104 protein-coding genes (2 of these 104 running past the window's edge) are annotated in these 113,328 nt (G+C 68.9%); 49 read left to right on the top strand and 55 right to left on the bottom strand.

Translation table 11 applies throughout. The features are described from left to right. From ACFVAE_RS08955 to ACFVAE_RS08970, 4 genes are all read left to right on the top strand, one after another. Positions 1-951 carry the final stretch of a BTAD domain-containing putative transcriptional regulator gene (locus ACFVAE_RS08955; RefSeq protein ID WP_378890723.1) on the top strand. The gene continues 1,938 nt to the left of window position 1, outside the view, so only the last 951 of its 2,889 coding nucleotides appear in the window; the start codon falls outside the window, past its left edge; the stop codon is at positions 949-951. Between the two features lie 147 nt (positions 952-1,098). Then, the gene (locus tag ACFVAE_RS08960; protein WP_378890725.1) at positions 1,099-3,915 is read left to right on the top strand and encodes an immune inhibitor A domain-containing protein; all 2,817 of its coding nucleotides are present in this window, start codon (positions 1,099-1,101) and stop codon (positions 3,913-3,915) included. A 146-nt stretch (positions 3,916-4,061) separates the two neighbouring features. Then, on the top strand, positions 4,062-6,134 hold the full coding sequence (locus tag ACFVAE_RS08965; protein ID WP_378890727.1) for an MDR family MFS transporter: 2,073 nt from the start codon (positions 4,062-4,064) through the stop codon (positions 6,132-6,134). A gap of 1 nt (position 6,135) precedes the next feature. Further along, positions 6,136-6,741, top strand: coding sequence for a TetR/AcrR family transcriptional regulator (locus tag ACFVAE_RS08970; RefSeq protein ID WP_378890729.1), 606 nt, complete (start codon positions 6,136-6,138; stop codon positions 6,739-6,741). Between the two features lie 63 nt (positions 6,742-6,804). Here the strand turns inward: ACFVAE_RS08970 and ACFVAE_RS08975 are convergent, their stop codons facing one another. Next, positions 6,805-7,182 (bottom strand): VOC family protein, encoded by a 378-nt coding sequence (locus ACFVAE_RS08975; protein ID WP_378890731.1) that lies wholly within the window; start codon positions 7,180-7,182, stop codon positions 6,805-6,807. A 66-nt stretch (positions 7,183-7,248) separates the two neighbouring features. On the opposite strand from ACFVAE_RS08975, the gene ACFVAE_RS08980 reads away from it, so the two are divergent. After that, positions 7,249-7,968 carry a TetR/AcrR family transcriptional regulator gene (locus ACFVAE_RS08980; protein ID WP_378890734.1) on the top strand — a complete coding sequence of 240 codons (720 nt, stop codon included), beginning with the start codon at positions 7,249-7,251 and terminating at the stop codon, positions 7,966-7,968. A gap of 106 nt (positions 7,969-8,074) precedes the next feature. On the opposite strand, the gene ACFVAE_RS08985 is transcribed toward ACFVAE_RS08980, so the two are convergent. Further along, positions 8,075-8,695 carry a M15 family metallopeptidase gene (locus ACFVAE_RS08985; protein WP_378890736.1) on the bottom strand — a complete coding sequence of 207 codons (621 nt, stop codon included), beginning with the start codon at positions 8,693-8,695 and terminating at the stop codon, positions 8,075-8,077. 87 nt (positions 8,696-8,782) lie between these two features. Between ACFVAE_RS08985 and ACFVAE_RS08990 the strand changes: the two genes are divergently transcribed. From ACFVAE_RS08990 to ACFVAE_RS09000, 3 genes are read left to right on the top strand one after another with little or no spacing between them, the layout of a single operon-like run. Beyond that, positions 8,783-9,448, top strand: a complete 666-nt coding sequence (locus tag ACFVAE_RS08990; protein ID WP_378890738.1) for a response regulator transcription factor — start codon at positions 8,783-8,785, stop codon at positions 9,446-9,448. Then, positions 9,435-10,523, top strand: coding sequence for a sensor histidine kinase (locus tag ACFVAE_RS08995; protein WP_378890741.1), 1,089 nt, complete (start codon positions 9,435-9,437; stop codon positions 10,521-10,523). The genes ACFVAE_RS08990 and ACFVAE_RS08995 overlap by 14 nt, the downstream gene beginning before the upstream one ends. Positions 10,524-10,555: 32 nt before the next feature. Next, complete coding sequence (locus ACFVAE_RS09000; protein ID WP_378890744.1) at positions 10,556-11,224, top strand: DNA alkylation repair protein; 669 nt, start codon at positions 10,556-10,558, stop codon at positions 11,222-11,224. A 93-nt stretch (positions 11,225-11,317) separates the two neighbouring features. On the opposite strand, the gene ACFVAE_RS09005 is transcribed toward ACFVAE_RS09000, so the two are convergent. The 4 genes from ACFVAE_RS09005 to ACFVAE_RS09020 form a co-directional block, all read right to left on the bottom strand. Continuing rightward, entirely contained in the window at positions 11,318-12,283 is a 966-nt protein-coding gene (locus ACFVAE_RS09005; protein WP_378890746.1) for a hypothetical protein, read from the bottom strand. A 166-nt stretch (positions 12,284-12,449) separates the two neighbouring features. Beyond that, entirely contained in the window at positions 12,450-13,520 is a 1,071-nt protein-coding gene (locus ACFVAE_RS09010; RefSeq protein WP_378890748.1) for a DUF998 domain-containing protein, read from the bottom strand. A gap of 152 nt (positions 13,521-13,672) precedes the next feature. Further along, positions 13,673-17,263, bottom strand: coding sequence for an alpha-L-fucosidase (locus tag ACFVAE_RS09015; protein ID WP_378890750.1), 3,591 nt, complete (start codon positions 17,261-17,263; stop codon positions 13,673-13,675). Positions 17,264-17,401: 138 nt separating this feature from the next. After that, the gene (locus ACFVAE_RS09020; protein ID WP_378890753.1) at positions 17,402-18,682 is read right to left on the bottom strand and encodes a phosphoribosylaminoimidazolecarboxamide formyltransferase; all 1,281 of its coding nucleotides are present in this window, start codon (positions 18,680-18,682) and stop codon (positions 17,402-17,404) included. Here ACFVAE_RS09020 and deoD point away from each other — a divergent pair. Continuing rightward, positions 18,636-19,349, top strand: coding sequence for a purine-nucleoside phosphorylase (deoD, locus tag ACFVAE_RS09025; RefSeq protein ID WP_378890755.1), 714 nt, complete (start codon positions 18,636-18,638; stop codon positions 19,347-19,349). The two genes, ACFVAE_RS09020 and deoD, sit on opposite strands and share 47 nt — an antisense overlap. A 65-nt stretch (positions 19,350-19,414) precedes the next feature. Here the strand turns inward: deoD and ACFVAE_RS09030 are convergent, their stop codons facing one another. Beyond that, entirely contained in the window at positions 19,415-21,211 is a 1,797-nt protein-coding gene (locus ACFVAE_RS09030; RefSeq protein WP_378890758.1) for a beta-galactosidase family protein, read from the bottom strand. A gap of 98 nt (positions 21,212-21,309) precedes the next feature. Between ACFVAE_RS09030 and ACFVAE_RS09035 the strand changes: the two genes are divergently transcribed. Further along, the gene (locus ACFVAE_RS09035) at positions 21,310-22,335 is read left to right on the top strand and encodes a LacI family DNA-binding transcriptional regulator (protein ID WP_378890760.1); all 1,026 of its coding nucleotides are present in this window, start codon (positions 21,310-21,312) and stop codon (positions 22,333-22,335) included. A gap of 77 nt (positions 22,336-22,412) precedes the next feature. Here the strand turns inward: ACFVAE_RS09035 and ACFVAE_RS09040 are convergent, their stop codons facing one another. Next, complete coding sequence (locus ACFVAE_RS09040) at positions 22,413-26,276, bottom strand: endo-alpha-N-acetylgalactosaminidase family protein (protein ID WP_378890762.1); 3,864 nt, start codon at positions 26,274-26,276, stop codon at positions 22,413-22,415. Between the two features lie 347 nt (positions 26,277-26,623). Here ACFVAE_RS09040 and ACFVAE_RS09045 point away from each other — a divergent pair, with 347 nt between their 5' ends. Further along, positions 26,624-29,812, top strand: coding sequence for a glycoside hydrolase N-terminal domain-containing protein (locus ACFVAE_RS09045; protein WP_378890764.1), 3,189 nt, complete (start codon positions 26,624-26,626; stop codon positions 29,810-29,812). Positions 29,813-29,969: 157 nt separating this feature from the next. Further along, a complete protein-coding gene (locus ACFVAE_RS09050) occupies positions 29,970-31,007 on the top strand; it encodes an aromatic acid exporter family protein (protein ID WP_378890766.1) in 1,038 nt (345 codons plus the stop codon). A gap of 91 nt (positions 31,008-31,098) precedes the next feature. Here ACFVAE_RS09050 and ACFVAE_RS09055 read toward each other — a convergent pair whose 3' ends face one another. After that, the gene (locus ACFVAE_RS09055) at positions 31,099-31,749 is read right to left on the bottom strand and encodes a TetR/AcrR family transcriptional regulator (protein WP_378890769.1); all 651 of its coding nucleotides are present in this window, start codon (positions 31,747-31,749) and stop codon (positions 31,099-31,101) included. Positions 31,750-31,819: 70 nt separating this feature from the next. Between ACFVAE_RS09055 and ACFVAE_RS09060 the strand changes: the two genes are divergently transcribed. After that, positions 31,820-32,638: an SDR family NAD(P)-dependent oxidoreductase gene (locus ACFVAE_RS09060; RefSeq protein WP_378890771.1), complete on the top strand. Its 819-nt coding sequence runs from the start codon at positions 31,820-31,822 to the stop codon at positions 32,636-32,638. 122 nt (positions 32,639-32,760) lie between these two features. Here the strand turns inward: ACFVAE_RS09060 and ACFVAE_RS09065 are convergent, their stop codons facing one another. The 7 genes from ACFVAE_RS09065 to ACFVAE_RS09095 form a co-directional block, all read right to left on the bottom strand. Beyond that, the gene (locus ACFVAE_RS09065) at positions 32,761-34,308 is read right to left on the bottom strand and encodes a hydantoinase/oxoprolinase N-terminal domain-containing protein (RefSeq protein WP_378890773.1); all 1,548 of its coding nucleotides are present in this window, start codon (positions 34,306-34,308) and stop codon (positions 32,761-32,763) included. Beyond that, the gene (locus ACFVAE_RS09070; RefSeq protein ID WP_378890775.1) at positions 34,305-35,438 is read right to left on the bottom strand and encodes a DUF917 domain-containing protein; all 1,134 of its coding nucleotides are present in this window, start codon (positions 35,436-35,438) and stop codon (positions 34,305-34,307) included. The genes ACFVAE_RS09065 and ACFVAE_RS09070 overlap by 4 nt, the downstream gene beginning before the upstream one ends. Next, positions 35,435-36,766 (bottom strand): cytosine permease, encoded by a 1,332-nt coding sequence (locus ACFVAE_RS09075; protein ID WP_378890777.1) that lies wholly within the window; start codon positions 36,764-36,766, stop codon positions 35,435-35,437. The genes ACFVAE_RS09070 and ACFVAE_RS09075 overlap by 4 nt, the downstream gene beginning before the upstream one ends. Positions 36,767-36,794: 28 nt before the next feature. Then, positions 36,795-37,538, bottom strand: a complete 744-nt coding sequence (locus ACFVAE_RS09080) for an aspartate/glutamate racemase family protein (RefSeq protein WP_378890779.1) — start codon at positions 37,536-37,538, stop codon at positions 36,795-36,797. After that, a complete protein-coding gene (locus ACFVAE_RS09085; RefSeq protein ID WP_378890781.1) occupies positions 37,538-38,308 on the bottom strand; it encodes an aspartate/glutamate racemase family protein in 771 nt (256 codons plus the stop codon). Before ACFVAE_RS09085 ends, ACFVAE_RS09080 begins: the two co-directional genes overlap by 1 nt. Before the next feature lie 45 nt (positions 38,309-38,353). Beyond that, positions 38,354-38,932 carry a TetR/AcrR family transcriptional regulator gene (locus ACFVAE_RS09090; protein WP_378890783.1) on the bottom strand — a complete coding sequence of 193 codons (579 nt, stop codon included), beginning with the start codon at positions 38,930-38,932 and terminating at the stop codon, positions 38,354-38,356. Between the two features lie 77 nt (positions 38,933-39,009). Beyond that, entirely contained in the window at positions 39,010-40,014 is a 1,005-nt protein-coding gene (locus ACFVAE_RS09095; RefSeq protein WP_378890785.1) for a diguanylate cyclase, read from the bottom strand. A 74-nt stretch (positions 40,015-40,088) separates the two neighbouring features. Between ACFVAE_RS09095 and ACFVAE_RS09100 the strand changes: the two genes are divergently transcribed. Next, positions 40,089-40,841, top strand: a complete 753-nt coding sequence (locus tag ACFVAE_RS09100) for an EAL domain-containing protein (protein ID WP_378890787.1) — start codon at positions 40,089-40,091, stop codon at positions 40,839-40,841. Here the strand turns inward: ACFVAE_RS09100 and ACFVAE_RS09105 are convergent. The 4 genes from ACFVAE_RS09105 to ACFVAE_RS09120 all read right to left on the bottom strand — a co-directional run bounded on the left by ACFVAE_RS09105 (position 40,803) and on the right by ACFVAE_RS09120 (position 44,563). Further along, positions 40,803-41,018, bottom strand: a complete 216-nt coding sequence (locus ACFVAE_RS09105; protein WP_378890789.1) for a hypothetical protein — start codon at positions 41,016-41,018, stop codon at positions 40,803-40,805. The two genes, ACFVAE_RS09100 and ACFVAE_RS09105, sit on opposite strands and share 39 nt — an antisense overlap. Continuing rightward, a complete protein-coding gene (locus ACFVAE_RS09110; protein WP_378890791.1) occupies positions 41,015-42,445 on the bottom strand; it encodes a glycosyltransferase in 1,431 nt (476 codons plus the stop codon). Before ACFVAE_RS09110 ends, ACFVAE_RS09105 begins: the two co-directional genes overlap by 4 nt. A 97-nt stretch (positions 42,446-42,542) precedes the next feature. After that, positions 42,543-44,174, bottom strand: a complete 1,632-nt coding sequence (locus ACFVAE_RS09115) for a SulP family inorganic anion transporter (RefSeq protein ID WP_378890794.1) — start codon at positions 44,172-44,174, stop codon at positions 42,543-42,545. After that, positions 44,171-44,563, bottom strand: a complete 393-nt coding sequence (locus tag ACFVAE_RS09120) for an ArsR/SmtB family transcription factor (RefSeq protein WP_378890796.1) — start codon at positions 44,561-44,563, stop codon at positions 44,171-44,173. The genes ACFVAE_RS09115 and ACFVAE_RS09120 overlap by 4 nt, the downstream gene beginning before the upstream one ends. Positions 44,564-44,614: 51 nt before the next feature. On the opposite strand from ACFVAE_RS09120, the gene ACFVAE_RS09125 reads away from it, so the two are divergent. Continuing rightward, positions 44,615-44,971: a zinc ribbon domain-containing protein YjdM gene (locus tag ACFVAE_RS09125; protein ID WP_378890798.1), complete on the top strand. Its 357-nt coding sequence runs from the start codon at positions 44,615-44,617 to the stop codon at positions 44,969-44,971. 17 nt (positions 44,972-44,988) lie between these two features. Here ACFVAE_RS09125 and ACFVAE_RS09130 read toward each other — a convergent pair whose 3' ends face one another. Then, positions 44,989-45,390 (bottom strand): protease inhibitor I42 family protein, encoded by a 402-nt coding sequence (locus ACFVAE_RS09130; protein ID WP_378890800.1) that lies wholly within the window; start codon positions 45,388-45,390, stop codon positions 44,989-44,991. A gap of 65 nt (positions 45,391-45,455) precedes the next feature. Between ACFVAE_RS09130 and ACFVAE_RS09135 the strand changes: the two genes are divergently transcribed. The 4 genes from ACFVAE_RS09135 to ACFVAE_RS09150 all read left to right on the top strand — a co-directional run bounded on the left by ACFVAE_RS09135 (position 45,456) and on the right by ACFVAE_RS09150 (position 49,678). Next, positions 45,456-47,951 (top strand): DEAD/DEAH box helicase, encoded by a 2,496-nt coding sequence (locus tag ACFVAE_RS09135; protein WP_378890802.1) that lies wholly within the window; start codon positions 45,456-45,458, stop codon positions 47,949-47,951. 78 nt (positions 47,952-48,029) lie between these two features. Beyond that, the gene (locus ACFVAE_RS09140) at positions 48,030-49,106 is read left to right on the top strand and encodes a M4 family metallopeptidase (RefSeq protein WP_378890805.1); all 1,077 of its coding nucleotides are present in this window, start codon (positions 48,030-48,032) and stop codon (positions 49,104-49,106) included. Further along, positions 49,078-49,437 carry a protealysin inhibitor emfourin gene (locus tag ACFVAE_RS09145; RefSeq protein ID WP_378890808.1) on the top strand — a complete coding sequence of 120 codons (360 nt, stop codon included), beginning with the start codon at positions 49,078-49,080 and terminating at the stop codon, positions 49,435-49,437. The genes ACFVAE_RS09140 and ACFVAE_RS09145 overlap by 29 nt, the downstream gene beginning before the upstream one ends. Positions 49,438-49,441: 4 nt before the next feature. Further along, positions 49,442-49,678, top strand: coding sequence for a hypothetical protein (locus ACFVAE_RS09150; protein ID WP_378890811.1), 237 nt, complete (start codon positions 49,442-49,444; stop codon positions 49,676-49,678). Here the strand turns inward: ACFVAE_RS09150 and ACFVAE_RS09155 are convergent. Genes ACFVAE_RS09155 through ACFVAE_RS09175 form a run of 5 tightly spaced genes read right to left on the bottom strand, consistent with a single transcriptional unit; the run spans position 49,675 to position 53,375 of the window. After that, entirely contained in the window at positions 49,675-50,565 is an 891-nt protein-coding gene (locus tag ACFVAE_RS09155) for a hypothetical protein (RefSeq protein WP_378890813.1), read from the bottom strand. The two genes, ACFVAE_RS09150 and ACFVAE_RS09155, sit on opposite strands and share 4 nt — an antisense overlap. 50 nt (positions 50,566-50,615) lie before the next feature. Continuing rightward, positions 50,616-51,152: a hypothetical protein gene (locus ACFVAE_RS09160; protein WP_378890816.1), complete on the bottom strand. Its 537-nt coding sequence runs from the start codon at positions 51,150-51,152 to the stop codon at positions 50,616-50,618. 8 nt (positions 51,153-51,160) lie between these two features. Then, complete coding sequence (locus ACFVAE_RS09165) at positions 51,161-51,961, bottom strand: alpha/beta fold hydrolase (RefSeq protein WP_378890819.1); 801 nt, start codon at positions 51,959-51,961, stop codon at positions 51,161-51,163. Positions 51,962-52,020: 59 nt separating this feature from the next. Then, complete coding sequence (locus ACFVAE_RS09170) at positions 52,021-52,998, bottom strand: SRPBCC domain-containing protein (protein ID WP_378890822.1); 978 nt, start codon at positions 52,996-52,998, stop codon at positions 52,021-52,023. A 2-nt stretch (positions 52,999-53,000) separates the two neighbouring features. Next, positions 53,001-53,375, bottom strand: a complete 375-nt coding sequence (locus tag ACFVAE_RS09175) for an ArsR/SmtB family transcription factor (RefSeq protein WP_378890825.1) — start codon at positions 53,373-53,375, stop codon at positions 53,001-53,003. Positions 53,376-53,451: 76 nt separating this feature from the next. Between ACFVAE_RS09175 and ACFVAE_RS09180 the strand changes: the two genes are divergently transcribed. Then, the gene (locus tag ACFVAE_RS09180; protein WP_378890827.1) at positions 53,452-55,095 is read left to right on the top strand and encodes an SDR family oxidoreductase; all 1,644 of its coding nucleotides are present in this window, start codon (positions 53,452-53,454) and stop codon (positions 55,093-55,095) included. A gap of 54 nt (positions 55,096-55,149) precedes the next feature. Here the strand turns inward: ACFVAE_RS09180 and ACFVAE_RS09185 are convergent, their stop codons facing one another. Continuing rightward, entirely contained in the window at positions 55,150-55,692 is a 543-nt protein-coding gene (locus ACFVAE_RS09185; RefSeq protein ID WP_378890829.1) for a hypothetical protein, read from the bottom strand. An 84-nt stretch (positions 55,693-55,776) separates the two neighbouring features. Between ACFVAE_RS09185 and ACFVAE_RS09190 the strand changes: the two genes are divergently transcribed. The 4 genes from ACFVAE_RS09190 to ACFVAE_RS09205 all read left to right on the top strand — a co-directional run bounded on the left by ACFVAE_RS09190 (position 55,777) and on the right by ACFVAE_RS09205 (position 59,165). Further along, entirely contained in the window at positions 55,777-56,814 is a 1,038-nt protein-coding gene (locus ACFVAE_RS09190; RefSeq protein WP_378890832.1) for an FUSC family protein, read from the top strand. A gap of 2 nt (positions 56,815-56,816) precedes the next feature. Next, positions 56,817-57,494 (top strand): hypothetical protein, encoded by a 678-nt coding sequence (locus tag ACFVAE_RS09195; protein ID WP_378890834.1) that lies wholly within the window; start codon positions 56,817-56,819, stop codon positions 57,492-57,494. A gap of 238 nt (positions 57,495-57,732) precedes the next feature. Beyond that, the gene (locus ACFVAE_RS09200; RefSeq protein ID WP_378890837.1) at positions 57,733-58,212 is read left to right on the top strand and encodes an AAA family ATPase; all 480 of its coding nucleotides are present in this window, start codon (positions 57,733-57,735) and stop codon (positions 58,210-58,212) included. Positions 58,213-58,241: 29 nt separating this feature from the next. Beyond that, entirely contained in the window at positions 58,242-59,165 is a 924-nt protein-coding gene (locus tag ACFVAE_RS09205; RefSeq protein WP_378890839.1) for an aminoglycoside phosphotransferase family protein, read from the top strand. A 22-nt stretch (positions 59,166-59,187) separates the two neighbouring features. Here the strand turns inward: ACFVAE_RS09205 and ACFVAE_RS09210 are convergent, their stop codons facing one another. The 8 genes from ACFVAE_RS09210 to ACFVAE_RS09245 form a co-directional block, all read right to left on the bottom strand. Beyond that, positions 59,188-60,015, bottom strand: a complete 828-nt coding sequence (locus tag ACFVAE_RS09210; protein ID WP_378890842.1) for a hypothetical protein — start codon at positions 60,013-60,015, stop codon at positions 59,188-59,190. Between the two features lie 40 nt (positions 60,016-60,055). Further along, on the bottom strand, positions 60,056-60,928 hold the full coding sequence (panB, locus tag ACFVAE_RS09215; RefSeq protein WP_378890844.1) for a 3-methyl-2-oxobutanoate hydroxymethyltransferase: 873 nt from the start codon (positions 60,926-60,928) through the stop codon (positions 60,056-60,058). Continuing rightward, positions 60,925-61,317, bottom strand: coding sequence for an aspartate 1-decarboxylase (gene panD / locus ACFVAE_RS09220; protein WP_378890846.1), 393 nt, complete (start codon positions 61,315-61,317; stop codon positions 60,925-60,927). Before panD ends, panB begins: the two co-directional genes overlap by 4 nt. After that, positions 61,317-62,183 (bottom strand): pantoate--beta-alanine ligase, encoded by an 867-nt coding sequence (gene panC / locus ACFVAE_RS09225; protein WP_378890848.1) that lies wholly within the window; start codon positions 62,181-62,183, stop codon positions 61,317-61,319. The genes panD and panC overlap by 1 nt, the downstream gene beginning before the upstream one ends. Further along, positions 62,180-63,124 carry a Rossmann-like and DUF2520 domain-containing protein gene (locus tag ACFVAE_RS09230; RefSeq protein ID WP_378890851.1) on the bottom strand — a complete coding sequence of 315 codons (945 nt, stop codon included), beginning with the start codon at positions 63,122-63,124 and terminating at the stop codon, positions 62,180-62,182. Before ACFVAE_RS09230 ends, panC begins: the two co-directional genes overlap by 4 nt. 128 nt (positions 63,125-63,252) lie before the next feature. Continuing rightward, entirely contained in the window at positions 63,253-64,932 is a 1,680-nt protein-coding gene (locus ACFVAE_RS09235) for an ABC1 kinase family protein (protein ID WP_378890854.1), read from the bottom strand. Between the two features lie 11 nt (positions 64,933-64,943). Beyond that, positions 64,944-65,516, bottom strand: coding sequence for a PadR family transcriptional regulator (locus ACFVAE_RS09240; protein WP_378890856.1), 573 nt, complete (start codon positions 65,514-65,516; stop codon positions 64,944-64,946). A gap of 74 nt (positions 65,517-65,590) precedes the next feature. Continuing rightward, positions 65,591-66,787, bottom strand: coding sequence for an MFS transporter (locus tag ACFVAE_RS09245; protein WP_378890859.1), 1,197 nt, complete (start codon positions 66,785-66,787; stop codon positions 65,591-65,593). 45 nt (positions 66,788-66,832) lie between these two features. On the opposite strand from ACFVAE_RS09245, the gene ACFVAE_RS09250 reads away from it, so the two are divergent. Both ACFVAE_RS09250 and ACFVAE_RS09255 read left to right on the top strand, forming a co-directional pair. Continuing rightward, a complete protein-coding gene (locus ACFVAE_RS09250; RefSeq protein ID WP_378890861.1) occupies positions 66,833-67,159 on the top strand; it encodes a hypothetical protein in 327 nt (108 codons plus the stop codon). 14 nt (positions 67,160-67,173) lie between these two features. After that, positions 67,174-67,470: a DUF503 domain-containing protein gene (locus tag ACFVAE_RS09255; protein WP_378890863.1), complete on the top strand. Its 297-nt coding sequence runs from the start codon at positions 67,174-67,176 to the stop codon at positions 67,468-67,470. A gap of 9 nt (positions 67,471-67,479) precedes the next feature. Here the strand turns inward: ACFVAE_RS09255 and ACFVAE_RS09260 are convergent, their stop codons facing one another. From ACFVAE_RS09260 to ACFVAE_RS09285, 6 genes are all read right to left on the bottom strand, one after another. Further along, positions 67,480-68,469, bottom strand: coding sequence for an SIS domain-containing protein (locus tag ACFVAE_RS09260; RefSeq protein ID WP_378890865.1), 990 nt, complete (start codon positions 68,467-68,469; stop codon positions 67,480-67,482). Then, on the bottom strand, positions 68,466-69,749 hold the full coding sequence (locus tag ACFVAE_RS09265) for a Gfo/Idh/MocA family protein (RefSeq protein WP_378890867.1): 1,284 nt from the start codon (positions 69,747-69,749) through the stop codon (positions 68,466-68,468). Before ACFVAE_RS09265 ends, ACFVAE_RS09260 begins: the two co-directional genes overlap by 4 nt. Positions 69,750-69,775: 26 nt before the next feature. Then, on the bottom strand, positions 69,776-70,600 hold the full coding sequence (locus tag ACFVAE_RS09270; RefSeq protein ID WP_378890869.1) for a carbohydrate ABC transporter permease: 825 nt from the start codon (positions 70,598-70,600) through the stop codon (positions 69,776-69,778). After that, positions 70,600-71,499 carry a carbohydrate ABC transporter permease gene (locus ACFVAE_RS09275; RefSeq protein WP_378890871.1) on the bottom strand — a complete coding sequence of 300 codons (900 nt, stop codon included), beginning with the start codon at positions 71,497-71,499 and terminating at the stop codon, positions 70,600-70,602. The genes ACFVAE_RS09270 and ACFVAE_RS09275 overlap by 1 nt, the downstream gene beginning before the upstream one ends. A 98-nt stretch (positions 71,500-71,597) precedes the next feature. Next, positions 71,598-72,935 carry an extracellular solute-binding protein gene (locus ACFVAE_RS09280; RefSeq protein ID WP_378890873.1) on the bottom strand — a complete coding sequence of 446 codons (1,338 nt, stop codon included), beginning with the start codon at positions 72,933-72,935 and terminating at the stop codon, positions 71,598-71,600. 79 nt (positions 72,936-73,014) lie between these two features. Beyond that, on the bottom strand, positions 73,015-74,226 hold the full coding sequence (locus tag ACFVAE_RS09285) for an ROK family transcriptional regulator (RefSeq protein ID WP_378890875.1): 1,212 nt from the start codon (positions 74,224-74,226) through the stop codon (positions 73,015-73,017). Between the two features lie 223 nt (positions 74,227-74,449). Here ACFVAE_RS09285 and ACFVAE_RS09290 point away from each other — a divergent pair, with 223 nt between their 5' ends. Genes ACFVAE_RS09290 through ACFVAE_RS09300 form a run of 3 tightly spaced genes read left to right on the top strand, consistent with a single transcriptional unit; the run spans position 74,450 to position 77,424 of the window. Further along, positions 74,450-75,562 carry a Gfo/Idh/MocA family protein gene (locus tag ACFVAE_RS09290; RefSeq protein ID WP_378890877.1) on the top strand — a complete coding sequence of 371 codons (1,113 nt, stop codon included), beginning with the start codon at positions 74,450-74,452 and terminating at the stop codon, positions 75,560-75,562. Between the two features lie 12 nt (positions 75,563-75,574). Further along, positions 75,575-76,549, top strand: a complete 975-nt coding sequence (locus tag ACFVAE_RS09295) for a Gfo/Idh/MocA family protein (RefSeq protein ID WP_378890879.1) — start codon at positions 75,575-75,577, stop codon at positions 76,547-76,549. Then, positions 76,546-77,424 (top strand): BadF/BadG/BcrA/BcrD ATPase family protein, encoded by an 879-nt coding sequence (locus tag ACFVAE_RS09300; RefSeq protein WP_378890881.1) that lies wholly within the window; start codon positions 76,546-76,548, stop codon positions 77,422-77,424. Before ACFVAE_RS09295 ends, ACFVAE_RS09300 begins: the two co-directional genes overlap by 4 nt. Before the next feature lie 14 nt (positions 77,425-77,438). On the opposite strand, the gene ACFVAE_RS09305 is transcribed toward ACFVAE_RS09300, so the two are convergent. From ACFVAE_RS09305 to ACFVAE_RS09315, 3 genes are all read right to left on the bottom strand, one after another. Next, positions 77,439-78,152 carry an Asp/Glu racemase gene (locus tag ACFVAE_RS09305; RefSeq protein WP_378890884.1) on the bottom strand — a complete coding sequence of 238 codons (714 nt, stop codon included), beginning with the start codon at positions 78,150-78,152 and terminating at the stop codon, positions 77,439-77,441. Beyond that, the gene (locus tag ACFVAE_RS09310) at positions 78,149-79,588 is read right to left on the bottom strand and encodes a dihydroorotase family protein (RefSeq protein WP_378890886.1); all 1,440 of its coding nucleotides are present in this window, start codon (positions 79,586-79,588) and stop codon (positions 78,149-78,151) included. The genes ACFVAE_RS09305 and ACFVAE_RS09310 overlap by 4 nt, the downstream gene beginning before the upstream one ends. Positions 79,589-79,667: 79 nt before the next feature. Next, the gene (locus tag ACFVAE_RS09315) at positions 79,668-80,384 is read right to left on the bottom strand and encodes a GntR family transcriptional regulator (protein ID WP_378890888.1); all 717 of its coding nucleotides are present in this window, start codon (positions 80,382-80,384) and stop codon (positions 79,668-79,670) included. Between the two features lie 186 nt (positions 80,385-80,570). Here ACFVAE_RS09315 and ACFVAE_RS09320 point away from each other — a divergent pair, with 186 nt between their 5' ends. From ACFVAE_RS09320 to ACFVAE_RS09335, 4 genes are all read left to right on the top strand, one after another. Then, complete coding sequence (locus ACFVAE_RS09320; RefSeq protein ID WP_378890890.1) at positions 80,571-82,073, top strand: NCS1 family nucleobase:cation symporter-1; 1,503 nt, start codon at positions 80,571-80,573, stop codon at positions 82,071-82,073. 28 nt (positions 82,074-82,101) lie between these two features. After that, positions 82,102-82,479, top strand: coding sequence for a gamma-glutamylcyclotransferase (locus tag ACFVAE_RS09325; protein ID WP_378890892.1), 378 nt, complete (start codon positions 82,102-82,104; stop codon positions 82,477-82,479). A gap of 419 nt (positions 82,480-82,898) precedes the next feature. Then, positions 82,899-83,678: a hypothetical protein gene (locus ACFVAE_RS09330; RefSeq protein ID WP_378890895.1), complete on the top strand. Its 780-nt coding sequence runs from the start codon at positions 82,899-82,901 to the stop codon at positions 83,676-83,678. A 204-nt stretch (positions 83,679-83,882) separates the two neighbouring features. Beyond that, positions 83,883-84,323 (top strand): hypothetical protein, encoded by a 441-nt coding sequence (locus tag ACFVAE_RS09335; RefSeq protein ID WP_378890898.1) that lies wholly within the window; start codon positions 83,883-83,885, stop codon positions 84,321-84,323. 85 nt (positions 84,324-84,408) lie between these two features. Here the strand turns inward: ACFVAE_RS09335 and ACFVAE_RS09340 are convergent, their stop codons facing one another. Continuing rightward, entirely contained in the window at positions 84,409-84,705 is a 297-nt protein-coding gene (locus ACFVAE_RS09340; RefSeq protein ID WP_378890901.1) for a hypothetical protein, read from the bottom strand. Between the two features lie 53 nt (positions 84,706-84,758). Here ACFVAE_RS09340 and ACFVAE_RS09345 point away from each other — a divergent pair, with 53 nt between their 5' ends. The 10 genes from ACFVAE_RS09345 to ACFVAE_RS09390 all read left to right on the top strand — a co-directional run bounded on the left by ACFVAE_RS09345 (position 84,759) and on the right by ACFVAE_RS09390 (position 96,642). Then, positions 84,759-85,340 carry an HNH endonuclease gene (locus tag ACFVAE_RS09345; protein ID WP_378890904.1) on the top strand — a complete coding sequence of 194 codons (582 nt, stop codon included), beginning with the start codon at positions 84,759-84,761 and terminating at the stop codon, positions 85,338-85,340. 659 nt (positions 85,341-85,999) lie between these two features. After that, positions 86,000-86,734 (top strand): SHOCT domain-containing protein, encoded by a 735-nt coding sequence (locus ACFVAE_RS09350; protein ID WP_378890907.1) that lies wholly within the window; start codon positions 86,000-86,002, stop codon positions 86,732-86,734. Positions 86,735-87,078: 344 nt separating this feature from the next. Beyond that, positions 87,079-88,413 carry a DNA (cytosine-5-)-methyltransferase gene (gene dcm, locus ACFVAE_RS09355; protein WP_378890910.1) on the top strand — a complete coding sequence of 445 codons (1,335 nt, stop codon included), beginning with the start codon at positions 87,079-87,081 and terminating at the stop codon, positions 88,411-88,413. 9 nt (positions 88,414-88,422) lie between these two features. After that, a complete protein-coding gene (locus ACFVAE_RS09360) occupies positions 88,423-90,027 on the top strand; it encodes an ATP-binding protein (protein WP_378890913.1) in 1,605 nt (534 codons plus the stop codon). Next, positions 90,024-92,159 carry a Z1 domain-containing protein gene (locus ACFVAE_RS09365; RefSeq protein WP_378890916.1) on the top strand — a complete coding sequence of 712 codons (2,136 nt, stop codon included), beginning with the start codon at positions 90,024-90,026 and terminating at the stop codon, positions 92,157-92,159. The genes ACFVAE_RS09360 and ACFVAE_RS09365 overlap by 4 nt, the downstream gene beginning before the upstream one ends. Positions 92,160-92,250: 91 nt before the next feature. Continuing rightward, a complete protein-coding gene (locus tag ACFVAE_RS09370) occupies positions 92,251-93,159 on the top strand; it encodes a PD-(D/E)XK motif protein (protein ID WP_378890919.1) in 909 nt (302 codons plus the stop codon). A 131-nt stretch (positions 93,160-93,290) separates the two neighbouring features. Further along, positions 93,291-93,527, top strand: a complete 237-nt coding sequence (locus ACFVAE_RS09375) for a hypothetical protein (protein WP_378890922.1) — start codon at positions 93,291-93,293, stop codon at positions 93,525-93,527. A 30-nt stretch (positions 93,528-93,557) separates the two neighbouring features. Continuing rightward, positions 93,558-93,884 (top strand): nucleotide pyrophosphohydrolase, encoded by a 327-nt coding sequence (locus tag ACFVAE_RS09380; RefSeq protein ID WP_378890925.1) that lies wholly within the window; start codon positions 93,558-93,560, stop codon positions 93,882-93,884. Beyond that, the gene (locus tag ACFVAE_RS09385) at positions 93,881-95,590 is read left to right on the top strand and encodes a DNA/RNA helicase domain-containing protein (RefSeq protein ID WP_378890928.1); all 1,710 of its coding nucleotides are present in this window, start codon (positions 93,881-93,883) and stop codon (positions 95,588-95,590) included. Before ACFVAE_RS09380 ends, ACFVAE_RS09385 begins: the two co-directional genes overlap by 4 nt. A 92-nt stretch (positions 95,591-95,682) precedes the next feature. Beyond that, positions 95,683-96,642, top strand: a complete 960-nt coding sequence (locus ACFVAE_RS09390; protein ID WP_378890931.1) for a hypothetical protein — start codon at positions 95,683-95,685, stop codon at positions 96,640-96,642. A 178-nt stretch (positions 96,643-96,820) separates the two neighbouring features. Here ACFVAE_RS09390 and ACFVAE_RS09395 read toward each other — a convergent pair whose 3' ends face one another. Continuing rightward, positions 96,821-97,366: a TetR/AcrR family transcriptional regulator gene (locus ACFVAE_RS09395; protein ID WP_378890934.1), complete on the bottom strand. Its 546-nt coding sequence runs from the start codon at positions 97,364-97,366 to the stop codon at positions 96,821-96,823. 123 nt (positions 97,367-97,489) lie between these two features. Here ACFVAE_RS09395 and ACFVAE_RS09400 point away from each other — a divergent pair, with 123 nt between their 5' ends. Continuing rightward, positions 97,490-98,485 (top strand): SDR family NAD(P)-dependent oxidoreductase, encoded by a 996-nt coding sequence (locus ACFVAE_RS09400; protein ID WP_378890937.1) that lies wholly within the window; start codon positions 97,490-97,492, stop codon positions 98,483-98,485. Positions 98,486-98,720: 235 nt separating this feature from the next. On the opposite strand, the gene ACFVAE_RS09405 is transcribed toward ACFVAE_RS09400, so the two are convergent. After that, positions 98,721-99,572, bottom strand: a complete 852-nt coding sequence (locus ACFVAE_RS09405) for an SDR family NAD(P)-dependent oxidoreductase (protein WP_378890940.1) — start codon at positions 99,570-99,572, stop codon at positions 98,721-98,723. A 233-nt stretch (positions 99,573-99,805) separates the two neighbouring features. Between ACFVAE_RS09405 and ACFVAE_RS09410 the strand changes: the two genes are divergently transcribed. Continuing rightward, a complete protein-coding gene (locus tag ACFVAE_RS09410; RefSeq protein WP_378890943.1) occupies positions 99,806-100,129 on the top strand; it encodes a hypothetical protein in 324 nt (107 codons plus the stop codon). A gap of 6 nt (positions 100,130-100,135) precedes the next feature. On the opposite strand, the gene ACFVAE_RS09415 is transcribed toward ACFVAE_RS09410, so the two are convergent. Further along, entirely contained in the window at positions 100,136-100,822 is a 687-nt protein-coding gene (locus ACFVAE_RS09415; protein ID WP_378890946.1) for a hypothetical protein, read from the bottom strand. Between the two features lie 85 nt (positions 100,823-100,907). Between ACFVAE_RS09415 and ACFVAE_RS09420 the strand changes: the two genes are divergently transcribed. The 3 genes from ACFVAE_RS09420 (at position 100,908) to ACFVAE_RS09430 (ending at position 105,179) form a co-directional block, all read left to right on the top strand. Continuing rightward, on the top strand, positions 100,908-101,429 hold the full coding sequence (locus tag ACFVAE_RS09420; RefSeq protein WP_378890949.1) for a hypothetical protein: 522 nt from the start codon (positions 100,908-100,910) through the stop codon (positions 101,427-101,429). Between the two features lie 84 nt (positions 101,430-101,513). Further along, positions 101,514-103,325 (top strand): hypothetical protein, encoded by a 1,812-nt coding sequence (locus ACFVAE_RS09425; protein ID WP_378890951.1) that lies wholly within the window; start codon positions 101,514-101,516, stop codon positions 103,323-103,325. A 330-nt stretch (positions 103,326-103,655) separates the two neighbouring features. Further along, positions 103,656-105,179: an ATP-dependent DNA ligase gene (locus tag ACFVAE_RS09430; protein ID WP_378890954.1), complete on the top strand. Its 1,524-nt coding sequence runs from the start codon at positions 103,656-103,658 to the stop codon at positions 105,177-105,179. A gap of 63 nt (positions 105,180-105,242) precedes the next feature. Here ACFVAE_RS09430 and ACFVAE_RS09435 read toward each other — a convergent pair whose 3' ends face one another. Beyond that, entirely contained in the window at positions 105,243-106,079 is an 837-nt protein-coding gene (locus tag ACFVAE_RS09435) for a LysR family transcriptional regulator (protein ID WP_378890957.1), read from the bottom strand. Between the two features lie 70 nt (positions 106,080-106,149). Between ACFVAE_RS09435 and ACFVAE_RS09440 the strand changes: the two genes are divergently transcribed. Further along, positions 106,150-107,475, top strand: a complete 1,326-nt coding sequence (locus ACFVAE_RS09440; protein ID WP_378890960.1) for an FAD-binding oxidoreductase — start codon at positions 106,150-106,152, stop codon at positions 107,473-107,475. Between the two features lie 499 nt (positions 107,476-107,974). Here ACFVAE_RS09440 and ACFVAE_RS09445 read toward each other — a convergent pair whose 3' ends face one another. The 6 genes from ACFVAE_RS09445 to ACFVAE_RS09470 all read right to left on the bottom strand — a co-directional run. Further along, the gene (locus ACFVAE_RS09445; RefSeq protein ID WP_378890963.1) at positions 107,975-108,802 is read right to left on the bottom strand and encodes a PIG-L deacetylase family protein; all 828 of its coding nucleotides are present in this window, start codon (positions 108,800-108,802) and stop codon (positions 107,975-107,977) included. A 63-nt stretch (positions 108,803-108,865) separates the two neighbouring features. Next, positions 108,866-110,014: an ROK family protein gene (locus tag ACFVAE_RS09450; RefSeq protein ID WP_378890966.1), complete on the bottom strand. Its 1,149-nt coding sequence runs from the start codon at positions 110,012-110,014 to the stop codon at positions 108,866-108,868. Further along, entirely contained in the window at positions 110,011-111,066 is a 1,056-nt protein-coding gene (locus ACFVAE_RS09455) for a sugar phosphate isomerase/epimerase family protein (RefSeq protein WP_378890969.1), read from the bottom strand. The genes ACFVAE_RS09450 and ACFVAE_RS09455 overlap by 4 nt, the downstream gene beginning before the upstream one ends. 1 nt (position 111,067) lies before the next feature. After that, positions 111,068-111,886: an ABC transporter ATP-binding protein gene (locus tag ACFVAE_RS09460; protein WP_378890972.1), complete on the bottom strand. Its 819-nt coding sequence runs from the start codon at positions 111,884-111,886 to the stop codon at positions 111,068-111,070. Continuing rightward, the gene (locus tag ACFVAE_RS09465; protein WP_378890975.1) at positions 111,883-112,689 is read right to left on the bottom strand and encodes an ABC transporter ATP-binding protein; all 807 of its coding nucleotides are present in this window, start codon (positions 112,687-112,689) and stop codon (positions 111,883-111,885) included. Before ACFVAE_RS09465 ends, ACFVAE_RS09460 begins: the two co-directional genes overlap by 4 nt. Continuing rightward, on the bottom strand, positions 112,686-113,328 hold the 3' portion of the coding sequence (locus tag ACFVAE_RS09470) for an ABC transporter permease (protein WP_378890978.1). The gene runs 323 nt beyond the window's last position; 643 of the gene's 966 nt are visible here — the last part of the coding sequence; its start codon lies beyond the right edge, outside the window; the stop codon is at positions 112,686-112,688. Before ACFVAE_RS09470 ends, ACFVAE_RS09465 begins: the two co-directional genes overlap by 4 nt.

The following is a 113,328-nucleotide window of genomic DNA, read 5'->3' on the forward strand; positions in this document are numbered from 1 at the left end:
CTGATGTCGATGGCGTACCGCGATGAGACGGCGGGCGGTTTCCGCACGGTGCTCGTCGCCGAGCTCTCCGTCTACGCGACGATGCAGGGCGATGCACCGGCGATGCGCCGTCTCGGCGAGCGGGTGCGCGACGACGCCGCCGCGGGGGGAGACGATCGCGCTCTCGCGCTCGCCGAGTGCGCCCTGGGCATCCTGATGGATCATCTCGGCGACCTGCAGGCGTCCGTGCGGCACCAGGAGCGCGCGCTGCAGCTGAACCGCCGGCTCGGCGACGTGCGAGAGCAGGCGATATCGCTGAACAACCTCTCGCTGGTCCTTCGCCGGATCGGGCGGGCCGACGACGCCCGCGCGCACCTCCTGCAGTCCCTCGACCTGCTCGGGAACGGGCTCGCGGTGCGCGATCCGCGAGACGACCGCCTCATCGCCGCCTGCACCGCGAACCTCGCCTCGGTCGAGCTGGAGCTCGGCCACGGAGACACCGCGGCGACGATCGCCGAGGCGCTCCGCCTCGCTCGGGCATGCGGGGACGCCAGGTCGGAGGGGACCGCGCTTCTCGTGCTCGCCCTGCTCGAGCTGTCCCACGGACGCTGGGACGCGGCCTCGGACGCCGCGCGGCTGGCAGTGTCGCTGAGCCGGGACTCGGGCCTGCGGCGGCTCGAGGGCGCCGCGACCGAGGCACTGGCCGAGTGCGCCAGAGAGAAGGCGGACCTCCCTGCCGCCCTCGACCTGCACGAGCGCGCCCTGTCGATCGCGCAGGAGGTGCAGAACGTGCAGTCGCGGCTCGACGCGATGCTCGGCTGCGGGGTCACGCATCAGCGGATGGGCGACGGTGCCGGCGCCGCCGTCTACCTCCGCGAGGTTCTCGCGCTGGCGGAGGCGCGCGGCTACGCCGCGCACGCGGCCCGCGCCCGGCGTGCGCTCGACGTGGAACGCCCGATGCGCGCGTCCTGACCGCAGATCACGCGATCATCTCGGATTCAGCGAATCCACTTCCCCTGCACAGGACTTTCACGGTAAAAGGGAACTTGCGCGCCTGATCGGCGCGCACCGTTCGCGCCGTTGCGACACCCTTTCGCGCGGCGCGCGAAGGGAGAAGCAATGTCAGAACAATCCGCCCGCACACGAAGGCGTGTGACGGCGACGGCATCGGCGTTCGCGCTCGCGGTCGCCGGTGTCAGCGCCTTCGGTGTGATCCCCGCCAGCGGAGTTGCATCCGCTGAGGCGGCACCGGCCTCGCCGACGATCGGCGCAGACGAGTACTACATGAACTACGCCGCGCCGAACGTCGAGGGTGCCTTCGACGCATCCGCCGACTCGCCCGTCGCAAGCGCGAAGGGCACGACCAAGGGGTACAGCGGCGCCAAGGCGCGCGACCGCGCCAACGCGTACGACCAGAAGTTCGCGCAGGGCAACCCGAAGGCCGCGGCCCAGCTCGCGAAGAACGAGGCCAAGGCGCAGAAGACCGGCAAGAGCCCCAAGAACCTGAAGCACTCCAAGAGCACGCAGCAGGCGAAGCTGCTCACGATCCTGGTCGAGTTCGACGGCACCGAGGACTTCAGCGACCTGTACGTGCCGACCGAGTTCGGCGCCACCACCTGCAAGCCGGGCTCCGTTCAGGGCCCGACGCTGCACAACAACATCCCGAACCCGGCGGATGCCGCCCACAAGGACAACAACACCATGTGGGTCAAGGATTTCTCGAGCGACTTCTACAACAAGATGCTGTTCTCCGAGAAGGGCATCACCGAGCGCGTGCGCACCGACCTGACCGGCACCGACGGCAAGCCGGGCTTCGACATCTCGGGCTACACGATGAAGAACATGTACGAGGAGATGTCGCGCGGCGCGTACACCCTCACCGGTTCTGCTACCGCGTGGGTCAAGGTGCCGCACTCCGAGGCCTACTACGGCGCCACCGTCTGCCACAAGGATGAGAGCGGCAACTGGGTCGCCGGCCCCATGCAGGACATGCAGGGCCACCCGGACAACCCGCTCGGCCCCGGTCAGCTGCCGATCGACGCAGTGGCGTCGCTCGCCGCGCAGAACCCCGACTTCCCGTGGGCCGACTACGACATCGAGGACCAGGGCGACCGCGACGGCGACGGCAACGTCAACGAGCCCGACGGCGTGATCGACCACGTCGTGCTGGTGCACGCCGGTGAGGACAAGTCCGGTGGCGGCGGCAAGGAGGGCACCTACGCGATCTGGGCGCACTCCTCCTCGGTCGCGGGCGGTGCCAGCATCCCCGGCACGAACCTGAAGCTGTCGAATTACATCGTGCAGCCGGAGAACTCCGGCGTCGGAGTGTTCGCACACGAGTACGGACACGACCTCGGTCTGCCCGACCTGTACGACACCTCGAACGCGGGCAACTCCGACATCGACTTCTGGGACCTGATGAGCTCCGGCTCGCACTCCGGCCCCATCTTCCAGTCGATGCCGACCCACATGGGCCTCTGGGACAAGTGGGTGCTCGGCTGGGCCGACCCGCAGGAGATCAACCCCGGCGACGACGCCACGACCGTCAAGATCGGCCAGACCTCGCGCCCCGCGAAGGGCACGAAGGACGGCATCAAGGTCAACCTTCCCGACAAGAAGATCGTGCTCGCCGAGCCGCACAGCGGTTCTGAGATGTGGTACTCCGGCGCCGACCAGGACTGGGCCGACTCCCGCCTGACCCGCTCCATCGAGAATGTGCCTGCGAACGGCCGGTTCTGGATGTGGAACAACTACGTCATCGAGGAGGACTGGGACTACGGCTTCGTCGAGGTCTCGACCGACGGCGGCAGCACCTGGACCGAGCAGAAGGTCTTCGACGAGGCCGGCGCGCTGGTCTCGACGAGCGACACCTACTCCGACCCGAACGGTCGCATGAAGGACTTCGGCGGCAAGAAGTACGGCCTCACCGGCTCCTCGGACGGCTGGTCCCACGACTACGTCGACCTGTCGGCGTACGCCGGGCAGAACATCCAGATCCGCCTGCGCCAGGCCACTGACGCGGCGTTCCAGGAGCGCGGCTGGTTCTCGGACGACTTCGCCCTGACCAGCGGCACCGACACGGTCTGGAGCGACGACGTCGAGTCCGGCGACAACGGCTGGACCGCGACCGACGCGACCTGGACCGACACCTCCGGCACGGGGTGGACCCGCGACAGCGGCACGCAGATCAAGCAGCAGTACTACCTGGTCGAGTGGCGCAACCTGGACGGCTTCGACGAGGGCCTGAAGTACGGCTACACCACGGTGTACAGCGACGAGGCCTGGAAGGTCGAGAAGGTTCCCTACAACGCGCCCGGCGCGCTGGTCTGGTACCGCGACGCGGTCTACGGCAGCTCCAACCAGGTCACCTCGAACCTGACGAACCTGCCGAGCTACGGAGCGAAGGGCGGTCTGCTGCTGGTGGACAGCCACTTCGACCCGCTGCGCCGCACCGGCGCTGAGGCCGCGCTCGACCCGTCTGTTCAGAAGAACATCTCGAGCCGCGCGCAGTCGTCGAACGCCGCGTTCGGCCTGCAGCCGACGTACCAGTTCAAGGACTGCCTCGTCGACGCCGCGTACAACGAGGCCTGCACCGTTCTGAAGCCCCAGGCGCCGGTGAGCACCTTCACCGACGACAAGGGCTGGGTGGCCGGCATCGAGCCGCTCACCGTGAACGGCAAGGTCGGCCTGTACAACCGTCTGCGCGACGCCTCGGTGGTCGTGCCCTCGGTCGGCAACGCTCCGTACACCACGCGGGTCGTCAACCCCGACGGCACCCCGGCGACGGACTACTACGGTCTCGACCTCGGGTTCACCGTGCTCGGCACGGGCAACCCGGCCGACTCCGGCGTGGGCTACGGCACCGTCATCTCGGTGAAGAAGGCCATGCAGGGCAACACCGCGGCGCTCATCTCGGTGACGCCGCCGAAGGGCTGATCACCCTTCCGAAGCACCGGATGCCGGTTCCCGACACGCGTCGGGGACCGGCATCCGTCGTTCCGCCTCGACTCCCAGCCCGCGCAAAACTTGCATGAGCGTAAAATTGCGCGTCTGCAATTATCCGCTCCTCCCGAAGGGCTGACATGTCCACAGTCTCGATCGCCGGTTCGACGCCGGTTGTGCCTCCGGAGGCGTCGAAGCCGATCATGACGCATCGGCAGATCCTGTTCGTGATCTACGGCCTCATGGCCGGCATGTTCCTGTCGTCCCTCGACCAGACCATCGTCGGCACCGCGATCCGCACCATCGGCGACGACCTGCACGGTCTGGATCAGCAGGCATGGGTCACCACCGCATACCTGATCACGTCGACGATCTCGGTGCCGATCTACGGCAAGCTCTCCGACATCTTCGGTCGCCGGCCGCTGTTCATCTTCGGCATCTCCGTCTTCATCCTCGGGTCGGTGCTTGCCTCGTTCTCGACCTCGATGCTGATGCTGGCCGGCTTCCGCGCGGTCCAGGGCATCGGCGCCGGCGCCCTGATGTCCCTGCCTCTCGCGATCATGGCCGACATCCTCGCGCCGCGCGAGCGCGCCAAGTACCAGGGGTACTTCTTCGCCGTCTTCGGCATCTCGTCACTCATCGGTCCCCTCGTCGGCGGCCTGTTCGCCGGTGCGAACGAGATCCTCTGGGTCTCCGGATGGCGCTGGGTTTTCCTGATCAACCTGCCGATCGGACTCATCGCACTCGGCATGGTCATCGCCTTCCTGCACCTGCCGAAGATCGCCGCGCACAAGAACCCGCGCATCGACTGGTGGGGCGCGACGGCAGTGATCGTGGCGCTGGTGCCGCTGCTTCTGGTCGCCGAGCAGGGCCGTGAATGGGGCTGGGGATCGGTCACGTCGATCTCCTGCTACGTCATCGGCGGCCTCGGAGCGATCGCGTTCGTCCTGATCGAGATCGCCATGAAGCGCGACGCGATCATCCCGATCCGTCTGTTCCACTCGCACGCGTTCTCGTGGGCCACCCTCATCGGCGTGCTCGTCGGCTTCGGCATGTTCGGCGCGATGATGACCATCCCGCTGTACATGCAGATCGTCGCCGGTCTCACCCCGACCGAGTCCGGCTTCGCGATGCTGCCGATGGTGGTGGGGCTGATGATCTCCTCGCTCGCCGCAGGTCAGATCACCGCCCGCACCGGACGATACGGATTCTTCCCGCGCATCGGAACGCTCACGACGGCCATCGGCTTCCTGATCCTGACCTTCGTGTCGAGCGAGACGCCGTTCTGGTACATGCTCATCGGCATGCTGGTGGTCGGCCTCGGCCTCGGCCAGCTCATGCAGTCCCTCACGATGGCGAGCCAGAACGCGGTCGAGGCTCCTGACATGGGCGTCGCGACCAGCGCCGCGACCTTCTTCCGTCAGATCGGCGGAACGCTGGGCACCGCGATCATGCTGTCCCTGCTGTTCACGCTGCTGCCGACGAACATCGTGAACAGCATGGCCGACGAGGACACCCTGACCGCGGCCCTCGACGCTGCGCTCGACCCGACGGTGGCCGAGGCCCCGCAGAACGAGGCGGTCATGGCACAGCTCTGGACGCCGATCGTCGAGCCGCTGCAGGAGAGCATCCAGAAGCAGCTCGACGCCGCGTCGCAGAAGGCCGAGGCCGCGGCATCGGATGCCGTCACGAAGGCCGTCACAGCCGGTGTCGACCAGGCTGTCGCAGCCGGGCAGCTCCCGGCGTCCGCCGCGCAGGGCGTGATCGATCAGAAGGTGGCCGAGGCGCTCCCGGCCGCGCAGGAGAAGGCGCTGCAGGTCGTCGCCGACAAGGCGCACGCATCCGTCGTGGATGGGACCGTGTCGGTCGACTGGGCCGACGACGCGCAGCGCACCTACTGGGTCGACAAGCTCGCGCCCGAGATCTCCGACAAGATCGCCAGCGGCGACTCGAAGGCGTCGGGCGGTTCGAGCAGCGCCGTCAGCGACACCTCCTTCCTGAACGGAGCGGATGCCGCACTCACCAAGCCGTTCATGGTCGGGTTCACCCAGGCCATCGACGTCATCTACTGGGTAGGCTTCGGAGTGCTGATGCTCGCCTTCGTGCTGAGCTGGTTCTTCCGCGCACCGCCGCTGCGCACCCGCTCCGCGCTGCAGGAGCGCGCCGATGAGGCCGGGCTCAGCGAGACCGGAACGATCAAGGTGCAGAACTGACATGACCGACGACCAGGCCGCAGGGGAGCCCGCTGTGGGGCTGCGCGAGCGCAAGAAGAAGCAGCGCAGGGCGGCACTGCATGAGGCTGCCCTGCGCCTGGTCGAACGGCAGGGTCTCGACGGCACGACCGTCGAGCAGATCTGCGAGGAGGTCGGCGTCTCCCCCCGTACGTTCTTCAACTACTTCCCGTCGAAGAGCGCGGCCACGCTCAACCTGCCCGAGCAGATCATCTCTCCCGCGGCCGCCGAGCGCTTCCGCAAGACGGAGGGTGAACTCATGCCGGCCATCTGCGATCTGCTCGCCGACACGATGAGCTCAGGCATGGAGCGGCGGCGGCTGAAGCGACTCATCTCGGAGCAGCCGCAGCTCGTCACGGAGTTCACTCAGTGGATGAGTGCGCTGAAGGCGGAGTTCCAGGAGCTCGTCGCCGAGCGCGCGGAGTCGGAAGAGGTCGCCGATGCCGCGATCATGCTCGCGCTCGCCTCGTTGCGCATGCTGATGCACCGCCCGTCGGATGACACCCGCCCCGACTCCGTCCGCCTGCTGGCGGCGATGGATCGGATGGTGGACGTCCGGCACGCCGGGATGACGACGCCGCAGGGCTGATCCGGCTGTGAACCGGAACGCCGGTCCCCGACGCGCGTCGGGGACCGGCGTTCTCCGCTGTCGTCACATCCACTGCACCAGCTGCCAGATCAGACCGTTGGGGTCGGCGAACTGGCAGTAGCGCTCGCCCCATGGTTCGGCCTCGGGAGGGGTGACGACCCTCGCTCCCGCGGCCCGGATGCGCGCGAACTGCTCGTCGAGGTCGTCCACGACGAACACGAGCAGAAGGCCCTGCCCGGCTGAGCCGGCGATCTCGGCGGGCTTGAACGTGTCGAGCCCGGTGGCGAGAAAGATGAGGTTCGTCGCCACGGCGGGATGCTGCAGCGACACGAACCCCTCGGCGGCCATCGCCTCCTGGTATCCGAAGTGGGTCTTGGCGAAGTCGGCGGAGGCGTCGACGTCCGCGACGTTGAGCGAGATGGCGGTCTGGGTGATGTTCATGGTGTCTCCCGTCATAACTTCGTACAACGTACACTATTATTGAAATATTCCCGAGGAGGTTCCGCGATGCCGAGGCCGTTGATCGATCTGCTGTGGCGCGACGCTCCGGGTGCACCGTCGGGCGGACGCCGCGGTCCGCGGCCGAAGCACTCGGTCGGCGAGGTCGTCGACCGGGCGGTCTCGCTGGCCGACGACCTCGGCCTGGCCGGCCTCACCGTGCGCGGCCTGGCCGACTCGCTCGGCATGACGACGATGTCCGTGTACACGCACGTCGGCAGCCGCGACGACCTGCTCGTGCTCATGGCGGACAGCGCGCACGCGCAGATGGCCTCCACGCCCTCCTCCGGTGCGGACTGGCGCGACCGGGTGCGCACCGTCGCCGAGGACAACCTGACACTGCTCCGCCGTCATCCGTGGCTGCTCGATGTGCACGATCCTCGTACCGCGCTGGGTCCCGGCACGATCGCGAAGTACGACCACGAGCTGCACGCGTTCGATGGCACGGCGGTCGATGACGTCGCGCGGGATGCCGCCCTGTCGTTCGTCCTCGACTTCGTGCGCGCCGCCGCTCCCCGGATCGTGCGGATGCCGGACGACACGGTCTTCGGCGAGGTGTGGGAGCAGTCCGCCGGAAGCCTCGCGCGCTACCTCGGCGAGGACTTCCCGCTCGCGCGCCGTGTCGGCGGAGCCGCCGGAGAGGCGATGGGCACCCCCTACGACGCCCGGCGCGCCTGGGAGTTCGGACTGGACAGGGTGATCTCCGGCCTCGCCGATCTCGACCGCTGAAATCGGCGGCCCGGCGGGCTCGCCGGGTCTCGCGTGTGCGGCCCTCGACATCACCAAGGTCGCGCCGGCGGGCACCCGACCGGCGGCCTGAGCCCAGGCGCGGTCGTCACTGCAGCCGGGGATCGTAGGTCGGGTCGGGGTACGCCTCCGGACAACCGTCCTGCGGCGCGGATGCCCGGTACTCGAAGTGCCATCGCTCGTTGGCGTAGGTCTGGCACAGGCCGAACTCCGCGCCGTTCTGTCCGAGCCAGATCGCGGCGTCCAGATCTCCGACGTCGACGGCCTCGCCGTGCACGTGGGAGGACTTCTCGGCCGGCGCCACCCACTTGGCCGCCTCCTCGCGCGAGCCGTAGGTCGAGATCGCCTCGACCAGCAGCTGCTCCTGACGCTGCGGCGTGCGCCATCCGCTGTTCACGACCATCTCGTACCCCTCCCTCCGGGCGGCGGTCGCGGCCTCGCGCAGCGCCCCGCGCAGCTCGGGATCGAGCTTCGTGATCGACGGGTTCCGGTCGTCGAACGGCGAGACCTTCTCGTCGGCCCCTTCCGACGCGGCGGACGCCGCGGCGGCCGGCGGTGCCGGGTCCCCACCCGGCATCCCGGCATCCGGAGTCGCCACGGACACCTGCGCGATCACCCCAGCGACGACGACGCCCATGCCGAGCAGGGCGAGCCCGAGGGCGGAGACGAGGACGAACGGGGCCCGAGGGCGCTGCGCGAGAGTACTCATGCCCTCCACGCTCTCGAACCGGACGTTGCCGGGACGTATGCCGGGGAGCATACATTTTCGATACATCCGGCTTTGTAGACTGCGAGCGTGCGGGTGCTGATCCTTGAGGACGAGCCGCTTCTCGCCGAGGCCGTCCGCGACGGTCTGCGGCTGGAGGCGATGGCCGCCGACATCGCGCCGGACGGCGACGCCGCGCTCGAGCTGCTCTCGTACAACACCTACGACGTCGCGGTGCTCGACCGCGACGTGCCGGGGCCGACCGGCGACGAGGTCGCGCAGTGGATCGTGGCATCCGGCTCCGGGACCCCGATCCTCATGCTCACCGCGGCGGACCGGCTCGACGACAAGGCAACCGGGTTCGAACTGGGCGCCGACGACTATCTCACCAAGCCTTTCGCGCTGCGCGAGCTGGTGCTGCGGCTGCGTGCGCTGGCCCGCCGCACGGCTCATGCCGCGCCGCCGGTGCGCGAACTGGCGGGGCTGCGCATCGATCCCTTCCGCCGCGAGGTCTTCCGCGACGGCCGGTACGTGCCGCTGACCCGCAAGCAGTTCGCCGTGCTCGAGGTGCTGGTCGCCGCGGGCGGCGGCGTGGTGAGCGCCGAGGACCTGCTCGCACGGGCCTGGGACGAGAACGCCGATCCGTTCACCAACGCGGTGCGGATCACGATGTCGGGACTGCGCAAGCGGCTCGGCGAGCCGTGGGTGATCGTGACCGTGCCCGGCGTCGGATACCGGATCGATGATGGTTCGTAGCCGCGGAATGTCGGTGCGGATGCGGCTCGCGCTGAGCTATGCGGGCGTCATCGTGCTCACCGGCGCGCTGCTCCTGGCCGTGGTGTGGCTGTTCCTGCTGCGATACGTGCCGGACGGATCGGGGTGGATGCAGGGCTGGAACGGCCAGCCGCAGCGCGTGCCCAGCCAGCGCGACCTGGTGCGCGCGTTCACTCCGCCGACGGTGGCGATGTTCGCCGTGCTGGTGGTGTGCGGGCTGGTCGGCGGCTGGCTGCTGGCCGGACGGATGCTGCGCCCGCTGGGCCGGCTGCACGAGGCGGCCGGGCTCGCCGCATCCGGCTCGCTCGCGCATCGCGTCTCGCTGCCCGGCCGCCGCGACGAGTTCACCGACCTCGCGGATGCCTTCGACCGGATGCTGGCCGAGCTGGAGCGGCACGTCGGCGAGCAGCAGCGGTTCGCGGCGAACGCCTCGCACGAGCTCCGGACGCCGCTGGCGATCACGCGGACGATGCTCGAGGTGGCGTCCGCCGACCCTTCTGCGGACCGCGACGAACTGCTGGCACGGCTGGCGGCCGTGAACGCCAGGGCGATCGCCCTGACCGAGTCTCTGCTGATGCTGTCGCGGGCCGAGGGCGCCGTGCGGGCCTCCGAGACGGTGGATCTCGCCCTGCTCGCGGAGGATGCGGTCGAGACGCTGTCGCCGCTGGCGGCGAGCCGCTCGGTGGTGTTCGACACCGACCTGTCTCCGGCCGTCACGACGGGATCGACCGCTCTGCTGCAGCAGCTGGCCACCAACCTGGTGCACAACGCGATCGTGCACAACCGCGCATCGGGCGGCGGGGTCGCCGTGCGCACCTCGACGTCTGCGGGGACGGTCGAACTGATCGTCGGGAACGACGGCGCTCGTCTCACCGATGGTGACATCGCGCACCTGACCGAGCCGTTCCAGCGCGGAGCCCGTACGACCGAGCACGGTGACGGCGTCGGCCTGGGGCTGGCGATCGCGGCATCCATCGTCCGCGCGCACGCCGGGACACTGTCGCTGGCACCGCTGGACGGCGGCGGCCTGGTCGTGACGGTGCGCCTGCCGGTCTGAGCCCGTCCTCCCGTCCGACGTAGGCTGACGACATGACGGATGCCACGGTCGACAGTGTTCTCGCGGAGCTCGCCGACCTCGAAGACCCGAAGATGCGCGCCGTGAACGAGCGGCACGGTGATCACCACGGCGTGAACCTCACGAAGTTGCGCGGCGTCGCGAAGGCCGCCGGAACCTCGCCCCTGCTGTCCCGAGAGCTGTGGGCGACCGGCGACACGGCCGCCCGGCTGGTCTCGCTGCTGATCGTGAAGCCGAAGGAGTTCTCTGCCGACGACCTCGACCGCATGATGCGCGAGGCGGACGGCCCGAAGGTGTCCGACTGGCTGGTGAACTACATCGTGAAGAAGTCGCCGCTGGCCGAGGAGATGCGGCAGCGCTGGTTCGACGACGCGGATCCGGATGTCGCGGCATCCGCCTGGTCGCTCACCACGACGCGTGTGATGAAGAGCCCCGACGGACTCGACCTCGACGCACTGCTGGACCAGATCGAGCGCGAGATGAAGAATGCCCCGGAGCGCCTGCAGTGGGCGATGAACGAGACCCTCGCGAACATCGGTATCTACGACCCGTCGCGCCGCGAGCGCGCGGTGCGCATCGGCGAGAACCTGCAGGTGCTCGCCGACTACCCGACTCCGCCGAACTGCACGAGCCCGTTCGCACCGAGCTGGATCGCGGAGATCGTGCGGCGGCGCGAAGGCTGACGCTGTTCCCCTCTCCGCCGAGAAACCACTTCCCGTGTGAAGAACCACGTGGCGCATGGTTTCTCGCGCGGCAGATGGTTTCTAGCGGCGGGGTCACCGCGTGCGACGCGTGAGGGTCGCCAGGAAGGCCGCGTCGGGGTGACGCACAGGGCGCATGCCGGTGGCGCGCAGGGCCCGTACGAGGGGATCCACCCGCCACGCATCCGACAGATCCCAGCGCGCGAACGGATGCCCGTTCCGACGCAGCCGATCCTCCCGACGCTTCTCCTCTGCCAGCAGCCGCGCAGCGGCATCCGGGTCATGCAAGGCATACTTCTGCCATCCGTCCGATTCACCGATCACCCGCTTCTTCGCGAAGAAGAAGTCAGCGCGGTCGAGGTACCCCTCGTACCGGAACTCCCGCTGCAGTTCCGGACGCTCGAATCCGGCCCACCCGATCACCGCTCTGCTCACGCTCTCGCCGGGGGACTCGGACGCTCCGTCAGCGTGCTCCCAGAGCCACCGCAACCGTGCGTTCCCGCGTCTCGTGCGCTGGCTGCGGGCTCGGTCTCGCAGCTGGACGAGTGACATGGCTCCTCCCTGCGCCGGGGACATCGCCGCGTCCGCGACGGCCAGCGCGGGTGCGGGCTGCAGTACACGCCCCAGATCGATGACGGTGTCCGCGAGCGACGTGACCATGATGCCGGCGACCTCGTCGACCTCGCGCGGATCACCCCAGGTGTGCACCGCGACGTCGCCGAATCGACGGGAGGCGGTGCGTTCTGGGTCGTACACATGGATGTCGCGGGGCGCTCCGAACAACGGCAGCCCGTGCACGACCGCTGCGGACTCCAAGCAGAAGACGGCGGAGGGATGCCGCAGCACGAAGGCATGCACTCGCACCGCGTATCGCTCCCAGGGTTTCAGCCCGCCGTAGGCGGCGCGGTCGACATAGATTCCCTTGCGGATGCGGGCGTGCGTCGACGGATCCAGGTGGATGCCGAGCATACGTGCACGCGCCGCTTCGATGAGCGGGAGCGGTGACATGGTGGCGGCGCGGTCGGACAGCAGCAGCGGCATCCGCCCATGCTGGCCTCTCCACGCCCCCTGTGCCGCCCCTCAAACAACTCCTCCCCTCCTTCTCGCCTGTGGAGAATGAGTCGCCGTCCGCGAGAAACCACCTCCAGCGCGAGAAACCATGCGCCACATGGTTTCTGACGCGGGAGGTGGTTTCTCGCGCTCAGATTCAGAGCCGACGCAGCGGCGAGCGCACCTCGGAGGGGCGCGACACGTCGGGGGCGAGGATCGCGAGCAGGCGCACGAGCGTCGACATCCACAGCAGGGCGAGGCCCACGACGATCGCCTCGAGCGCGGTGATCGGGAACAGTCGCAGCGCGAACGCGAGGACGACCGCGAGGACCACCACGGCCACCACCGCGAGCGTCGTGGCCCGCAGCGTGCGCGAGCACTCCTTCGGCAGCACGAGCACCGTCACGACGGCGGCGACCACGAACAGGACGAGCGCGGCCGTCGCGGCGATGAAGTGCGGGGTCGGCACGAGAGTGATCGGCAGCAGCCCGACCGCGGCGAGCGCGGCACCGGCCAGCGCCCAGGCGATCACGACGAGGGCGATCCGGCGAAGTGCTCCGTCGCCGAGCAGCCGGTGCAGGTCGCGGCCGATGTACGAGCCGACCGTGGCGATCAGCAGGCCGGCGACCATGAGCGTGCCGTTGAAAGCCCAGGCGCCCATGCCGCCGCCGAGCTGCGAGAAGTTCTTCTGCCACCAGAGCGGATCGGCCGCCGTGATCATCGCGAACAGCGTGCCGATGATCAGGAACCCGAACAGCAGCGCAGCGAGGTCGGTGGTGCGCAGGTCCACACCGGCCGCGTACGCCAGTCGCCCGCCGACGGCGGATGCCACGCCCGTGAAGATCCCGCCGACGAGCGGGACGAGCGAGATGTCCTGCAACCCGCTCGCGAACACCTCGGCGCCCAGCAGCGTGCCGAGCGCGGTCACGCCTCCGAGCGCGATCGTCACTGCGACGGATGAGACATCCGACACGACGGTCTGCCAGCGCGGCATCCCGGAGGTCTCGCCGCGTCGGTGCTGCAGCGTGCTGACCACGAACGCCGCAGCGGCGATGACACCGGCGACGAGCGCCGCGGGCATCATGATCGAGCCGGGCCCGGCCAGTGGACGGGGCGGGCCGATCAGCAGCAGAGTGCCGAAGGTTGTGCCGAGCACGAAGCAGATCGTCGTGGCCCACAGCCCGCGGTCCTGCTCGCGCAGCGCCTGCTCCTTCGCCTGCCGCTCCATGCCCCCATCGAACCATCGGTCGCCGACATCCCGGCGTCCGGCGCTCCGGTACCCCGGGCGACGCGCGCTGCGACGGGTGCCGCACCGTCCGCCCCGTCACACACCGCAGCGCCGGATGCCGGACCCCGGCACCCGGCGCTGCGGATGTGCGATCAGACGGGCGCGATCTCCGGGCCGCCGGACGGCGGCACCGGGCTGTTCCCGGCCGTCACGACGACCTTCTGCTCGGCCCTGGCTCCGTCGGGACCGGTCGCGACGAGCAGGTAGGTGCCCGGCGCCACTCCCGCGATGCGCAGCGACACCGAGCCCGCGCCATCGGCGTCGGTGGTGATCGTGCCCTTCGGGCGCGCGGCGCCCGCGAAGCCGACCGACACGGCCGCCTCGGCGGGGAAGTCGGCCACCAAGACGGTCACCAGGTCGCCGACCTTCACGGCGTCCTTTCCGATCGCCACGCTGGGCGCCCGGTCATCGAACGCGAGCTGCCAGCCCTGCGTCTCCAGGCCGGCGAAGACCTCACGTGCAGTGCGGTCGCCGAAGGTCGGCGCCTCGTTCCCGCCGTACAGGTCGACGACGATCGGCTTCTCGGTCGTGCCGTAGCCCCAGAACGGGGTGTCGGAGTCGGCGCAGGTCGTTCCGGCTTTCAGGTGCACGGCGGCACCCGGCGCCAGCTCGGTCTCGCGGAACTGCTCGAGCGACGAGAACGGCCGCGCCTGCGAGCCGTCGCCGGCCCGCTCCGCGGCGCAGTCCAGCCACACCTCGGACAGACGGCCCGGGTCCTCCGCGAGGGTCGGGTGCACCTTCAGCGCGGCGAGGGCGAACGCCCCGCGCGCCGAGTCGATGACAACCCGGAACCTCTGCGCCGTGGTCGGCGCGGTCAGGGTCACGATGCGGCTGACGCCGATCGTGCCTGCGGCGCCGACCTTCTTCCAGGCGCCGTCCACCTCGGCCTCGATGTGGAACGCGTCGACCGACTGGCCTGCGACATCCACGCCCTCGGCGAGCGTGACCCGGGTGACGGTCTGCGGCGACCCGAGGTCGACCGTGAAGGACGCCCCCGCTCCCTCGCCCTTCCACGCCGACCGGCGGCTGCCGTCGGTGAGTGCGGCGGTCGGGCCGTCGGGCGCCTCGACCGGCAGGCCGAGTGCGAAGTCCGTGCCGAAGGCCTTGCGGCGCTCGGCCGCGAAGGACTCCAGCGCCGACACGGATGCCGGAGCGAACGACCCGTTCGTCGTGGGCGGGTTGTTCAGGAGCATCACCGAGTTGCGACCCACCGTGTTCAGATAGTGGTTCAGCAGCGTCGGACCGCTCTTCGGGGTGTCGGTGGGGTGCGCGAACCAGCCCTGCGTGAGCTTCATGTCGGACTCGGTCGGCCACCAGTGCAGGGCGTTCGCCCCGCCGGTGGCGCCGGCGATCAGGGTGGCCGCGGAGCCGACCTGTTCGAACGACCCGCCGCCGACCACGCCGATCTTGCCGCCGTCATCGGGAACCTTCACCGCCATCGGCGCCCACTCGTCCTGACGGGCGGTGCCGGACTCGTTGCCGACCCAGCGGACGTCGCGCCCGCCGACGGCCACGACCGCGTTCGGCTGCAGCTTGCCGATCAGGTCGTAGAAGGCGGGGTAGTCGAACAGCTCCTGCTTCTCGGTGTTGCCGTTCGAGCCGTCGAACCAGACCTCGTCGATCTGGCCGTACTGGGTGAGGATCTCGTAGAGCGAGTTCAGGAAGTAGGCGCCGTAGTCGGTGGCGTCGTAGCTGAAGGTGGGGAGATCCTTGCCCGCGCGGTCATCGCCCTCGACGAGGGTCGGGATGGTGCGGGCCGACTTGGGGCTGCCGTTGCCGAACCGTCCGGTGAGCTCCTCGTGCGAGTCGGCGGGCGACATGTACAGGCCGACCTTCATGCCGTACTTGCGCGCCGCGTCGGTGAACTCCTTCACCAGATCGCCCTTGCCGCCCTTCCACGGCGTCGCGGCGATGTCGTAGTCGGTGTAGCGCGACGGGTAGAGCACGAAACCGTCGTGGTGCTTCAGCGTGAGGATCGCCATGCGGTGACCGGAGTCGCGCAGGGTCTTCATCCAGCCGTCCACGTCGACGTCGCCGGTCGGATCGAAGCGCGCCGGGTCCTCGGTGCCGTGGCCCCACTCCTGGTCGTAGAAGGTGTTGATGCCGAAGTGCACGAAGGCGGTGAGGCCGAGCTCCTGCCAGCGCAGCTGCTGCGGGGTCGGTCGCACCAGCGTGGACTTCGCGATCACGTTCGCGGGGCAGTCTTCTGCCGAGACCTCAACGTAGTTGCCCGGCTTCACGTCCGACATGTCGGCGCACGGGATGACCGGCTTCAGCTGCTGGTACTCGAAGGACTTGGCACTGAACGGCTCGGTGAGCAGGGCGAACCTGGCACGGTCGATCTTGCCCACGAACGCGCGGCCGCCGATGCTCGGCACCTCGTTGCCGAGGGATGCCGTGACGGTGACTCCCGTGTTGCGGGTGGAGCGCTCCGCGGCCTTGACCGGCGGCAGCTCGACGCCGTCGAGCCAGGCGGTCAGCTCCGCGCCGCCTCCCTCGGTCGGCTGGTAGGCCACCGAGACGATGTGCGCCTTGCCGTTCGCCGGCAGGCCGGTGGTCGCCATGTGGTCGACCCATTTGCCCGACTGGTTCGAGCTGAAGCCGTACTGCAGCCCGTCGTTGCGGTACCGCACCGAGAAGTTGCCGCCGACGGCGGCGAGGGTGGCGAGATCCTTCTGCGCGGCATCCGCGGTGAACTCCAGCTCGACCACGAACCCGGCGTCCAGGCTCGCGCCGGTGAACGGCGCGTCGGATGCCGTGAAGTCGGCCGCCTGCGCGGCGGCGGAGAGCGCGAGGGCGCCGGACGAGACCGTCGCGCCGCCGCGCATCGCGAGCGCGCCGGAGAGCACGTCCCCGCCCGCGGCCTTGTAGGCCGCGCCGTCGAGCGTTCCGGAGAATCCGGCGTTCAGCAGGGTCTTCGTGACCGGGGCCGGCTGGTAGGTGTTCTGCGCGGGGTCGTAGGCGGTGAGGCCGGATGCCACGCGGATGCGGCTCAGGTCGCCCTTGTAGCCGCGGCCGGTGGCCGCAGGGTGCACGTCGTTGCCGAATCCGAAGGAGGCGGCCGCCTCGGCGGAGATCGCGGCAGGTGCCGACGAGATCACGGGCTCGAGCGCGACGCCGTCGACGGCCAGGTGCAGCTCGGCGCCCGCGCCTGCGCGGATGTACTGCACCGACAGGTCGTGTCCGGTGCCGCCGGCCGGGGCCACCGCGGTCAGCCGGTGCTTGGACCAGGTGCCACCGGAGACCGAGTCGAAGCCGTAGACCAGCTGGCCGCCCTCGAGCCGCACGAACAGGTTGCCGCCGGCGCCGAAGAGCGTCGCCATGTCGTCCTGGCTCGTCTGCGGCGTGACCGACAGCTCGGCGACGAATCCGCTGGTGGCACCAGGGTCGGCGAGCGTGAATCCAGAGGCGTCGAAGCGGATGCCCTGAGTGCCGCCACCGAGCGAGACTCCCCCGCCGGGGAGCTGCTCCTCGGCGCCGTTCGTGCGGTGCACGACACCGCGCATGGTCTCGCCCTCGACGGTCGTGTAGGCGGTGGTGCCCACCAGCGAGCCGCCGAAGGCGATGTCGAGGTCGTCGGTCTCCGCGGCGGACGCCGCGCCGGGCGTCACGAGCGCTCCGACGATGACGGCCGCGCTGAGCACGGCCAGTGATCTGTGCCTGAGAGTACGGGGAACACGCATCCTTCTGCTCCATTGCGTCGGGGGTGGGGATCACGCAGGACGCTAACAGAGATCGGATGTTTCAACAAGGGATTCCCCTTCATTCACTGAAATCGCGAGGATGTTTGCGCTTTCATCGGGTCTCTCTGGGAATGATACTCAGTGCCGGAACAGGCGCAGCCCGGTCTGCACGTGCGCGATACCGTGCTCGGCAGCGGCCGCGGCGACCTCGTCGGTCCGGGCCGATCCGCCCGGCTCGACGAGCGTCGAGACGCCGAACTCCGCGGCATGATCGACGTTGTCGCGGAACGGCAGGAAGCCGTCCGACACCAGCGTGATCCCGTCGAGCCCCTCGCACCAGGCGTCGCGCCAGCCGGCATCCGCGTACCGGTCGGATGCCTCCGGTCCGAACAGTCCCGCGAACTCCGCTCGCTGCGCGCGGGTCATCTCCGCCCCTGCGAAGCGGACCTGCCAGTTCAACCGGTCCTGGCGCCGCATGCCCGCGACCTCGGGCAGCTCGCGCACGAACGGATGCCGGCGCAGCCACCACACCCGCGCCTTCGAGCCGGCCAGGCGCACGCAGTCGACGCGGTTCTGCTGGCCGGCACCGATGCCGACTGCGGCGCCGTCCCGCACGAGCACGACCGAGTTCGACTGGGTGTACCGCGCGGTGATCATGCCCACCAGTGCATCGCGGCGCCCCGCCTCGTCAAGCGCGTCCTGCGGAAGCGCGGCGGCGACGTCGGCGGCATCGCGATCCTGCTCGAGCACCGCGCCGACCAGCTCCCGTCGCTCGCGCAGGGGCGGCTCCGCAGCATCCGACTCGAACACGAGGAAGCGGCCGCCGCGCTTCTCGCTGAGCAGCGCGACCGCACCCTCCTCGTACCCCGGGGCGATCACGGCGTCGCAGATCACGGTGCGCAGGAACTCGGCCGTCGCGGTGTCGACGGGGCGCGAGAGCGCCACCACGTCACCGAACGACGACTTCGGGTCGGCGTCGCGGGCGCGCACATAGGCGGAGATCAGCCCGCCGTCATCCGCCACCCGCCAGGTCTCGGACGCCACGTCGTCGATCGTCCCGGCGACGGCCGCGCCGGCCGGCGACACGTGCTTGAAGGATGCCGCAGCGGGCAGTCCGGTGGCGGCATCCGCCTCGCGCACCAGGGCCGAGGCGTTCAGCGCGTCGAGGTAGTTGATCATCGACGGCTCGCCGTTCATGACGGCCGGCCCTCCGGTGACCTCGGCGGCCTGGTGCGGATTCATCCCGTATCGCATGTGTGCTCCCATCGTTCCGATGGGCACCCAGGCGGTCGATGCCGTACTCCACGCTCCCCGCCGGTCACCCGGCCACGCCAGTCGCGGTTCCAGGCTATCGCGCGGATAGCCTGGCGGAATGAGCACTCCGCACATCGCCGCAGCCCCGGGCGAGATCGCCCCCATCGTCCTGTTCCCCGGAGACCCGCTGCGGGCCAAGTGGATCGCCGAGAACTTCCTCGACGACGCCGTGCTGTACTCGCAGACCCGCGGGATGCTGGGCTTCACCGGCACCTGGCAGGGGCACCGTGTCTCGGTGCAGGGCTCCGGCATGGGGCAGCCGTCGATGTCGATCTACGCCAACGAGCTGTTCGACCAGTACGACGTGCAGACCATCGTGCGGGTCGGAACGTGTGGCGGGCTCACCGAGCGGGTCGGCAAGCGCGACATCATCATCGCCAACGGCGCCTGCACGGACTCGGGGATCAACCGGGTGCGCTTCCACGGGCTCGACTACGCCCCGGTCGCGGACTTCGGACTGCTGCGCGCAGCTGTCGAGGCCTCCGAATCGATGGATCTCGAGAGCGCCGTGCACGTCGGACTGCTGTTCTCGAGCGACCAGTTCTACACGACCCGCCCCGAGCTGAACGACCCGTTCGTCGCGCACGGCGCGCTCGGCGTCGAGATGGAGACCAGCGCGCTCTACACGCTCGCGGCCCATCGGCAGCGCCGCGCGCTGAGCATCTGCACGGTCTCCGACCACCTCGTCACGCACGAGGCGACCACTGCGCAGGAGCGTGAGCAGACCTTCGGCGACATGATCGAGATCGCGCTGCGCGCCGCGACGGCCTGACCCGGGGACGTGCTCGACCGCGCGGTCGAGCACGCGGACGGCCCGAGCCCACGGGTGCCGCGGCGCTACGCGCCGATGAACTCCTCGGATGCGCCGAAGTCGGGCTGCTCGCGGATCTCGACCGAAGCCCCGAGGCGGTCCGTGTCGAGCACGACGATCTCGTTGCGCCCCTCGCGCCACAGCGGGCCGGGCGCGTAGAGCGTGACCTGCGGGCCGCGCTCCCAGTACCGGCCGAGCAGGAAGCCGTTCAGCCAGACCATGCCCTTCGCCCCGCCGGGGAAGGCGAGCCAGGCGTCGGCCGGGTCGCTGACGTCGAAGGTCGCGGTGGCGGCGCCGTCGGGGCGACCTTCGTCTCGCGGAGCGGATCCTGAGCGAGCGAAGCGAGACGAAGGGCGCTCAGGAGCCGGGGCGGGGGACGGAGCCGACTGAGGCACGACCCGGTGCTCCCAGCCGTGCGCGTACCGGCGGCCGATGAGCACGCCGCCGAGGATGCCCTTGTGCTGCCCGGTGTACGCGCCGTAGTTGATGCGACCGAGGCTCTCCACGACGATCGTCAGCGCGCCGGAACCGCCCTCGGCGGGAAGCGCGAGCGACTGCTCGCCGTCGTGCTCGATGGTGCCGAGCCGCTCGCCGTCGAGGAACACCGTCGCGCGGTCGTGCAGCTCGAGCAGGGTCAGCGTCGACGACGCCGGGAAGCTCACATCGGACGAGTACGCGACCAGCCCGTCCTCGGCGCCGAGCTCCTCGAAGCTCAGCGGCTGGGCCGCGGCGGCGACGACCGGCTGGGCGCGCACCACGTCGAGCAGCGACGCCACCGGCTCGAGCGCAGCGGATGCCGCGGGCTGCCGCTTCGGAGCATCCGGGACCGGCGGCAGCGGCGAAGAGTGGAACGGCGCGAACGCCGCGCGCAGCGCGTGGAACTTGTCGTTCACGCTGCCGTCCTCGCCGATCGGGGCATCGGAGTCGTAGGACGTGATCGTCGGCTGGATGACGCCGTCATGGTTGGCGCCGGCCCACAGGCCGAAGTTCGTGCCGCCGTGCGCCATGTAGATGCTGACGGATCCGCCCTCGTCGAGCAGCTCCTGCACGGTGCCGATCATGCTGGCGGCGGAGCGCACGTGGTGCTGCTCGCCCCAGTGGTCGAACCAACCGCCCCAGAGCTCGCTGCACATCAGGTGGTGATCGTCGCGGCGCAGTCGCACGGCCTCCTGCACTCCTGTGCCGAAGGTGAAGGTGCCCATGGCGCCGTCGACGCTGCCGTTACGGACCATGTCGGGCAGGGTGCCGTCAGCGGTGGTGAGCATCTCGACCATGCCGCGCGAGCGCAGTCCGTCGCGCAGGTGCGTCAGATATGCGGCATCCGATCCGAAGGAACCGTACTCGTTCTCGACCTGGATGAGTCGGATCGGGCCGCCATGCGCGGCCTGCAGCGGCTCGAGCTGCGGCAGCAGAGCGTCGTACCAGGCGTCGACGGCGGCGAGGAACCCGGCATCCGAGGTGCGCAGCGCGCGCACCCGGCCGGACAGCCAGAACGGGATGCCGCCGTTCGACCACTCCGCGCAGATGTAGGGGCTGGGGCGCACGAACACGTCCAGCCCGACCTCACCGGCGATGCGGATGAACCGGGCGACGTCGCGCCAGCCGGTGAAGTCGTACTCGCCCTCGACGCGCTCGTGGAAGTTCCACGCGACGTAGGTGTCGACGGTGTTCGCTCCCATCGCCGCGAGGCGGCGCAGGCGGTCCTCCCACTGGTCGGGATGGACGCGGAAGTAGTGCACGGCGCCCGACAGGATGCGGTGCGGTTCTCCGTCGCGGAGGATCTGGCCGTCGCGCCAGGTGAGCGAGGGTGCGGAACTGGTCAAGACGTCTCCCCGTTGCCAATCATGTTTGCGTTCACATCATCGCACACGTTTCGAGGAGAACCCCCGGAATCAAAGGGACGGGGCGCTACCATTGCCCCATGTCGCCCCGCCGCCCCACCGCCGACCGCGCACCCAACCAGATCGACGTCGCGCGCGTCGCCGGTGTCAGCGCCCAGACCGTCTCGCGCGTGCTCTCCGGCCAGCAGAACGTCCGCCCCGAGACCGCGCAGCGCGTGCACGCGGCCGTCGAGTCACTGGGCTACCGCATCCATGCCGCCGCGGCGTCGCTGGCCTCGGGCCGCACCCGCATCCTCGGCATGATCCTCGTCTCGACCGACCGGTACTCGTCGGCCGCTCTCGCCGCCGGCGTCGAGCAGGCCGCCGCCGCGAACGGCTACACGGTGACGATGGCGGCGGTTCCCGACCACGCATCGCCGGCGGCGTTCATCGACGCGTTCGACCGGCTCGAGCGGCAGGGCGCCGAAGGCATCGTGCTCGGCGTGCCGGTCGAGCTCGACTCCCCCGCCATGCGGATGCGCACCGAGCGCACCCCGTCCACGCGCACCGAGCGCACCACGCTCGACCTGGACGCCCCGCTCATCGTCGACCAGCACGCGATCGCCCGGCTGGCGGTCGAGCATCTGCTCGACCTCGGGCACCGCACCGTGTGGCACGTGCCCGCCGACGACTACTGGCTCGAGTCCCGCCAGCGCCGCGAGACGTGGGAGCAGGTGCTCACCGAGCGCGGCATCACGCCCCCGCCGGTGATCCCCGGCGACTGGACGCCCGAGTCGGGCTATCGCGCCGGGCGCACGATCGCCGCGATCCCGGATGCCACCGCCGTGTTCGTATCCAGCGACGAGATGGCGTTCGGGCTGATCCGCGCCCTGCACGAGGCAGGGCGGCGGGTGCCCGAGGACGTCTCGGTGGTCAGCGTCGACGACATCGCGCTGGCCGCGTTCGCCTCGCCCGCCCTGACGACCGTGCGGCAGCCCTTCGAAGGCATGGGCCGTGCCGCGGCGCAGCGCCTGATCGCGCACATCGAGGGCCGCCCCGAAGAGGCGGCCGACGACCTGCATCCCGAGCTCGTGATCCGCTCGTCGTCTGCCGCGCCGCGCGCGTGACGCGCATGACGTGAAGGAGCGGATGCCGCTTCCGCAGCATCCGCTCCCCGGGTTTCACCTGCCCTGCCGGGCCACCGTCATGATGCGCAGGTGAACTTCGCGTCGGCCCAGTCGGCGTGATCGTTGCCGTTGCCGTCGCCGCCGTCACCGACGACGAGCTCGACGAACTGGCCACCGGTCACGTCGGCCGTGAGGTCGAACGTCTCGCTGGTCGGCTTCATCAGCGGGGAGGTGACGACCGTCCTGCCGTCGACCTTCACCGAGAACACGACCGATCCGCGGGAGGGCTGGGCGTCGTCGACGCCGACCTTCGCGGTGAAGGCGGTGCAGTTGCCGCCGAGGAAGTACTTCACGTTGCTCGGTGCGTGCGCACCGAGACCCTTCGCGAAGACCACCCCGTTGAGCGTCAGCGGCTTGCCGTCGCCCTCGCCCTGCTCACCGTTGGACAGGTCGCGCTCGACCGGACCCCAGCCGTTGCTGGAGGTCACCCAGTCGTGGTCGCTGGCGAAGACCGTCTTCGTCGGCGGGGCCGGAAGGGTCTTCACCGTGACCGTGCCCGATGCGGAGCGCGGTCCGACCGGCTCGACGGTGGTGTTGTACGCACCCTTCACGGTGATGTCGAACGAGCCGTCGGCCTCGGTCGGGGCGTACAGGTTCCACTTCGTGGTGAGGGTGCCCTTGGCGGGCAGCGTCGCCGCCGTCGCCGGGGTCACGGCCTCGGCCGTCCAGCCCTCGGGAAGGCCGAGCGTGACGGCGACATCCGAGATCGGGGCGCCCTCGTCCGAGGTGAAGGTGGTCGTGAACGGCGTGGCCTTGCCCTGCTGGATCACGTCCGCACCGAGCTTTCCGCTGACCTGCGCGCAGGCGGGGATCGCGTCGGAGGCACCCAGGTCCTCGACCAGGAAGTCGTCCAGGATCATGTCCGCGCTGCCGCCACCGGTGCGCTCGAGGCCCACGAAGGTGTCGCCGCAGGCGCTGGCGTCGATGACCTGCTCGAAACGCGTGGTCTCATGCACGGCGCCGATCGGAGTGCGCTGCGTGACCCGGGGACCGTTCGCCGAGTCGTACCCGGTGACCCAGGCGTACTCGCCGGCGCTCGTCGACTGGTGGTCGAACGACACCTTGTAGCGGTGCCCCGCCTGGAACGGCACGGAGTACTCGGACGTGCGGTACACGATTCCGGAGTTCTCGTCATGCGCCATCAGCGAGTACTCGCCGTTCAGGATGTTGTCGATCAGGCGACCGTTCCATCCCTTCTGCGTGTAATCGTTGCGCTTGGCGATGTGCGTGCGCGGGTCGGTGCTGCCACCGGCCGCGCCCTTGTAGAACGGCCCCCATCCGGCATCCACGTCCTCGAAGTCCTCGCGGGCGATGACGCCGTCACCGAGCTTCGGAGCGGCCGCCTTGATGATCCGCACGTCGTCGATGCGAACGACGGCGTCTCCGGCCCCGGCGCTGAACATCAGCGTGGGGCGGGTCCCGTCGGCGGGCACCGTGAACGGCACCTTCAGGCGCTGCATGGTGGTGCCGTGCCACTCGTCGGCGGCCACGTAGTTCTGCGCGTTCGACGAGTCGATCGCGATCCCGGCATCCGTGCCTCCGGGCACCTGCACGCCGAGCTTCACGTCGCGGGTCTTGTTCTTGTCGATGCCGACCCACGCGCTCGCGGTGTACTCGCCGGCGGGCAGCTCGCCGAGCCGCTGGCTGAGGGATGCCTCGCCTGCGCCGATCTTCGCCGAGCGACGGCCGAGGCCGTCGCGCTCGATCGTGACCTCACCGGTCGGGTTCCAGGCGGCGAGTGTCGTCTCGTTGAAGCCGGGATCGACCACCGGGGTGCTCTCGCCGAAGCGGACCTTCTTCGGCAGGCTGCTGCCGGCATCCGCCTTCTTGCCCGCGGTGAGCACGTACGGCTGGCCGGCCTTGGCGTCGATCGTGACCTTGCCGTCCACGACCGGGACGTCGGCGACCTTGGTGCGGCCGCCGTCGCCGAGCTCGAACAGCTGCATGGTGGCGTTGCCCGCGAACTCCTTCGTGAGGGTCCACGTGGTGCTGCCGCCGGCGGGGTTGTAGTGGTACAGCTTGTCGATCTTGCCGCCGTCCTTCGAGGCCCACGGCAGCAGGTAGTTCGCGCCGTGCAGCACCTCGGTGCCGTCGACCGTGATCGACCGGCTCGCCGCATCCGTGCCGGTGACCCGGACGCCGTCCTTGAGGTCGATCGCCTCATCGGTCCAGCGGGTGATCTCGTGGTGCTGCAGGAACTTGGCCGGAACGTTCGCGGTCCACACGTTCTTCAGGAACCCGTTGAAGTCGTTCTGGTTGGTCCAGCCCTCGAACTCGACGATGTGGCTGGTGCCGAGCCGCGGGTCGGGGTTCCAGACGTCGGCCTCGGTGTTGTTCACGAAGCGCAGGATCTTCGAGTTGATGCCCTTGTTCGTCGAGCCGCCGTAGCTCTCGTCGTTGGCCCAGTGCGACCAGGTGTTGTTGGCCGGCAGCTTGTCGGCCCACTCCGAGCCGACACGGAAGCCGTGGTCGATCAACGACTCCTGGATCTTCTTCGCCAGCCATCCGTACTGGTAGTAGACGTCGACGTAGACGAAGTCGAGGTTGTCGTTCGTGGCGTCGGCGAGCTCGCCGATGCGCTTGTCGAGGCTGCCCGAGTTCGTGTCGAAGCGCTGGTCGATGTAGTACGACTGGTCGAGCCAGTTCCAGCCCTTCGACTTCGGGTTCATGATGTCGTCGCTGAACGAGTTCGCCTCGGGGTAGATCTCGGTGGCATTGATGTGCACGCCGAAGGAGGCGTTCCACTTCTTGCCCGCCTCGAGCGCGTCGTTGAGCTCGTCCAGACCGCCGGCGCGCTCGTTGAAGTTGTCGCCGTAGTCGGTGTTGGCCGAGTCGTGACCCTCGCTGGTGTAGCCCTTCAGCATCGCGACCTGGCCGAGTCCGTCGGTGTTCAGCGCGATGCGCTTGACGTCGTCGAGGGTGCGCAGGAACGGATGCGTCGCCTGCGAGGCGAAGTTGAACGGGATGTGGGTGACCACGTTGTCGGGGGTCTGGTCGCCCTTGAACGGGGCGATGCGCAGGTCGCGCAGCGCGGTCGCGCCGTCCTGCCAGTCGACGGTGCCGTCGCCGTTGGCGTCGGGGGTGATGGCGACCTTGACCCAGGGCAGCTCCTCGGGCTCGGGCGCGCCCTTGGCCCGGTACAGCCACTGGCCGCTCGAGATGCCGACCTCGACGTTCTCGCCGTCCTTGACGGCCTGGCGCCAGAAGTTGCCGCCGTCCTTGTTCGCCGGACCGCTGGACTCGTCGTACATGGCGTTGGTCGTGAACGCGGCGGCGAGCTGCCCGGTGTTCGCGATGACGGTGTTGGAAGCCACCGGCGACGCGTTGAGCGGGGTCTGCGGCGTGACAGGGATGAACGTGTCGCCCGAGACCGCGCGGTCGACCGAGAGGTTCGCCGCAGCGACTGCCGAGCCGGCATCGGCCGACGAGACGGTCACCAGGTTCTGACCAGGGATCCGCAGGGTCGCGACCTTCTTGTCGGGATCCTGGATGTCGGTGAACTTCAGCGTGACGACGTTCTTCTTCACGCTGAGTCGCGCGGTCAGGAGCACGCCGTCGAGCGCGGTCGGCGTGAGCCGGTACTCGACCGTGCTGTCGTCGATCTTGGTGGATGCCACGGACACGGGCTGCGCTGTGCCGTTGATCTCGATCGAGGTCAGTGCGCTGTCGTTGCCGCGCATGGTCGCGCCACTCGCGCGGTCGATGTACTGCACGACCTGCGGGAAGGCGCTGGAGGCGCGCACCTCGAGCACGCCGGTGCGCAGCACCACCTGTCCGTCGTCCGCCGCCAAAGCGGGAGCGGTGCTGAAGGCCGAGAGGCCGGCCGCGACGACCGCACAGGTCAGGCCCACCCCCGCCCAGCGTCTCTGCGTTGTCTTCACCCTGGTTCTCCTTCGAATCGGCGTTCGGTCACGATGATCGCAGAGAATGTTTGCGGAAACAAGCCCTGTTTCATGTTCATGTCCCTGCGAAATCCGGAGACGATTCACCGAATCCGGCGACTCTTGTCGAGCGCAAACACGCCCGGGGCGTGAAACCGCGCCTGACCTGGGGCGCACTCGCGAATCACCCGAGATGCATCGGATGATTGACGGCCGTTGGTTTGCGGTTCTGTCGAATCCTCTGGCTCGAAAGCCCTAGACATCGGATGAATGCATGCGTAAGAATGCCCAGAGCGCCCCTCGGGTGCGCCCCTCACTCCCCGATCGATGAAGCTCCGGAGGCATCCGTGCTCGACATCCCCCTCTCCCGCCGCCAGGCGCTCCAGGTCGGCGGTTTCGCCGCGCTGGCCGCCATGGCCCCGACGTTCCTGACCGCGCGACCGGCATCCGCCGCGATGGGCGCGCCGCACTCTGCGGCATCCGTCGCCGGGTCGCTCGCCCGTCCGCGGCTCTCCCCGTACGCGCTCTGGTACGGCACACCCGCCGCCGACTGGGAGTCGCAGGCCCTGCCGATCGGCAACGCCCGGCTCGGCGCGAAGCTGTTCGGCGACCCCGTGGCCGACGTCGTGCAGTTCAACGAGCAGAGCATGTGGGGCGGCGTCAACGACTACGACAATGCCCTCGCCGGCCAGGGCGACGGCGCCTACGACACCTCGGTGACCGGGTTCGGGTCGTACCGCGACTTCGGCACCGTGACCGTCTCGTTCGGCGGCCGCACGGCCGTGACCTCGCCCGGCGGGCCCTACAAGACCTCGGGCTCCGAGGGCGTCGACCGGAGCTATGACGGCGACTCCCGCACCAAGTGGTGCATCGACGGCCCGCCCGCGCAGGTGATCTGGCAGGCCGAACTGGCGTCGGCGGCCGAGGTCGCCTCGTATTCGCTGACCAGCGCGAACGACGTCCCCGACCGCGACCCGCAGCAGTGGACTTTCCAGGGCTCGGCGGACGGTGCGTCCTGGACGACACTGGACTCCCGCACCGGAGCGCCCTTCGAGAGCAGGTTCCAGACCAAGAGCTACACCGTGGCGGCACCGGGGTCGTACCGGTTCTACCGCTTCGTGTTCGTGCCGAAGGCCGGGGTGAGCCACTTCCAGCTCTCCGAGATCGGCCTGGCGGGCGTCGCCCTCACGGGCGGCGACGGCTGGTACGTCTCCTCGCCGAGCGGTCACGCCGACTCGCTGCTCGGCAGCGTCGACGGCGACGCGGGCACGGTGTGGCAGATCGATGACACCGGGTCCGGCGCCGCCTGGCAGATCGAGTCCGCCGCGAAGCGGGCCTTCACCGGATACACCGTCACCTCGGCGGCCGACGCCGGGCACGACCCGCGCGACTGGACGGTCGCGGGCTCCGACGACGGCCTCACCTGGACCACGCTGCATCAGGCGACCGGCGAGACCTTCGCCGAGCGGGGGCAGACCCGCACCTTCGCGTTCGCGAACACCAAGGCCTACGCCCTGTACCGCATCCTCTTCACGGGCCCCGCGGCGTTCCGTGTCGCGGGCATCGCGTTCACCGCCGGGACGTTCAGCACCGCGGGCGCCCGCACGGTCGTCGACTACCGCCGCGCGCTCGACATCGCCGACGGCACCTACAGCACGCACTTCGCGACGAAGGAGGGCACCGTGCTGCGCGAGGCGTTCGCCTCCCGCGACTCCGACGTGATCGTGCTGCGGTACTCGACCGACCGCAAGGGCGGGCTGAGCGCCGACATCGGCATGAGCTCGGCGCAGGAGGCGAAGACCACGGCGGATGCCGCGAAGCGGCGCCTCTCGTTCTCGGGGACGATGGCCAACGACCTGAGCCATGCCGCCGTGCTGCAGATCGCCGACACCGACGGCGAGGTCGCCGCCGCGGGCAACGGCCTGCGCATCACCGGGGCGACCACGATCACCCTGCTGCTCGACGCGCGCACCGACTATCTGATGGATGCCGCGAAGGGATGGCGCGGAGCCGCGCCGCTGCCCGGGATCGAGAAGGCCCTGTCCGCGGCATCCGCCCGCTCCTTCGACGACCTGCGCGCGGCGCACGTCGAGCAGGTGTCCGCATTGATGAAGCGGGCATCCGTCGACTGGGGGCGCACGGGGGATGCCGTGCTCTCGATGCCCACGCAGCGCCGGCTGGCTCGCTACGCGAAGGGCGAGTCCGACCCGACGCTCGAGCAGACCATGTACGCCTACGGGCGGTACCTGCTGCTGAGCTCGTCGAAGCCGGGCGGACTCCCGGCCAACCTGCAGGGGCTGTGGAACAACAGCAACCAGCCGGCCTGGGCCAGCGACTACCACACGAACATCAACATCCAGATGAACTACTGGGGTGCCGAGACCACCGATCTGCCCGAGGCGCACGAGGCGCTCGCGGCGTTCATCGAGCAGGTTGCCGTGCCCAGCCGCGTCGCGACCCGCAACGCCTTCGGCGACGTGCGCGGGTGGACGGCACGCACCTCGCAGAGCATCTTCGGCGGCAACTCGTGGGAGTGGAACACCGTCGCCAGCGCCTGGTACGCGCAGCACCTCTACGAGCACTGGGCGTTCACGCAGGACAAGCGCTACCTGCGCGACCACGCCTACCCGCTGATCAAGGAGATCTGCCAGTTCTGGGAGGACCGCCTGAAGGAGCTCCCCGACGGCACCCTGGTGTCACCGGACGGCTGGTCGCCCGAGCACGGTCCTCGCGAGGACGGCGTGATGTACGACCAGCAGATCATCTGGGACCTGTTCCAGAACTGCATCGACTGCGCCGAGGCCCTCGAGGTCGACGAGGACTACCGCGCGAAGATCGCCGACATGCAGTCCCGGCTCGCACCGAACAAGATCGGCAAGTGGGGGCAGCTGCAGGAGTGGCAGGCCGACCGCGACGACCCGAACGACATCCACCGGCACACCTCGCACCTGTTCGCCGTGTACCCGGGACGCCAGATCACGACGGATGACGCGGACCTCGCCGCGGCGGCACTGGTGTCGCTGAAGGCGCGCTGCGGCGAGAAGGAGGGCGTGCCCTTCACCGCCGCGAGCGTCTCGGGCGACAGCCGTCGCTCCTGGACCTGGCCGTGGCGCACCGCCCTGTTCGCCCGTCTCGGCGAGGCGGAGCGCGCGGGCATCATGGTGCGCGGCCTGCTCACCTACAACACGCTGCAGAACCTGTGGGCGAACCACCCGCCGTTCCAGCTGGACGGCAACTTCGGCATCACGGGCGCGATCGCCGAGATGCTGCTGCAGAGCCACGACGGTGCGATCCGGCTGCTTCCCGCCGTGCCGGCCTCGTGGGGCGAGAAGGGCTCGTTCCGGGGCCTGCGCGCCCGCGGCGGATACTCCGTCGACTGCGAGTGGCGCGACGGCAAGGTGGTCTCCTACGACGTGGTCGCCGACCGCGCGTCGAACATGGCCAACGTCGTGGTCGTCGTCAACGGCAAGCGCCGCAAGGTGAAGCCCGCGAACCCCAAGGCAGGCAAGCCGATGCGCGACCTCGGCCCGGCCTGAGTCGCGCTCGCAGAGAGACACTTCGGGGGCCGACACGCCACATGTCGGACCGATCCTGGGATTCGGTCCTGCATCTGGCGTGTCGGCCCCCGATCCGTGCACCGCCTGCACGGTCCGGCGCACGGCCCCGCGGCGCGTCGCGAGTACCGTTGTCGGCATGCGCATCACCGCCGCGATCCGCTCCGCGAAGCGCGCTCCCCTGCTGCAGGTGATCAAGTCCGCCGTCGCGACGATCGTCGCGTGGCTGCTCGCGGGCTGGCTGATCCCCGGCCCGCTGCCGATCTTCGCGGCGATCGCCGCCCTGCTGGTCGTGCAGCCGAGCGTCAATCAGTCGCTGTCGAAGGCGCTGGAGCGCAGTGTCGGAGTGATCGCGGGCGTCGTGATCGCGGTGCTGCTGACCCTGCTGCTCGGACCGCAGAGCTGGGTGGTGCTCGCCGCGGTCGTGGTGGCACTGGCGATCGCCTGGGCGCTGCGCGCCTCACCGGGCACGGGCAACCAGGTGGCGATCTCGGCGGTGCTCGTGCTGGCGCTCGGCTCCTCGAACCCCGACTACGCGCTGGATCGCATCCTCGAGACGCTGATCGGCGCCGCGGTCGGCTTCGTCGTGAACGTCTTCATCGTGCCGCCGGTGCTCAGCGGCCCTGCCCGGCAGGACGTCGGGATGCTCGGCCGCGAGGTAGCGGCGAGCCTCGACCGACTGGCCGCAGCGCTGCCCGTGACGCGCACGCCCGCGCAGCGGCAGGAGCTCATGCTCGAAGTGCGGCTGCTGCGGCCCATGAAGGATGCCGCCGAGGCATCCGTGAAGGCCGCCGAGGAGTCGCTCGCGCTGAACCCGCGCGGGTCCTCGCACCGCGAGGAGCTGCGGCAGGTGCGCGCCCTGCTCGACACGGTCTCGCCGATCGTCACGCAGGTGATCGGCATGACCCGGGCGTACTTCGATCACTACGAGGACTCACTGTCATCCGACCCGACAGTGCGCGCGATCGCCGAGCAGCTGCGCCGCGCCGGTCACGACGTGCGCCTGGCGGTGCAGGACGCGGATGCCGCGCCCGAGCCCGCCGACCTGACCACGGCGATCCCGGCTCTGACCACTCCGCTCGTGGTGCGCGCACCGGCATCCGATCACTGGATCCTGGTCGGCTCGCTGATGGAGGATCTGCGCCGCATCCACGGCGAGCTCGCCGGCGAGGCGTAGGACCGCGGCACGGCACCCGGCCGCAGCGACCACTTCGGCGGTCGACCGAGGGCGGGCACCCCGCGGCAGACGTCAGGCCCCTGCGACGGCGTCAGTTCGCGCCGCGGAGCACGGCGTCGACGGCGTAGCGCAGCTCGGCGCGCACGTCGGTGACGTCCTGCTGCTCGGCGCCGGCGAGCCGCGGGAAGCGCTCGGCGACCGCCTCGCCGAGCCATTCCGGCGGCGGGGTGCCGTTCGTGCTGCGCTCGAGCGTCGCGTAGGTGCGGATGAGGCTGTCCAGAAGCATCGCGAGGCGCAGCGCGTCGACCGGCGCCTCGTCGGCGATCGCCTCGAGCAGCGCGTCGATCCATGCGTAGGCGCGCGGCTGGGTGGGCATGCCGGTCGGCTTCACGTCGCTGAGCCAGGGATGCTGGGCATACCTGTCCGCGAGCAGTTCGGTCCAGGCCCGGCAGCGGTCCTGCCAGCCGTCGCCCTCGATGGCGGGCGGGTCGCCGACCGCCGAGTCGACCATCAGCTCGATGAGCGTGGCCTTGGCGTCGACGTAGCGGTACAGCCCGGTCGTGGTCATGTCGAGGCGGGCGGCGACGCGGGCGAGCGAGATGGCGTCGAGGCCGATCTCGTCGGCGAGCTCGACGGCCGCCGCGGCGACCTCGGCGAGAGTCCAGCGCGCCTTCGGGCCCTTCGCGGCGGGCGGTTCGATCCCCCAGAGCTGACGAAGTGCGCGATCCCCTTGACTGTGCATGACGTTCACTGTAACGTCTTCGTTCAGTGAACGTAGTTCACAGTAAGACTTTCCGATCAAGGAGCAGATCATGACGAACTTCCTCATCACCGGCGCATCCTCCGGCATCGGCGCGCGCGTCGCCGCGATACTCGCCGCCCAGGGCCACAACGTCGTGGGCGCCGCACGCAGCACCGCGGCGATCGCCGAGATCCACGGGGTCATCCCGGTGCCGCTCGACCTCACCGACGACGCGGCCATCGCCGAGTCGGTCGCGCTGGCCACGGCCGAGATCGGCCCGATCGACGTTCTGATCAACTGCGCCGGTTACGGGGAGTTCGGCAGCGTCGAGGAGACCTCGCTCGAGGACGCCCGGGCCCAGCTCGAAGTCAACGTCGTCGGCGCCGTCGGCATGATCCAGGCCGTGCTGCCGGGCATGCGCGACGCCGGCCACGGACGCATCGTGAACGTCTCGTCGCTCGCCGGCGAGTTCGCCGCACCCCTGGGCGGCTGGTACCACGCATCCAAGTTCGCCCTGGAGGCGATCTCCGACTCGCTGCGCGGCGAGGTCGGTCAGTTCGGCATCGACGTCACGCTCGTGCAGCCCAGTTACGTGGCCACAGACTGGCACGACACCGCCATGGACCGCCTGGAGCAGACGTCCGGCCGAGGCCCGTACGCGGCCATGACCGCCGCGATGCGAACGTACTTCGCCAGCCCGGCGCTGGCCAAGCAGACGTCGAGCGTGGATGCCGTCGCCGAGCTGATCGTGAAGGCCGCGACCGTCACGCGCCCGAAGACCCGCTACCGGATCGGTCCCGGTGCAGGCATCGCCGTCGCCCTCGCCACCGTGCTGCCCGACCGCACCTTCGACGCGATGACCCGCAAGCAGTTCGGCTACGCCGCCTGAGCCGCCGGCACGCCCCGGCCCTGGTTACGAAACGGGGCCGACACGCCAGATGTCGGACGGATCCTGGGATCCTGTCCCTCATCTGGTGTGTCGGCCCCCGATCTGTGCCGCGCTCTCTCGGGTCAGGCCGCGAGGCGGCCCACGGCGCGGGCGCGGATCAGCACCTGCTGCCCGTCGGAGTATGCGGCCGGCAGCTCCTCTACGGCGACGACCTCGATCGACGTCGGGTCGGCGCCGGCCAGACGGGCGCGCTCGACGGCGTCCTGCGAGGCGTCGGCGCGGGCGGCCCGCCGGCCCTGCTCGGTGCCGTCGACCCGGTAGATCTTCTCGACCTGCCCCGCGACGTCGCCCAGGGCGGCGCCCACCGCGTTGGCCGCTCCGAAGTGGTCGGGCTTGATGAGCTCGCTCACGCCGTCGAGCGAGGCCGGCGCGATGATGCCGCCGCCGCCCACGAGGATCACGGGCACCGGCGCGGCGCTCGGCTTCATCCGGTCGACGCTGTCCTCCAGCAGGGCGCGGATGCCGGCCCAGGCCGCCTCGGCGACCGCCTCGTCCACGGACGGAGCGTCGACCCCTTCGATGCTCGCCGCACCGATGCGCAGCGCGATATCGGTGGCCGTCAGCGTGCCGCCGCCGAAGGCGAGGCCCTCCTGCGGCAGCCGGTAGCCGACGCTGTCCGGACCGATCCGTGCGCCCGCATCGCGCACGATCGTGCCGCCGCCGAGCCCCACCGACAGCACGTCGGGCATCCGGAAGTTCGTGCGGATGCCGCCGATCTCCACCGCGTGCGCCGACTGCCGCGGGAAGCCGTCGGTGAGCACGCCGATGTCGGTGGTCGTGCCGCCGATGTCGACCACGAGAGCGTCAGTCGCACCGGAGAGGTGCGCCGCGCCGCGGATAGAGTTCGTCGGGCCGCACCCGATCGTCAACACCGGGAACTCCAGTGCGTACTCGAGCTGCATGAGCGTGCCATCGTTCTGCCCGAAGTACGGCGTCGCCGGGATGCCGCGGTCGCGAAGCGCGGCCACGAACCCGGAGGCCATCCGGGTGAGCGTGCGCATGAGCGCGGCGTTCAGCACGGTGGCGTTCTCGCGCTCGAGCAGGCCGAGCGACCCGATCCGCGCCGAGCGCGACACCGGCACCCCGAGCTCGGAGGCGACGATCTCCGCGACGCGCTCCTCCTGGCTCTCGTCGATCGGCGAGAACACGCCGACGACGGCGACCGCGTCGACCTCGCCCCGCATCCGCTCGCAGGCGGCGCGCACGGCGTCCTCGTCCAGGGCCGAAAGGGTGCGCCCGTCGACCTCGAAGCCGCCGTCGAGCACGTACGCGTGCTCGCCGATCGCCTGCCGAAGGTCGGACGGCCAGCCCTCCAGCGGCGGCACCGCGGTGGTCGCCGGCGCACCGAGGCGCAGGATGCCGACGCGACCGAGACCCCGTCGCTCGACGATCGCGTTCGTGCAGTGCGTGGTGCCGAGCATCGCGTGCGAGACGAGCGCCGGGTCGACGCCCGACGCCTCGAGCACCGCGTCGATCGCGTCGGCGACCCCGTCGCCGGTGTCGGCCGTGGTGGGCCGCTTGACGGATGCCACGACCGCGAGCTCCTCGTCGAGGACGACGGCGTCGGTGTTCGTGCCGCCGACATCGATGCCGATCCGATAACCGCTCATCGGGCGGCCTCCATCCTCTGCGCGGCCAGCTCTTCGACCGGCATCCACTCCACGTCGTATCCGAAGTGCGCGGGCCCTGCGGTCTCCAGCCCCATCGGGGTGCGCCACTTGTCGTGGCAGGGGATCGCGATCACCGCGACCCGTGCGCCGTAGCGCACGGCGTCGGTGGTCATCGGCATGCCGGTCGCGAGATCGAGTACGGCGATGAGGTCGGGCGTCACCGCCGCGACCTCGCCGTCCCGGCGGGCGAGCAGCATCTCGTTCTGGAAGTCGAGGCGGAAGGATGCTCCGCGGTCGGCGCCGATGCCGTCGAGCTCGGCGGCACCGCGGGTGAACCCGCCATCCACCTCGCGCTGCAGGTCGCGCACCTTTCCGTCGAACAGCCGGTGCGCGCCGAGGTCCGAGCACAGCGCATCGATGCGCTCGTCGTCGCGGAGTTCTCGGCCCGCGGCGTCGCGGCCGCGCAGGATCGCGCCGATCCTCTTCGCGAGGGTGAGCGTGCCGGGGATCGCGCACTCGCGCGCGACGGCCCCGCCGTAGGCGTAGTCGATCATGGTCGCGCCGCCGCCCATCTCGACGGTGACCGCGCGGGCCAGCCGCTCGGACCACTCGCCGTTCACCGGACGGCTGATCACCTCGTTGCCGAAGTGGTCGACGAGCACGGTGGTGCCCGGTCCGTAGCCGGCGAGGTGGAACGTGACCATCTGCGCCTCGGGGAAGGCGCGGCCCATCGCGTCGCCGTCGACCACCGGGAGTCCGGCGAGCGCCGCGGCGGCGATCGGGATCATCGAGTTGCCGCCGCCGACCTCGATCGGCATCACTGCGGTGGGCTTCCGGCCGGTGCCGCGCTCGATCGCCTCGAGGGCGGCGAGCAGCTCCGACTCGGCCATGATGCGCTCCACGCTCACCGACGGTGCGCCGATGCCGCCGACCGGCACGACGAAGTCGTCGTCGGTGAGCTCGTCGACAGCGAGCATCCGCACCGGGCCGTGCAGGCGGATGAGGCGCTTCGCGATCAGCGATCCGACGTGCGGGTCGCCGCCACCGCCGGTGCCGAGCACGGCCGCGCCGAGCGCGATCTCGTCGATGTCGGCCTCGGTGATGACGGCCTCGGTGATGACGGCGCTCATGCGTTCACCTCGTTCGCGGGCGTCTCGGCAGCGGCATCCGTCGGCGCGACCGAGCCGATCAGACGCCGCACGCCGAGCAGCAGCAGATACACGACGAAGCCGACGATCAGGCCGTCCAGCGCCGAGATCGTGGTGAGTGTGAACCAGCCGAAGCCGGGGCCGTCCTTCGGGCTCGTGGTGCCGAAAGCCACCAGCACGCCGACCGCCCAGGCGAGGATCGACCAGACATCCACGGTGGGCACGGCGGCGCCGTGCGCCCAGCGCGCGGTGCGCCGGCCGGTGAAGAAGGATGCCAGGTACACGCCGCCGTACGGGGCGATCAGGGTGCCGATCACGAGGATGAACGAGACGAAGACGTCGGCGGCGCCGATCACGCCGACGACGATGCCGATCACGGCGAGGACGGCGGTGACGGTGCGGCGGCCGAGCTTCGCCGAGATCGACGAGAACGCGAGCCCCGCCGAGTAGAGGTTGGTGGTGTTGGTGGTCCACTGCGCGAGGATCAGCACGACCACGGCGACCCCGCCCATGCCGAGCGTGAAGTACATCGTCATCAGCTCGGTCTGGTTGAGCACTCGGGCCAGCAGGATCGCCACGATGAGGATGATGGAGTTGCCGAAGAAGAAGCCCACGAAGCCGGCGGCCATGGCCTGCTTGGGGGTCTTCGCCCAGCGGGCCATGTCGGGCGAGAGCACCACGCCCAGGATGAAGATGCCCATCACCAGCGACACCGCGCCGCCGAAGGTGAAGGTCGCGTCGACCGGGGCATCCAGTCCGGCGGTGCCGTGCGTGACGAACGCGACGACCACTCCGACGACCAGCAGCAGGAGCAGCAGCGGCACGGCCAGCGAGCTCAGCCGGTTGATCGAGCGATACCCCCAGAACGCCGTGATCGCCATCAGCACGCCGCCGATCGCATTGAAGATCTGCACGGGCACGTCGATGCCGGTGAACTCGGTGAATGCGATCTGCGCGTTCTGGCCGAAGAATCCGGTCTGCACGGCGAACCAGCCCACCAGGCTGATGGTGATGGCGATCGCGAGCACGGATCCGCCGATCTTGCCGAACACCGCACGGGAGATCATCGCGGTGGACAGGCCGGTGGAAGCGCCCACATAGGTGCAGGCCATCGCGAGCAGCCCGAGCAGCAGCGATCCGAGCATCGTGGCCCAGATCGCATCCCAGAACGCCATGCCGGAGGCGAGTTCGATGCCGAGGAAGGCGCCGGAGAGGTCGATGCCGATGGCGATCCAGACGGCGGCGATGGACAGCCAGCCCTTGCGCTGGTCCTGTGGCACGACGCCGTGCTCGTAGTCGGTGGTTTCCATGTGTATGTCCTTGCGGTGGGGAGATGTCTCAGGGGCGGGTGGGAATCTCGGGCCAGGCGCTCGTGGCGCCGGCCCGTCGGGAGTAGGTGACGCGGCTGGAGCGCAGGCCCATCGAGACGGTGGTCTCGAGCAGGCGCGTGGCCGCGGCGGACGGGTCGATGACGGGCACGTCGATGCCCTCGTCGGCGAGCAGACGCTGCACCTGGGTCGCCTGACCCGCGAGTCCCGTGCAGCCGAGCACGATCGCCTCGGCATGGTCGAGCTGCACGGCCTGACGGGCGCGCAGCACCATGACGTCGAAGGTGCGATCGGGGTCGTCCTCGAGCTCGAGCACGGGGATGTCGAGGGAACGGACGGATGCCAGTCGCTGCTCGACGCCGAACCGGCGTGCCTGCTCGATCATCAGGGTGCGGTGGTGCTCGGCGACCGAGATCACCGAGAAGGCGTGCCCGAGCGTCGCCGCCAGGTGCATGGATGCCTCGCACGGGCCGAGCACGGGGATGCCGACCACCTCGCGCGCGGCCTGCACACCGGGGTCGAGCATGCAGTCCACGGCGATCGCGTCGCAGCCCTCGGCCTCGGCCTCACGGGCCGCGAGCAGCACCCAGGGAGTGACGAGCGCCTCGTCGCGGCGGCTCTCGATCGACGGCGTTCCGGCCGGGATGGTCGCGATGCTCACGCGGGTGCCGGGCGAGGCAGCGGCTTCGAAGAGCGCGAGGGTGTCGGGCACCCAGGAGGTGGTCGTGGTGGGGTTGATCACGCGCAGGTGCATCAGCCGGCCCTCCTCGCGAGACGCAGTTCCTGGTCGGGCCAGCTGATCTCCTTCTGCGCGGGTGCCGGGTAGCCGACGCCGCTGTGCGAGACGCCGAGCCGCACCAGCGTCAGCGCGTGGTGCAGGGCGGCGGCGAGCGGGTCGATCACCGGCACGTCGACGCCCGCCGTGGCAAGGCGTGCGGCGACGGCCTCCGTGCGGCCGCTGAGCATCGTGCAGCCCGCGATGATCGCGGCCGCACCGTCCTGCAGGATCGCGGCGAGCGCAGCATCCGAGAACAGCGCGAGTGTCGCCTCTTCGTCGTCGTGCAGGCCGAGCGGCGGGACGCCGAGCGCGCGGACCGAGGCGCAGCGGTGCTCGAGACGGTTGCGCTCGACGAGTTCGCGGACGACCGGGACGTCCTCGGCGAGGGTCGTGACGATCGCGAAGCGGTCGGCGAGGGTGAGCGCCAGGTGCATGCTCGCCTGCGCCGGCCCGACCACGGGGATCCGGACCAGTTCTCTGGCCGCATCCAGCCCGGGGTCGTCCATGCAGTCGATCACGATCGCGTGGGCGCCCGCTTCCTCCGCACGGATGGCCGCGTCGAGGATGCCGGGAACGGCGAAGGCATCGTCCCAGCGGCTCTCGATCGAGGAGGTGCCGGCGGAGAGGCTGCGGTACTCGATGACGGCACCGGGGACGTCGAGTGCGGGGTCGAGCTGCTGCTCGCCCAGCACGACCGGCGCGATGACCGTGATGAGCACCGGTTCGGAGGGGTCGGGTTGGGGCATGGCGCGTGCTTTCGGGCGCCCACCGGGCCGCGAGGTGCGGCGGGGTCAGGCGGAGAGAATGGTGGACAGGTGCCGCCACGCGTCTTCGAAGCGCGCGCGGTAGACGTCCGGGGAGTAGTGCGTGAGCTGGAGGAAGAGACCCTCCATGATCACGAACACCAGCGCGGTGAAGCCCTCGGGGTCGCCGGGCGCGAACGCTCCGGCGGAGACGCCGTCGTCGTAGGCGCGGCGCACGGCGGACGCGAGGTTCGTCTCGGAGGTCAGGAAGATCTCGCGGAGCGTCTCGCCCGTCGGTCCGTACTCGGCCACAGCGGCGCGAAGGCTGAACTCGGCGAGCTCCGAGCGGTCGTGGTAGTACGCCTCGATGCCGCCGAGGAGGTGCCGCAGTCGGGGCAGCGGCTCCAGGTCGGTGCTGGTGCGCACGAGCTCATCGAAGAAGGCGGTGTGATCCACGATGACCTCGGCATAGACCGCCTCGTACAGCGCTTCCTTGCTGGGGAAGTGCGCGTACAGGGAGGGCGTCTTGATTCCGACGGCCTCGGCGATCTCGCGAAGACTGGCCTCGGCGTACCCCTTGCGCGCGAAGACCGTGCGGGCTTCGGCGAGGATGCGTGCTTTGGTCATGTCTTCCTAACGATCATTAGTTAGGCAGAGGTTAGCCGCAGAAGCCCGCTCGTGCAACCGGAGGGCCGAGTGACTGGTCAGCCGCGTTTGTCGCGATACATCGCGCGGTCGGCGCGGGCGAGGACGCTGTCGACCGTGTCCGCGCTCTCCAGTTGAGCGATGCCCCATGACCAGGGATGACTCGCGTACTCGCGCAGGCGCAGCATGAGCGAGCGCGCCTGCTGGGCGTCCGTGTCCGGAAGCAGCATGGCGAACTCGTCCCCGCCGAGGCGCCCGACGATGTCGGTGCTGCGCGACAGCGACATCCACTGCGAAGAGACCGATCTGAGGATGTAGTCGCCTGCGGCGTGGCCGGCCTCGTCGTTGACTGCCTTGAACTTGTCGAGATCGAGCACGGCGACGCTCAGCGGAATGCCGCGCCGCTTCGCGCGACGCATCTCCATCTGCGTCTTCGCGAGGAAGCCTCGCCGGTTCAGCGCGCCGGTCAGCTCGTCGGAGTACGACTCCAGCCTCACGCGATGACGCATGAAGATGCCCGCCTCCAGGCACATCCAGCTGAACAGCGCCGCACCGATGAGGTTGACCGGGCCGAACAGTCCGTCGTCGCCGATGAACGGGCCGTACACGGCGGCGGCTCCCCCGCACACGAGGATCACCAGCATAACGATCCGCACGGTTCTGGCCGGATAGAACCAGGAGAAGTACATCGCCATGACCGGCAGCTCCTGCAGGGCGGCGATCGCATTCTGCCGCTCGTCCGAGAATCCGAGGTAGTACACGGACACGAGCGCCTGGGCGATGACCATCACGATGCCCACCCACTGCGGCAGAGAGATGCCGAACGCCACGACGATCAGGAAGACCGCGATGCACACCAGCGTCGTTCCCGCTGAGAGGAGCTGCTCGAACAGGGTCAGGTCGTTCTCGAACAGTTCGAACACGCCGAGGAGACCGAAGTAGAGCAGCAGCGCCGAGGTGACGACCGCGTAGGTCGAGGTGCGCTCACGGGCGGACTTCAGCCATGCGAATCGCAGCCAGCGGAGTTCCTCAGCATCCTCCGCGCGGATGTCCTGAACGACCATGTGGCGCCCCCCGTCACTGTCCGGCGTTCGTCCGACCAGGTTACGGCTTCCGGCTCTCGCCGATACAGTGAATCGTGGTCAAGACCGGTCCCGAGGAGAAGGCAGAGGTTCTCGCCGCCTTCCGCGGCGCGCGGACTGTGTTCCAGCCCATCGTCGACCTGCACGCCTGGCGGATCAGCGGCTTCGAAGCGCTGGCGCGCTTCGCGGACGGTGCTCCGCCTCCTGTCTGGTTGGCGCGGGCCGATGCGGTCGGTGCGCGCGAACAGATGGAGATCGTGCTGATCGAGTCGGCGATCCGCGCCGCGGAGGTGCTTCCCGCCGGACTCTCGGTGGCATACAACGCCTCGGGCGGCACGATGCTGCGCCCCGAGCTGCACGCCCTGTTCACCGGTCACGACCGCCCGTGGGGCCTCGAGCTGGAGGAGCGCAGGACCACGGCCAACCTCCGCAAGGTGCGCGCGACGGTCACCCGGCTCGGCGGCACCCTGTACGTCGACGATGCCGGCGCGGCCAGCGCGGATGAGACACGGGTGGCGACGCTGCGCCCGGACGTCGTGAAGATCGACAGGGATCTGTTCTGGCGGATCATCGAAGCCAACGAGCAGCCGCTGATGCTGCTCGGGGGACTCTTCGCGACGGCGCGCGCGACCGGCGCGAAGGTCCTCGTCGAAGGGGTCTCGGATGCCCCACGGCTCGACCTCGCGCGCGCGCTCGGCGCCGACTACGCGCAGGGCTACTACGTCGGCGTCCCCACCCCTCCCGAGGAGATCCCCGCGCTTCTGGCCGAGCTACACCGGCGCATCGGGGTGGATGCTCCGGGTCTCTGATCTGCGGCTCGCACCGGTATGACTCCGGCGCAGGTTCACCTTGGGCAGGATCTTGATGATGCCGAGCACGACGTAGATCAGGGTGTTGATCGCGACGAAGGTCGCCAGCACGCTGAACCAGTCGCTGTACAGCAGCGACTCCGGCAGCAGGATGCCGGTGTGCGCACCCCCGGTCATGCCGCCACCTCCTTCGTCGCGCCGTGGTCGACGTGCTTCCACGTCGCGCTCCGCCCGAACGCGATCTCGAACACGCCCTTGAGGAACGCCAGGTTCAGGAAGCAGTCGTAGACGAGCTCCGGGAACACCAGTGCGGCGATCACTCTGGCTCGCGGTCCGCCGTGCCACGCCGTGATCACCCGCTCGATCGAGAACAGCACGCCGATGCCGAGCCAGAACGGGAACCACACCCAGGTGTCCATCGCGAGGATCATGAGCAGCAGCAGCGCGAAGTAGCTGAACAGCGCGAGCACGCCGTAGCCGATCGCGATCTGCTGCGACCAGTACCGCAGCGTCTGGGGCGTGAGGCCGTAGGCGCCGAGGTTCTCGAGTGCGCCGCGCTGCCAGCGCAGGCGCTGCGCCCACAGCATCCGCCAGGTGGGCATCAGCTCGGTGACGACCGTGCACGCGGTGGGTGAGATGGTGAGCGCTCCGAGCGACTTGAGGGCGATCGTGAGCTCGTTGTCCTCGGTGAGCGCGAAGGTGTCGTACACCTCGCCCCTGCGGCCTGGCAGCTCGCTGCCGCGCGCATCCGCGACGGCGCGCAGAGCTGCCGCGCGGAACACGGACGCAGTCCCGGTGAGCACGAAGACGCGTCCGCGGCGGCGCCGGATCTCGCGCTGGTAGCGGATGTACTCGTTGCGCTGGAACTGGCCGAGCAGGCCGTGCCCTTCCTCGCCCTCGAAGAGTCCTCCGACGGCCATCAGGGCGCGATCATCGGTGAAACGGCGTACCGCCTCGGCGAGGAAATCGTCGCCGATCTGGCTGTCGGCGTCCATCACCATCACGGTGTCGTTGTCACCGAGCTCCGGAAGCAGGCCCTCCAGGGCCTGGTTGAGCGCGCCGCCCTTCTTGTGCGTGTTGCCGACCGTCTCGAATACGGTGGCGCCGTGCGCCTTCGCCACCTCGACGGTGCGGTCAGTGCAGTTGTCGGCCACCACGAGCACCCGGTCGGGCGGGGTGCTCTGCTGCTGAAGTGAGAGCAGTGTCGCCGGCAGCGACGCCTCCTCGTTGTGCGCCGGGATCAGCACCGTCACCGTCACTTCGCCGGCGAAAGCACCGCGGGTTCGTTCCATCACCGCACGCGGCGCGAGTGGGAGTTTCGTGACCTCGATGCCGGCCCGGCGGTAGCGGCTCGCGACGACGCGTTCGCTCACCACGACGAAGAGCACGAGCAGCAGAGCCACGCCCAGCGCGACGGCCAGCACGCCGAGATTGGGCAGCTCCGCGCTGTAGAGCACCTGCCACACTCCGGCCAGCGTCGTGTGCACCGGATCCCAGAGAGAGGGAGGATCGGTCACCGCGATGCCCCACCACAGCAGCCCTGCGGCCAGCAGCACGATGATGATCACCGCCAGCCCGACCGTACGCTGAAAGAACCTGTTCACGACACCCTCCCTGTCGTGCGCTCGCATGCTCATCCCCGCCTGCAACGATGCCACGCCGACGGGGAGACGGCCAACTGCGCGCCGCCGCGTCGGCCTTTCAGACGCGCCCCGCGGCGCCGGCGATGTGGGTGCGGGCGTGCGCGGCGGCCGCGGGCAGATCCTCGAAGAGATGGTTCTGGTGCCGAAGGGATGCCAGCACGCCGACCCGCTCCGCCACTCGCAGGTGCTGCGGCTGGATCCCCTTCACCAGCACGGTGATCCCGCGCCGTTCCAGCGACACGATCATGTCCGTGATCACCTGGGCACCGGTGGCGTCGAGGATCTGCAGCTGCGACATCCGGATCACGACGACCTCGATGCCCTGCAGGGTGCTCACGCGTTCCAGCATCCGCTCAGCCGCACCGAAGAACAGGGCACCCTCGAGGCGGAACACGGCGATGCGCTCGTCGCCCGGCTGCGCAGCGCCGGGCAGTTCCTCGCGGTGCACGCCGCTGGCCTTCGCCAGCTGGCGCAGCGCGAAGAACCCGGCCGCGAGCAGCCCGATCAACACGGCGTAGATGAGGTCGACGCTCACGGTCACGATCGCCGTGATGATGAAGACGACGGCATCCGACCTGGTCGACCCCATCACTGCACGCACCGTGGACGGCGCGATCATGCGGCACGAGGTGACCATCAGCACGCCCGCCAGGGCGGCGAGCGGGATGTGCGAGACGACGGATGCCCCGACGAACACGATCAGGAGCAGCAGCAGCGCGTGCACGATGGCGGCCACCCGGGTGCGCGCGCCCGCGCGGATGCTGACCGCGGTGCGCGCGATGGCGCCGGTGGCCGGCATCCCGCCGAACAGCCCGGAGGCGATGGATGCCAGCCCCTGGCCGACCAGCTCGCGGTCGGCGTCGTAGGGGCCGGTGTGGGAGATGCTCGCGGCGACGCGGGCAGCCAGCAGCGATTCGATGGCGGCGAGCGCCGCGACGGCGAGCGCGGGGCCCAGCAGCGAGCCCGTGTGCGAGAAGTCGGGCAGCGTCGGAGCGGGCAGCCCCGACGGCAGCTCGCCGATCACGTCGACGGGCAGACCGAGCACTGCGGCGAGGAACCCTGTGGCGACGATCGCCAGCAGCGAGCCGGGGAACTTCGGCGCGACCTTCACCGAGACGAGCATGATCGCGACGACGATCGCGACCAGCAGCAGCGACCAGCCGAGCTTCGGCCAGCTCACCGTCATCAGGGACTGGACCGCGGCGACCGCGGCGTTCGTGCTCTCGCCCGGCTTCGTGCCGGTGGCGGTCGGCACCTGCTGCAGGAAGATGATCACCGCGATGCCGAGCGTGAACCCCTCGATCACCGGCCACGGGATGTAGCTGATCGTGCGGCCGAGTCGGAGGATGCCTGCGAGCAGCACCATCACGCCGGCGAGCAGGCAGATCAGCGCGAGCGCACCGGTCCCCTGCGACGCCATGATCGGCGCCAGCACGACCACCATCGCGCCGGTCGGGCCGGACACCTGCACGTTCGAGCCGCCGAAGATCGCGGCCACGATGCCCGCGATGATGGCGGTGACGAGACCGCTCTCGGCGCCCGCTCCCGAGCTGACGCCGAACGCGAGCGCGAGCGGCAGCGCGACGATGCCGACCGTGACGCCGGCGAGCAGGTCGCCGCGCCAGGTGCGCGGCACCGCGCGGTAGTCGGCGCGCGAGGGCAGCAGCGCGAGGAATCCCCGGAGGTTCATGACGCGCGGGCTCCCGCGAGATCGGACGCCGCGGCATCCGGGATCTCGGGCAGCGCCTCGGCACCGGCGAACTCCTGCTGCGCGGTCTGCACGATCTCGCCGAGCAGCGCGCGGGCGACGCGCAGCAGGTCGGCGACCTGCGGGTAGGCGAGCCGGTAGTAGACCAGGCTGCCGCGGCGCTCGGACACGACGAGGCGATTGCGGCGCAGCACGGCGAGGTGCTGCGAGACGTGCGATGCCTCGAGTCCGGTGTCGTCGAGCAGCTCCGAGACGGATGCCTCGGGCGCGGCCGAGAGCGCCTCGAGGATGCGGATGCGGATCGGGTGCGCGAGGCCCTTGAACAGGCCGGCCTTCACCTCGTACAGCGGACGGGTCGGGTCGCTCAGCATCGACGCACCTCCTGAAATGATGAATTCATCATATCGCGATACCATGGAGCCATGGCCGATCAGCTTCCCCTGTGCCCCGAGTGCTCCAGCGACCTCGCCTACGAGATGGGTGCGCTGCTCGTCTGCCCGATGTGCGGACACGAGTGGTCGCCCGCCGACGCAGCGGCCGACGGCGAGGCGCCTGCCGAGCGCGTCGTGAAGGATGCCGTCGGCAACGTGCTCGCCGACGGCGACACCGTCGTGGTCACCACGACGATCAAGGTGAAGGGCTCGCCGCAGGGCATCAAGGCGGGCACGAAGGTGCGCGGCATCCGCCTGATCGACCCGGTGAACGGCCACGACATCGACTGCAAGGTCGACGGCTTCGGCGCGATGCTGCTGAAGTCGAGCCTGGTCAAGAAGGCCTGACCGGCCCACCTCGGGTCTCAGCGCACCGTGATGTCGAAGGTCAGCGTCTGCTGATCGGCCGGGTCCTCGGGGACCTCGCCGCGGAACCGGTACTCGTAGGTCAGGGTGGTCTCACCCTTGCCCACGGCCGGGAACGTGACCGTCATGACCGAACTCGATCCGGGCGCCGGCTTCGCCGCCTCCGACTCGAACTTCTCGCTCGGCTCGCCGAGGACCTTCGGGTCGGGCGCTTCGACCAGCAGCCAGCCGTCGCCGACTCCGGAGCTCACCTCGCCGAGATCCACGACGAGCTCCCCGCCGACCGGCACGGTCCCGCTGAGGTGGCCCGCATCGACCGTGACCTGCTGCGTTCCGGAACAGGCCGTCAGAGCGATCATCGCCGCCACCACCAGTGCCGCGCCGCCGGCACGCATCCTCATCCGCATCGTCGCCCCCTCGGCGGTCACACTACTGGAACGAGCCGGCGTGAAAGGATCGAGACATCATGACTCTCGATCCGAAGGCAGTGCGCGGCGCAGACCCGGATGCCGTGTACATGGCGTTCGTCGAATGGGCGGAGAGCACCGGCATCCAGCTGTACCCGGCGCAGGACGAAGCGGTCATCGAGATCGTCTCGGGCAACAACCTGATCCTCAGCACCCCGACCGGAACCGGCAAGTCGCTCGTCGCCGTCGGCGCGCACTTCGCGGCGATGGCCGACGGCCGTCGCACGTACTACACCGCTCCGATCAAGGCCCTGGTCAGCGAGAAGTTCTTCGCGCTGGTCGACGTGTTCGGCGCCGAGAACGTCGGCATGGTCACCGGCGACTCCGCCGTGAACGCGGATGCCCCGATCGTGTGCTGCACGGCCGAGATCCTCGCGAACCTCGCGCTGCGCGAGGGGCCGGATGCGGATGTCGGGCAGGTCGTGATGGACGAGTTCCACTTCTACGGCGACCCCGACCGCGGCTGGGCCTGGCAGGTGCCGCTGCTCACGCTGCCGCAGGCGCAGTTCATCCTGATGTCGGCCACCCTCGGCGACGTGACCGAGCTGGCCGCCGACCTCACCCGGCGCACCGGTCGTGAGACAGCCGTCGTCACGGGTGTCGAACGCCCCGTGCCGCTGCACTACTTCTACGAGGTCACCCCGATCCACGAGACGATCGACGACCTGCTGCACACCAACCAGTCCCCGATCTACATCGTGCACTTCTCGCAGGCCGCGGCGATGGAACGGGCGCAGGCGCTCGCGAGCGCCAAGGTCGCCAGCCGCGAGCAGCGCGATGAGATCGCCGCGCTGATCGGCGACTTCCGGTTCACGACGGCGTTCGGCAAGACCCTGTCGCGTCTGCTGCGGATGGGCATCGGCGTGCACCACGCCGGCATGCTGCCGAAGTATCGCCGGCTCGTCGAGCAGCTCGCGCAGCGCGGGATGCTGCGGGTCATCTGCGGCACCGACACCCTCGGCGTCGGCATCAACGTGCCGATCCGCACGGTGCTGCTCACCGCGCTGACGAAGTTCGACGGCACGCGCATGCGGCAGCTGAACGCCCGCGAGTTCCACCAGATCGCCGGTCGCGCGGGTCGCGCGGGCTTCGACACCGCCGGCACCGTGGTGGCCCAGGCGCCGGAGCACGAGTCCGAGAACATCGCCGCGATCCGCAAAGCCGGCGACGACCCGAAGAAGAAGCGCAAGATCATCCGCAAGAAGGCTCCGGACGGCTTCGTGTCGTGGGGCGAGCCGAGCTTCAACAAGCTCATCGAGGCCGAGCCCGAGACGTTGACCTCGCACATGCAGATCACCAGCGCGATGATGCTGAACGTGATCGGCCGCGGCGGCGACGTCTTCGGAAATATGCGCGCGCTGGTATACGACAACCACGAGCCGCGTTCGAAGCAGCGGATGCTGGCCCTGCGCGCCCTCGGGATCTATCGGACCCTTCGCGAGTCGGGCATCGTCGAGGACGGGCCGGACGGCATCAGACTGACCGTCGACCTGCAGCCCAACTTCGCGCTCAACCAGCCGCTCTCGCCCTTCGCGCTGGCCGCGTTCGAACTGCTCGAGCCCGACCCTTCGTCAGGCTCAGGGACCGGTCAATTCGCTCTGGACATGATCTCGATCGTGGAGTCCACCCTGGACGATCCGCGCGCGATCCTCTCGCAGCAGGAGTTCATCGCCCGCGGCGAGGCCGTCGCCGCGATGAAGGCCGAGGGCATCGAGTACGACGAGCGGATGGAGCTGCTCGAGCAGATCACCTATCCGAAGCCGCTCGCCGAGCTGCTGTCGGCCGCGTTCGACACCTTCAGTGCCGCGCAGCCCTGGATCCGCGACTTCCAGCTGCATCCGAAGTCCGTCGTGCGGGACATGTACGAGCGGGCGATGTCGTTCGGGGAATACGTCGCCTTCTACAAGGTCGCGCGGTCCGAGGGTGTTGTCCTGCGGTACCTGTCGGATGCGTACCGGGCCGCCTCGCAGACCATCCCCGAGCATCTGAAGAGCGAGGAGCTGCGCGACCTGATCGAATGGCTCGGCGAACTGGTGCGCCAGGTCGACTCCAGCCTGCTCGACGAATGGGAGGAGCTCGTCTCCGGGCATCCGGTCGACCACGAGGACGGGCCGGTGGTGCCACCGGCGCCGAAGCGGCTCACCACGAATGTCCGCGCCTTCCGCATCCTGGTGCGCAACGAGCTGTTCCGACGGGTGCAGCTCGCCGCTCGCGAGGATCTCGACGCCCTCGCCGAGCTCGACCCGTCGTTCGACGGCTGGGAGGCCGCGCTGGACGGCTACTTCGCCGAGCACGACGAGATCCTCACCGGGGCGGATGCCCGCAGTTCGGCGCTCCTGATGATCGAGGAGGGTGGCTCGTCGTGGAGCATCCGTCAGATCCTGGACGACCCCGAGGGCGACCACGATTGGGGCATCTCGGCGACCGTCGACCTCGCCGAGTCGGACGAGGCCGGAGAGGCCGTGATCACCGTCACCGCGGTGAACCGTCTCTGACCGCGAGGCGGGCGCCGATGTCCACCCCCGCGCGTATCGTCGGGAACAACGACAAAGGTGAAGAAGAAGATGACGAAGATGACGAAGACGTTCCCGACCCCCATCCACCACGCGATCGTGCCCGCCTATCTGCTGGCCAGGCTCGCGCAGTCCGAGCGGTACTCCACCGCGGCGGATGCCGCGCGGCAGACGCTCATCGCCGGGCGTCCGCCGTTCCGCTCGCGGCTCGAGCTCTCGATCGACGAGTCCGGCGCGCTGGTCGCCGAGGTGACCGCCGCTCCCGACCGCACGGTCTCGGATGCCGAGGGCACCGAGACCCTGCCCGGCACGGTCGTGCGGAAAGAGGACGACGCACCCGTCGCCGATGTGTCCGTGAATCAGGCCTTCGACGGCTTGGGCGCCACGTTCGACATGCTGCTCGAGGCGTTCGAGCGCAACTCGCTCGACGGCGCCGGCGCGCCGCTGAACGCCACCGTGCACTACGGCCAGAAGTACGACAACGCCTTCTGGGACGGCGCCCGCATGGTCTTCGGCGACGGAGACGGCGAGGTGTTCCAGGGCTTCACCGGCTCGGTCTCGGTGATCGGCCACGAGCTCGGGCACGGGGTCATCCAGACCGCCTCCGGCCTGGAGTACCAGGGCCAGCCCGGCGCGCTGAACGAGTCGATCGCCGACGTGTTCGGCGCCCTCACCGAGCAGCACCTGCTCGGGCAGACGGCCGATCAGGCCAGCTGGCTGATCGGCGCCGACCTCTTCACCGACGCGGTGCAGGGCCGCGCGCTGCGCGACATGCTGAACCCGGGCACCGCTTATGACGACGATGAGCTCGGCAAAGATCCGCAGCCCGCAGACATGGCGCACTACGTGACCACCACCGAGGACAACGGCGGGGTGCACATCAACTCCGGCATCCCGAACCGCGCGTTCGCCCTCACAGCGACCGCTCTGGGCGGTCACGCCTGGGAAGAGGCGGGCACGGTCTGGTACCGCGCTCTGACCGGCGGGCTGTCGACCACGGCCACCTTCGCGCAGTTCGCCGACGCGACACTGGTTGCGGCGCGCGAACTGGGCGATACCGTGGAAGAGGCGGTCCGCAACGCGTGGACCACCGTCGGAGTGATCACGGATGGATCCACAGGCACCACGGCCGGATGACGCGCCCGCCGGCGCGCTCGCGGTGCTCGTCGTGCGCACCGGCGGGATCGCCGGCATCCGCCGTCGGTGGCGGGTGGATCCCGGCCCCGACGAGGAGCGGCGCTGGCTCGAGCTCATCGAGAGCTGCCCCTGGGATGACCCGGAGCCCGAGTCGCCGCTCGGCGCGGACAGGTTCACCTGGCTGATCCAGGCCACCACCCTGCACGATGAGCGGCGCCGCGAGTTGCCGGAGTCGGCGCTGGTCGGCGCCTGGCGCGACCTCGTCGACGCCGTGCGGGAAGCGCCTCGGGACGAGCCCCGCGCCGACGCCTCGCAGGCGGAGGGACAATAGCCGCATGGGTCTTTTCCAGCAGCGTCCCGAGGAGGAGCAGAACGAGTGGGCCGGGCTTCCGTCCGAACCGCTCGATCCGCAGAGCGCCGCCGAGCAGCTCGATGCACCGCCCACGGCATCCGATATCTTCGGCCTGGGCGGCGGCCCGCTCTACACGACCGTGGTGTTCCCGGTCGCGGCCCCGGCGCCCGGGGCCGCGGACGTCACGGCGAGTGGCGAAGACGACGAGGACGAGGACTAACCCCGCTGCCGCCTCAGGATCGCGGTAAGCGCCGCGCCGACCACGCCGATCGCGGTAGCGACGACCACCGGCAGCCATCCGACCGCGAGCGCCGCGGGGAACACCTGCATGCCCGCTGCCGCCATCTCGCTGAGGTCGCCCGCCAGCACGCGTGAGCCGAGGGCGTACTGGATCGCGGTGAATGCGGCGGGCACGATCCACAGTGCGCTCAGCCCGAGCAGCCAGACGATCAGGCGCGTCGCCGGCACCGCCCCGCACCAGGCCAGGGCGAGACCGACCACGATCGCCGGCACCCAGCGCAGCAGCAGGATGATGCCCTGCGGAACACCTGTCGTGCCCGAGAGCAGCTGCGCCCACATGCCGATCCAGCCGGCGAACGGCACGGCGGCGAGCGCGATGCCGAGGGCCGCGGGCCCGTTGGACGGCCGGGCGATCAGCCAGTAGCCGACCTGCGCGAAGCCGACCGCGATGATCGCCCCGAACAGCAGTCCGCCGAGGTACCACCAGGCCCGGCTGTCGTCGAGGTCGAGCCCGCGGGCATCCGCGATGAAGCTCTGCGTGACGGCGACGACATGCCCGATCAGCACGCCGAGCGCGATCGGCCAGGCCTTCCAGGTGCGGGCGAGCAGGCGCCGGGCGACGCCGGCGAAGACGCCGCCCATCACGATCAGCACGAACATGCTGGTCGCGTAGTACTGGCTCACCGGCAGCAGCGAGAACGGCATCTGGAAGCGCTGCACCTCGGTGCGCCACAGGTTCTGCACCGGCAGGATGCCGCCGGCCGCGATCCACGGGGCGACGCCTGCGGCGACAGCCACGACTCCGAGCGCGGTGCCCGCGAGAGCGTTGCTCTGCTGCGGGGCGTGCGCCGGGGCATGGACACTCATGCTGTCAAAGGTGTCACGTCATGCTGGGGTAGTGCTGGGTGACGCTCTCCTCAGCGCGCCTCGCCAGGAGCAGGCCATCGCCCGGAGCGCTCCTTGAACCTGATCGCCGCGAGCGCCGGCGACATGTCGAACACCATTGGGTTCACCTTCAGCCGGGTGCCGTCGCCGGCGCGCAGTTGCAGTCGGGAGCGCCATCCGGCCTCCGCCACGGTGTAGGTCGTGACGTCGCGGTACGCGATCTCGCCCTGACGGCCGAGGAAGGTGCGGAACCGCACCCCGTCGGCACCGGTCTGCACGTAGCGGTTGCGATGCAGCAGCAGCACGATCAGGCCGAGGATCAGGGCGACCACCGAGCCGATCCGCATCGGCACCGGATCGGTTCCCTGCCTGGCCGAGAACCCGGCGAGGCCCATGCCCACGCCGGCGATCAGCAGCAGCCATCCGATGAGGGGCACGATCAGCGGCATCCGCTGCTTCTTCGGGCCGGTCTCGACCGGCCGGGTGGGCTTGCGGAACAGCCGCACGACCATGCCGATCACCAGCGCGACGACCAGCAGGATCAGCAGGAATTTGACGACGATGCCCACGTGCCGGATCAGTCTCTGTCGGCGGTGAGGAAGTCGGATGCCGCGTCGCGGAACCCACGGGATGCGGGGGTGTTGAAGTGGTGCCGCCCTGGCACCTCGACCAGCCGCCCCTGGGGCGTGACCTCCGCGAGCCGGCGCGATCCCTCCAGGATGGTGTCCTCGGTGCCGGTGACGAACAGCACCGGAACCTGCGGGGCATTCTCGGGATGGGCGATGATCGCGTCGTTGCGCATGCCGCGGGCGAGGGCGAGCAGAGCGCGCAGATCGTTGCCCGGCACCCGCTCCGTGAGCTCGATGTAGCTCTGCGTGACGGGATCGCTGATCGGTGCGCCTTCGTCGAGGTGCGCCTGCACCTCTTCGAGCACGATGCGATCGAGGGCAGTGCCGTCGGGCACGCCGCCGAGTACGGCCCGGTCGATGCGGTCCTCGAGGTCGAGCATGACCTGCCATCCGACGCGTCCGCCGAGCGAGTACCCGAGGTACGACGCGGTGTCGACGAGGTAGGTGTCGAGCACGGTCTCGACATCCGCGGCGAGCGTCCGAAGACTGTAGGCACCTGCCTCGTGCGGCTTCTCGCTGCGGCCGTGGCCGCGCTGGTCGATGCCGATCACCCGCAGACCGGATGCCGCGAGCCGGCGCTCCAGACCGGTGAGCACCCAGTTGTCGTGGGTGTTCGACGCGAACCCGTGCACCATGACCACGACCGGGGCATCGAGATCGCCCCAGGTGTAGGTCGCGAGGCTCGTTCCGTCGGCCGTGTACACGCGCTGGGGGTCGGGCATCTGCAGTGCGGAGATCGGAAGGGCCATGACATCATTCTGCCCCTGCGCCGGTTCAGCCGACGCAGGGGCAGAAGAGACGTCGGTTACTACGGCACGAGCACCGTGCGCTCGAGGCGGTCGTATCCGGCCTCCATGCCGTCGATCATGCCGGTGGCGAGGATCATGTCGCGAGTCTCCTTGTCGGGGTACTCGATGAGCATGGTGATGAGAGTGGCGTCGTCCTCCTCGTAGAGGCTCAGATCGTTGAGGGTGGAAGGCCCGTCGGTGCCGATCATCATCTCGGTGGTGACCGCGCGACGCGGGGCGTCGATGAGCAGCACGTCGCCCTCGAAGCCGAACGGCTCGCCCTCGGTGTCGCCGACCGGCGCCCACGAGGTGCGGTAGTGCTTGCCGACCGTGTCGGCCGGGATGTCCTCGGTCATCACCCAGCCGTCGGGTCCGGTCATCCACTGCTTGGTGAGCTCCGGGTCCATGTGGGCGCGCCAGACCACCTCGCGCGGGCCGTTCACCAGGCGGGTGATGCGCACGTGTGTGTCGTCGAGCAGTTCGAGGCGGGTGCCCTTGCCCTGCGCGTACTCGCGCAGGTCCTGCAGCACGGCGTCGATCTGCGCCATCGCCATGCGGGTGCCCTCGACCATACCCATCTCGACGGACTGCTGGAGTGCCTCGACCGAGTCGAAGTGGGTGACGCAGGTCATTCGGGTGGAGCCGTCCTCCTCGGCGAACCCGAAGACCATGCGCATCGCGGGGAAGCCGAGCGGTTCGCCGGCTTCGTCGACGAAGCAGTCCAGCACCTCGAAGCTGTTGGGCTCCTCGATCTTCAGGAACTCCCAGCGACCGGAGGACTTCTCGCCCTGCGGGCTGGTCATGTGGTACTGCGCGAAGCCACCGGGACGGTGGTCGAAGCTGGTGAACGTCGCCGGCCAACCGGGAGGACCCCAGAACCGCTCGAGCTGCTGCGGGTCGGCGTACGCGTTCCAGACGCGCTCGACCGGAGCCGCGAACTCGGCCGTCACGGTGAGGGTGAGTGCCTCGGGGTCGTTGGTGATGTCGATGACGGGCATTGTCAGTCTCCTTGATCAGGTCGTGCGGGGTCGTTGCGGGGATCTGGCTCGGCGAGCAGGTCGTCGAGACGGGCGATGCGTGCGCGCCAGAGTTCCTCGTAGCGGGCGAGCAGCGCCTTGGCGCGGGCGATCATGTCAGGATTCGCGCGGACCAGCCGCTCGCGTCCCTCGGCGCGCTTGATGATGAGCCGCGCCTCTTCGAGGACGGCGACGTGCTTCTGGACCGCGGCGAACGACATGTCGTAGTCGCGGGCCAGCTCGGAGACGGACTGCTCGCGATCGATCGTCCGGCGCAGGATGTCGCGCCGGGTCGACGTCGCCAGTGCGTGGAACACACGGTCGATCTCCGTCTCGCTCAGTTCTGTTTGTGCAACCATTTGGTTGTACGTTACGACGGGTGGATGCCGGTGTCAAGACCCTTCTCCTGCGTGCTGGCATCCGTAGTGTCGGACCATGACGGAACTCACCCAGCCCACCGGTCGCGAGTCCGCTGTCCGCGCGATCCCGCGGGAGGACGGCAGCGCGCCGCGCGCGCTCGTGCTCGGCACCACCGGCTACATCGGCGGACGCCTCACACCCCGACTGCTCAACGCCGGCTACCGGGTGCGCGTACTGGCCAGGGATGCCGCACGTGCGGCGTCCCTCCCCTGGGGATCGGATGTCGAGATCGTCGAGGGGTCCGCGGAGGACGAGGACGCCGTGACTCAGGCGATGACCGACGTCGACGTCCTGTACTACCTGGTCCACTCCATGGGTGCGGGCAAGGGCTTCGAGGAGGCGGATGAACGCGCGGCCGAAACCGTCGCCTCCGCCGCATCATCCGCCGGAGTCCGTCGGATCGTCTACCTCGGCGGCCTGCATCCCGAGGGCATCCGGCTGTCGCCGCACCTGCGCTCGCGGGTGCGGGTGGGCGAGATCCTCCTCGCCTCCGGCGTGCCGACCCTCGTGCTGCAGGCGGGCGTCGTCATCGGATCCGGATCCGCCTCCTTCGAGATGATCCGGCACCTCACCGACGTGCTGCCGTACATGCCCGCGCCGAAGTGGGTGCGCAACCGCATCCAGCCCATCGCGATCCGCGACGTCCTGTACTACCTGCTCGCCGCCGCGCGCGTCGGCCCGACGGTGAATCGTGCAGTCGACATCGGCGGCCCCGACGTGCTGCGCTACGGGCAGATGATGAACGGCTACGCCGTCGAGGCCGGCCTGCCGCAGCGCGCGATCGCGGCCCTGCCGGTGCTGACGCCGGGCCTCGCCTCACACTGGGTGAACCTGGTGACGCCGGTGCCGCGCGCGATCGCGCGCCCGCTGGTCGCCTCCCTGCAGAACGAGTGCATTGTGAAGGACCGCGCCGTCGACGAGATCATCCCTCCGCCCGACGGCGGCCTGACGCCGTATCGGCGCGCAGTCGCCCTCGCGCTCGGCCGCGTCGAGGCCGACTCCGTCGAGACCAGTTGGAAGGACGCCGAGGTCAGCGGCGCACCGAGCGATCCGCTGCCGAGCGATCCTGACTGGGCCGGCCGCACGGTCTTCACCGACGAGCAGTCACTGGACACCACCGCGTCGCTCACCAGCCTGTGGGCCGTGATCATGGGCATCGGAGGGGAGAACGGCTGGTACTCCTCCGGCTTCCTCTGGGCCGTGCGGGGCTGGATGGACCGGCTCGTCGGCGGGGTCGGGCTGAGCCGCGGTCGGCGCAGCCGCAGCCGGCTCACGATCGGGGACGCCCTGGACTTCTGGCGGGTGGAGGCTGTGCGCGCTCCCGACGCGGAGGACGGCGGCCTGCTGCGGCTGCGCGCCGAGATGAAGGTGCCCGGCGCGGCGTGGCTCGAGCTGCGAGCCCTGCCGACGGCCGCGGGATCGCAGTACGCGCAGCGGGCGGTGTTCTTTCCTCGAGGGCTGTCTGGCAGGCTCTACTGGCTCGCCGTTCTGCCCTTCCACGGGCTGATCTTCTCGGGAATGGCCGCCCGCATCACCGCGGCGGCGGAAGAGTCTGCGTCGCGTGAGGGCGACAACGGGGCGCGGCCGCCGCAGTCCGGGAGCAACCAATCGGATGGCCACGCGTCTGCGGACTCCAGCTCCACTTCGACCCCGAGATAGCCGCCACGCCGATCAGCGGCCTCCTGGATCTCGGTCCGTTCCCGGGCGGCGAGGTCAGCGGGGCTCGCCGGGCAGCGGCCAGCGGCCGCGCTCCTCCTTGAACCGGATCGCCGCGAGCAGCGGTGACACGTCGTACATGTTCGGGTTCAGGGCGAGCTTCACGCCGTTGCCCGCCTTCACTCTGAGGTTCGGCTGCCCGTTCAGCTCGGTCATCCGGTAGGTGACGATGTCGCTGTATACGATGCGCTCCTCGCGTCCGAGCACGGTGCGGAAGTGCACGACATCCGCCTCGGGCGCGACATACCAGTTGCGGTAGACGCCGAGGAAGAGGATGCCGCCGATCACGATCGCCACCGACGCGATCCGGAACGCGGTCGGATCGTCCGCGTCATCCGAGGTGAACGCGACCAGCGACATCAGGGCGCCGAGCACCAGGAACACCCAGCCGACGACGGCGACGAGCTTCGGCATCCGCTGGCGATCCGGGTGCGTCTTCGAGACGTTCGGATGCCGACGCATCCACCACACGACCAGCGGGATCAGCGCGACGACGACGATCAGCAGGATGATCTTGGTCAGCGCGATGTTGGTCAGCACCGTTCGACGGTATCAACGCCGATCCCTCAGCCCTTGACGCAGCGGGCACCTCGGCGCATGCTGGTCGCCGTCTACGCTTGAGAGGTGGCCGAATCTCGCGGACGGGTGTGGACGGGCGTCATCAGAGTGGCCCCGTCCCGCGGCGACCATCGCGTCGCGATCCGTGCCGCGGTCAGCGTCGGCGTGCCGCTCCTGATCCTCTGGGCGATCGGGCGGCTCGACCTCAGCATCTACGCGAGCTTCGGGTCTTTCGCAGCGCTCTACGGACGCGGCGACGTCTTCTCGGATCGCCTGCGCATGCAGGCGAGCGCAGGAGGGGTCCTGCTGCTGGCGATGCTCGCCGGAACCGCACTGTCGTTCTTCGGCGTGCCGGCGCTGGTCGCCGTCGTCGCGGTCGCCGTGGTCGCCTCGCTGGTCACGCTGCTCGCCTATATGATGCGCTGGCATCCCCCTGGAGCGCTGTTCGCGGTGTTCGCGATCGGAGCGACCGCCAGCATCCCGGCATCCGGCGTCGCGTTCGCGAACGTGCTCGTCGTCGGCACCGCGAGCGTGATCTTCGCGCTGCTGGTGACGACGGTGTTCGCGGCCGCCAGGGACCGCGCCGTGCCCGAGATCGTCCCCGCACCGGCCCGGCAGCGGATCGGCGGCGTCGCCTGGGAGATGGCCATCACGGTCGGAGCCGCCACGCTGCTCGCCGGCGCGATCGGACTGCTGCTGGTGGGAACGCACTGGTACTGGGCGATGGTCGGCGCGGCTGCCGCGGTCGGCGGCGCACACGTCAACGCGCGCATCATCCGCGGCATCCAGCGTCTGGTCGGCACGCTGCTGGGCGTCCTGGTCGCCGCCGGCATCCTCGCCCTGCACCTGCCGCCGCTGGCCGTCGTCGCGCTCGCGATCGTGTTCCAGGCCTGCACCGAGATGTTCGTCGGACGCAACTACGGCATCGCGATGGTCTTCGTCACGCCGCTCGCCCTGCTCATGGTGGAGCTCGCCGCGCCGACGTCCGTCGACGTGCTGCTGCGGGACCGGATGCTCGAGACGGTGATCGGCGTGGCCGCTGGAACTCTGATCGCCGTGATCTCCGCGGCGGTCCGCCGCACTCACACGACGTCTCGAGGATGAAGATGGATGCCACGCTCGCCGCGCTCCCTCAGGACGCCGACCACCGCACCGCCGAGCGCGCGTTCAGGGATACCGGATGGACGCGCGCCGGCGCCGGGGACTGGGCCATCGCGCTGCGCGCACCGGATGGATCGGCCGCGGTGCGGATCAGTCCCTTCGATCCGACCGGGCCGTACACGGCGGAGCTGTACCGCGCGGCCGCGCACACCCGGCTGGTGCCCGAGCTCTTCGCGCATCGGCGGCTGGCCGGTGGCGGCGACCTGCAGCTGATGGAGTGGCTGACGCCCGTGGACGAGTCGGATGCGCATGCGTTCCACGGACTGATCGCCCAGCGCGACGAGGCCGTGGCCGAGCTCGTCGACATCATCGACGGCATCCACGCCAGGGCGCTGCGCGAGCTGCCCTGGTGCGGCCCGCTCGACACGAATCCGTCGAACGTGATGCGCGGGGCCGACGGCCGGCTCGTCGTGACCGACCTGTTCTACGCCGACGGCCCGGCGCTGTACTCGACGGCCGGCGGCGACCCGGACCTGCTCGTCTCGCGCATCCCCGAGCCGGAGCGGCGCTTCCTCACCGAGATCCCGCTCGCCGCCTCCGGTCCGTGGGACGACGCGTCGCGGGACGAGATGCGCCGCGGCATCGCGGCGGCGGATGCCCGGGCTGTGCAGTCCGGGTCCTGAGGGAGTCCACCATCCCGGGCCCTGAGCGAGCCCACCATCCCGGGCCCTGAGCGCCCTTCGTCACTTCGTCTCGCTCCGCTCGCTCAGTACGGCGCTCGTCGCTGCGCTCCTCGCTCAGGATCCGCGAAGCGAGACGAAGGGCGCTCACCCCTCGGAAAGTCCGCCATCCCCGGGCCCTGAGCGAGCGAAGCGAGACGAAGGGCGCTCGGTGTCGGCGGTGGAGCGTAGTCTCGGCCGGGTGCCAGGAGATGAGCTGCATCGGCCCCGAGTCGTGATGATGTGCGGGCCGGGCGGTGCCGGCAAGACCACCTATGCCAAGCGCCTGGAGCGGGAGGACTGGATCCGCCTGTCGTTCGAGGTGGAGTTCTGGGATCGCGGGATCACGACGATGCCCTCCGCGGAGGTGGTCGCCGAGGTCGCGGTGGAGCTCAAGGCCCGCCTGCTGCACCTGGTCGCGACCGGACACGACGTCGTGCTCGACTTCGGATTCTGGTTCCGGCGGCAGCGCGAGGAGTATCGCGCACTGCTCGCGCCGCTTGGCGTCGTGCCGGAGACGATCTACATCGCGACGCCTCTCGAGACGATCCTCAGCCGGGTCGGCGACCGGCACGGCAGGCAGGCGGATGACTGGCCGCTCACCGAGCAGACGGCGAGGGAGTACTTCGAACGGTTCGAGCCCCCGACGCCTGAGGAAGGTCCGCTCGAAGTCATCCGCTAGCGACCCTGCACTGTGATGAACTGTCGGGCATGGGCTCAGAGCAACCGTTCGCGATTCCCGCCGCGGTCGTCAGCGGCTTCGAGTCCGGCGACGACGCGACTCGTGACTGGGGACGCCTGCTGCCGTCGGTCGCCCGCGACCTTCTTCAGAAGTGGGATCTTCGTCCTGATGGTGCGGTCCGGGCCGGCGAAGCGGGGATCGTCGTACCGGTGCTTCGTGCCGACGACACCCCCGCCGCGCTGAAGCTGCAGGTGCCGAAACCGGAGACCCGTGCCGCGGCGCTCGGGCTCACCGCTTGGAAGGGTCGAGGGATGGTTCGGCTCCTGGACTACGACGCCGACCGGGGCGGGATGCTGCTCGAGCGACTGCACGCAGATCACAGTCTCGAACGCGTCGAGGACGACGACGCCGCGGTTCGCGTGGTCGGCGGGCTCCTCGCGCGCCTGCACAGCGTGCCTGCGCCGGCCCCTCTCCCTCGGCTCACGACGATCGTCGCAGGGATGCTCACGGACGCCCCTGCGGCGATGCGATTTCTCGACAGCGACGACCGTGCTCGTGTCGATCGTTGGGCGCGTCAGGTCACCGCGGTGGAAGCCGAACCCGGAGATCGCCTCCTGCACTGGGATCTGCATTACGGCAATGTCCTGGCCGCAGACCGAGAGCCGTGGCTGGCGATCGACCCCGAGCCCCTCATCGGCGACCCCGGGTTCGACCTCTGGCCCGCTCTGGACAGCGGGTGGAGCGCTGATGAGTCCGTCTCAGACGCACCCCGCATCGTGCGCCGACGGTTCGGCATCCTCACCGAGATGCTGGACCTCGACCGCGCCCGCGCCGTGGCGTGGACGGCTGCCCGCCTGCTGCAGAACACGCTCTGGGACATCGAAGACGGGCATCACGCCATCAGCACGTCCGCGAAGACCGTGGACGACGCCCTCGCATCCTTCAGCGGATAGGCCACGTCCGCGATCCGTGCGTTCAGACGCGGCGCAGCCGTTCCGCGCGACTCTCGTCGACGCCACCGCGCCACCCGGACAGCGGCGGTGTGATGTCCGACCGGGGCCCGCCGGACCACGCCTCTTCGACCTCTCGGCGGGAGACGAATCCGTCCCAGCTGGGCGCGAGACTGCTGGGCAGCACCCCGATCTCGGCGAGGCCGATGAGGATGCCGTAACGCTGATACTTGTCGGTTCCCGGCACGATCCTGGCGCGGGCCACCGCCTTCTCCAGCGCACCCGCGGTCGTCCCCGCGGGCTGCGCGACCACCACATCCAGCAGTGCCCCCACCCGCTCGCGATCATCTGCCGTCGGCGTCGGAAGTCCGGTCGCGGCCGCGGCCTCGAGATCGGGCAGGTACTTGTAGGGCTGTTCGTTCCACGCCCATCCGAGCGCGATGCGCAGGAGCACCTCAGTCGTATCGACGGCGAATGCGTCTCCGTCGCGAGGCTCCAGCCCGCAGTCCGGCAGGCTCGCGCCCGCGGCCGACAGATGGCGGGCCCACCCGAACGAGATCACGATCTGACGGCCGGACGGCGCACTGCCGAGCCCCGCCACGAACGCGCCCAGCACGGCCTCCTCGTCGAGCGCGGATGCCGCGGCAACAGACCTCTCGAAGATCTCGACAGGCGTGAAGCGCTCGACCGCGTGGACCGGCCAGCCCGCGGACTCAGCGAGGGTCATGTCGTCCGCATCGTGTGTCGGCTCCGCGCCCGCGACCCCGCCGGTGCGGGTGAAGCGGTAGCCGTACAACCGCATCAGGCTGTCGAGTTCATCTCCGCGAGGAACGCGGCGCGGTGCAGTGGTCACGCCTCCAGGCTAGATGCGAAGCGCAGCAGCCGAGATCCGCTCAGGACCGCTCAGCGAGCAGCTGCTCCAGCCGCGCCACCTCGTCGGCCGGCATCCCGTAGGTGTGCTCCACCGCGGGGTACTCCCGCGAGCGCACCTCATCGGCATACGCCCGCACGCCGTCGATCGCGGCGCCGCGCAGCTCGGCGTAGCGCTTCACGAACTTCGCCTGCGGGCCGTCGAGCAGACCGAGCAGGTCGTGGAACACGAGCACCTGCCCGTCGGCATCCGCTCCGGCGCCGATCCCGATCGTGGGGATGCGCAGCAGCGGCTGCAGCGCCCGCGTGATCTCCGCCGGCACCGCCTCGAGCACGATGAGCGAGCATCCGGCGTCCTGCAGCGCGAGAGCGTCGTCGATCACGGCCAGCGCGCCCTCGGCGGTGCGGCCCTGCGCGCGGTAGCCGCCGAGCGCTGTCGCGGTCTGCGGCGTCAGCCCGACGTGCCCGACCACCGGGATGCCCGAGGCGACGATCGCCCGCGCCCGGTCGACGGTCGTGCCGCCGCGCTCGATCTTCACCAGGTCGACCCCGGCCTCCTTCACGAAGCGCTGCGCGGTCTCGATCGCAAGGGCATCGGATGCCTCGTACGATCCGAACGGCAGGTCGCCGACGAGCAGGGCGCGCGAGAGCCCACGCCGCACCGCGCGCGTGAGCATGAGCATCTCGTCGACGGTGACCGGCACGGTGCTGTCGTAGCCGAGCACGGTCATCGCCCCGGAGTCGCCGACCAGCACCATGTCGACGCCGGCCTCCTCGGCGATCTGCGCGCCGGGGTGGTCATAGGCGGTGACCATGACGATCGGGTCACCGGCATCCTTCTTCGCAGCGAGATCGCCGAGCGTCAACCGGCGCGCCGGAGCCGGATGCGCGCTCACGCGACGACCTCCGTCAGCAGCGCGTCCACGACGTCGTCGACGCGGATGATGCGGTTTCCGCGGTCCACGTGCACGACGGTCGGCTCGTACTCCGCGAGGTCCTTGCGGGAGTACTCCGCGTAGGAGATGACGATGATCGTGTCGCCCGCGTGCACGAGACGCGCGGCGGCGCCGTTGACCTGCATCGCGCCGGAGCCGCGCTCGCCCTCGATCGTGTAGGTGACGAAGCGCGACCCGTTGTCCACGTCGACGACGTGCACCTGCTCGTGCGGCAGGATGTCGGCGGCCTCCAGCAGGTCGGGGTCGATCGTGATCGAGCCGACGTAGTTCAGGTCGCTGCCGGTGACGGTCGCGCGGTGGATCTTGGACTTCAGCATGGTGCGTCGCATCACGCGCCGCCTTTCAGGTCAGTGCTGCGAAGGATGTGGTTGTCGATCAGTCGCGCGGCTCCGACGCAGGCGGCGACGGCGAGCAGCGCCTCTCCGTCGAGCCGGGTCACTGCGTGCAGGTCATCGTTGTCACGCAGCTCCAGATAGTCGGGGCGGATGCCGGCCTCGTCCAGCACCCGCGATGCCGCGTCGATCAGCACGGCGGCGTCGCGCTCGCCCGCGTCGGCGAGGGCGGATGCCGCGTCGAGAGCCCGGTTCAGCGCGGTGGCCCGAGCCCGGGCGGCCGCGTCGAGGTAGACGTTGCGCGAGCTCATCGCGAGACCGTCCGCCTCGCGGACGATCGGACACGCCTCGATGCGCACGTCAAGGTTCAGATCGCGCACCAGACGGCGCACGACGAGCACCTGCTGCGCATCCTTCTGACCGAAGTACGCGACGTCGGGCCGCACGATGCCGAACAGCTTCGTGACCACGGTCGCGACCCCGTCGAAGTGGTGCGCGCCACGGCTCGCACCGTCGAGCACCTCGGTGAGCCCGGAGACGTGGATGCTGGTCGCGAATCCTTCCGGGTAGATCTCCGCGGCATCCGGAGCGAAGAGCACATCGACGCCCTCGGCCTGGGCCATCGCGGCGTCGCGGGCCTCGTCGCGCGGGTAGGAACCGAGGTCCTCGTTCGCGCCGAACTGGGTCGGGTTCACGAACAGCGAGACGACGACGAGGCCGTTGTCTTCGCGGGCTCGGCGCATGAGCGAGAGGTGCCCCTCGTGGAACGCGCCCATGGTGGGGACCAGCCCGACGGATGCTCCGTCATTGCGGGCGTCGGAGACCGCGGCGCGCAGCTCGGGGATGGTGCGGATGATCCTCATGCGGTGGCCTCCGGATGTGCTTCGACTCCCCTGCCCTCGGTTCCTGAGCGAGCGGGTTTGTCCTCAGTTCCTGAGCGAGCGGAGCGAGACGAAGGGCGCCCAGTCTCAGCCCCTTCGTCTCGCTCCGCTCGCTCAGGGTGCGGGGTGGAGTCCGCTCGCCCAGTCTCAGCCCCTTCGTCTCGCTTCGGTCGCTCAGGGTGCGGGGCGGAGTGCGGGGTGGAGTCCGCTCGCTCAGGGTGCGGGGTGGCCAGCGCGCGGGTGGCGTCAGCGAGTTCGTCGAAGAGCGGGACGAGCTCGGGGCGGAGCGCCGCCCGCTGACGCGCGACCGTGGCCTCGTCGCCGCGGGCGATCGGGCCGGTCAGGGCATCGGATGCCCCGGACGCGACCCAGTTGTCTGCTGTCTGCCGCACCAGCGGGGCGAGGAGCTCACGGGCATCCTCAACCCCGGCTTCCTCGGCGAGCTGCTCCGCTACATCCAGCACGGTCAGCATGAAGTTCGAGGCGAACGACGCTGCCGCGTGATAGCCCGCGCGGTCGTCGACTTCGAAGGGGCGCGCCCCGAGTCGCTCGGCGAGAGATGTCGCGACGGCCAGGGCCTCGGGCGTCCGCCCGGCGACGGCCGCGCCGATGCCGTGGAACGCCTCCGGCTCCTCGGCCCCGGTGAATGTCTGCAGCGGATGCAGGCTGAAGTCGACGTCGTCCAGGCCGGTCGCTCCGGACATGTGTCCGATGAGGCCCGCATCCACTCCGGCGGCGACGTCAGCGATCGCGGCATCCGGAACGCACAGCAGCACGATGTCGCTCGCGGGGACCTCCTCACCGCGGCGGAGCGGCCCGTGCACGGTCAGTCCCGATGCACGCAACGCGCGGGCGAGCACGCCGCCGAGGCGTCCGGCACCGAGGACGGCGACAGTCGGAGAGGGTTCGGGAGAGGTGCGCATGGCGCGTTGAGTATGACCCCGAGGGCCGGTCCCGTGCAAATTCAGAGACCAAAATGCCTGATGCAATCTGATTGCGTTGCGCAGTCAACTCAACCAACTTGGAGTTGAGTGAGCAGATCGCTCCGGGGCTATCTCGCGCCCCCGCCGAACGCCCCTGCCGCCAGCGCGTACAGCAGCGGCACCGCCGACACCCCCATCAGCACTCCGCCCCAGGCCGCGCTGGTCGGAAGCAGCAGGATGCCGCCGATCAGCAGTCCCGCGAACAGGACGCCCCCGACTGCGCGTCGGATCAGCACCTCGAGGCGCGCCATCCGTCGCTCCAGCCGGCTCAGATCGAAGGTCAGACTGCCCTGTTCAAGTCTCGTGATCGCGGAGTCGATGCGCGCCGGCATCCGCCACAGCACGGCCGCGTTCTCAAGCGTCTGCTTGGCGAAGTCCGTGGCGACGTTGCCGCTCTCCTCGCGCAGCAGGCGCTTGGCGTAGGGCTCGACGGCATCCCACACGTTGAAGGCGGGGTCGAGGCCGCTGCACATCCCCGAGGTCAGCGAGACCGCGCGGAACAGCATGAGCAGCCCCTCGGGCAACTGGAACGGCATGGTGCGCATCACCTCGCCGAACTCGACGGCGAAGCCCTGCAGCTCCTGCGGGTCGACGTCGCGCAGCTCGGCGAAGCCCATGCCGCCGAAGCGCGAGAACAGCGTGGTGAGGGCGCGCTCGAGCTCGACGTTCTGCGCCGAGGGCAGCAGCACGCCCATGTCCTGCGCGGCGGCGACGAGCTTCTTGCCGTCGCGCGCGGCGACGGCGATCACGAGCGCCCGCAGGCCGTCGCGGATGCCGGGTGGCACCTCGCCCATCATCCCGAAGTCCACGAAGGTCAGACGCCAGTCCGGGCCCTCCCCCTGCAGGGGCGTCACGAAGATGTTGCCGGGGTGCGGGTCGGCGTGGAAGAAGCCGTGCGTGAAGAACTGGTCGAACATCACGTCGGCGAACACGCGCGCGACCTCGGCGGGATCGATGCCGGCGGCGCGCAGCGCGTCCGTGTCGTTGATCTTGATCGCGGTGACGTCGGCGAGCGTCAGCACCCGCCGGGTCGTCCGCTCCCACGCAACTGCGGGAGCGGCCACGCGCGGGTCGCCGTCGAAGTCGGCCGCGAACCGCTCGCCGTTGGCGGCCTCGTGCAGGTAGTCGACCTCTTCGAGGCTGGTGCGGGCGAACTCCTCGACGAGCGCCGGGGCGTCGACGCGCTCGCGCACGATGCGGATGCGGCGCAGCCATCCGCCGACCTTCCGCAGCGCGGCGAGGTCGGTGTCGATGATGCCGTCGATGCCGGGGCGCTGCACCTTCACGACGACGTCGGCGAAGCCGGCATCCGCTGCCGCCGCGGGCGAGAGCCGCGCGCGATGCACCTGGCCGAGGGATGCCGCGGCGACCGGCGTCTCGTCGAAGCGCTCATACGCGAGAGCGAGGGTCGTGCCGAGCTCGGCCTCGGCGAGCGTGCGGATGTCGGGGAACGGCACCGCCGGCACCTCGTCCTGCAGACCGGCGAGCTCCTGCGTGACCTCGGGCGGCAGCACGTCGAGGCGCGACGAGAGGAACTGCCCGACCTTGATCATCAGGCCGCCGAGGTCGATCGCGAGGTCGCGGAAGCGGCGCGCGATGCGCAGCATCCGCTTCTCGCGCGTGCGATCCGCGGTTCCCGAGAACCCGATGCGCGGCAGCACGAGTTCGTACCACCACACCTGCACGAGCACGCGGGAGGCGAAGGCCAGGATGCGTCGGTAGCGACGGCGATGCGCCGACTGCGCCATGCGGGCTCCGATCAGTCGGCGGCGAGAATCGCGTACAGCTTACGTCGGGCATCCTCCAGCACGGCCACCGCCTGCTGCACCTGCTCGGGCGATCCGGTGCGGCCCACCTGCGCGGCTGCCGCGGCGAGCTCCATGCCCGCCTTGGGCAGCGCGGCCAGGTGCGCGCCGGGGCGGGAGGCGGATGCCTCCCACGGTGCCTGCTTGTCCTCAGCAGTGGCCTCGCGACCGGCCTCGGTCAGCGAGTATGTCTTGCGGCCGTTGTCCTCGACGGCCTCGATGAGGCCCTCGTCGGCGAGCAGCTGCAGCGTGGGATAGACCGAACCGGCGCTCGGCTTCCAGGTGCCGCCGCTGCGCTCGGAGATCTCGTTGATGATCTGGTAGCCGTGCATGGGCTGCTCGGCGAGCAGCGCGAGCACGGCGGCGCGCACGTCACCGCGGCCCATGCGCGGGGTGGGGATGCGCTGCTCGAAGGCGTTGCGCAGCTGGTCCATGGCCTCCCAGATCGCGCCGCCAGGGCCGCCGCGGCCGCCGGAGCCGAAGTCGAAGGGGTTTCCGAACCCGTTGGAAGAGAACGAACCGTTCATGATGGCCTCCTCGGTTCTGCCTGAACGATGGTTAACGATATATCGGTAACCATCGTTCGGGAAGAGGTTCGCGGTCAGTTCTCAGGCTGCCGGCGCCCCTCGAGCACGCCCGCGAACAGGATCGCGACGAGGCCGGCGATCGGCACGACGAGCAGGCCGGCACGCAGACCCGCGTTGTCGGCGATGAGGCCGACCAGCGGAGGGGCGAGCAGGAATCCGAGGCGCAGCAGCCACGACACGATCGTCAGGCCGGCGCCATGCCGCAGGCCGGGCAGCGCGTCGGCCGCCTGCAGCACTGCCGGGATCAGGGTGGCGACACCGAATCCGGCGGCCATGAAGCCGACGATCGTGCCGGGCACCGTGGGGAACGCGAGCGCCAGCCCCATGCCGACCGCGACGATCGCGCCACCCGCGCGGGCGATGGTGCGCTGCCCGAAGCGGTCGACGAGGCGGTCGCCGACGAGGCGTCCGACGAACTGCGCGCCGACCAGGGAGATGTAGCCGACGGCGGCGAGCGCGGCGGGTGCACCCAGGTCGCTGCCGAGGTAGAGGGTGGCCCACGACATCCCGGCATCCTCGACGACGGCGCCGGCGATGGCGATGAGCACGAGGGCGAGCAGGATGAAGACGGTGCGGGCGGTGACGCGGGGCTTCTTGTCTGCCACGGCATGAGGCGCATCGGGTGCCTCCCCCGCCTCGTCGCGGCCCGGCAGGCAGAGCCGGGCCGCGACGAGCGAGACGATCACGAAGATCACGGCCGAGATCGACAGGTGGATGCCGAGGGGCAGTCCGAGCGCGATCGCGGCGGCCGCCATCGCGCCGGCGAGCACCGCCCCGGCCGACCAGATCGCGTGGAAGGAGTTGATGATCGAGCGGGCATAGCCGCGCTGTACGCGCAGGCTGTGCGCGTTCTGCGCGACGTCGGTGATCGAGTCGGCCGCGCCGCCGAGCAGCAGGGCGAGGGCGAAGAGCACGGCCGACGGCGCGAGCCCGGCGGCGAGCAGGCTCAGGCTGACGATGACCGTGCCGACCACGGCGACCCTCGCCGACCCGAAGCGCCGCACGAACATCGCGGCGGTGAGTCCCGCGGCGATCGCCCCGGCGGGGAATGCCGCGATCGCGAGGCCGTAGGTGGCGGCATCCAGCCCGAGAGCGGACTTGATCTCGGGGTAGCGCGGCAGGATGTTCGCGAACAGGGCACCGTTGGTGAGGAACAGCAGCGCCGTGCCGAGCCGGGCGCGGCGCAGGGCGAGGGAGGGCGAGGAAGGCATCCGTTCAACGCTATCGAGACGGATGCCGCCGTCTATGCTCGCAGCATGCCGCACCCTCAGACCGCCGAGTACCTCCTCCAACGTTCCAAAGACGCCCGCGCCCGCGGCGACGTCCTCCTGCATCTGCAGTTCGACGTCGCACAGCTGACCGGCGAGACCTCGTCGTGGGGCTCAGCCGAGAACGGTATCCAGCGCGACGACCAGGTCGGGTACCTGCTCAGCCAGGTCGAGGCGCTGGGCTGGCGGCTCGAGCACACCGGCTACGTCTTCGTCGAGAGCGGATCGACCAGCTCGGCCCGGATGTTCAGCACCGGCACCGGAGTCGTGAACCACGGCGGCGTCGAGGGGATGTTCACCTTCCGTCGGGTCTGAGGCAGACTGGCGGCGTGTGGATCGGGTGGATCGAGTTCGACATCCTGCTCGGCGACGTGCAGTCGCTGAAGGAGAAGCGCAGCGTGATCCGTCCGATCATCGCCGAGCTGAGCCGGCGCACCGAGGCCTCCTGCGCCGAGGTCGGTGCGCAGGATCTGCACCGCCGCACCGAGATCGGCGTCTCGGTCGTCGCCGCGCACGCGACGCACGTCCGCGACGTGCTCGATCAGGCCGAGCGGATGCTGGTGGAGAATCATCCGGAGGTGACGCTGCTGTCGGCGCGGCGGGGGCTGCACTCGAGCGGGGACTGAGCCCGGCCGTCACCCGGCCGGTGCGATCTTGGTGTCCTGCCGCACGAAGACCGGGTCGTCGACCGGCAGCCCGCGGACGTCGGAGACGATCGAGAGCAGCTCCTGCAGGACGACCACCTCGAGCAGCGCACGCTGACAGGTCGTGAGACCGGCGGGGATCTCCACCGCCGCGGAGGACGGATGCCGGTGCGCGTGCTCGGCCAGCAGCAGCGTGCGCGATGTCTGCTCGTGCAGCTGCTCGACCAGCTCGCGCTCGCGCCCGGCGCCGAGCACGACGTGGGCGACGTCCTTCCCGGCGACATCCATCGGGCCGTGCAGGTACGCCCGAGTGCCGTATGCGGCGCTCGCGACAAGCGGTCCCTCGCGCAGCAGCAGGGCGAACGCCTCCACGGGGGTGAGGCGGTCGGCCGCCCCGATCACGTCGACCGATCCGGTGGCGAGGTGCTCCGTGGCGAAGGTCAGCAGATCGGGGCGCGCCCGGTCGACGGTCGAGTCGATCAGGGCGGGCAGGTCCTCCCACGGCAGTTCCGCGACGATGCCGGCCATGCCTTCGGCCAGCACAGAGAGGGCGGTGAACGTCGTGACGAAGCCGACCGTCGACACCCGGCTGTCTTCGGCCCCGCCCAGGGTGATCGCTCCCCCCGCCGTCCGCACCAGCGGGTTGTCGTCCGAGTTCGTGATCGCGCGCGTGGTCGCACCCGCCTCGGCGAGCTCGGAGATCAGCGCGACCGTCTCGACGCTGCGTCCGCTCTGCGACACCGCGATGACGAGGTCGGGCGAGGCCGCGGGCAGCGCCGGCAGATCGGAGCAGTCCGTGCGCCAGGCCGAGACACCCGCGCCTCGCAGCACGTGCAGCGGCGCGGCGAGCGCGGCGTTGCTCGCACCGATTCCGGCGAGCAGCAGCTGGGCCGGTGCCCCGACAGCTGCTGCTCGCGAACGCTCGAGCACCTCTCCGAACCCCTGGAACTGCCGAGTGCGGCCCTCCTCGTAGCCGATCATTCGGATGCATCCGCCGCGCGGCGCGGACGCCATTCCCGACGCGCGACCGCCGGCACGTAGTCCTCCAGATCCACCGGGAACTGCACGACCGTCTGCGTCTCGGCCGCGTAGTAGGCCGCCATCAGCAGCTCGGTCACGGCGACGCCGCTGTGCAGGGACTCGAGCGGCTGCTCTCCGCGCACGAAGGCTCGAACGATCTGGGTGTTCTCGGCGACGTAGCCGTACGAGGCCGGCTCGTCGGCGATCACCGGCATCAGCCCCTGCTCGGCGTTCTGCTTCTCGAGCATGTCCTCACCGGCATCCTGCTGCAGGTCGCGGGAGAGGAAGACCTGGCCGTCGCCGGTGAGCGAGTTGGCGGACATCGAGTACTCCGGTCCGAGCAGCTCGAACGAGAGCCGCATCCCGGCGCCGACGTATCCCCACGAGGTGGTGGCCTCGATGATCACGGGCTCGCCGTCGCCGTTGCGGAACACGAACGTGGCGTTCGCGTAGTCCTCCGACGGCGTGTCGCGGTAGTCCTGCACTCCCGGATAGCGCTCCTCGAGCTGGGCGGCGTAATGGTCGCGCCCCCACCGCAGCGAGGCGATCGTCGCGGTCACCGACACCGGCGTCAGCCACTCGTCGGGGTCGGTGCCCGGAGGGGTGAGCAGGAACCGTCCGGCCTCGACCGAATGGCACATCAGGTCGTTGAGGACGCCGCCGCCCTGCAGCTCGCTGTCCCAGAACCACTGCGAGTGCGGACCGGAGTGCTCCTCGAGGCAGCGGGCCAGGTACGGCGATCCCGCGGCCGAGGCGCCGCGAGCCCAGACCAGATCGCGCGTGCGGGTGAGCCGCGGCGCGTAGACCTGGTTCTCGAGGTACGCGTGCAGGATGCCGGCGCGGTCCACCGCCGCCGCCACCGCGCGCGCCTCGGCGAGGTTGCGCCCCAACGGCTTCTCGACGGCGATGCCGCGCAGGCTGCCGCGGCCGCTCACGACCTCGTCGCAGATCGCCTCGATCACCTCGACGCGGGTCTCGTTGGGCGTGAGCACCCAGATCGCGTCGACCCGGGGGTCGCGCACCAGCTCGGCGACGTCGTCGTAGGCCGACACGTCGACCCCGACACTGAGCGATTCGGCGTAGCGGGCGAGATCCTCGGCCTTGGCGAGCGTGCGCGACGAGACCGCGACGATGTCGGCGTCTCGCACCGCCTGCCAGGAGCGGGTGTGGAAGCGGGCGATGAAGCCGGCGCCGACGATGCCGATGCCGAGGCGCCGGACGGGGGTGGTGGTTTCAGTCATGAACTGCTCCTAGATGATGCGGGCGGTCAGCCCTTGACGCCGGTGAGGGTGATGCCCTCGACGAACGTGCGCTGGGCGAAGAAGAAGACGAGGACGACGGGCAGAGTGGCGAGGATGGTGACGGCCATGGTCACGCCCCAGTCCGTGGCGTGCGCGCCGTGGAAGCTGGCCAGTCCGAACGAGACGGTCCAGTTCTCGGAGTTCTCGGACGCGTACAGCAGCGGCCCGTAGTAGTCGTTCCAGCACGAGAAGAACGAGAAGATCGCTGCCGCGGCGATGCCGGGCTTCGCCATCGGCACGATCACGCGCAGCAGGATGCCCCAGTCACCGCTGCCGTCGATCCGTGCGGCATCCACGTACTCGGCCGGGAGCGACAGGAAGAACTGGCGCATCAGGAAGATCGAGAACGCGCCGCCGAACAGGTGCGGCAGGATGAGCGGCCAGAGCGTGCCGGTCAGACCCAGCGACGACCACATCACGTACAGCGGCACCTGCGTCACCTGCGGCGGCAGCAGCATGGTGACGATCACCAGGAAGAACACGATGTTGTCGCCGCGGAACCGGTACTTCGCGAGTACGAAGGCCATCGGCACGGATGACACCAGCATGAACGCGGTGGCAAGACCGGCGTACAGCAGCGAGTTGCCGAACCAGGTCAGGAGCGGAGCCGTCGTGAAGGCGTCGCTGTAGTTGCTCCACTGCCATGGCAAGGGCCAGACCGCACCGGTCAGAGTCTGGTTCGGCCCCATGAACGAGGTCAGCAGCACGAAGACGATCGGCAGGATGAACATGAGCGCGAGCGCCAGCAGCAGTGCGTGCTCGGCGATCCAGAACAGGATGCGGCGGGCCATCAGCGCACCCCGTTTCCGGCGAAGGCACCCAGTCTGCGCAGCAGCAGCGCCATCACCGCAGAGGCGACCAGGAAGAGCATGACGGCGAGCGCGGCCGAGTAGCCGAGCTGGAAGCTCGAGAAGCCCTGCAGGTACATCCACTGGGTGAACGTGAGCAGCGAGTCGTTGGGGTAGCCGATGAGCACATCGGGACCCGATCCGACGCCCGACTTGCCGCTCGCCACGCTGGATGCCACGGCCGCCTCTGTGAAGTACTGCAGTGCAGCGATGATGCCGGTGATGAGCGAGAACACGAGGACGGGCGAGATGTTCGGGATCGTCACGAACCGGAACCGCTGGAAACCGTTCGCGCCGTCCAGCGAGGCCGCCTCGTACTGGTCGCGCGGCACGTCGAGCAGCGCGGCGAGGAAGATCACCATCACGTCGCCCATCATCCAGATGCCGAGCAGCAGCAGCGACGGCTTGCTCAGCGCGGGGTCGTTGAACCAGAGCGGTCCCTGCATCCCGAAGGCGCGCAGGATCGTGTTGACCGGACCTGTGCCCGGGTTGAAGAGGAAGACGAACGCGACCACGCTCGCCACCGGAGGCACCAGCGCCGGCACGTAGAACAGTGTGCGCCAGACACCGCTGGCCCGCTTGCGCCGGGTGAGCAGCAGGGCGATGCCGAGTGCGCAGACGATCCGCACCGGCACCAGGAAGACGACGAACCACAGCGTGTTCAGCGCGGCCTTTCCGACCCTGCTGTCCTGGGTGAACATGTACTCGTAGTTGCGCAGGCCGATCCAGATCGGCTCGCTGACCAGGTCATAGCTCGTGAACGAGTAGTAGATGTTGGCCACGAGCGGATAGAGGAAGAACACGACCAGGCCGATGAGGCCGAGCACGAGCATCGACCACATCGCCCAGCGGATGCGCCGTCGGGGTCGCGGTGGCTCCGCGGAGCCGCGGACACGGGTCCGCGGCTCCGGAGAGCGAACTGCTGTCGCCGTCATCGTGACTACTTCGCGCCGCGCAGGCTGAGGGCGTTGTCGATGTCCTCGTCGACCTGCTTCAGACCGTCGGCGAGCTTCTTCTCGTCGGCGTCACCGGACTGGTAGCTCTCCCAGAAGGATCCGAAGCCCTGCGTCAGTGTGCCGCCGATCGCGGTCACCGGCGAGGACTGGGTCGCCGGGTTCGCCGCAGCATCCACGAAGGTGCGGTACGTGTCCGGGACCTCGAGGTCGGCGGACTCGGCCGCGGCCTTGAGCGTCGGGATGTTCTTGAATCCGTTCGCGTACTTCACGGCCGCGTCGGTGTCGTGCGACAGGAACTTCACCAGAGCCCAGGCGGCCTCCTTGTTCTGCGACTTGTTGCTGATGCCGATGTCGGCCGCGCCGGCGAATCCGCCGCCGTACTCCTGGCCGCTGCCCTCGAGCACCGGAACCGGAGCCGTCGCATAGGCGAGGTCTTTCGCCTGATCCGCGATGAACGCGACGCGCCACTCGCCGTCCAGCGACATGGCGATCTTGCCGGTCTGGAACGGGTTGTCCGCCGACCATTCGTCACCGGCGCCGGCGCTGAAGGTCTTCAGCTTGTCGTAGCCGATCTTGTCGACGAACGCCTTCTGCCAGTCGATCAGGCCGGTCCAGTTCGGGTCCTCCGCGACGCTGGCTTTGCCGTCCTCCATCCACTGCGCGCCCGCGGTCTGTCCGAGCGTCGCGGGCGTGACCTGACCGAAGCCGATGAGGGGGTTGAATCCGAGTGTCTTGATCGAGCCGTCGGCGTTGTAGGTGGTCATCTTCAGCGCCATGGTCTCGAGCTCCTGCAGAGTCTTGGGCGGCTCGGAGTAGCCGGCCTCCTTCAGCAGGTCGGTGTTGTAGTACAGCCCGTACACGTCGGAGGTGGTTGGCAGGCTGCAGCGCTTGTCCTCGTACTTGGTGAGGTCGGCGAAGATGCCCTGGTAGTCGCCTTCGGCCACTTCGTCGCGGTCCATGTAGGGCTGCAGGTCGACCATCGACTTGCAGAGCGTGCCGAGCGTGTTGTTCACGTTGGTGATCATCACGTCGACCTTCGAGCTGGTCGCGGCGACCTGGGCGATCTTGGTGTCCTCCTGCTGGTCGCTGATCTTCACCTTCACCCCCGGGTATGCGGCCTGGAAGTCATCGACGAGCGACGTGATGACCTCGGACTCACGCGCGGAGTAGTGGTGCCACAGGGTGATCTCGCCCTTGAGGTCGGAGGCGGCGGGCGCCTTGGCGGCGACCTCGTCCGAGCTCGACCCGGAGCATCCGGCGAGCGTGAGCGCCGTCGCGGCGACTGCCGTGATGGCGAGCAGCTGTCGAGTGAAAAGCTTCATCGCGTTCCTTTCTTGGGTGCACTGCAGGAAGCCGTGGCGGCCGGGTGCCGCAACGGTCGGGGTGTTCAGGGTCTGGGTGTCAGCGGATGGCGCGCAGACTGCGCTCGATCTCTTCCGCTTCGTTGGTGGCGCCGGAGCGACGAGCCCTGGCGAGGTAGTCCTCGCGGAGGTCCTTCCGGAGCAGCTCGAGCGCTCCGGCCAGCACGGGGTCCTCCGAGACGCGGGCGACCGACACGTTCGGGTCCCACCGTGTGCGGTTGCGGATCGCCACTCTGGTCATCTCGGCGAGCGCCTCGCCGCCGGCGCGGCCGACCGGTCCGCCGAAGACGACGAAGTCGGGATCGATCACGCCGAGCACCGGGATGACCGCGTAGGCGAGACGCGGGGCGAGCGCCTCCATGAGGCGGGTCGGCAGCGGCTCGCCCGCCAGGATGCGGTCGAAGGTGAGGTCGGGTTCGCCGATCTCCTTCGCGAGGGCCTCGAGGGCGGCCGCGCCGACGACGTCCTCGATGTCGAGGTCGTCCTCGACGCCGGGGACGACTCTGCGTGCGACCGGGAGATGCCCGATCTCACCGGCGCCGCCCGAGCTGCCCTGCACGATCTTGCCGGCGATGTCGAGCGCGAGTCCGATGCCGTAACCGGTCCAGATCAGAGCGGTGGTGGCGTTCTCGCCGTAGGCGCCGGTGCTGCGCTCGGCGACCGCGGCGAGGTTCACGTCGTTGTCGATGCGCACGCGGCATCCGAGTGCATCCTCGATCTGCTGGCGGACGTGCCTGCGCGACCAGCCCGGGAGTCCCTCGACAGAGCTCAGTTCGTCGGCTCGCGGGTCGACGCTGCTGGGGACGCCGATGCAGACGTGGCCGACCCGGGCGAGGTCGACTCCGGCGCTCTTGCAGGCGCGGAGCACGGCGTGAGCGACATCCTTCGCGGCGCTGCGCTCGCTGGTGAGTCCCGCGGCCGACTCGCGGGCGACGGTGTGCCTGCGTCCGGTGACATCGATGACGCTGGACTGCACGCCGTGCTGGTCGACGTTGACGCCGACGCCGTAGGTGACGTCCTCACGCACGGCGTAGACCGTGGCGGCGGGGCCACGAGCTGCGGTCTCCTCGCCCGCGGGCGCGATCAGGCCGCTCTCCTCGAGGCGGGCGACGATCTGAGCGGCGGTCTGCTTCGAGAGGTTGATGCGCCCGGCGATGCCGTTGCGGCTCAGCGGTCCGTCATCGATCATGCTCGCCAGCGCGTGCGCGGCGTTCTCGTCTCCGAGCCACGACGGGGTGCGCCCTGCTGCCATGTCTTCCTCGCTTCTCTGCGTCGGCCGGCGCCACTGCCCGGCCGGCATCCGATCCGGCTGAGTCCGAGTATTGCAATGTTTCCTGACAGTTTGCAACCCCCCTCGATGAAGTTGATCGGAAACAGTCGCCAGCTCAGTGAGAAGTACGGGCACATCACCCCTTTGACAGGTTCCGGGAAATCTGGCAACGTTCTTGTCGATAACCATCGAAGGTGAGGTTGAAGTGCCAGATTCAACGAGTCCGCTCCGCATCGGCGTCCTCGGCGCGGGCGGCATCGCCGTCGCGTCGTACGGCGTGCTCCCCAACATCGCGCAGTACGAGGGCTTGGTCGAAGTCGCGGCCATCGCCGACGTCGACCCCGTCCGCGCGGCGGACGTCGCCGCGCAGTACGGCATCCCCCGCTCCTACGGTGACCTGGATGCGATGCTCGCGTCCGGCGGCATCGACGCGGTCGCCAACCTGACCCCGATCCCGCTGCACTTCGACACCTCTCGGAAGATCCTTCAGGCCGGCATGCACCTGGTCACCGAGAAGCCGATCGCTGCGACCATGGAGCAGGCGGATGAGCTGATCCGCCTCGCCGACGAGCGGGGCCTGCTGATCGTCTGCGCCCCGCCGGACATGTTGTTCGAGCCGTACTCGAAGGCTGCCGAGCTTGTCGCCGCAGGCGAGATCGGCCGGGTGGCGTTCGCACGGGTGCACTCCAGCCACGCCGGCCCCGGTGGCGGGCCCCGCGGGTGGGAGTCCGACCCGACCTGGTTCTATGCGAAGGGCTCCGGGCCGCTGCTGGACATGGGCGTGTACGGCATCCACGAGATCACCGGCATCCTCGGCCCGGCCCGCAGGGTGTCCGCGTTCGCCGGCGTCACCGACGAGGTGCGCACCGTGCGCGGGGACGGACCGTTCGCCGGGCTGGAGATGCCCGTCGAGGTGGCGGACAACAACCTCTTCATGCTCGACTTCGGCGACTCGACGTTCGCCGTGGTCGACGGCACCTACAACCTGCACGCGTCGACCGGGCCGAAGGTCGAGATCTTCGGCCGCCGCGGAGTGATCAACATCCTGCAGCCGGGGCATGACGACCTCGAGCTGTACAAGACCGATCTCGAGCCGGGGGTGGACGGCTGGCTGCAGTCGGATCAGCCGCTCGCGACCAGTGCCACCCGGGAGCGGTACGGGCGCGCGATCATGATCGGCCATCTCGCCGAGTGCCTGCGCGACGGCGTGCGTCCGGTGCTGAGCGGTGAGCATGCCCGGCACGCACTGGAGATCATGCTCGCCGTGGAGACCTCCGCGCGCGAGAACCGCATCGTCGAACTCACCACCACGTTCTGAAGGACCACGAGAATGACACTGAGAATCGCCGTTCTGGGCCTGGACCACTGGTACGCGGGCATCCCGTTCGCGCAGGCCGTGGTCGCGCATCCCGAGACCGAACTGGTCGTGATCGCCGACACGGATGCCGCTCACGCGGCCGAGGTCGCCGGCGACCTCGGCGTCGCCTGGTCGGATGATCCGGCCGCGGCACTCGCGAGAGACGATGTCGATGCGGTGGCCTGCTTCACCAGCGTCGACCGCAGCGCCGCGCTGTGCATCGCCGCGGCCGAGGCCGGCAAGCACATCGTGTCGGTCAAGCCGCTCGCGATGGATCTGGCCGGAGCGGATGCCGTGGTCGAGGCCGTCGAACGCGCGGGCGTGGTGTTCGTGCCGAGCGAGGCGCGCCGCACCTCGGCGCTGGCGCTGCGGCTGCGGGAGCTGACCGACGAGCTGGGCCCGTGGATCTCGGGCACGTTCTCGATGAACAGCGCCGTGCCCTCACCGTGGCCGGGGCAGAGCGGACCGAGCTGGTGGCTCGATCCGTCGAAGGCTCCTGGCGGCGGCTGGATCGATCACGCCGTCTATCAGATCGACCGGATGCGTTGGCTGTTCGACAGCCCGGTGCGCGACGTGTCCGGCGTGTACGGCCGACTGCGCCACGAGGATCTGGCTGTCGAGGACTACGGGCACGCGGTGTTCATGCTGGAGTCCGGGGCAGTCGTCACGGTGGAGGACACCTGGATCGCGGAGTCGGGAGACTCGCTCACCGAGATGCACCTGGTCGGCGAGCGCGGTTCGGTGCACCTGGTCAGCCGCACCGGCACGCTCGCCGTGACGCGGGACCGCGCGTGGGTGGAGGAGCCCGCTGCCGACGATCGCTTCGACACCCTGGATGTGCTCGTGCGTGCCGTGCTGCACAGCGAGGTCTCGACCGCGGGCGTGCGCTCGTCGCGCGAGACGCTGGATGCCGCGCTGCGGTTCTATGCGAATGCGGTGCGCCTGTGAGATCGGACGCACCGGTCCTCCTGGGGATCGATGCAGGCGGCACCAAGGTGCACGTGCGGTGGGCGTCCGTCGACGGCACGGTGATCGAGGATCGAGTCGTGCGCGAGCTGGGCTGGGGGGCGGCTTCCTTCGTCGACCGCGCCGCGGTCGTGGCCGGTCTCGCGGCCGAGCGACCGGTGCGGGCGATCGGCATCGGGTCGCACGGCTGCGATTCGGATGCCGAGTGCGAAGACTTGCGAAGCAGGGTCGCCGCACAGGTGCCGGTGCCCGTGGCCGTCGTGAACGACGCCGAGCTGCTGGGGCACGCGGTGGGCCGGCCGCACGCGATCAACGTCGTGCTGGGCACCGGGTCGATCGTCGTGCACCGCGGTTCGGGCGAGGCCCGCTATCTCGGAGGATGGGGCTGGCTGGTCGGCGACGACGGCTCGGCCTGGGGTCTGGTGCGCAATGCCGTCGCAGCGCTGAGCGACGGCGTCGACGTGCGGAGCTCGGAGAGCGACCCGCTGCAGGAGCTGCTGCTCACCGCATCCGGTTCGAGCAGCCTGCGCGACCTGGTCGACGTGATGCAGACCTCGCCCGCGTCGGAGTGGGCGTCGTGGGCTGACGCGATCTTCGCCGTGGAGAGCGAGTCGGCCGCAGCGCAGACCGCGATCGACCTGGGGGTGTCGCGCACCGCGCGGCTGGTCGAGCGGGTGCGCGCGCTGAGCGCGCAGGCCGACCACGTCGTGTTCGCCGGCGGCGTCGTGGCGAATCAGCGCGGCTATGCGGCGCGGCTGGAGGCAGCGGTGCGAGACCGCACCGGCCTGCAGGCGACGGTGCTCGACGGCCCCCCGGTGGCGGGCGCCGTTCGACTCGCAGCGGCCGTCGCGGACTGATCCCACTGCGGCTCTCAGCCCGCGAGCGCCTTGCCCCACCGGGCATCCAGCCCCGCCGCGCCGATCATGTCGAGGCACTTCCAGAGGGTGACGGCGACCGAGTCGTAGACGCAGGCTTCGGCGCCGGCCTCCAGCGACTCGACGATCGGGGCGCCGTAGAGGTTGGTGCACAGCACGGCCGTGCCCTGCACGCCGGCGTCGAAGGTCTGCTGCACGAGCGGCGCGAGTTCTTCGGGCTGCACCCGCCCGAACGACTCGTTGTCGGAGAGGCCGAGGTGCCGCTCGACGGTGACCTCGAGGCCGTGCCGGGCGTACTCCGCCGCGACGCCGAGGTTCACGTCGGGGGTGTACGGCGTGACGAGGCCCAACTGGGTGACGCCGTTGCGCGCGAGCGCGTCGACGAGGGCGAGCGACGAGGTCGTCGTCGGGATGCCGGTGGCGGCGGTGATCGCGTCGGTGATGGCCTCGTCGTGCTCGAGCCCGAGCCACGACCCGGAGGTGCCGTTCCACGCGATGGCGTCGACCTTGGCGGTGGCGAGCAGCTTCGCGGCGTCCACCATGATCTGCTCGTCGAACTGCGCGTCGGCGTCGCCGTCGAGGGCGATGCGGGTGACCTCGATGCGGGCGAAGTGCACGGTGACGTCGGTGCGGTCGCCGAGCATCCGGTAGGTCTGAGGCTCGAGGCAGGTGTTCGACGAGGGCACGATCATGCCGATGCGCTTGCTCATGCGGACACCGCGTGGCGGGCCACAACCGACGCCGGTCGGGTGATGCCGGGCCGCTCCGAGAACGGCGCCTGCCCGATGTACCGGCCCACGGGGCCTGGATCGGCGAACTCACCGGCATCCACCACGACGTGTCCGCCGCTGACGACGTAGCGCGGCCAGCCGGCCAGCTCCATGCCGTCGAACGGCGAGAAGTCACTGTCCTGGTGCAGGTCGGATGCCCGGACGACCCGGCGTTCCTCGGGGTCGAACAGCACGATGTCGGCGTCGTTCCCGACGGCGACGGCGCCCTTGCGGTGCAGGCCGTTCACGCGGGCGGGGTTGGCAGAGAACAGGGCGACGAAGTCCTCGATGGGCAGCCCCTCCTCGACGACCATGGCGGTGTAGCCGGCCGGCATCCGGGTGCCGGCGCCGGGCAAGCCGTGCGGCATGTGGCGCACGTCGTCGCTGTGCTCGCGCTTCTGCGCGAGGTCGTAGCTGGTGTGGTCGGAGGAGAGGGTGTCGACCAGGCCGCGGTTCACCCGTGCGCGCAGCCCCGCGACATCCGAGGAGCTCCGGAACGGCGGGCAGCAGGCGAACTTCTCCGGCGCCAGTCCGGAGTACACCGACTCGTCGTGCAGCAGGTAGTGCGGGCAGACCTCCGAGAAGGCGTTCAGCCCGCGGCCGCGCGCCTCGGCGACGGCATCCACGGCGGCCGGCGTGGACTGGTGCACGAAGTAGACGGGGGCGCCGGTGTACTCGGCGACCGCGAGGATCTCGCGCACCGAGGCGTCCTCGGAGATCTCCGGTCGGGACTCGTGCAGATGCTCGATGCCGATCGCGCCGCGATCGGCGCACGCGGTGGTGCGATCGTGGATGATGCCGTCGTGCTCGGCGTGGATGTAGGCGAGGCCGTCGAGACGCACCATCTCGTGCAGCACGCGCACGATGGTGTCGTCGTCCGACATCGTGGAGCCGCGGTTGGTGGTGTACATCTTCACGGAGTGCACGCCGAGCTCGGCCATGCGCTCGAGCTGCGCCGAGGTGCTGTCGTCCCAGGTGATCACGGAGCCATGCAGCGCGACATCGCAGCGGGCGCCGTTCTCGGAGACGAGGTGGATCTTGCGCTCGAGGGCCTCGATCGGCGTCTGGCCGGTGCCGTCGGGGATGCCGAAGTCGATGATCGTGGTCGTGCCGCCGCGCAGTGCGGCCGAGGTGGTCGAGGCATAGGTGTCGAGCGACCGGTAGGCGCCCGTGGTCTGCTCGGCGTGGCAGTGCCCGTCCACACCGCCGGGGATGGCGACGAGTCCGTTCGCGTCGATGGTGCGGACGGCGTCGGGCACGACGGCATCCGGCGCGAGCAGCGCGGTGACGGTGCCGTCCTCGATTCCGATGGATGCGCGCACGGCGCCGTCGGCGTTGACGATCGTCGCGTTGGTGATGAGGAGGTCGAAGGTCATGGTGACTCCGCTCAGGTCAGATGGGGCTCCCGGCAGTGCGGCGATCGACATCGATCACCGCTTGGGATCCCAACTGACGTTAGCTGGCCGAATCGGCTGCGTCAACACCGGATGCCGGAGAACCGGCATCCTGCCCCTCGTCGAACAGGAACTTCATCGTGTAGGCGCGGTAGGCGAGCACATGCGAACGGGCAAGCGTCGCCGCCCACTCCCCGTCGCCCGAGGTGACGGCCTCCGCGATTCTGGCGTGCTCGTCGACCACGTACGACACATCCGAGACCTGCCGGAACAGCCAGTGCAGCCGCCCGACGACCGGGGCGAGCATCTGCTGCAGGGTGACGTTGCCCGAGAGCTCGAGCACCTCGTCGTGAAAGCGCGCATTGGCCTCGTGTGCGGCCTCGATGTCGCCGCGCGCCACGGCATCTCTGGCGTCGGCGATGGTCTGTGCGAGATGGTTCGGCTCGCCCGCCCTGATGCGGATCGCGGCCTCTCGGGTGGCCACCGATTCCAGTGCCTCGCGGATCGTGTAGAGGTCGAGCACCTGCTGCTTGGTGAGTGAGCTGACGACGAGCCCGCGCGACTCCAGCGAATCGACGAGCCCCTCCCGCTGCAGCACCCGCAGCGCCTCGCGCACCGGATGCCGCGACACCCCGAACTGCTCGGCGAGCTCACGCTCGACCAGGCGCTCGCCGTCGGCGAGCCGGCCATCGAAGATCTGCGCGCGGATCTCCTCGGCGACGATGTCTCGCATCGGCCTGTCGTTCTGGTACAGCCGCGTCGACGCGTTCTTCGACATGCCCCCACCTTTCCCTCCGTGATCCCAGATTATCCGTGCGATTTGGTTTGGGACCGTTGACACACATTTGGGATCCCGTTACTGTGTCGAAGCACGGGATCCCAAATGTGCTCCCGAGCCTCCGCACCGTCGCGTCAGACTTCCCGATCCGCGACGATGCATGATTGATGCAAAGGACGGACAAGGATGTCTCAGTCTTCACCCGCAGCCACCGACACCGCTCGGCCGCACGAGCGGTACAGTCCGCGGCTCTACAACGCCGACATCGCGCCGCGCGGTGCCGAAGGGCACTGGCGCACGTGGGATCTGTTCGCCTGGTGGATGTCGGCCTGGCACAGCCTCGGCAACTACACCGCTGCGGTCGGCCTGCTCGTGCTGGGCCTCATGGGCTGGCAGCTGGCGCTCGGCCTGTGCCTCGGCGTGTACCTGATCTACGTGGCGAGCAACATCATGGGCGTCGCCGGTCAGAAGGTCGGCGTGCCGTTCCCGGTGTTCGCCCGGGCGAGCTTCGGCGTGTTCGGTGCGAACGTGCCCGCCCTGCTCCGCGCCGTCGTGGCCGTCGCCTGGTACGGCATTCAGACGTACCTGGCATCCGTCGTGGTCATGGTGCTCGTGCTGAAGATCTGGCCGGAGGCCGAGTCGCTCACCGAGGGGAGCTTCCTCGGGCTGTCGCAGCTGGGCTGGTACTGCTTCCTCGGCATGTGGCTGGTGCAGCTCGCCGTGCTCTACAAGGGCATGGAGACGGTGCGCAAGCTGTCGGACTTCGCCGGACCGACCATCTGGATCGGCATGTTCGCCCTGGCGATCTGGACCCTCGCCCGCGCGGGGTGGAAGCTGGACTGGAACTACCACGTCGGCGATGCTCCCCTGGAGTTCTGGCCCGCCGTCGGCGCGATCCTCGCCGCAGCGTTCCTGCTGACCTCGAACCTCAGCGGCCCGATCCTGAACTTCGCCGACTTCACGCGGCTGTCGCCGAGCAAGAAGACGGTGATCAACGGCAACCGCCTGGGTCTGCTGGTCAACGGCGTCGCGTTCTGCCTGGTGTCGGTCGTGATCGGCCTGGCGGCGCTGGAGGTGTACGGCGAGGCGATCAACGACCCGACCGATCTGCTGGCCGACATCGACAACGTCACCATCCTGCTGCTGTCGATCATCCTCATCGCGATCGCCACCGCCGGTGCGAACGTCGTGCTGAACTTCGTCTCGCCCGCGTACGACTTCTCGAACATCGCGCCCAGCAAGATCAGCTTCCGGATGGGTGGTCTGATCACCGCCGTACTGGCCATCGCCATCACCCCCTGGAACCTGTACTCGTCGCCTGCCGTCGTGAACCTGTTCCTGGGCGGCATCGGCGCACTGATGGGCCCGCTGGCCGGCATCATCGCGGCGGACTTCTACCTGATCCGCAAGAAGATGGTCGACGTCGACAGCCTGTACAGCGACGACCCGAAGGGCCGGTACTTCTACGGCCGAGGCACGAACCTGAACTCAGTCATCGCGTTCGCGGTCTCGGGTGGCGTGGCCATCTGCATCGCCCTGCTGCCGCCCTTCGCCGCGATCGCGCCGTTCGCCTGGCCCATCGGCGCCGTCCTCGGTGTCGCGAGCTGCGTGATCGTCAACCGGGTGCGCCCCAACCTGGGCGCCCGCGTCGACGACCTGCGCTCCGAGTCGGTCGCCGAGCGCGTCTGAACCGTCTCCCCATAAGGAAGGTGAATCGATGAAGGTCAGGATGTTCGTGAACGGGCAGGCCATGTCGGGAGGGTCGCTCAACGACGCCCTCTCGGAGGCTCAACTGGTCGGGAGGTTCCGCACCGCGCCCCGGTACCGGTTCTTCAACGTGCGGGGCGAGTTCCCCGCGCTGTATCCGGTGGCGTCTGGCGGCGCGCAGGTCTCGGGCGAGATCTACGAGGTGGAGGATGCGGTGCTGCGCGACAGTCTGCTGCCCCGCGAGCCCCGCGAGCTGGAGCTGACGCTCATCGAGCTCGAAGACGGAAGCGGATCGCTGTGCATGAGGCTGCGCGAGGAGTGGCTCGGGCACGAGGATCTCACCGACATCAGCGAGCACGGAGACTGGCGGCTGGTGGGCGCCCGCTGACCGCCCGGGTGCCCGTCCGGAGTGATGCCCGGGTGGGTTGGGCCCGAACGGACCCCGTGACCGAGGAAGACCGGTTGCGGGGTCCGGTTATCGTGTTGTGACCAATTCTCCTTGCACCGCATATTCGGATGTCCGCGGCCTGCGATACTCTGGCGCTCAGCCGGTCCGCTCGGACCTCGGAGCAGCACATGACGCTCCGCGCATCGTGCCCTTGGGAGGGGGCACGCCCTGGGAGGGGGCCTATTCGTCGTGCGCGCGAAACCGGCGATCCTCGGCGACCGCCGTGGAATAGGCCGGTGCCCCCAGGCACCTCTTCGAAGGACACGCACATGTCGATCCCCAACGCTCCGAGTGACCCCGTTTCGCCGCAGCCGCCCGCGGGTGCGCCCCAGCCTCAGGCAGGTATGCCGCAGCCGCCTATGGCTCCTCCGCCTGCACCTGCCGGCGAGAAGAAGCTGAACGTCCTCGCCCTGGTGTCGCTGATCGTCGCGGTCGTGGGATTCATCTTCGCGTGCATCCCCGGCGCGCTCATCGTCGGTTGGGTGCTGTTGCCGATCGCGTTCGTGCTCAGCATCGTCTCGCTGTTTCTCAAGGGCGACAAGAAGTGGATGGGCATCGTCGCCCTCATCGTCTCGGTGGTCGGCACCATCGTCGGCTTCATCGTCTTCTTCACAGTCGTCGCGACCGCGTTCGACGACGCCTTCGGCGGGTCGGAGACGACCGTGACACAGCCGAAGGACGAGCCGGCCGACGACGCCGAAGAGAAGCCTGCCGAGTCTGCCGAGCAGGGCACGCGCGACAACCCGTACCCGCTGAAGTCCAAGATCAGCACCGATGACTGGACTGTCGTCATGAACAGTTACACGCCCGACGGCAACGCCGCCGTCGCTGACGGAAACATGTTCAACGACAAGGCGCCTGCAGGGTCACACTACGAGATCGTGAATTACACCGTCACGTACAACGGCGATGAGTCCGGCATGGCTGCCGAGGTGGGCGTGGACGTCGTGACCAGCGCTGGAAACGTCGTGAACAGCTACGACAGCCTGGCAACGCTGAAGGATCCCATCGGTCTGGACGAGCTGTACAAGGGTGCTTCGGCAACGGGCTCGGTCGCGTTCGTCGTGCCGGACGGCGAGACCGTGCTGATCCGTGTCCGTCCCGGCATGATCGCGGACGAGGTGTTCGTCAAGCCGTAAGGCTGAAGACCCGCAGAACCCCGCGATCGACGAGTTCGGTCGTGGGGTTCCACACGTCAGGACTCCGGGTGGAGCGTGATCGAGTGCGACGCATCGACCGCTGACTCCCAGGATCACCTCGCCGGAATGATGCACGGGTGGGGGCCGTTTTGTCGACCATGTCGGTCACCTCATTTAGCCTCAGCCACATCGGAGGTGATCACGATGACACACACCAATGGCACCGCGACTGAAGAATGGACGTTCGGTCGGTTTGTGCACGAGCACTCATCGCTAATCGCAGCGATCACGATGATGGTCGTTGGCGTGGTTGTACTGGTTTTCCCCAGCCCGCGCACTGCGCAAGAACTCCTCGCCTGGCTGGGCGCGGGGGTCGGAATCCTTTCAGGCGCTGCAAGCGTCATGCGTGTAATGGGCCACAGACATGTGCGTTGGCCCGAACCGACCCCAGAGCCGGACTACATCGACCGTCTCCCCGAATCGGAGTGGCGTGACCGAGAAATCGCGAGGCGCGACTACAACGACGCTCGCCAGCTTGCCGTCAAGTCGGGCTATGACCTGCTCGGCAAACTACTAGCCCTCGACGCAGCAGCCTTTGCCATCTTCGTTACCATCGTTCACTTCGCCCGTCTCAACGGTGGGTGAAGTGAGGCTCTAGGCGTTTGCTTCTACTTCCTCGCGACGGGGATATCGCCAGCGCTCAGTCTCGTCGATCTCGCTCAGCACCCGATCAGGTGAGCTTCTCGAACACCATGGTCGCCTGGATGCGGTCGCCGCCGCCGAAGCCGCTGCTGCCGGAGGATGCGGCACGGCAACCGTCCTCCATCGAGCGGGGTGCCCCAGGGGAAGAACCGGTCCGGCGCGATCGCGTGCGGGCAAGTCGATGGGTGGGTGCCCGCGGGTGCCGCCCTTCTTCCGAAGGGAGAGCACAGTGAACGCTCGGAATGAACACGACGACCGTGGCCTTGATGTCGATGGTTGGCCAATTGAGGAACGCCCGATCTTCATCGACGCGAGGACCGGTCATGTCCCGACCGGCCTCAAGCAGTCGCAGCTGTCGGCATCCGCGAAGATCAGATCATGACTTACCTGTCTCTGTTCGCCATGCCGAAGCCCGTGCGCATCACCGGCCGCAGCTCGAGCATCACGAACTCGTTCGTGAACGGCGTGATCCCGGTCGTGCTCCCCACTGACGAAGAGGTGCGCGATGCGCTGGAGATCCTCGGGATGCTGGATGCCGTCAACTGCGCATACTGTGGCGACACCAGCACGGAGTGGGATCACTTGCGTCCGCTGGTCGTCAAGCAGCGCCCCACCGGTTACATCTCGGAGATCCACAACCTCGTGCCTGCATGCGGGAAGTGCAATCAGAGCAAGGGCAACAAGAACTGGCTGACCTGGATGCGCAGCGGCGCTCGGCTCTCTCCCACCACTCGCGGGATCACGGGCATCGAGCAGCGCATCGCGCGGATCGAGGAGTACGAACGCCGAGGGAATCCGACGCGGATCGACTTCGAGTCCGCCGTCGGTTCCGCGCTGTGGGACCGCCACTGGGCCCATCACAAGCGATTACTTGAGCTGATGCGAGAGGCCGATGCGGACGCTCAGGAGATCAGGGCGTTGGTAGCCGCGGCGTATCGAGAACAACGAGAAGCGGACTGACAGACAGACCGATGAACCTCACTCCCGCACAGCTCGACCGCGCGATCGGCACCGTCCTCGCGTCCGCCGCCGGTGACGCGCTCGGTGCGCAGTACGAGTTCGGACCGTCGCTGCCCGACGACCTCGTCCCGCCGTTCCGCACCGGCGCTGTTCTCGATCGCCGGAGGAGTCTCTCGGTGGGAGCGGTGGCGACGGGCTCCTCTGGCTCACTTGAGGGTTCGCCGCGAGGCGCCGACGATGATTCCGCGCTCGGTGTGCTGGCAGGCTCGGAGTCGTCACCGCGGCTCAGGTTCACACCGATCACGATGACGATCGCGACGACCACGAGTACGCCGCCAAGGATCCTGACTAGCTTCCATTGGACTTTCGACTTAGCACGGCGGAAAACCAGCTCCGTTCGAATCGTGCCGGATTCTGGGTGACGAGTTCACAGCCGCCCTTCTCCCACTTCGAGATACTCGAGCTTTTCAGTGCCCCGAATGGTCTGCACGTTCTTCGCCTCGTATTTCACCGTCTCGGCCTCGTGGGCGCGCGTCAGTGCTCGTCATCGGGTCCTCCCTCCCCAGATCCCGGGAGAACAGATCACCGGGGGCATCGCGAGCATATTGGGCATCGGCCGCAGTCCAGGAAGATTCTGGGCATGATGATGCGGGTGTGTGGTGTCCGATATCGTCAGTTGTGAGGGACCGGAAAATGGAGGAAACATGGGCCTGTTTGACAAGGTGAAGGACGCTGCTTCGCAGGCGGCTCAGGCTGGCATGGACAAGGCTCGGTCCGTGGTGCCGGGAGCGGCGCCATCAACTGCTCCGGTCGCTGCCCCTGACGCCGCGCCTGTGGATGGGGCCGCCGCTGAGCCGCAGCCGATCATCGAGCTAGAGAGCCACATCGACGGCAAGAACGCCAAGGTCCAGCTGTGGCCTGACCGGCTGGAGTGGGAGCGCCCCCGCGGCGTCTCGGGTGGGAAGATCACCGCGGGTGTGCTGACTGGCGGGGCGTCCTTGCTCGTCACCGGCGTGAAGGGCGGTAAGGACGAGCACGACATGGTCATGCTCAAGCACGTCACCAACGTGACCAGCCGCAAGGACGGTCTGAAGTACTACGCAGTCGATGTGCAGGCCTCAGCGGGTGCCGTGGTCAACATGATCACCTTCCGCGTCAGTAAGGACGAGGCAGCACGGTTCCGGTCGGCGATCCTCACTGCGATGCAGGACCAGGAGGCCAAGACCTCTGCACCCGTCGTCGTACAGGCGGTGGTACCTGCCGCGGCGATGCCGTCGGCGACAGGGCCGGATCTCGCAGCGCAGCTGCAGCAGCTGGCATCGCTGCGTGATGCGGGTGTACTCACCGAGGAGGAGTTCGCGGCAAAGAAGGCGGACATTCTCTCCAGGATCTGACTGGGCGAAAGGGCACTGCAGTGCCGCCTTGGGCCCTGGTGCCTGGCTCCATCGACGGCTCTATCGCGCTCTACTCAGCGGGTCGGCAAGAGCTCATTAGATCCCATTGCGGGATGCTGCGCGAGCGGCCTGGGGAGAGAGCCTCGTGAGGCACCTGAAGCGGGCGGTCACTCAGGCATGACCAGATGACATCCGCGCCGAAGTTCTCCTTGAGTTGGCCAGAGTGGGACGCACGCCCTTCCACAAGTCCCGTCGATCTGTCGTACAGAGCCCGAGATTCTCAGTCGGGACGCGCCGCTAGCCACCTGCCTGGCGACGTCGGACGCCTTGGATAGCCTGTGGTTGTGCAGCACACACAAGCAACCGCCCCGTTCACGTTCGTGGACCTGTTCGCCGGCCTGGGTGGCTTCCACATCGCCCTGGAGAATCTCGGCGGCAAAGCCGTGTTCGCCGCCGAGTGGGATCCGACGCTCAACGCGCTCTACGAAGTGAATTTTGATCTGAAGCCGTGGGGCGACGTGAACGAACTCACCGACGTGGTGGGTCAAGTCCCTGAACACGACGTGCTTGCGGCCGGCTTCCCATGCCAGCCGTTCTCGAAGGCTGGCGAGCAATTAGGTTTCGAGCACACGCTCCAAGGACGATTGTTCTTCAAAGTTCTAGAAGTGCTCGACAAGAAGCGCCCCGATCGGTTTATTCTCGAGAACGTTCCAAATATCCTTCGGCACGATGGCGGAAAGACGCGGGAGAAGATCGAAGGCATGCTCCGAGATCTGAACTATGACGTGAAGATCGAACGCTTTTCGCCCCACGACTTCGGGATCCCGCAGGTCCGTGAGCGCGCCTACTTCGTTGGGTCCCAGCACGGACTTGCGCAGTTCGAGTGGCCGAAGAAGCATCCTGGGCCAACAGATATCACGGATGTTCTAGACCCCAACTCCAAACCACATCGGCCGGTGCCTGCCCAGACGATTCGCGCAATCGATATCTGGGATGACTTTCTCCGCTCATCCCCCGATCACGTAAAGCTCCCATCGTTCCCCATCTGGGCGATGGAGTTCGGCGCTACCTATCCGTATGAAGATGCAACGCCTGCCGCGCTTCAAGCTGAACTCGGCGCAAAGTCGCTCGACAAGTTCCGTGGAAGCTTTGGAGTGTCGTTGCGCGGCTATGACGAAGAAGCACAACGCGAACTGCTTCCCAGCCATGGGCGCAGGCTTGACTACCAGTTCCCGCAGTGGAAGGTCGCGTTCATCGCCCAGAATCGAGCGTTTTACAAGGCCAACAAGAGTTGGATCGACCCCTGGCTTCGTCGCTCTCGGCTCTGGGAGTTGCCGTCAAGCCTGCAGAAGTTTGAGTGGAACGCGCAAGGTGGTGAGAGATCCATCAACAACTATGTCTTACAGATTCGCGCGTCTGGCGTACGTGTAAAACGGACAAACACAGCTCCGAGTCTGATCGCGATGACCCACACTCAGGTTCCGATTCTCGGATGGGAGCGCCGCTACATGACCCCGCAGGAGTGCGCCCGCTTGCAGAGTCTTGACTCCATCAAGCTTCCTGACAGCGATCTCCAAGCTTACAAAGCGCTGGGAAATGCAGTCAACGCCAAGGTAGTAGAGGAAATTGCACGTCCACTACTTGCTGCAGCCAATCGTGATGTGGCAACGGCCGCGTAGAGAACACCCATGAGCGACACCCCCACCACCACGGGCGCCACTGACTTTGCGCCAGCGGTGAGCATCGTACCCGGTGTATCAATCTTGGGCGTGCTCAGCAATCTCAACTACGAGCCCTGGTACGCGCTTGCAGAGTACGTCGACAATGCCATTCAAAGCGCGAGCCGATCCTACGCTCGATTGCGTCAATTGGACCCCAATTACCAGCTCAATGTCGACATTGTGTACGACGAACACCAGGGTGGACGTATCGAGATCGTCGATAACGCAGGGGGGATCGCTCGCCGGGACTTCGATAGAGCATTCAAAGCGGCCGAGGTTCCCCCTGATCGGACAGGCCTTTCCGAATTCGGCATGGGCATGAAGAGTGCGTCGATTTGGTTCGCCAAGAACTGGCGTGTCGTCACCACCAGCGCTGGCGACCCGAACATCTATTCAATCGAATTCGATATGCAAGCAGTCCTTCAGGACAAGGTTGAGCGCCTTGATGTCACGGCGGCAGCCGCAGATGTCGATAGTCACTTCACGCGCATCGAACTTTGGAACCTCAACCAGTTCCTCCGGGGACGCACGCTAGGCAAAGTACGCGACCACCTCCGCGAGATCTATCGTGCGTTCCTCCGTGACGACACTCTTGTACTTTCCGTGGCTGGGCAGAACATGGAGTTCATCGAGCCAGACGTGTTACGCGCTCCGGACTATCGCACGACATCAGCCGACGGGGACTCGGACGTCGCGCTGGAGTGGCACAAGCACATCGATTTGCACCTCGATGAAGGCGTACGCATCAAGGGATGGGCTGCGATTCGCGCTGAGGGCAGGACGAACAGCAATGGTTTGTCGCTCTTCCGTCGTCGGCGCGTGATAGTCGGGACAGGGGACACCCCATATCGTCCCGCGCGCATCTACGGTCAAGGCAACTCCTATCGGTCTCAGCGTCTGTTCGGCGAACTCGAAGTCGAGGGCCTTCCGGTGAGCCACACGAAGGATGGCTTCCAGTGGCAGGGGCTCGAAGAGGAGTTCCACGAGAAACTCCGAGAGGCACTCGACGAGGAACCCCTTCCACTCCTCAAACAGGCCGAGCACTATCGTGCGCGCCAGGCCAGCCGTGCTGAGCTCAGGCGGATCCGCGCCGCGACCGAGAACACAGCAGAGGTTGCCGAGCACTCGATACCGCCTGTCCTCCACCAAGTTGTTGAGGAAGCCGCAACGCCGGCTCCGCCGACGCAAGTTTCCGCAAGACCGGACACCACTTCACATGATGTAACGCAGACGTTCACGTTCCAACACGATGATCGCGCTTGGACGGTCACGATTACGGCGGGAAGCCGTGCGTCAGAGAAGGACTGGCTAGTGCGTCACGTTGATATTGAGGCGGGCAGCGGAAATGTCACGGCGCAACTCCTGTTAAATACTGGGCATCCGTTCCTGAAGCAGTTCGCCCTCGGCAGTTCTGACGCACTCGAAGCTGTGTTTCGAGTCGCAGTTGCGATGGTTGTCACCGAAAGCCTGCAGACGACTGCGGGTGACGGCGAGAGCGCTGCGAAGTTTATGCGTCAAGTCAACTTGCTGCTCGGCGCAGCACTGTCCAAGCGACTAAGGAGTGACCCGTGACCGGTAGCGTCCTGACCCCAGAACCTCACCTCGGCAACAGCCAACTCGTCGTTGGCGATACCTTCACGGGCTTCCTTCAGGAGGTCGTAAACGAGGACGCCCGTGACTCCATTCGTGCGAGCGCCATCAGCGTTCTGGATGGCGCGTTGACCGCAGGCCCCGGTTCGACTGGGTTGGTGGTCGGTAGAGTTCAGTCGGGCAAGACACTCTCATACGAAGGTGTAATCGCGCTCGCTCGCGACAACGGCTTCTCGCTGGTGATCGTGATCAGCGGAATCTCCAATCCGCTTCTCGCACAGGGGGAGCGCCGGCTCAAGGGCGATCTCGGCAACGCTGACAAGGACGGATGGCTCTTCGCTGTGCCAAACGACAAGCAGCAGTCCTTGCAGCAGATCGGGCAGGCACTTCAGAACGTCCAAGCGAACTGGAGCAAGTCATCGACTCCGAAGGCATACAAGCAAACGGCAGTCGTCGTACTCCTCAAGCACCACGGCGGCATCCTCAATCTCACCGGCCTCTTCGACGGGGTTGACTTTGAGGGCCAGCGGGTGCTCATTGTCGATGACGAGGCTGACCAGGCTAGCCTGAATACCCAGGCCAAGAAGGGGAAGCAATCAGCGACTTACGGCAATCTGCTCGCGCTCCGCGACGCGCTTCCCGGGCACTACTACCTGCAATACACTGCCACTCCCCAAGCACCACTCCTTATTGCCATCGATGACGCTCTCTCGCCTGATTTTGTCCGCGTACTGGAGCCCGGTAGCGGTTATACAGGGGGTGACCGGTATTTCGGGTCCACGAACAGTCTGGTAAAGACCATCAGCGCACAGGACTTGGCCGCGGCTGATCATCCTAACGGGCCGCCACCCGAGGGGCTTCGTCAGGCGATGCTTGAGTTTCTCATTGGCGCGGGGCACGTTGTGACCAGTGGAAAGCCAAAGACACGGTCGATGCTTGTCCATCCTTCTCGCCAAAAAGATGCTCACGCCGACTTCGTGCGCTGGATCTCCGGCATGAGGAAGGACTGGCAGGACAAGTACGAGCACCAGGATGAGGTTTTTCCCGTCAACCTTCAGCAAGAGTTCCGTAAGGCCTGGGATGGTCTCGCCGCGACTTTCCCGTCCATCGCGCCATTCGACGAATGCTGGGCCGCGCTGGACGTCGTGTTCAGGAATCTCAACATCGTCGAGGTGAACACACGACAAGGACAGACGCCGGTCATCAACTGGAGCCCGACTCAGTCCTACATCCTGGTCGGTGGACAGGCGATCGACAGAGGGTTCACCGTGGAGGGACTCACTGTCACCTACATGCCTCGAGGCCCCGGGACCCGAACCGCCGACACCGTACAGCAGCGCGCGCGGTTCTTCGGCTACAAGGCCTCCTACCTCGGGCTCTGTCGCGTGTACCTCGAATCCGACGTCCGGGATGACTTTGAAATGTACGTGGAACACGAGAAGGACATGCTCGCTTCGCTCCATGACATCGAGGCCGGCAACGAATCGCTCAAGGAATGGAAACGACAGTTCCTTCTCGACAACAGGATGAAGGCAACCCGCGCTTCCGTTATCTCCATCCCAATGATCCACGTGAAAGCCAAGGACCGGTGGATCTCGGACACGAAGCCCGTCCGGGATGATGCGCTTCCTCTCGAAAATGCGCGCGCACACGCTGTGGAAGCCCTCGAGGGCGTCGAATGGACGGCCACCCCTTACGGCCACCGCGTCGGTTACACAACACTCGCCAATGCCCTTGAACTCCTCGTCCAAACAAGCCCAGAGTCGTGGCTCGCGGAGCCAAACGTGCAGGCGGTCCTCCTCAATCTCTCGAAGCTCCAGGACGACGAACCAACTGAGGCTGCGGTACGCGTGGCTTGGATGCGACCTGGCGGGGAGCTCGCTCAACGCCAAGTCACCAGCGACGGTGCTATTCAACTTTTCCAGGGCCGCAACTCATCGGGGTACTACGGTGACCGTGAGGAGTTCGATCCGAGCGCGCCCTTGACAATCCAGTTGCATGTGGTGGAAGTCGTTGAGCGAGGAACTAAGCGGCCACTCGGCCAGCACCTTGTCACTGCCTGGCGAATCCCCGAGGAGTCCCGCGTCGGCTGGCTCATCGAAGTCGGAACATGAGATGAGTTGGAACTCGCGTGCTCTCATCGGTGCGTTTCTTCGGGCCCAAGCGCGCATTGCGGGGTCTAAGCCGCCGCCACGGGTGCTAGTCGTGGAACCCCTCGACCCGGACCGCACGTTCTTCGCGGCCGTCGACTCCGAGTACTCCTGGACTCTCGTGGTGCGGGCTCGAGAGTCCGTTCGTCCGATGCCCGCCCTTCGACTCAGCCTTTTGTCCGCGGACTATGGCGCGACGTATGAGCTACGGGAAGAGGGCCATACCAACCTTCTCCGTGTCTGTACCGTTCGCTGTATCTCGCCTGACCCCGAGGTACGAAATCTCTTCGCGACAGTCTGTGCTGCGCTTCTCGCTCAGCTTCCCACAGATCCCAGTGATGCCGAAGTTGAGAAGGAAGTAGGCAATTGGGTCTCCCTCTTCTGGCGCCTGCAAATGCCAGCTCGCACCACCGTGATTGGCTTGATCGGCGAACTCACCCTCTTAGACAGTGTTCCTCACCTTGAGAAATGGGTGCGCGCTTGGCACCTCGACCCAACTGACAATCTAGACTTCGCCTTCATGAACCCGAGGCTGTCAGTCGAAGTCAAAGCAACCTCGAGCCAGCAAAGAGTTCACGACTTGTCAATACATCAAGCTGTTCCACTAGTCCCTGACGACCACTTCTTCGCGTCCGTGATTGTTGAACTGCGCAACTCTGGAGTTCGCGTCGGTGACGTCGTCGGCGAACTCAGCAGTCGTCTCGCCGAGCGACCAGAAGGTGATCTACTGTGGCGCTCGGTCGCCGCAATATGCGGCGCATCACTTGATGAGTTCTTCGACGTTCGCTATATGCGAGATGATGCTCGCAGCAGCCTCCAGTTCTACGCCGCGAACACGGTACCTCGGCCGTCGATTGAGTTTCCGCTGCCCTCAGGTGTCTCGGGGCTTCACTTCCGGTCTGACTTCTCATCGGTTCTCCCCGCAGATGCCACGAAAATCATCGCCGTCGCGCCCGACCTTTGAGGCGGACTCACGTTTGCGCGACAGTACCATCCACTCTCGATGGTCGCGCGTCTGCGCCAGCTATGAATCGAACAGTGGCGCAAGGACCGCGGGGCTGCAGGAAAACCCAGACTCTCCGGTAGATTTGCTGCATGGCCAAGCTTAGACGCTTCATCAAGGGTGATATTGACGCCAAGGCACCCCGAACCGAGGTCGATGGCTACTTCACCGAAGTCCACGCAAACGACGGCACGCTGCTCCTATACCTCTATAACTTCTCCAAGGCGGGGCCAAAACCCGGTGCCACCCCCACTCAAAGCTTGCATTTCGATCGTGAATCGGCGACGGCCTTCAAGAAGGTCCTAGAGGACACTTTCGGACCGCTGTAGCACGCTCGCCTCCCTGATACCCTCCCTCCCATGCCGTCGAAGCAGACCATAGACGCCCTCCGCGCGTTCACCGCCGAACGCGATTGGGCGCAGTTCCACTCTCCCGAGAACCTCGCGAAGAGCATCGCGATCGAGGCTGGCGAGCTGCTCGAGTGCTTCCAGTGGAGTGCGGAATTCGACAAGTGCGAGGTCGAGGACGAGCTCGCCGACGTCGTCACCTACTGCATCCACCTCGCCGGCGTCCTGGGCGTCGATCTCGACGAGATCGTGCTGCGCAAGCTCGAGCAGACCCGCACGAAGTACCCGGTTGAGAAGGCCCGCGGCCGGAGCACCAAGTACACGGAGCTCGAACCGTGACCAGCATCCGTCACGTCGCGTTCAACCGCACCGACGTCGATGACTGGGCGAAGACAGATCAGCAGCACACGAACTGGCCCGTCGTCTACCTGCTCGACGGCAAGCGCAAGCTCTACGTCGGCGAGACCGTCAGCGCGCACAACCGGATCCGGCAGCACCTCGACGGTCCGAAAAAAGACGCCGGACTCGAGAGCATCCGCGTCGTCGTCGACGACAAGTTCAACAAGTCGGTCTGCCTCGACCTCGAGTCGCACCTGATCCGCTGGTTCCACGGCGACGGGCAGTATGAGCTTCTCAACGGCAACGACGGCCTCACCGACGCGCAGTACTACGACCGCGAGCTGTACCGGGAATCGTTCCGCGACGTCTTCGAAGCGCTCCGCTCCGAGGGGCTGTTCTCGCGCAGCATCCCGCAGATCGAGAACTCCGACCTGTTCAAGTTGTCACCCTTCAAGGCTCTCAACAGCGATCAGGCCATCGCCGTCACCGACATCGTCGAGGGGCTGCTCGAGGATCTGCAGCATCCCAACATCCGATCGACGCTCGTCGTGCAGGGCGACCCCGGCACGGGCAAGACGATCATCGCGATCTTCCTGATGAAGCTGCTCGCCGACATCCGCGATCATCGCGCGCACGACGACCTCGAGCCCGACTCGATGTTCACCGAGTTCTTCGTGCCCGAGAACAGTGAATTGCTGCGCGACCTGCGCATGGCCCTCGTGATCCCGCAGCAGGCGCTGCGGGAGTCGGTCAAGGAGGTCTTCAAGAAGACCCCGAAACTCGACCCGAAGATGGTCATGACACCGTTCCAGCTCGGCGAATCGGAAGTCGAGTACGACTTGGTGCTCGTCGATGAGACCCACCGCATCGGGCAGCGCGCGAACCAGGCGTCCGGCGTGCAGAACAAGAAGTTCACCGAGATCAACCGCGCACTGTTCGGGGACGACGACCCGAAGCACACGCAGCTCGACTGGATCAAGGCACGCAGCCGGCACCAGCTGCTGCTCGTCGACGGCGCGCAGAGCGTGCGCCCGCACGATCTGTCACCGGCGACATTGGATGCCGAATTGCGAGGTGCGCGGGATGCCGGCCGTTACTACCGGCTCAGCACCCAGATGCGCGTGCGTGCCGGGGCCGACTACGTCGAGTTCGTCCGAGGGATGCTGCGCAGCGAGGACCCGGCCCGGCCTGACCTTGGCGAGTACGACCTGCGACTGTTCGACGACGTCGGCGAGATGCGCGCAGCGATCCGTGCGCGAGACGCCGAGGCGGGGCTGTCACGGATGGTGGCGGGGTACGCCTGGGACTGGGTGTCGAAGAACGACTCGGCCGCATATGACATCGAGATCGACGGCGAGCGGATGCGGTGGAACAGCACCGACAAGGACTGGATCAACTCCCCCGGCTCACTCGACGAAGTCGGATCGATCCACACGGTGCAGGGCTACGACCTGAACTACGCCGGCGTCATCATCGGGCCGGATCTGCGCGTCTCAGGCGGCGCGATCGTCGCCGACTGGGACGCGTACCGCGACAAGAAGGGCAAGGAGAACACCGGGCATCTGAAGGGCTCGTTCGGGGAGGACGAGCTGCTCGTGTTCATCCGGAACATCTACGGCGTGCTGCTGACGCGCGGGATCCGGGGGACGTATGTGTACGTGTGTGATGAAGGGTTGCGGGAGCGGGTGCGGGCGCTAGTCAGCTGAACTTAGTCGGGCTGTTGCGCAGATATCCATCGGGCCGAGCTGTCGGCGGGGGGGGGACTGCGGGGTGGTGCTACCTCACATTCAGTCCCCTCATGCATCAAGCCACTGCGAGCCGAGCGGTGTCGGCGACGCTCGCTACGCTGGTGGTTATGGGGGAATCAGAACAGTCGGTCATCACCTGGGTAGTGTCGGCCGACCAAGTGACTTACTGGATGCATTACGCCGACCATTGTGAGTTCACACCCTTCCAACGCCAGGCTGCGCGCCATCTCCGTGAATGCATGTATCGACTGCTTCGGCATCGGGATCAGGCAGAAGCCGCGCGGAAGAACTTCACTACGAATACGATTACCGGCCTGACCCAACCGTCGGCGGAACAGCGAATGCAGTTCCACGACGCGACGTTGCAGTTCTTCCAGACCTATTACGGGACGCTGTCGGCGTGGTCCAGTCTGCTCGTGCGAGTTGCCAGCAATCTGCGCCTGAATCTGCCCTCGACCAACAGCATGAAGAGTTTCATCCAGTGGCTGGGAGGGCGGTCGGGATGGCTGCCCATAGCGGAGTCTCGACTTGAGGTCATGGAGACGGCGCGCCAGTTCCGCGCGTTGTTCGACCACCCCGGCCAGTTCCAGCCTTTCGAATGGGACATCTTCGAGGATGAACCAGGCTTCGTCGAACGCGTCCGCCTGTACGGCCCAACCCGCGGAGCGCCTCCCGAAGGAGCGTTGCCACGGTCTGGCCCTCTTGCCGAACAGGATGGATGGTCGTTCATCGCACCGGGAATGTTCGATGTATCCAACGCCATAGCCGAACTCATGAGTCACTTCATGCCGTTCATCGCAAGTGAATTGCCACTCCCTGACGATGCGCCCGTCACGTGCCCCGACTTCGAATGGGAGCGCGAGTGGAATGGCGACCGAGCCGTGTATTCGGAACCGTCGTCAATCTACCTCCCGGAGAGCCAGAAAGTGAACCCTGTTAGTGGCAACCCGTTGGAGTTCCCGTCCCAATCGAAGGGCATCGCGAGATGCCCAATAACCGGCGCAAATTGACCCTGCGCGGACTTCGACTGGCTCCCGCCTCTGACGACGTGGCAGCGAACTATCCAGGAAAGCTCTGGGCCGGCTTGACCGCGAATCAATTCTCCGAAACGATGCAAGCCGACGCCCCGGAGCGGTGCACCGCCACCTGGCATAGGGCTCTACTCGCTACTCACGCGCTGAGTCCGGCTCAGGCCTCGATCCCCCGCAGGATCACATCGACCATCCCGTCGACCTTCCCGGCATCCATCGGCCCGCCCACCAGGGCCGAGTAGGAACCGATCGCGATCAGCTGGTCGGCCACGACCGCGGCATCCACGTCCGCCCGCACGTCACTGGCATCCACTGCCTGAACCAGCCGCATCGACGTCCACTCGCGCAGCGGCGCCGCCAGGCGCGCGTTGAGCTTCAGGCCGAGGTCGGCATCCGTCGCGGTCACCTCGATCAGGGCGCGCGCCAGCGCGACGGCATCCGGGCTCTGAGCCGAGAGCACGGCGCGCAGGTCGGCGCGCAGATCGTCCGTTACGGGCAGTTCGAACGCGGGCAACTCTCCCTCGAGCAGCGCCTCGCCGAGGATCGCGGCCTTCGACGGCCACCAGCGGTAGATCGTCTGCTTCGAGACCTCGGCTTCGAGAGCCAGGCCCTCGATCGTGACGTCCGCATACCCGGAAGCAAGGGCGCGACGCATCGCCGCCAGCACCGACTGGCGGGCTTTCTCACTGCGAGGACGGGCCACGCTCACAGATTAGCGCCACCCTCTGGAATAACGAGACGGTGCGTTGCATTATTAGTAGTGAGCGGGTTGGACGCCCTTCGTCTCGCTTCGCTCGCTCAGGACCCGGAGCAACTAGGAGACAAAATGGCACTCACCGCACACTCCACCATCGGCGACTGGCTGAACGACCCGACGGGCAGCGAGCTCATCAAGGGCCTGCTCGCGCAGTCGGGCGGCGACCCGTCGCAGCTCACCCCCGTGCTCGGCCTGCCCCTGCAGCAGCTCGTCGTCATGAGCCAGGGCGCCATGCCGCAGTCCGTCGTCGACGACCTGGTGCGCGCCGCCAACGGCGGAGAGATCCCCGCCGACGACGACACCGCCGGCTGGACCGAGCAGATCACCTCCGGACGCTTCGCCGGCAAGACCGTGATCGTCACCGGCGCGGCATCCGGAATCGGCAAGGCCACCGCCTCGCGCATCGCCCGCGAAGGCGGCCGCGTGATCGCCGCCGACATCTCGGCCGACAAGCTGGATGCCCTGGCGGCAGAGCTCCCGGGCATCGTCACCGTCGCCGGAGACCTCACGCAGCAGGCATCCATCGACGCCGTCATCGCCGCCGCCGGCGAGCGCATCGACGGACTCGCCAACGTCGCCGGCATCAACGACGACTTCTCGCCCGCCGGCGAGACCCCCGACGCCGTCTGGGACCGCGTCATCGCGATCAACCTCACCGCGCCGTTCAAGCTCATGCGCGCGGTGCTGCCAATCATGGAGGCCGCCGGCCGCGGCGCCATCCTCAACGTCTCGAGCGAGGCCGGCCTGCGCGGCAACGCCTCGGGCAACGCCTATACCGCCAGCAAGCACGGCATCATCGGCGTCACCAAGTCGGCCGCGTTCATGTACGGGCCCAAGGGCATCCGCGTGAACTCCGTCGCCCCCGGCGGCGTCGCCACTGGCATCCCGATGCCGCCGAACATGTCGGAAGCCGGCTCGGCACGGCTCGCGCCGTTCCAGCAGGCGATCCCGACCGTCGCCACGGCCGAGCACCTCGCCGCGTCGATCACGTTCCTGCTCTCGGACGACGCCGTCAACATCAACGGCGCGATTCTCGCGTCGGACGGCGGATGGTCGGTGCAGTAAGCACCAGCTCGGATGTTGTGAGACGAGACGCCCCTGGGGAACTGGGGGCGTTTCGACGTCCCGGGTCCTGAGCGCGCGGAGCGAGACGAAGGGCGCCCTTCGTCTCGTCGCTGGCGCTCCTCGCTCAGGGTGCGGGACGGTGACGGGCGCCCTTCGTCTCGTCGCTGGCGCTCCTCGCTCAGGACCCGGGGCGGGAGGCACGGGCGCCCTTCGTCTCGTCGCTGGCGCTCCTCGCTCAGGGTACGGTGGCGGCGAGCTCCCGGAGCCGGCGCCCTGCGGCCGGGTCGCGCAGCGCCCGGAACAGCGGACGCTCCCGCGGAGCACCGGCCAGCCCGAACCATCCACCCGGCGCGAAGAAACTCCCCGGCGCGGCATCCTGCTCCAGCGCCATCAGCGCGGGCAGCGCGCCCTGCGCCGGACTGTTGCCCGGCACCCAGCGCAGCCAGCGCTCCTCACCACCGGGCAGCCGGCTGCGCAGCGTCGGCGCGATGTGCGTTGCCGGCGCGACACCCGGATGGCACAGATTCACACTGATGCCATCGCTGCGCCGCGCGAGCTCCAGCGCCCACAGGCCCAGCGCGCGCTTCGATCCGGCGTACGCGCGCCATGCGCTGTACCGTCGCTCGCCCTCGAGGTCGTCGAGCCTGCCGCGGGTCGCCGCGATGCTCACCTGCACAGCGACGCGGGCGTGCGCCGCGACGAGCAGCGGCATCAGCTCACGCGTGAGCACCGCGTGCCCGAGGAAGTTCGTCTGCAGATGCAGCTCGTGCCCGTCCACCGTCACGTGCCGAGTGCGGTCGCCGAGCAGCACGATCCCGGCGTTCATCACGAACAGGTCGATCGGGGCGGCATCCTCGCGCAGCTTCGCGCCGAGCGCGGCGATCGTGCCGAAGTCGGCCAGATCGAGATCGCAGATCTCGAGGGCGGCATCCGGAACCGACTCACGGATGCTGCGCACCGCCGCATCCCCGCGGGCGCGATCGCGCACGGGGAGGAGCACATGCGCGCCGTCTGCGGCGAGCGCCCGCGCGATCTCCAGACCGATGCCGCCGCTCGCTCCGGTGACGAGAACGCGGGGAGAAGGCATGGAGACAGCGTGGCACCATCTTGAGCGCTGGGCGAAGATGTGCGCGTCCTTCGTCACTTCGTCTCGCTGCGCTCGCTCAGTACGACGCTCGCTTCGCTCGCTCAGGAGCCGGGGAGCGGGGCGTCCTTCGTCACTTCGTCTCGCTGCGCTCGCTCAGTACGACGCTCGCTTCGCTCGCTCAGGATCCGGGGATCCGGGGATCCGGGGATCGGAGCGTACGAGACAATGGCACCATGACCCAGCGCACCGTGATCCTGCACGTCTCCGACCGGCCGGAAGACATCGTGCGCGCCGTCGGCATCGCGAACACCCTGCACGCGGGGCGCCCCGACACCGGCATCCGGATCATCGTGAACGGTCCCGCCATCCCGGGCGTCGCCGCGGGCGCGGCTCCGCTGCCGATTCCGGATGCCGCCACGATCGAGGCCTGCGAGGGCGGGCTGCGCGGGCACGGCATCCCCGTCGACGCACTGCAGCCGGGCATCCTCACCGTGCCGGCCGCCGTGGTCGCGCTCAGCGATGCGCAGTTCGACGGGGCGGCCTACATCCGCATCTGACTGGGGCTATCCCTCGACAAGCGGCGAGCCCTGACGCTTCGCGCGATACCCGTCCGCGGCCGGAACCCAGCGCTTCCAGTGCTTCTCCGACAGCGCGAACGGCAACTGCTGCTGCAGGTGCTGCGCCGCGGCCGCGAGGCGCCCGTCGCCGGGCAGGCTGACGAACAGCGAGAGCCTCGCACTGTGCTGCCCGAGCGAGACCCGCGTCGACACCGCACCTAGCGGGGTCCGATAGCCGTCCACGACGAACCCGCCGCAGGCGTCCGGCGACACCCCGGCGTATCCGTGGCCGGTCTCGGGATCGCGCGCGACACCCGACACGGTGCCCATGAGCGTCACGCGCACGTGCGGGGGCGCCTTGAGCTCGGGCGAGCGCTTCACATCGAGCAGGGCCAGGGCGTCGTCGAGTTTCCGCTCGGGAACGTTCCAGCCGTCGATCACCGTGTCGCGCGAACTGCGGTTGCCGAGAGCGCCCACGATCGCCTGCTCGATCGGGCTCGCCTCCGTCGGCCGTGCGGAGAAGATCGCCGTGAGCTTCCACCTCACCGCGGCATCCGTCACCACGGACGCCGCGAGGAACTCCTCGAACTGGGCGAAGCCGCGTGCCGCCTGACGGGTGCCCATCGAGTGAGCGCCGCCCTTCGAGATCGGCAGTCCGTCGTACGTCACGATGTCGATGTTCTCCCCAGCCATGCGAGTGACGCTATCAGCGCGATCGTTCCTCGCCCGCCGGGCGATACCACCCCACACGACGCACCCGCGCCGGTACCCTGACGGCATGACCGACCAGAGCACTGAGATCCGCCGGCTGCGCGAGCGCGTCGACCTGCTCGAGCGGATGCTCGCCGGCACGTACTCCTTCATCGTCGCCGTCGTACTCATGCTCGGCCTGACTCTGCCGCTGTTCACCGCGCATGCCGACGGCGAGGACCAGAAGTACTGGAGCATCATCACCGCCAGCCTCGCGCCGTTCAACAGCACCGACGTGCCGATGGAGGCCGCCGACTGGATGCTGACGACACTGTTCGTCGGCCTGATCATCATCACCGTGCTGATCCTCGCCACGACTCTCATCCCCGCCGCGCTCAGCTCGCTCTCAGACGGGCTGCGCATCTTCGGCACGATCCTGACCGCCCTCGGCACCGTCGGCGCGGTCACCGTGATGATCCTGATCGGTACGTCGCTGCACACCCGGTCGTATGACTTCGGCTGGGGCGGACCCGTGCTGCTGCTCGGCATGATCGCCGTGCTGCCGCTGCTCAGCGGGGCGCTGCGTCCACTCGTCGGGCCGCGCCGCTGACGCCGATTCCCGCCGGCGGGGCATCCGCGGACACCTCGGCCCGACTCCGGAGACACGCCGTCGCACGTGCCTAGACTCGTCCCCATGCTGTTCGCCGACGTCACGACTCCGAGCGAGGCAGAAGCTCTCGCGACCCGCATCCTCACCCCGCGGCAGCGCCCCCTCGTGCTTGTGTCGGCGACTTCGGAGGGCGAGTTCGCGTTCGACACGGAGCGGCTCGGGCGCGAGCTCGGCGGCATCGCGGATGTCGTCACCGTCGCGACCGGGGAGGCGACGGATGTCCTCGAGCAGCTGCTTCCGCCCCGGACTCAGGCGTTCGGCGGCGCGGCCCGCTCCTACCCCGGCGACTTCGCCAGCGACCCGGACTGGAGTCGCTCCCGGCTGCGCTTTCCCGGTCACGCCGACACCGATGACCTCATCGACGACGCCATGGCGCAGTCCACCCGCCGTGCCGTCGTACAGGCCGCGCCCACGGTTGTACGAGCGTCCGGAGTCGTGGCGGGTTTCCTCGACGACGGAACCCGCGCCCGCGTGGAGCTCGACGACGGCACCGTCGTCACGGCGACCGGCGAACTGCTGCCCGACTCCCTTCCGCTCGCCGTCGCGCTCGTCCCCGGAGCGCCGATCACCGGCGTCCTGGACGGACAGGAACTGCACCCCGAACCCTTCCCCGCCGACCTCGACACCCTGCCTGACGGCGCGAACACGCTGGCGCTCGTCGTCAAGGTCACCGACCAGGGCGCCACCGTGCACCTGCACCCCGACCACGCGTTCGTGCTGCGCCCCCGCGACATCCGCACCGACGGCCGGCCCGTAGGCGACGTGCTCGCCGTCGGCGATGTCATCCGCGTGCGCGTCGCGCACGGACCACACCGCGAACTGCTGCTCACCCACGCCGGCAGCGACGATGATGCCCCGCTCACCCCCGCCTTCCCGCTGGTCACCGGCGGGCCGCCTTGGCTGAGCGAGGACCACGGGGAGACGGATGCCGCAGAGCCGGCGGGCACGGATGCCGCGGCGCCCGACGGGCCGGACTGGAGTGCGGCAGGCGCGGTCGCATCGGAGGCCGCGGACTCCCCGGCGCCGACGACTTCGGGTGCCGTCGGACAGAACGGGCCGGGCCCCGCGGAATCTCAATCGCCCGGCATCCCTTCCTTGCCGGCCGCAGCGCCCGAGGAGTACGCGACGCGCTCCGACATCCACCTGCTCTCGCAGGCGATCACGGCGCTGCGCAGCGAGCTGCACGCGATGTCCGAGCGACGGGAGCAGACGAATACGCCGCTGCCTACGCTGACGCCCGTCCTCGACCCGGCATCCGACTCCGCCGAACTCGAACGGCTGCGCGAGGAGAACGCCCAGTTGCGGTCCGAACTCGCCCGGGAGCGGACGCGACGCGAACATGCCGAGGCCGAGCTCGCCGATGCCACACAGGACGAGCGCGACGAGGCACAGGCGCTGCGCGATGCCCGCCGCGCAGCGGAGCGCGCGCACGTCGATCCGACCGACGACGGCATCCGATTCGAGATCGAGCGCACCTGGGGCAACCGCACCGCTCCGGGCGAGCGCAAGCGCTGGCCGCTGCGGGAGTTCCGGTTCGGGCCCGACTTCATCGGCTCGCTGTCGAAGCTGGACGACAGCCAGCTGGCCAAGTCCGTGCGCGCGTGCGTCGACGCGATCACCGGCCGTGACCGCGAGATCCCCGCACGCGACCTGCATCGACTCCGCACCGGAGAGGGCGGCGACGACGCCTACGTCGTACGAGCCGACGGCGCCAAGTGCTGGCGGTCGGCGATCGACCCGGACTCCCCGGATGCCCGTCGACTGCACTACTGGGACCTGCCCGGCGACGTCATCGAGCTCAGCCGCGTCGTGACGCACGACGACACCAGGCCATAGGTGCCCGTTCCGGGCCCTCAACTGCTCGGCTCCTGAGCGAGCGGAGCGCCAGCGACGAGACGAAGGACGCCCCCGGAAGACCGCCCACCGCATCCTGAGCGAGGAGCGCCAGCGACAAGACGAAGGACGCCCCCGGAAGACCGCCCACCGCATCCTGAGCGAGGAGCGCCAGCGAGGAGACGAAGGACGCCCGCCCTGGGCCGCCCTTCGACTCGCTCCTTCCTCGCTCGCTCAGGATCCGGAGCAGGCCCACCCACGAGTCGTTGAGCGGCGTTTCGTCTCGCTCAACGATCCGGGGCGAATGTCCGTACCCAGTGCGAGACTGACGGGATGAGGCTCGAGGAGCTCACCGAGACCGCCGACGAGGTCGCGGCGACGTCGTCGCGACTGGCGAAGATCGACGCGCTCGCGCGACTGCTGCAGCGCGCAGATCCGGCCGAGCTCCCGGTGCTGACCGGTCTCCTGCTCGCATCGCCGCGGCAGGGACGATTGGGCGTGGGCTGGCGCGGGCTCTCCACCCTGCAGGTCGAGCACGCCGCGACATCCGCTCTCACCATCACCGACGTCGACGACGCCCTCGACGCGCTCGCGCGCGCGTCCGGCACCGGATCGGCGGCGCAGCGCACCGCGCTCCTCCAAGGTCTCGCCTCACGTGCCACCCCCGAGGAGTGGGACTTCCTCGCCCGCGCGATGCTCGGCGAGCTGCGCACCGGCGCACTCAGCGGCGTGCTGCTCGACGCGATCGCGCGCGCGGCCGATCGGCCTGCCGCATCCGTCCGTCGCGCGGCCATGCTCTCCGGCGACCTCGGCGAGACGGCCGTGGTCGCGCTCACCGGCTCGGCCGAAGACCTCGACGCGGTCGGGCTGCAGGTCGGCCGGCCCGTGCTGCCGATGCTCGCCGCCACCGCCGCGACACCGACCGCGGCGCTCGAGACCACAGGACGCGCATCGGTCGAGTACAAGCTCGACGGCGCGCGTATCCAGGTGCACCGGCACGGCGACGAGGTCGGCGTCTACACCCGCAGCCTCGCCGACATCACGCATCGCGTGCCCGAGATCGTCGAGATCGTGCGCGGGCTGCCCGCGCACGACATCATCCTCGACGGCGAGACGCTCTCGCTCGACGAGGACGGCGGGCCGCGCCCGTTCCAGCAGACCATGTCGCGGTTCGGCGCCGACGTCTCGCGCGAACTCGTGCTGCGCCCCTGGTTCTTCGACATCCTGCACGTCGACGGCCGCGACCTCATCGACGAACCGCTCGCCACGCGGCTCGCAGAACTCGAACGGGTCGCCGGCGACTGGCGGATGCCCGGCATCGTCACCGACGACGCGGATGCTGCGGAGCAGCTGTCCCGAGAGGCGCTGGCCGCCGGTCACGAGGGTGTGCTCGTCAAGGCGATCGACGCGCCCTACGCGGCCGGCCGGCGCGGCAAGTCGTGGGTCAAGGTCAAACCCGTGCTGACCTACGACCTCGTCGTGCTCGCCGCCGAGTGGGGCTCAGGCCGGCGTCGGGGCTGGCTGTCGAATCTGCATCTCGGGGCGCTCGATCCGGTCGGGGAGTTCGGCGAACCGGGCGGTTTCGTGATGGTCGGCAAGACCTTCAAGGGCCTCACCGACGAGCTGCTGAAGTGGCAGACCGAGACCTTCCCCGAGTACGAGACCGAGCGGAGCCCGTATGCCGTGCACCTGCGGCCGGCGCTGGTCGTCGAGATCGCGATCGACGGCGTGCAGAACTCACCGCGCTATCCCGGCGGAATCGCCCTGCGCTTCGCACGGGTGAAGGGGTACCGGCCCGACAAGAGTCCGGCCGAGGCGGACACGATCCAGACGCTGCGGGGGCTGCTGCGAGGCTGAGGACTTCGGGCGGCTGAAGACGTTTCGTCTCGCTCCGCTCGCTCAACGACCGGGGCGGAACATTCAGCCCCGCGCAGCGGCGGCGAGCGCCGCCACCCTGGCCGTTGCCTGCCCGCGCTTCCAGCACAGCACCCAGCGCACCGGCGGGGACCCTTCCTCGAACGGCACCATCACCAGGCTCGGCCGGGCGAAGAAGTCGCCGGCGTGCGCGGCCAGCGGCACCACGCCCTCGCCGGCCGCGATCACGGTCAGCAGGTCGAGGAAGGTCGGCGCCGTGCGATCCGGATCCGGCCGGTACGGCGCCGCGCGGCGCCCGGCACGGAACACGGTCTCCCCCGCCAGATCCTCCACCGACACCGTCGTCCGTACGGCCAGCGGATGCTCCCGCCCGACCGCCAGCACCACTGGCTCGGAGTAGACCAGCGACCCTTCCTGGAAGCCCTCCTCATCGACCGGCCCGTTGGTCACCGTCACGTCGACCACGCCCGCCCGCAGCAGATCGAGCGGGTCCGAGAACCCTGCCTCCCGGAATACCAGCTCGACACCCGGATTCGCCGCGCGGAACCGGTCGAACACGGGAGCGGCGAGCTCGGCGATCGCCGGAGCCTCCAGCCCGATCCGCAACGTGCCCACGACTCCCCGGCCGGCAGCGATCGCCGCCGTGATCCCGCGCTGGATGCGATCGTGCCCGGCCCGCACGTCCGCGTACAGCGCCGCGCCGACCGGCGACAGCTCCACTCGGCGGCTGGTGCGGTCGAACAGGGTCACGCCGAACCGGCGCTCGAGGCTCGCGATCGTCTGACTCACCCGCGACGGAGAGATCAGCAGCCGCTCGCCCGTGCGCCCGAAATGCAGCTCCTCGGCGAGCGTGAGGAAGATCTCGATCTCGCGGCGTTCCATGCGCTCTATGTTAACGATCCATCCGTGTTCTGTCCTTGTTCGGCTGTTTTCCCGCGCCGACGATGGATACATGACCGATTACCTCACCGCAACGGATGCCGACTACGACACCGCCCGCAGCGGCTACAACCTCGCCGTCGAGCACCACCCGGCATCCATCGCCGTGGCGCGCACGGCCGACGACGTCGTGCACGCGGTGCGCGAGGCACGCACCCGCGGACTCGGCGTCGCCGTGCTCGCCACCGGACACGGCCCGTCGCGCCCCGCCGACGGCCAGCTGCTCGTCAACACCTCCGCCATGAAGGGCATCACGATCGACCCGGCGATGCGCTGGGCGCGCGTCGAGGCCGGCGTCCGCGGCGGCGACCTCGTGCAGGCCGCCGCGATCCACGGGCTCGCACCACTCTCGGGCTCGTCCCCCGAGGTCGGCGTCGTCTCGTACCACCTCGGCGGCGGGCTCGGCCTGCTCGGCCGCAGCCTCGGCTGGGCCGTCGACCACGTGCGGGCCATCGAGGTCGTCACCGCCGACGGCGTGCTGCGCCGCACCACGCCCGACACCGAGCCTGATCTGTTCTGGGCGCTCCGCGGCGGTGGCAAGGGCACGCTCGGCGTCGTGACCGCGCTCGAGATCGACCTGCATCCGGTCGCCCGCCTCTATGGCGGCGGCATGCACTTCGCGGCCGACCGCGTCGAAGAGGCACTCACTCTCTGGGCCGACTGGACGCGCACCGTCCCGGAGCAGATGGCGTCCTCCGCCCTGCTCATCCGGATGCCCGACATCCCGTTCCTGCCCGAGCCGCTGCGCGGCCGGTACGTCATGCATCTGCGCATCGTCTTCACCGGCTCAGCGGAGGACGGCGAGCGGCTCATCGCGCCGTTCCGCGCGCTCGGCCCTGTTACCGACACGGTGACCGAGATGCCGTACTCGGCCGTCGGCACGATCCACGCCGAGCCGACCACGCCGGTCGCCTTCCACGCGCGCAATCGGATGCTGCGGACGCTTGACGCCGATGCTGTGCAGGCGGTGCTCCGGCACGCCGGACCGGATGCCGACGCGCCCTTCCTGCTCGAGCTCCGGCACACCGGCGGGGCGCTGTCCCGGCCGGCGGAACGGCCCAGCGCGCTCGGCCGACGCGACGGGGAGTTCGTGCTCTACGCCGGCGGCGCCGCAGAGGCGGATGCCGTGCCGGCGCTGCAGGCGCGGTTCGCGGAGCTGTTCGCCGCCGTGGAGCCCTGGGCCACCGGCGGGGTGGCGGTGAACTTCCTCTCCGGACCGGATGTCACGGCGGCGGAGCTCGCCAGCGGGTACCTCCCCGAGGATGTCGCGCGGCTCGCGCGGATCAAGCGGGCGTACGACCCGGAGAACCTGTTCCGGACGCACCACGGGCTCGCGTGACGCCAGCCCACCGCATCCTGAGCGAGGAGCGCCAGCGACGAGCGCCGTGCTGAGCGAGCGCCAGCGAGACGAAGTGACGAAGGAAGCACACGGGGACGCCCTTCGTCTCGCTCGTACCTCGCTCGCTCAGGACCCGGGGACGCGGAAGGACAGCTCACCGCATCCTGAGCGAGGAGCGCCAGCGACGAGCGCCGTGCTGAGCGAGCGCCAGCGAGACGAAGTGACGAAGGACGCGCACACACGACACGCCCTTCGTCTCGCTCGTTCCTCGCTCGCTCAGGACCCGGGGAGAGGCCGCGCATTTCGTCTCGCTCGTACCTCGCTCGCTCAACGACCGGAGGGTGGGGCGCCCTTCGTCTCGCTCCGCTCGCTCAGGACCCGGGGGAAGGAGCCGCCTCGCTCGGTCAGGGCCCGACGAGCAGAGCTGGATGTGGCCGGCGGACCTCCACGAACCGCCGGCCACGTTCACCAGGGACGTCCTTCGTCTCGCTTCGCTCGCTCAGGACGCGGAGGAGTGCAGGATGCGCTCCACCTCTTCGACGGTCGTGGGGCGTCCGAACGGTGCCAGTTCGAACGTCTCCGCGTACCGCACATCTGCGGCGGCATCGCCGTATGCCCGTGCGAGCGCAGGCCGTGCGGCATCCTGCGTCTCGATGTACTCGCTCCAGTACTTCACGATGAACTCGTCGACGGCGGCGGTGTCCGCGGCATCCGGAACGAGGTGCAGCAGGTCGCGCTGTGCCGGCGCGAACTCGAGGAACTGCGACGCGTGCGCCGCGCACGCGCGCAGCTTGCGGTCGATCACCGCATCGACCGCGACCGCGACATCCGCCCGGTGCTGCTCGATCGAGCCGTAGTCGATCATCCGCAGCACGATCGGCGTCTGCGCCAGCGGCGGAATGTCGCGGCAGGGGTTCGGCAGGGTGCTCAGCCCCACGACGTGCCGCACCAGCCGGCCGGCCAGCCTGTTGTCGTTGTGTCCGTCGCCCTCGTCGCTGAACGTGATGATCAGGTCGGTGCGCCACTGGCGGATCACGCGCAGCATCCGCTGCCGCAGCTCCTGCGTGTCGACCATGTCGCCATCGTGCTCGTCCCAGATCTCGTAGTCGGCGAGGCCGATGATCTCTGCGGCGGTGTGCGCCTCGCTCGCACGGCGCCGAACCAGGTCCTCGGGGCCGAGCTCCAGGTGCCCGGCGTCGCCGTTGGTGGTCGAGAGCACCTTCACGTGGTGCCCGGCGTCGGCCAGCAGGGCGAGCGTGCCCGAGACGTACTCCTCGGCCTCGTCGGGGTGCGCGACGACGACCAGAACCTTCAGATGCTTCTTCATGGGTGCCTTTCGAGAGGGATGCCGGATACCGGCATGCAGTGACGGCTGCAGATGACGGACGCTTCAGAGCGCCGAGACCGGCAGGACGACGTCGGCAAGACTGCCGGCGCCCACCAACCGGGCCCGCGCGCTGCGCTGCGACAGGCACACCGCGCCGCGCACCTGCGCCCGCGCGCCGAGCTCGCCGCACCGCACATCCGGGCGGTCGTGCGGCAGGAAGCCGAGCCGCTCCTGAACCGCCTCGGCGAGCGCCGTGCCGTATGCATCGGACAGCGACCCGGCGATCACGACGCGCTCCGGGTCGAGCAGCGCGGCCGCCGACGACGCCGCGACCGCGAGCCGGTCGGCGATGGCGGGAAGCTCCAGTCCCTGCAGTGCGGACGGCTGCAGCAGCTGCTCGAGAAGAACGCCGCCGCCGGGCACGGCGCGGGTGCGCTCGGTCGAGCGGTCGGGCACCGTGTCGAACGCCGGCACGATCACGCTGCCGATCTCACCGGCGGATCCGTGCGGACCGAGCATCAGCTCGCCGTCGCGCAGGAACGCCGCCTTGATGCCGGAGCCGACCCACACCAGCACCACGGACGCCGCATCGCGGGCGGCCCCGAACTCCGCCTCGGCGATCAGCACCAGGCCGACGTCGTTCGCGGTGTACACCGTCGTTCCGGGCAGCTCCGCGGAGATCAGGCCGATCACGTCGACGCCCACCCAGGCGGGCAGCCGGCCACTGTGCCGCAGCACACCGGGGATCGGGTCGATCACACCGGGAACGCCGAGCGTGACGTCGCGCACCTGCGCGACATCCGCATCGGTGCCCGCGAGCGCCTGCGTGAGCAGTCCGCGCAGCGCGGGCGCGATCTGCGCGGCATCCGTCACGGAGTTGTCGGCGGATGCCTCGCCGAGCAGTGTGCCCTCGAGGTCGCAGACCTCCGCGGCGATGCGCTCCGCCGTCACCGTAATGCCCGCGACCAGTGCGGCGCGCGGGTTCGCCCGCCACACCTGGGCCGGCGGGCCTGACCTGCTGGCCCGCTCGCCGTCGCGCACCACCACGCCCGCCTCTTCGACGCGCAGCAGCAGCCGCGCGGCGGCGGGCTTGGACAGCCCGGTGATGTGCTCGAGCTCGGGCCGGGTCATCGGGCCGTGCCGGAACAGTGCGTCGAGCACCGCGCCCTCATTGAGGGTGCGGAGCACCCGCGGCGTCCCCGACTTCATCATGAGCGATCCTGCCAGACCTGCGCCCCCACGCGCCGCAGGTGTGCGGCGCTGGTGGCGATGAAACCGAGCTGACCCGACACCGGATCGGGGTCGGCGTAGTAGTCGTCGCTCGCCGGACGCTCGCCGCGGGCGATCCGGCCGGCGAACTCGTCGGCCAGCCGCATCAGCTCGAGCACCTCGCCGGTGTGCAGGTCGGGGTGCGCGGCCTGCCAGTCCGGCCGGTACAGCGGGATGTCGTTGTGGTCGTGCCAGGAGTTCTCGATCGTCCAGGTGGCGGTGCTGCCGGCATCCGCCAGCGCCCCGAGCACGGCCGTCCAGTCGATCACGCCGTCGCCGACCGCGCGGATCTGCCTGCGCAGCCCCTGCGGGGTGGTGAACAGCGCCACGTCGCGCATGTGCGTCTGCCGCACGAACGGCGCCATGCGCCGGGCCGCCGCGACGGGATCCTCGCCGCGCACGACGACGTTGGCCAGGTCGAGGGTCACGCCGAACCGCTCGCCGACCTCCTCGCCCATGCGGGCCAGCTCGTCGGTGGTGATCTCCTCGTGCGTCTCCACCGCGAGGTGCGCATCGTGCGCGTCGAGCACCGGCACCAGCTTCTGCACGAACTTCGTGGTCATGCGCAGCTGGTCGTCCCACTCGACGTCGGTGCGGAACCTGTCGATCGCGAACAGCCCCCAGGAGTGCCCCTGGTAGTTGGCGGTGTCGGCCCACAGGTCGGTGCATCCGATCCCGGCGGCAGCCTCGATCATCCGCGTCATGCCGAGCAGGTAGTCGCCCTCGCCGATGTCGCGGATGCCGCGCTCCTCGGAGATGTTGAACGGATTGATCTTGCCGAGCCCCATCTCGAGGTACAGGCCCAGCTCGTCGGCCTTCTGCCGGACGTCGCGGAGGACTCCCGTGTCGAGCGTCGTGGTGACGTCGAGGATGGTGCGGAAGAACACCCCGTCGTAACCGTCGTCGGCGCAGCGCTGCAGCAGCCCGAGCGGGCCGAGCTCGCCGGCCAGCGGATGCTTGCGCGCGCAGAGCCCGACGCGGATGGGCGTGGTCATGTCAGTCATTCTCTTCTTCCGTCTGCGCCGCCGCGGCGCCGTTCGCGAGTTCGAGCTGCAGGCCGGGCGATGCCGCGGCCAGCTTCTGCGTGTACGGATGCTGCGGATCGCCGAGCACCTGGTCGGGGCTGCCGTCCTCGACGATCTCGCCGTGGTGCAGCACGACCACACGGTCGGCGAGGTACCCGGCGCTGAGCAGGTCGTGCGTGATGTAGACGATCGTCACGCCGTCGGTGCGCAGCCCTGCGAGCAGATCGAGGATCTCGCGGCGCACCGACACGTCGAGCATCGACGTCGGCTCGTCGGCCACGATCACCCGCGGGTCGGTGGCGAGCGCGCGGGCGATCCCGACGCGCTGCCGCTGTCCGCCGCTGAGGTCGTCCGATCGGCGGCTCAGATAGTCGGATGCCGGTCGCAGGCCGACCCGCTCGACGAGAGCCGTGATCGCCGCAGTGCGCTCGGTGCGAGAGGCCCGCAGGTGCGCGGCGCGGTAGACCTCGTTCAGCTGGAACCCGATCGTCTGCGAGGGGTTCAGAGACCCGTAGACGTCCTGGAACACCATCTGCGCCGGCCGCTCGCGTCCCTTGCGACGCCGGCTCACCGGCTCGGGGCTCTTCCCGTCGACGAGGATCTCGCCGGTCGACGGCGTGGCCAGCCCCACCAGCAGCTTGCCGAGGGTGCTCTTCCCGCTGCCCGACTCGCCGACGACGGCGACGATGGTGCCCGCCGCGATCTCGAGGTCGACCCCGGCGAGCGCCGGCGGGCGGCCGCGGTGGTACGTCTTGCCGACGCCCCGCAGCACGATCATGGGCTCGCTCATGCGCCGCCTCCTTCGGTTCTCTTCGCGACGCTCGGCCGCGGCAGGGCGGCGAGCAGCTGCCTGGTGTACGGATCGGAGCCGCCGGTGGTGCGGAGCTGCTCGGTGGTCGCCTCCTCCAGCACGAGCCCGTCGCGCATCACCACCGCGCGGTCGGCGTGCCGCAGCAGCAGGGGCAGGTCGTGCGTGATGAACAGGATCCCGAAGCCCTGCTCCTGCTGCAGCCGCCGCACGGTCAGCAGGATCTCCTGCTGCACGATCACGTCCAGCGCGGTGGTCGGCTCGTCCATGATCAGCAGCTCGGGCTGCACGGCCAGCGACATCGCGATCGCGGCCCGCTGCCGCATCCCTCCGGAGAACTCGTGCGGGTACGATCGCGCGCGGTCGGCGTCGATCCCGACCATCTCGAGCAGCTCGCCGACCGAGCGCCCTGGTCCTCCGCCGTGCGCTTTCATCGCCTCGGCGATCTGCTTGCCCACGCGCTGCACCGGGTTGAGTGCGGCGAGCGAGTTCTGCATCACGATCGACGCACGCGACCAGCGGATGCCGCGCAGCCGGCGCACATCCGCCGCCAGGACGTCCTCGCCGGAGAGCTCGATGCTGCCGCCGGTGATGACGCCAGGCGACCGCAGCACGCGCAGGATGGACTGCGCGATGGTCGACTTTCCGCATCCGGACTCGCCGACCAGGCCGACGAACTCGCCGGGTTCGACCGTCAGGCTCACGCCGCGCACCGCGGGGGCGAGGCCGGCCGAGGTCACGTAGCCGATCTCGAGATCGGTGATCCTCAGAGCGGGGGCGGTCATCGTGCCCCCTCGTTCCTGGCATCCGCCGTCTGCGAGACCGGCGTGATCAGCGCTGCGCTGCGCAGGCCGCTGCCCAGGAACCGGTGCAGCATCTCCTGCGCCTGCAGGCGCGGGTTGCTCGCCCAGTCCATGGCGAAGTTGATGAGCACCAGCGACGAGGCCGTGATCGCGATCGCGAGGCCGGGGATCACGAACTGCCACCAGTAGCCGAGCAGCAGCGAGGAGTTGTTCTGCGCCCAGTAGAGCATCGTGCCCCAGGACACCATCTGCGGGTCGCCGAGACCGAGGAACTCCAGTGAGGCCTCCGCGGTGATCGCGAACACCACCTGGTTCACGAAGAACGCCGCGAGCACCGATGACAGGTTCGGCAGCAGCGAGGTCGCCATGATCCGAATGCGGCCGACGCCGGCGCACTCGGCCGCGGCGACGAAGTCGCGGGTGCGAAGGCTCAGCGCCTGGGACCGGAACAGGCGGGCGCCGAACGCCCAGCCGGTGATGCTCAGCACCGCGACGATCGTGAGCGGCCCCGCCGGCAGGAACGCCGCCAGCACCACCATGAGCGGCAGTCCTGGCAGCACCAGGAACACGTTCGTGATGACAGAGAGAGTGCCGTCGACCCCGCCGCCGAAGTAGGCGCTG

Origin of the sequence: Microbacterium sp. NPDC057659, assembly GCF_042799915.1 — a bacterium.
Classification (GTDB): domain Bacteria; phylum Actinomycetota; class Actinomycetes; order Actinomycetales; family Microbacteriaceae; genus Microbacterium.

Bases quoted from the DNA above. Each gene is read 5' to 3' on its own strand.
- ACFVAE_RS08960 (WP_378890725.1), top strand. From the start codon at position 1,099: ATGTCAGAACAATCCGCCCGCACACGAAGGCGTGTGACGGCGACGGCA.
- ACFVAE_RS08965 (WP_378890727.1), top strand. From the start codon at position 4,062: ATGTCCACAGTCTCGATCGCCGGTTCGACGCCGGTTGTGCCTCCGGAG.
- ACFVAE_RS08970 (WP_378890729.1), top strand. From the start codon at position 6,136: ATGACCGACGACCAGGCCGCAGGGGAGCCCGCTGTGGGGCTGCGCGAG.
- ACFVAE_RS08975 (WP_378890731.1), bottom strand. From the start codon at position 7,182: ATGAACATCACCCAGACCGCCATCTCGCTCAACGTCGCGGACGTCGAC.
- ACFVAE_RS08980 (WP_378890734.1), top strand. From the start codon at position 7,249: ATGCCGAGGCCGTTGATCGATCTGCTGTGGCGCGACGCTCCGGGTGCA.
- ACFVAE_RS08985 (WP_378890736.1), bottom strand. From the start codon at position 8,695: ATGAGTACTCTCGCGCAGCGCCCTCGGGCCCCGTTCGTCCTCGTCTCC.
- ACFVAE_RS08995 (WP_378890741.1), top strand. From the start codon at position 9,435: ATGATGGTTCGTAGCCGCGGAATGTCGGTGCGGATGCGGCTCGCGCTG.
- ACFVAE_RS09000 (WP_378890744.1), top strand. From the start codon at position 10,556: ATGACGGATGCCACGGTCGACAGTGTTCTCGCGGAGCTCGCCGACCTC.
- ACFVAE_RS09005 (WP_378890746.1), bottom strand. From the start codon at position 12,283: ATGCCGCTGCTGCTGTCCGACCGCGCCGCCACCATGTCACCGCTCCCG.
- ACFVAE_RS09010 (WP_378890748.1), bottom strand. From the start codon at position 13,520: ATGGAGCGGCAGGCGAAGGAGCAGGCGCTGCGCGAGCAGGACCGCGGG.
- ACFVAE_RS09015 (WP_378890750.1), bottom strand. From the start codon at position 17,263: ATGCGTGTTCCCCGTACTCTCAGGCACAGATCACTGGCCGTGCTCAGC.
- deoD (WP_378890755.1), top strand. From the start codon at position 18,636: ATGAGCACTCCGCACATCGCCGCAGCCCCGGGCGAGATCGCCCCCATC.
- ACFVAE_RS09020 (WP_378890753.1), bottom strand. From the start codon at position 18,682: ATGGGGGCGATCTCGCCCGGGGCTGCGGCGATGTGCGGAGTGCTCATT.
- ACFVAE_RS09035 (WP_378890760.1), top strand. From the start codon at position 21,310: ATGTCGCCCCGCCGCCCCACCGCCGACCGCGCACCCAACCAGATCGAC.
- ACFVAE_RS09050 (WP_378890766.1), top strand. From the start codon at position 29,970: ATGCGCATCACCGCCGCGATCCGCTCCGCGAAGCGCGCTCCCCTGCTG.
- ACFVAE_RS09055 (WP_378890769.1), bottom strand. From the start codon at position 31,749: ATGCACAGTCAAGGGGATCGCGCACTTCGTCAGCTCTGGGGGATCGAA.
- ACFVAE_RS09060 (WP_378890771.1), top strand. From the start codon at position 31,820: ATGACGAACTTCCTCATCACCGGCGCATCCTCCGGCATCGGCGCGCGC.
- ACFVAE_RS09065 (WP_378890773.1), bottom strand. From the start codon at position 34,308: ATGAGCGGTTATCGGATCGGCATCGATGTCGGCGGCACGAACACCGAC.
- ACFVAE_RS09070 (WP_378890775.1), bottom strand. From the start codon at position 35,438: ATGAGCGCCGTCATCACCGAGGCCGTCATCACCGAGGCCGACATCGAC.
- ACFVAE_RS09075 (WP_378890777.1), bottom strand. From the start codon at position 36,766: ATGGAAACCACCGACTACGAGCACGGCGTCGTGCCACAGGACCAGCGC.
- ACFVAE_RS09080 (WP_378890779.1), bottom strand. From the start codon at position 37,538: ATGCACCTGCGCGTGATCAACCCCACCACGACCACCTCCTGGGTGCCC.
- ACFVAE_RS09085 (WP_378890781.1), bottom strand. From the start codon at position 38,308: ATGCCCCAACCCGACCCCTCCGAACCGGTGCTCATCACGGTCATCGCG.
- ACFVAE_RS09090 (WP_378890783.1), bottom strand. From the start codon at position 38,932: ATGACCAAAGCACGCATCCTCGCCGAAGCCCGCACGGTCTTCGCGCGC.
- ACFVAE_RS09095 (WP_378890785.1), bottom strand. From the start codon at position 40,014: ATGGTCGTTCAGGACATCCGCGCGGAGGATGCTGAGGAACTCCGCTGG.
- ACFVAE_RS09105 (WP_378890789.1), bottom strand. From the start codon at position 41,018: ATGACCGGGGGTGCGCACACCGGCATCCTGCTGCCGGAGTCGCTGCTG.
- ACFVAE_RS09115 (WP_378890794.1), bottom strand. From the start codon at position 44,174: ATGAACCTCCGGGGATTCCTCGCGCTGCTGCCCTCGCGCGCCGACTAC.
- ACFVAE_RS09120 (WP_378890796.1), bottom strand. From the start codon at position 44,563: ATGCTGAGCGACCCGACCCGTCCGCTGTACGAGGTGAAGGCCGGCCTG.
- ACFVAE_RS09125 (WP_378890798.1), top strand. From the start codon at position 44,615: ATGGCCGATCAGCTTCCCCTGTGCCCCGAGTGCTCCAGCGACCTCGCC.
- ACFVAE_RS09130 (WP_378890800.1), bottom strand. From the start codon at position 45,390: ATGAGGATGCGTGCCGGCGGCGCGGCACTGGTGGTGGCGGCGATGATC.
- ACFVAE_RS09135 (WP_378890802.1), top strand. From the start codon at position 45,456: ATGACTCTCGATCCGAAGGCAGTGCGCGGCGCAGACCCGGATGCCGTG.
- ACFVAE_RS09140 (WP_378890805.1), top strand. From the start codon at position 48,030: ATGACGAAGACGTTCCCGACCCCCATCCACCACGCGATCGTGCCCGCC.
- ACFVAE_RS09145 (WP_378890808.1), top strand. From the start codon at position 49,078: ATGGATCCACAGGCACCACGGCCGGATGACGCGCCCGCCGGCGCGCTC.
- ACFVAE_RS09150 (WP_378890811.1), top strand. From the start codon at position 49,442: ATGGGTCTTTTCCAGCAGCGTCCCGAGGAGGAGCAGAACGAGTGGGCC.
- ACFVAE_RS09155 (WP_378890813.1), bottom strand. From the start codon at position 50,565: ATGAGTGTCCATGCCCCGGCGCACGCCCCGCAGCAGAGCAACGCTCTC.
- ACFVAE_RS09165 (WP_378890819.1), bottom strand. From the start codon at position 51,961: ATGGCCCTTCCGATCTCCGCACTGCAGATGCCCGACCCCCAGCGCGTG.
- ACFVAE_RS09170 (WP_378890822.1), bottom strand. From the start codon at position 52,998: ATGCCCGTCATCGACATCACCAACGACCCCGAGGCACTCACCCTCACC.
- ACFVAE_RS09175 (WP_378890825.1), bottom strand. From the start codon at position 53,375: ATGGTTGCACAAACAGAACTGAGCGAGACGGAGATCGACCGTGTGTTC.
- ACFVAE_RS09180 (WP_378890827.1), top strand. From the start codon at position 53,452: ATGACGGAACTCACCCAGCCCACCGGTCGCGAGTCCGCTGTCCGCGCG.
- ACFVAE_RS09195 (WP_378890834.1), top strand. From the start codon at position 56,817: ATGGATGCCACGCTCGCCGCGCTCCCTCAGGACGCCGACCACCGCACC.
- ACFVAE_RS09205 (WP_378890839.1), top strand. From the start codon at position 58,242: ATGGGCTCAGAGCAACCGTTCGCGATTCCCGCCGCGGTCGTCAGCGGC.
- panD (WP_378890846.1), bottom strand. From the start codon at position 61,317: ATGCGACGCACCATGCTGAAGTCCAAGATCCACCGCGCGACCGTCACC.
- panC (WP_378890848.1), bottom strand. From the start codon at position 62,183: ATGAGGATCATCCGCACCATCCCCGAGCTGCGCGCCGCGGTCTCCGAC.
- ACFVAE_RS09230 (WP_378890851.1), bottom strand. From the start codon at position 63,124: ATGCGCACCTCTCCCGAACCCTCTCCGACTGTCGCCGTCCTCGGTGCC.
- ACFVAE_RS09235 (WP_378890854.1), bottom strand. From the start codon at position 64,932: ATGGCGCAGTCGGCGCATCGCCGTCGCTACCGACGCATCCTGGCCTTC.
- ACFVAE_RS09240 (WP_378890856.1), bottom strand. From the start codon at position 65,516: ATGAACGGTTCGTTCTCTTCCAACGGGTTCGGAAACCCCTTCGACTTC.
- ACFVAE_RS09245 (WP_378890859.1), bottom strand. From the start codon at position 66,787: ATGCCTTCCTCGCCCTCCCTCGCCCTGCGCCGCGCCCGGCTCGGCACG.
- ACFVAE_RS09250 (WP_378890861.1), top strand. From the start codon at position 66,833: ATGCCGCACCCTCAGACCGCCGAGTACCTCCTCCAACGTTCCAAAGAC.
- ACFVAE_RS09260 (WP_378890865.1), bottom strand. From the start codon at position 68,469: ATGATCGGCTACGAGGAGGGCCGCACTCGGCAGTTCCAGGGGTTCGGA.
- ACFVAE_RS09265 (WP_378890867.1), bottom strand. From the start codon at position 69,749: ATGACTGAAACCACCACCCCCGTCCGGCGCCTCGGCATCGGCATCGTC.
- ACFVAE_RS09270 (WP_378890869.1), bottom strand. From the start codon at position 70,600: ATGGCCCGCCGCATCCTGTTCTGGATCGCCGAGCACGCACTGCTGCTG.
- ACFVAE_RS09275 (WP_378890871.1), bottom strand. From the start codon at position 71,499: ATGTGGTCGATGCTCGTGCTCGGCCTCATCGGCCTGGTCGTGTTCTTC.
- ACFVAE_RS09280 (WP_378890873.1), bottom strand. From the start codon at position 72,935: ATGAAGCTTTTCACTCGACAGCTGCTCGCCATCACGGCAGTCGCCGCG.
- ACFVAE_RS09285 (WP_378890875.1), bottom strand. From the start codon at position 74,226: ATGGCAGCAGGGCGCACCCCGTCGTGGCTCGGAGACGAGAACGCCGCG.
- ACFVAE_RS09295 (WP_378890879.1), top strand. From the start codon at position 75,575: ATGACACTGAGAATCGCCGTTCTGGGCCTGGACCACTGGTACGCGGGC.
- ACFVAE_RS09305 (WP_378890884.1), bottom strand. From the start codon at position 78,152: ATGAGCAAGCGCATCGGCATGATCGTGCCCTCGTCGAACACCTGCCTC.
- ACFVAE_RS09310 (WP_378890886.1), bottom strand. From the start codon at position 79,588: ATGACCTTCGACCTCCTCATCACCAACGCGACGATCGTCAACGCCGAC.
- ACFVAE_RS09315 (WP_378890888.1), bottom strand. From the start codon at position 80,384: ATGTCGAAGAACGCGTCGACGCGGCTGTACCAGAACGACAGGCCGATG.
- ACFVAE_RS09320 (WP_378890890.1), top strand. From the start codon at position 80,571: ATGTCTCAGTCTTCACCCGCAGCCACCGACACCGCTCGGCCGCACGAG.
- ACFVAE_RS09325 (WP_378890892.1), top strand. From the start codon at position 82,102: ATGAAGGTCAGGATGTTCGTGAACGGGCAGGCCATGTCGGGAGGGTCG.
- ACFVAE_RS09330 (WP_378890895.1), top strand. From the start codon at position 82,899: ATGGCTCCTCCGCCTGCACCTGCCGGCGAGAAGAAGCTGAACGTCCTC.
- ACFVAE_RS09335 (WP_378890898.1), top strand. From the start codon at position 83,883: ATGACACACACCAATGGCACCGCGACTGAAGAATGGACGTTCGGTCGG.
- ACFVAE_RS09340 (WP_378890901.1), bottom strand. From the start codon at position 84,705: ATGACCGGTCCTCGCGTCGATGAAGATCGGGCGTTCCTCAATTGGCCA.
- ACFVAE_RS09345 (WP_378890904.1), top strand. From the start codon at position 84,759: ATGACTTACCTGTCTCTGTTCGCCATGCCGAAGCCCGTGCGCATCACC.
- ACFVAE_RS09360 (WP_378890913.1), top strand. From the start codon at position 88,423: ATGAGCGACACCCCCACCACCACGGGCGCCACTGACTTTGCGCCAGCG.
- ACFVAE_RS09375 (WP_378890922.1), top strand. From the start codon at position 93,291: ATGGCCAAGCTTAGACGCTTCATCAAGGGTGATATTGACGCCAAGGCA.
- ACFVAE_RS09380 (WP_378890925.1), top strand. From the start codon at position 93,558: ATGCCGTCGAAGCAGACCATAGACGCCCTCCGCGCGTTCACCGCCGAA.
- ACFVAE_RS09390 (WP_378890931.1), top strand. From the start codon at position 95,683: ATGCATCAAGCCACTGCGAGCCGAGCGGTGTCGGCGACGCTCGCTACG.
- ACFVAE_RS09400 (WP_378890937.1), top strand. From the start codon at position 97,490: ATGGCACTCACCGCACACTCCACCATCGGCGACTGGCTGAACGACCCG.
- ACFVAE_RS09405 (WP_378890940.1), bottom strand. From the start codon at position 99,572: ATGCCTTCTCCCCGCGTTCTCGTCACCGGAGCGAGCGGCGGCATCGGT.
- ACFVAE_RS09410 (WP_378890943.1), top strand. From the start codon at position 99,806: ATGACCCAGCGCACCGTGATCCTGCACGTCTCCGACCGGCCGGAAGAC.
- ACFVAE_RS09415 (WP_378890946.1), bottom strand. From the start codon at position 100,822: ATGGCTGGGGAGAACATCGACATCGTGACGTACGACGGACTGCCGATC.
- ACFVAE_RS09420 (WP_378890949.1), top strand. From the start codon at position 100,908: ATGACCGACCAGAGCACTGAGATCCGCCGGCTGCGCGAGCGCGTCGAC.
- ACFVAE_RS09425 (WP_378890951.1), top strand. From the start codon at position 101,514: ATGCTGTTCGCCGACGTCACGACTCCGAGCGAGGCAGAAGCTCTCGCG.
- ACFVAE_RS09430 (WP_378890954.1), top strand. From the start codon at position 103,656: ATGAGGCTCGAGGAGCTCACCGAGACCGCCGACGAGGTCGCGGCGACG.
- ACFVAE_RS09435 (WP_378890957.1), bottom strand. From the start codon at position 106,079: ATGGAACGCCGCGAGATCGAGATCTTCCTCACGCTCGCCGAGGAGCTG.
- ACFVAE_RS09440 (WP_378890960.1), top strand. From the start codon at position 106,150: ATGACCGATTACCTCACCGCAACGGATGCCGACTACGACACCGCCCGC.
- ACFVAE_RS09445 (WP_378890963.1), bottom strand. From the start codon at position 108,802: ATGAAGAAGCATCTGAAGGTTCTGGTCGTCGTCGCGCACCCCGACGAG.
- ACFVAE_RS09450 (WP_378890966.1), bottom strand. From the start codon at position 110,014: ATGATGAAGTCGGGGACGCCGCGGGTGCTCCGCACCCTCAATGAGGGC.
- ACFVAE_RS09455 (WP_378890969.1), bottom strand. From the start codon at position 111,066: ATGACCACGCCCATCCGCGTCGGGCTCTGCGCGCGCAAGCATCCGCTG.
- ACFVAE_RS09460 (WP_378890972.1), bottom strand. From the start codon at position 111,886: ATGAGCGAGCCCATGATCGTGCTGCGGGGCGTCGGCAAGACGTACCAC.
- ACFVAE_RS09465 (WP_378890975.1), bottom strand. From the start codon at position 112,689: ATGACCGCCCCCGCTCTGAGGATCACCGATCTCGAGATCGGCTACGTG.